Origin of the sequence: Embleya sp. NPDC008237 (assembly GCF_042956465.1) — a bacterium.
GTDB lineage: Bacteria > Actinomycetota > Actinomycetes > Streptomycetales > Streptomycetaceae > Embleya.
The window spans coordinates 92997-208339 of the sequence record NZ_JBIBGL010000005.1; the positions used below are offsets into that span (position 1 = coordinate 92997).

General features: G+C 72.5%; 98 protein-coding genes (1 of these 98 only partly in view). 50 read left to right on the forward strand and 48 right to left on the reverse strand.

Translation table 11 applies throughout. The features are described from left to right. Positions 1-120 precede the first annotated feature (120 nt). Positions 121-627, reverse strand: coding sequence for an LAETG motif-containing sortase-dependent surface protein (locus ACFZBU_RS14270; RefSeq protein ID WP_391583832.1), 507 nt, complete (start codon positions 625-627; stop codon positions 121-123). 332 nt (positions 628-959) lie between these two features. On the opposite strand from ACFZBU_RS14270, the gene ACFZBU_RS14275 reads away from it, so the two are divergent. The 3 genes from ACFZBU_RS14275 to ACFZBU_RS14285 all read left to right on the forward strand — a co-directional run bounded on the left by ACFZBU_RS14275 (position 960) and on the right by ACFZBU_RS14285 (position 4878). Next, entirely contained in the window at positions 960-2615 is a 1656-nt protein-coding gene (locus ACFZBU_RS14275) for a cytochrome bc complex cytochrome b subunit (RefSeq protein WP_391583833.1), read from the forward strand. Positions 2616-2679: 64 nt separating this feature from the next. Further along, positions 2680-3327, forward strand: a complete 648-nt coding sequence (locus ACFZBU_RS14280) for a hemerythrin domain-containing protein (RefSeq protein ID WP_391583834.1) — start codon at positions 2680-2682, stop codon at positions 3325-3327. A 207-nt stretch (positions 3328-3534) separates the two neighbouring features. Next, a complete protein-coding gene (locus ACFZBU_RS14285; RefSeq protein WP_391583835.1) occupies positions 3535-4878 on the forward strand; it encodes an MFS transporter in 1344 nt (447 codons plus the stop codon). Between the two features lie 48 nt (positions 4879-4926). On the opposite strand, the gene ACFZBU_RS14290 is transcribed toward ACFZBU_RS14285, so the two are convergent. Then, positions 4927-5706 carry a LysR family substrate-binding domain-containing protein gene (locus tag ACFZBU_RS14290; protein ID WP_391583836.1) on the reverse strand — a complete coding sequence of 260 codons (780 nt, stop codon included), beginning with the start codon at positions 5704-5706 and terminating at the stop codon, positions 4927-4929. 58 nt (positions 5707-5764) lie between these two features. On the opposite strand from ACFZBU_RS14290, the gene ACFZBU_RS14295 reads away from it, so the two are divergent. After that, the gene (locus ACFZBU_RS14295) at positions 5765-6193 is read left to right on the forward strand and encodes a DUF5997 family protein (RefSeq protein ID WP_391583837.1); all 429 of its coding nucleotides are present in this window, start codon (positions 5765-5767) and stop codon (positions 6191-6193) included. Positions 6194-6416: 223 nt separating this feature from the next. Here ACFZBU_RS14295 and ACFZBU_RS14300 read toward each other — a convergent pair whose 3' ends face one another. Together ACFZBU_RS14300 and ACFZBU_RS14305 are read right to left on the reverse strand one after the other, a co-directional pair. Continuing rightward, positions 6417-7238 (reverse strand): phosphatase, encoded by an 822-nt coding sequence (locus ACFZBU_RS14300; RefSeq protein WP_391583838.1) that lies wholly within the window; start codon positions 7236-7238, stop codon positions 6417-6419. Beyond that, a complete protein-coding gene (locus ACFZBU_RS14305; protein ID WP_391583839.1) occupies positions 7207-7866 on the reverse strand; it encodes an ATP-binding protein in 660 nt (219 codons plus the stop codon). The genes ACFZBU_RS14300 and ACFZBU_RS14305 overlap by 32 nt, the downstream gene beginning before the upstream one ends. Before the next feature lie 429 nt (positions 7867-8295). Between ACFZBU_RS14305 and ACFZBU_RS14310 the strand changes: the two genes are divergently transcribed. Together ACFZBU_RS14310 and lanL are read left to right on the forward strand one after the other, a co-directional pair. Continuing rightward, a complete protein-coding gene (locus ACFZBU_RS14310) occupies positions 8296-8466 on the forward strand; it encodes an SflA family class IV lanthipeptide (protein ID WP_391583840.1) in 171 nt (56 codons plus the stop codon). 236 nt (positions 8467-8702) lie between these two features. After that, positions 8703-11291: a class IV lanthionine synthetase LanL gene (gene lanL / locus ACFZBU_RS14315; protein ID WP_391583841.1), complete on the forward strand. Its 2589-nt coding sequence runs from the start codon at positions 8703-8705 to the stop codon at positions 11289-11291. A 50-nt stretch (positions 11292-11341) separates the two neighbouring features. Here lanL and ACFZBU_RS14320 read toward each other — a convergent pair whose 3' ends face one another. Next, positions 11342-11626, reverse strand: a complete 285-nt coding sequence (locus tag ACFZBU_RS14320; protein WP_391583842.1) for a hypothetical protein — start codon at positions 11624-11626, stop codon at positions 11342-11344. 338 nt (positions 11627-11964) lie between these two features. On the opposite strand from ACFZBU_RS14320, the gene ACFZBU_RS14325 reads away from it, so the two are divergent. After that, positions 11965-13140 carry a serine hydrolase domain-containing protein gene (locus ACFZBU_RS14325; RefSeq protein ID WP_391583843.1) on the forward strand — a complete coding sequence of 392 codons (1176 nt, stop codon included), beginning with the start codon at positions 11965-11967 and terminating at the stop codon, positions 13138-13140. A gap of 308 nt (positions 13141-13448) precedes the next feature. Here ACFZBU_RS14325 and ACFZBU_RS14330 read toward each other — a convergent pair whose 3' ends face one another. Next, entirely contained in the window at positions 13449-13904 is a 456-nt protein-coding gene (locus ACFZBU_RS14330) for an RrF2 family transcriptional regulator (RefSeq protein ID WP_391583844.1), read from the reverse strand. A 185-nt stretch (positions 13905-14089) separates the two neighbouring features. On the opposite strand from ACFZBU_RS14330, the gene ACFZBU_RS14335 reads away from it, so the two are divergent. Together ACFZBU_RS14335 and ACFZBU_RS14340 are read left to right on the forward strand one after the other, a co-directional pair. Next, positions 14090-15409 carry an aromatic acid exporter family protein gene (locus tag ACFZBU_RS14335; RefSeq protein WP_391583845.1) on the forward strand — a complete coding sequence of 440 codons (1320 nt, stop codon included), beginning with the start codon at positions 14090-14092 and terminating at the stop codon, positions 15407-15409. A gap of 333 nt (positions 15410-15742) precedes the next feature. Next, positions 15743-16507 carry a nucleotidyl transferase AbiEii/AbiGii toxin family protein gene (locus tag ACFZBU_RS14340; RefSeq protein WP_391583846.1) on the forward strand — a complete coding sequence of 255 codons (765 nt, stop codon included), beginning with the start codon at positions 15743-15745 and terminating at the stop codon, positions 16505-16507. A gap of 31 nt (positions 16508-16538) precedes the next feature. Here the strand turns inward: ACFZBU_RS14340 and ACFZBU_RS14345 are convergent, their stop codons facing one another. Then, positions 16539-17213 (reverse strand): response regulator, encoded by a 675-nt coding sequence (locus ACFZBU_RS14345; RefSeq protein ID WP_391583847.1) that lies wholly within the window; start codon positions 17211-17213, stop codon positions 16539-16541. Between the two features lie 36 nt (positions 17214-17249). Continuing rightward, positions 17250-18524: a sensor histidine kinase gene (locus ACFZBU_RS14350; RefSeq protein WP_391583848.1), complete on the reverse strand. Its 1275-nt coding sequence runs from the start codon at positions 18522-18524 to the stop codon at positions 17250-17252. Positions 18525-18785: 261 nt separating this feature from the next. Here ACFZBU_RS14350 and ACFZBU_RS14355 point away from each other — a divergent pair, with 261 nt between their 5' ends. Genes ACFZBU_RS14355 through ACFZBU_RS14365 form a run of 3 tightly spaced genes read left to right on the forward strand, consistent with a single transcriptional unit; the run spans position 18786 to position 21972 of the window. After that, positions 18786-19688: an AAA family ATPase gene (locus ACFZBU_RS14355; protein ID WP_391583849.1), complete on the forward strand. Its 903-nt coding sequence runs from the start codon at positions 18786-18788 to the stop codon at positions 19686-19688. A 1-nt stretch (position 19689) separates the two neighbouring features. Beyond that, on the forward strand, positions 19690-20856 hold the full coding sequence (locus ACFZBU_RS14360; protein ID WP_391583850.1) for a VWA domain-containing protein: 1167 nt from the start codon (positions 19690-19692) through the stop codon (positions 20854-20856). Between the two features lie 6 nt (positions 20857-20862). Continuing rightward, positions 20863-21972 (forward strand): XdhC family protein, encoded by a 1110-nt coding sequence (locus ACFZBU_RS14365; protein ID WP_391583851.1) that lies wholly within the window; start codon positions 20863-20865, stop codon positions 21970-21972. Between the two features lie 296 nt (positions 21973-22268). Here ACFZBU_RS14365 and ACFZBU_RS14370 read toward each other — a convergent pair whose 3' ends face one another. From ACFZBU_RS14370 to ACFZBU_RS14380, 3 genes are read right to left on the reverse strand one after another with little or no spacing between them, the layout of a single operon-like run. Continuing rightward, the gene (locus tag ACFZBU_RS14370; protein ID WP_391583852.1) at positions 22269-23690 is read right to left on the reverse strand and encodes a DUF1116 domain-containing protein; all 1422 of its coding nucleotides are present in this window, start codon (positions 23688-23690) and stop codon (positions 22269-22271) included. Continuing rightward, the gene (locus tag ACFZBU_RS14375; protein ID WP_391583853.1) at positions 23687-25111 is read right to left on the reverse strand and encodes an FdrA family protein; all 1425 of its coding nucleotides are present in this window, start codon (positions 25109-25111) and stop codon (positions 23687-23689) included. Before ACFZBU_RS14375 ends, ACFZBU_RS14370 begins: the two co-directional genes overlap by 4 nt. A gap of 37 nt (positions 25112-25148) precedes the next feature. Next, on the reverse strand, positions 25149-26054 hold the full coding sequence (locus ACFZBU_RS14380; protein WP_391583854.1) for a DUF2877 domain-containing protein: 906 nt from the start codon (positions 26052-26054) through the stop codon (positions 25149-25151). A 345-nt stretch (positions 26055-26399) separates the two neighbouring features. Here ACFZBU_RS14380 and ACFZBU_RS14385 point away from each other — a divergent pair, with 345 nt between their 5' ends. The 7 genes from ACFZBU_RS14385 (at position 26400) to ACFZBU_RS14415 (ending at position 35451) form a co-directional block, all read left to right on the forward strand. Then, positions 26400-28055, forward strand: a complete 1656-nt coding sequence (locus ACFZBU_RS14385; RefSeq protein WP_391583855.1) for a PucR family transcriptional regulator — start codon at positions 26400-26402, stop codon at positions 28053-28055. 259 nt (positions 28056-28314) lie between these two features. Further along, on the forward strand, positions 28315-29787 hold the full coding sequence (locus ACFZBU_RS14390; protein WP_391583856.1) for a uracil-xanthine permease family protein: 1473 nt from the start codon (positions 28315-28317) through the stop codon (positions 29785-29787). A gap of 56 nt (positions 29788-29843) precedes the next feature. Beyond that, the gene (locus tag ACFZBU_RS14395; RefSeq protein ID WP_391583857.1) at positions 29844-30767 is read left to right on the forward strand and encodes an FAD binding domain-containing protein; all 924 of its coding nucleotides are present in this window, start codon (positions 29844-29846) and stop codon (positions 30765-30767) included. Next, complete coding sequence (locus ACFZBU_RS14400; RefSeq protein WP_391583858.1) at positions 30764-31333, forward strand: (2Fe-2S)-binding protein; 570 nt, start codon at positions 30764-30766, stop codon at positions 31331-31333. The genes ACFZBU_RS14395 and ACFZBU_RS14400 overlap by 4 nt, the downstream gene beginning before the upstream one ends. Continuing rightward, on the forward strand, positions 31330-33759 hold the full coding sequence (cutA, locus tag ACFZBU_RS14405; RefSeq protein WP_391583859.1) for an aerobic carbon-monoxide dehydrogenase large subunit: 2430 nt from the start codon (positions 31330-31332) through the stop codon (positions 33757-33759). Before ACFZBU_RS14400 ends, cutA begins: the two co-directional genes overlap by 4 nt. Before the next feature lie 15 nt (positions 33760-33774). Then, complete coding sequence (locus tag ACFZBU_RS14410) at positions 33775-34428, forward strand: carbon monoxide dehydrogenase subunit G (RefSeq protein WP_391583860.1); 654 nt, start codon at positions 33775-33777, stop codon at positions 34426-34428. 123 nt (positions 34429-34551) lie between these two features. Continuing rightward, positions 34552-35451, forward strand: coding sequence for a carbon-nitrogen hydrolase family protein (locus ACFZBU_RS14415; protein ID WP_391583861.1), 900 nt, complete (start codon positions 34552-34554; stop codon positions 35449-35451). 205 nt (positions 35452-35656) lie between these two features. Here ACFZBU_RS14415 and ACFZBU_RS14420 read toward each other — a convergent pair whose 3' ends face one another. After that, positions 35657-36862 carry an ROK family transcriptional regulator gene (locus ACFZBU_RS14420; protein ID WP_391583862.1) on the reverse strand — a complete coding sequence of 402 codons (1206 nt, stop codon included), beginning with the start codon at positions 36860-36862 and terminating at the stop codon, positions 35657-35659. A 97-nt stretch (positions 36863-36959) separates the two neighbouring features. Between ACFZBU_RS14420 and ACFZBU_RS14425 the strand changes: the two genes are divergently transcribed. Together ACFZBU_RS14425 and ACFZBU_RS14430 are read left to right on the forward strand one after the other, a co-directional pair. Further along, positions 36960-37238: a hypothetical protein gene (locus ACFZBU_RS14425; RefSeq protein ID WP_391583863.1), complete on the forward strand. Its 279-nt coding sequence runs from the start codon at positions 36960-36962 to the stop codon at positions 37236-37238. Then, positions 37235-38467: an MFS transporter gene (locus ACFZBU_RS14430; RefSeq protein WP_391583864.1), complete on the forward strand. Its 1233-nt coding sequence runs from the start codon at positions 37235-37237 to the stop codon at positions 38465-38467. The genes ACFZBU_RS14425 and ACFZBU_RS14430 overlap by 4 nt, the downstream gene beginning before the upstream one ends. Positions 38468-38755: 288 nt before the next feature. On the opposite strand, the gene ACFZBU_RS14435 is transcribed toward ACFZBU_RS14430, so the two are convergent. Together ACFZBU_RS14435 and ACFZBU_RS14440 are read right to left on the reverse strand one after the other, a co-directional pair. Next, a complete protein-coding gene (locus ACFZBU_RS14435; protein ID WP_391583865.1) occupies positions 38756-39538 on the reverse strand; it encodes an isoprenyl transferase in 783 nt (260 codons plus the stop codon). A gap of 234 nt (positions 39539-39772) precedes the next feature. Further along, positions 39773-40201, reverse strand: coding sequence for a DUF6223 family protein (locus ACFZBU_RS14440; RefSeq protein WP_391583866.1), 429 nt, complete (start codon positions 40199-40201; stop codon positions 39773-39775). Positions 40202-40397: 196 nt separating this feature from the next. Here ACFZBU_RS14440 and ACFZBU_RS14445 point away from each other — a divergent pair, with 196 nt between their 5' ends. The 5 genes from ACFZBU_RS14445 (at position 40398) to ACFZBU_RS14465 (ending at position 45617) form a co-directional block, all read left to right on the forward strand. Then, positions 40398-41525: a sensor histidine kinase gene (locus ACFZBU_RS14445; protein ID WP_391583867.1), complete on the forward strand. Its 1128-nt coding sequence runs from the start codon at positions 40398-40400 to the stop codon at positions 41523-41525. Then, positions 41522-42184 carry a response regulator gene (locus ACFZBU_RS14450; RefSeq protein WP_391583868.1) on the forward strand — a complete coding sequence of 221 codons (663 nt, stop codon included), beginning with the start codon at positions 41522-41524 and terminating at the stop codon, positions 42182-42184. Before ACFZBU_RS14445 ends, ACFZBU_RS14450 begins: the two co-directional genes overlap by 4 nt. Before the next feature lie 465 nt (positions 42185-42649). Next, positions 42650-43765 carry an amidinotransferase gene (locus ACFZBU_RS14455; RefSeq protein WP_391583869.1) on the forward strand — a complete coding sequence of 372 codons (1116 nt, stop codon included), beginning with the start codon at positions 42650-42652 and terminating at the stop codon, positions 43763-43765. Positions 43766-43776: 11 nt separating this feature from the next. Beyond that, complete coding sequence (locus ACFZBU_RS14460; RefSeq protein WP_391583870.1) at positions 43777-44781, forward strand: fatty acid desaturase family protein; 1005 nt, start codon at positions 43777-43779, stop codon at positions 44779-44781. Next, positions 44778-45617 carry a hypothetical protein gene (locus tag ACFZBU_RS14465; RefSeq protein ID WP_391583871.1) on the forward strand — a complete coding sequence of 280 codons (840 nt, stop codon included), beginning with the start codon at positions 44778-44780 and terminating at the stop codon, positions 45615-45617. Before ACFZBU_RS14460 ends, ACFZBU_RS14465 begins: the two co-directional genes overlap by 4 nt. A 196-nt stretch (positions 45618-45813) precedes the next feature. On the opposite strand, the gene ACFZBU_RS14470 is transcribed toward ACFZBU_RS14465, so the two are convergent. Further along, positions 45814-46758, reverse strand: a complete 945-nt coding sequence (locus ACFZBU_RS14470) for a DMT family transporter (protein ID WP_391583872.1) — start codon at positions 46756-46758, stop codon at positions 45814-45816. A 303-nt stretch (positions 46759-47061) separates the two neighbouring features. Between ACFZBU_RS14470 and ACFZBU_RS14475 the strand changes: the two genes are divergently transcribed. Then, positions 47062-47679, forward strand: a complete 618-nt coding sequence (locus ACFZBU_RS14475; RefSeq protein ID WP_391583873.1) for a YciI family protein — start codon at positions 47062-47064, stop codon at positions 47677-47679. Between the two features lie 202 nt (positions 47680-47881). On the opposite strand, the gene ACFZBU_RS14480 is transcribed toward ACFZBU_RS14475, so the two are convergent. From ACFZBU_RS14480 to ACFZBU_RS14510, 7 genes are all read right to left on the reverse strand, one after another. Further along, on the reverse strand, positions 47882-48988 hold the full coding sequence (locus ACFZBU_RS14480) for a ring-opening amidohydrolase (protein WP_391583874.1): 1107 nt from the start codon (positions 48986-48988) through the stop codon (positions 47882-47884). Between the two features lie 106 nt (positions 48989-49094). After that, positions 49095-50051, reverse strand: coding sequence for a carbamate kinase (locus ACFZBU_RS14485; protein WP_391583875.1), 957 nt, complete (start codon positions 50049-50051; stop codon positions 49095-49097). Positions 50052-50300: 249 nt separating this feature from the next. Next, entirely contained in the window at positions 50301-51842 is a 1542-nt protein-coding gene (locus ACFZBU_RS14490) for a carboxyl transferase domain-containing protein (RefSeq protein ID WP_391583876.1), read from the reverse strand. Next, positions 51839-53056, reverse strand: coding sequence for a CaiB/BaiF CoA transferase family protein (locus tag ACFZBU_RS14495; RefSeq protein WP_391583877.1), 1218 nt, complete (start codon positions 53054-53056; stop codon positions 51839-51841). The genes ACFZBU_RS14490 and ACFZBU_RS14495 overlap by 4 nt, the downstream gene beginning before the upstream one ends. A 188-nt stretch (positions 53057-53244) precedes the next feature. Then, positions 53245-54171, reverse strand: a complete 927-nt coding sequence (locus tag ACFZBU_RS14500) for an SDR family oxidoreductase (RefSeq protein WP_391583878.1) — start codon at positions 54169-54171, stop codon at positions 53245-53247. Between the two features lie 102 nt (positions 54172-54273). After that, a complete protein-coding gene (locus tag ACFZBU_RS14505; protein WP_391583879.1) occupies positions 54274-55167 on the reverse strand; it encodes an IclR family transcriptional regulator in 894 nt (297 codons plus the stop codon). 231 nt (positions 55168-55398) lie between these two features. Continuing rightward, entirely contained in the window at positions 55399-57093 is a 1695-nt protein-coding gene (locus ACFZBU_RS14510) for a PucR family transcriptional regulator ligand-binding domain-containing protein (RefSeq protein WP_391583880.1), read from the reverse strand. Positions 57094-57289: 196 nt separating this feature from the next. Here ACFZBU_RS14510 and ACFZBU_RS14515 point away from each other — a divergent pair, with 196 nt between their 5' ends. Beyond that, a complete protein-coding gene (locus ACFZBU_RS14515) occupies positions 57290-58702 on the forward strand; it encodes a purine-cytosine permease family protein (RefSeq protein ID WP_391583881.1) in 1413 nt (470 codons plus the stop codon). A 48-nt stretch (positions 58703-58750) separates the two neighbouring features. Then, positions 58751-60082, forward strand: a complete 1332-nt coding sequence (gene codA, locus ACFZBU_RS14520; protein WP_391583882.1) for a cytosine deaminase — start codon at positions 58751-58753, stop codon at positions 60080-60082. A gap of 195 nt (positions 60083-60277) precedes the next feature. Here codA and ACFZBU_RS14525 read toward each other — a convergent pair whose 3' ends face one another. Both ACFZBU_RS14525 and ACFZBU_RS14530 read right to left on the reverse strand, forming a co-directional pair. Continuing rightward, positions 60278-62152 carry a hydantoinase B/oxoprolinase family protein gene (locus ACFZBU_RS14525; RefSeq protein ID WP_391583883.1) on the reverse strand — a complete coding sequence of 625 codons (1875 nt, stop codon included), beginning with the start codon at positions 62150-62152 and terminating at the stop codon, positions 60278-60280. Positions 62153-62154: 2 nt separating this feature from the next. Next, the gene (locus ACFZBU_RS14530) at positions 62155-64317 is read right to left on the reverse strand and encodes a hydantoinase/oxoprolinase family protein (protein ID WP_391583884.1); all 2163 of its coding nucleotides are present in this window, start codon (positions 64315-64317) and stop codon (positions 62155-62157) included. 416 nt (positions 64318-64733) lie between these two features. On the opposite strand from ACFZBU_RS14530, the gene ACFZBU_RS14535 reads away from it, so the two are divergent. Together ACFZBU_RS14535 and ACFZBU_RS14540 are read left to right on the forward strand one after the other, a co-directional pair. Next, on the forward strand, positions 64734-65582 hold the full coding sequence (locus tag ACFZBU_RS14535) for an SAM-dependent methyltransferase (RefSeq protein ID WP_391583885.1): 849 nt from the start codon (positions 64734-64736) through the stop codon (positions 65580-65582). A gap of 56 nt (positions 65583-65638) precedes the next feature. Beyond that, positions 65639-66580, forward strand: coding sequence for a D-2-hydroxyacid dehydrogenase family protein (locus tag ACFZBU_RS14540; protein WP_391583886.1), 942 nt, complete (start codon positions 65639-65641; stop codon positions 66578-66580). A gap of 73 nt (positions 66581-66653) precedes the next feature. Here the strand turns inward: ACFZBU_RS14540 and ACFZBU_RS14545 are convergent, their stop codons facing one another. Together ACFZBU_RS14545 and ACFZBU_RS14550 are read right to left on the reverse strand one after the other, a co-directional pair. Next, complete coding sequence (locus ACFZBU_RS14545; RefSeq protein WP_391583887.1) at positions 66654-67127, reverse strand: hypothetical protein; 474 nt, start codon at positions 67125-67127, stop codon at positions 66654-66656. A gap of 232 nt (positions 67128-67359) precedes the next feature. After that, a complete protein-coding gene (locus tag ACFZBU_RS14550) occupies positions 67360-67707 on the reverse strand; it encodes an SPW repeat protein (protein ID WP_391583888.1) in 348 nt (115 codons plus the stop codon). A 271-nt stretch (positions 67708-67978) separates the two neighbouring features. Between ACFZBU_RS14550 and ACFZBU_RS14555 the strand changes: the two genes are divergently transcribed. Both ACFZBU_RS14555 and ACFZBU_RS14560 read left to right on the forward strand, forming a co-directional pair. Continuing rightward, positions 67979-68290, forward strand: a complete 312-nt coding sequence (locus ACFZBU_RS14555) for an ArsR/SmtB family transcription factor (RefSeq protein WP_391583889.1) — start codon at positions 67979-67981, stop codon at positions 68288-68290. Positions 68291-68427: 137 nt separating this feature from the next. Further along, positions 68428-69660, forward strand: a complete 1233-nt coding sequence (locus ACFZBU_RS14560) for an MFS transporter (RefSeq protein WP_391583890.1) — start codon at positions 68428-68430, stop codon at positions 69658-69660. 24 nt (positions 69661-69684) lie between these two features. On the opposite strand, the gene ACFZBU_RS14565 is transcribed toward ACFZBU_RS14560, so the two are convergent. Together ACFZBU_RS14565 and ACFZBU_RS14570 are read right to left on the reverse strand one after the other, a co-directional pair. After that, the gene (locus ACFZBU_RS14565; RefSeq protein WP_391583891.1) at positions 69685-70440 is read right to left on the reverse strand and encodes a tRNA(His) guanylyltransferase Thg1 family protein; all 756 of its coding nucleotides are present in this window, start codon (positions 70438-70440) and stop codon (positions 69685-69687) included. 7 nt (positions 70441-70447) lie between these two features. Further along, positions 70448-70906, reverse strand: coding sequence for an AAA family ATPase (locus ACFZBU_RS14570; RefSeq protein WP_391583892.1), 459 nt, complete (start codon positions 70904-70906; stop codon positions 70448-70450). Positions 70907-71036: 130 nt separating this feature from the next. Between ACFZBU_RS14570 and ACFZBU_RS14575 the strand changes: the two genes are divergently transcribed. Then, complete coding sequence (locus ACFZBU_RS14575) at positions 71037-71369, forward strand: cupin domain-containing protein (RefSeq protein WP_391583893.1); 333 nt, start codon at positions 71037-71039, stop codon at positions 71367-71369. 235 nt (positions 71370-71604) lie between these two features. Next, positions 71605-72207, forward strand: coding sequence for a HutD family protein (locus tag ACFZBU_RS14580; protein ID WP_391583894.1), 603 nt, complete (start codon positions 71605-71607; stop codon positions 72205-72207). Between the two features lie 91 nt (positions 72208-72298). Here ACFZBU_RS14580 and ACFZBU_RS14585 read toward each other — a convergent pair whose 3' ends face one another. Both ACFZBU_RS14585 and ACFZBU_RS14590 read right to left on the reverse strand, forming a co-directional pair. Continuing rightward, positions 72299-74041, reverse strand: a complete 1743-nt coding sequence (locus ACFZBU_RS14585) for a chitinase (RefSeq protein ID WP_391583895.1) — start codon at positions 74039-74041, stop codon at positions 72299-72301. Positions 74042-74339: 298 nt separating this feature from the next. Continuing rightward, on the reverse strand, positions 74340-75518 hold the full coding sequence (locus ACFZBU_RS14590) for a citrate/2-methylcitrate synthase (RefSeq protein ID WP_391583896.1): 1179 nt from the start codon (positions 75516-75518) through the stop codon (positions 74340-74342). 115 nt (positions 75519-75633) lie between these two features. Here ACFZBU_RS14590 and ACFZBU_RS14595 point away from each other — a divergent pair, with 115 nt between their 5' ends. Further along, a complete protein-coding gene (locus tag ACFZBU_RS14595) occupies positions 75634-76941 on the forward strand; it encodes a citrate synthase (RefSeq protein ID WP_391583897.1) in 1308 nt (435 codons plus the stop codon). A gap of 144 nt (positions 76942-77085) precedes the next feature. Here ACFZBU_RS14595 and ACFZBU_RS14600 read toward each other — a convergent pair whose 3' ends face one another. Then, positions 77086-78450, reverse strand: coding sequence for a chloride channel protein (locus ACFZBU_RS14600; RefSeq protein ID WP_391583898.1), 1365 nt, complete (start codon positions 78448-78450; stop codon positions 77086-77088). 314 nt (positions 78451-78764) lie between these two features. Here ACFZBU_RS14600 and ACFZBU_RS14605 point away from each other — a divergent pair, with 314 nt between their 5' ends. Continuing rightward, on the forward strand, positions 78765-80585 hold the full coding sequence (locus tag ACFZBU_RS14605; RefSeq protein ID WP_391583899.1) for a glycoside hydrolase family 15 protein: 1821 nt from the start codon (positions 78765-78767) through the stop codon (positions 80583-80585). A 113-nt stretch (positions 80586-80698) separates the two neighbouring features. On the opposite strand, the gene ACFZBU_RS14610 is transcribed toward ACFZBU_RS14605, so the two are convergent. From ACFZBU_RS14610 to ACFZBU_RS14630, 5 genes are all read right to left on the reverse strand, one after another. Beyond that, positions 80699-81718 carry a cytochrome d ubiquinol oxidase subunit II gene (locus tag ACFZBU_RS14610; RefSeq protein ID WP_391583900.1) on the reverse strand — a complete coding sequence of 340 codons (1020 nt, stop codon included), beginning with the start codon at positions 81716-81718 and terminating at the stop codon, positions 80699-80701. Next, a complete protein-coding gene (locus ACFZBU_RS14615) occupies positions 81715-83205 on the reverse strand; it encodes a cytochrome ubiquinol oxidase subunit I (protein ID WP_391583901.1) in 1491 nt (496 codons plus the stop codon). The genes ACFZBU_RS14610 and ACFZBU_RS14615 overlap by 4 nt, the downstream gene beginning before the upstream one ends. After that, positions 83202-84596, reverse strand: coding sequence for an NAD(P)/FAD-dependent oxidoreductase (locus ACFZBU_RS14620; RefSeq protein WP_391583902.1), 1395 nt, complete (start codon positions 84594-84596; stop codon positions 83202-83204). The genes ACFZBU_RS14615 and ACFZBU_RS14620 overlap by 4 nt, the downstream gene beginning before the upstream one ends. 19 nt (positions 84597-84615) lie before the next feature. Beyond that, complete coding sequence (locus ACFZBU_RS14625) at positions 84616-85455, reverse strand: SDR family oxidoreductase (protein ID WP_391583903.1); 840 nt, start codon at positions 85453-85455, stop codon at positions 84616-84618. 270 nt (positions 85456-85725) lie between these two features. Continuing rightward, a complete protein-coding gene (locus ACFZBU_RS14630) occupies positions 85726-86523 on the reverse strand; it encodes a TIGR03084 family metal-binding protein (RefSeq protein ID WP_391583904.1) in 798 nt (265 codons plus the stop codon). Positions 86524-86817: 294 nt separating this feature from the next. Between ACFZBU_RS14630 and ACFZBU_RS14635 the strand changes: the two genes are divergently transcribed. From ACFZBU_RS14635 to ACFZBU_RS14645, 3 genes are all read left to right on the forward strand, one after another. After that, positions 86818-87486 (forward strand): response regulator, encoded by a 669-nt coding sequence (locus ACFZBU_RS14635; RefSeq protein WP_391583905.1) that lies wholly within the window; start codon positions 86818-86820, stop codon positions 87484-87486. Positions 87487-87729: 243 nt separating this feature from the next. Beyond that, positions 87730-89814: a GAF domain-containing sensor histidine kinase gene (locus tag ACFZBU_RS14640; protein ID WP_391583906.1), complete on the forward strand. Its 2085-nt coding sequence runs from the start codon at positions 87730-87732 to the stop codon at positions 89812-89814. A gap of 89 nt (positions 89815-89903) precedes the next feature. Continuing rightward, positions 89904-90122 (forward strand): hypothetical protein, encoded by a 219-nt coding sequence (locus ACFZBU_RS14645; protein WP_391583907.1) that lies wholly within the window; start codon positions 89904-89906, stop codon positions 90120-90122. Between the two features lie 72 nt (positions 90123-90194). Here ACFZBU_RS14645 and ACFZBU_RS14650 read toward each other — a convergent pair whose 3' ends face one another. The 7 genes from ACFZBU_RS14650 to ACFZBU_RS14680 form a co-directional block, all read right to left on the reverse strand. Beyond that, positions 90195-90851, reverse strand: a complete 657-nt coding sequence (locus tag ACFZBU_RS14650) for an NAD(P)H-dependent oxidoreductase (RefSeq protein WP_391583908.1) — start codon at positions 90849-90851, stop codon at positions 90195-90197. Between the two features lie 215 nt (positions 90852-91066). Then, a complete protein-coding gene (locus ACFZBU_RS14655; RefSeq protein ID WP_391583909.1) occupies positions 91067-92413 on the reverse strand; it encodes an acetyl/propionyl/methylcrotonyl-CoA carboxylase subunit alpha in 1347 nt (448 codons plus the stop codon). 6 nt (positions 92414-92419) lie between these two features. Beyond that, positions 92420-92998: an acetyl-CoA carboxylase biotin carboxyl carrier protein gene (gene accB, locus ACFZBU_RS14660; protein ID WP_391583910.1), complete on the reverse strand. Its 579-nt coding sequence runs from the start codon at positions 92996-92998 to the stop codon at positions 92420-92422. Continuing rightward, complete coding sequence (gene accD / locus ACFZBU_RS14665) at positions 92995-94845, reverse strand: acetyl-CoA carboxylase, carboxyltransferase subunit beta (RefSeq protein ID WP_391583911.1); 1851 nt, start codon at positions 94843-94845, stop codon at positions 92995-92997. Before accD ends, accB begins: the two co-directional genes overlap by 4 nt. Beyond that, on the reverse strand, positions 94842-95399 hold the full coding sequence (locus ACFZBU_RS14670; protein ID WP_391583912.1) for a cupin domain-containing protein: 558 nt from the start codon (positions 95397-95399) through the stop codon (positions 94842-94844). Before ACFZBU_RS14670 ends, accD begins: the two co-directional genes overlap by 4 nt. Further along, the gene (locus tag ACFZBU_RS14675) at positions 95384-96496 is read right to left on the reverse strand and encodes a type III polyketide synthase (RefSeq protein ID WP_391583913.1); all 1113 of its coding nucleotides are present in this window, start codon (positions 96494-96496) and stop codon (positions 95384-95386) included. Before ACFZBU_RS14675 ends, ACFZBU_RS14670 begins: the two co-directional genes overlap by 16 nt. A gap of 162 nt (positions 96497-96658) precedes the next feature. Beyond that, complete coding sequence (locus ACFZBU_RS14680; protein ID WP_391583914.1) at positions 96659-96871, reverse strand: DUF5999 family protein; 213 nt, start codon at positions 96869-96871, stop codon at positions 96659-96661. 253 nt (positions 96872-97124) lie between these two features. On the opposite strand from ACFZBU_RS14680, the gene ACFZBU_RS14685 reads away from it, so the two are divergent. Then, positions 97125-97415, forward strand: coding sequence for a hypothetical protein (locus ACFZBU_RS14685; protein WP_391583915.1), 291 nt, complete (start codon positions 97125-97127; stop codon positions 97413-97415). 51 nt (positions 97416-97466) lie between these two features. On the opposite strand, the gene ACFZBU_RS14690 is transcribed toward ACFZBU_RS14685, so the two are convergent. Beyond that, positions 97467-98681, reverse strand: coding sequence for a helix-turn-helix domain-containing protein (locus ACFZBU_RS14690; RefSeq protein WP_391583916.1), 1215 nt, complete (start codon positions 98679-98681; stop codon positions 97467-97469). An 89-nt stretch (positions 98682-98770) separates the two neighbouring features. Then, positions 98771-98935 carry a hypothetical protein gene (locus ACFZBU_RS14695; RefSeq protein WP_391583917.1) on the reverse strand — a complete coding sequence of 55 codons (165 nt, stop codon included), beginning with the start codon at positions 98933-98935 and terminating at the stop codon, positions 98771-98773. A 330-nt stretch (positions 98936-99265) separates the two neighbouring features. Here ACFZBU_RS14695 and ACFZBU_RS14700 point away from each other — a divergent pair, with 330 nt between their 5' ends. From ACFZBU_RS14700 to ACFZBU_RS14735, 8 genes are all read left to right on the forward strand, one after another. After that, complete coding sequence (locus ACFZBU_RS14700) at positions 99266-100342, forward strand: DUF3068 domain-containing protein (protein WP_391583918.1); 1077 nt, start codon at positions 99266-99268, stop codon at positions 100340-100342. Between the two features lie 154 nt (positions 100343-100496). Then, positions 100497-101660 (forward strand): glycosyltransferase family 4 protein, encoded by a 1164-nt coding sequence (locus ACFZBU_RS14705; RefSeq protein WP_391583919.1) that lies wholly within the window; start codon positions 100497-100499, stop codon positions 101658-101660. A 4-nt stretch (positions 101661-101664) separates the two neighbouring features. Next, on the forward strand, positions 101665-102390 hold the full coding sequence (locus ACFZBU_RS14710) for a class I SAM-dependent methyltransferase (protein WP_391583920.1): 726 nt from the start codon (positions 101665-101667) through the stop codon (positions 102388-102390). An 88-nt stretch (positions 102391-102478) separates the two neighbouring features. Beyond that, the gene (locus tag ACFZBU_RS14715; protein ID WP_391583921.1) at positions 102479-107014 is read left to right on the forward strand and encodes an alpha-(1->3)-arabinofuranosyltransferase family protein; all 4536 of its coding nucleotides are present in this window, start codon (positions 102479-102481) and stop codon (positions 107012-107014) included. Further along, positions 107011-108381 (forward strand): condensation protein, encoded by a 1371-nt coding sequence (locus tag ACFZBU_RS14720; RefSeq protein WP_391583922.1) that lies wholly within the window; start codon positions 107011-107013, stop codon positions 108379-108381. The genes ACFZBU_RS14715 and ACFZBU_RS14720 overlap by 4 nt, the downstream gene beginning before the upstream one ends. Continuing rightward, the gene (locus tag ACFZBU_RS14725; protein ID WP_391583923.1) at positions 108378-109097 is read left to right on the forward strand and encodes a class I SAM-dependent methyltransferase; all 720 of its coding nucleotides are present in this window, start codon (positions 108378-108380) and stop codon (positions 109095-109097) included. The genes ACFZBU_RS14720 and ACFZBU_RS14725 overlap by 4 nt, the downstream gene beginning before the upstream one ends. 1010 nt (positions 109098-110107) lie before the next feature. Next, on the forward strand, positions 110108-110317 hold the full coding sequence (locus tag ACFZBU_RS14730) for a Trm112 family protein (protein WP_391584343.1): 210 nt from the start codon (positions 110108-110110) through the stop codon (positions 110315-110317). Next, on the forward strand, positions 110314-111093 hold the full coding sequence (locus ACFZBU_RS14735) for an FkbM family methyltransferase (protein ID WP_391583924.1): 780 nt from the start codon (positions 110314-110316) through the stop codon (positions 111091-111093). The genes ACFZBU_RS14730 and ACFZBU_RS14735 overlap by 4 nt, the downstream gene beginning before the upstream one ends. A gap of 67 nt (positions 111094-111160) precedes the next feature. Here the strand turns inward: ACFZBU_RS14735 and ACFZBU_RS14740 are convergent, their stop codons facing one another. Together ACFZBU_RS14740 and ACFZBU_RS14745 are read right to left on the reverse strand one after the other, a co-directional pair. After that, a complete protein-coding gene (locus ACFZBU_RS14740; RefSeq protein ID WP_391583925.1) occupies positions 111161-111868 on the reverse strand; it encodes a response regulator in 708 nt (235 codons plus the stop codon). Further along, the gene (locus ACFZBU_RS14745) at positions 111865-113127 is read right to left on the reverse strand and encodes a sensor histidine kinase (RefSeq protein ID WP_391583926.1); all 1263 of its coding nucleotides are present in this window, start codon (positions 113125-113127) and stop codon (positions 111865-111867) included. Before ACFZBU_RS14745 ends, ACFZBU_RS14740 begins: the two co-directional genes overlap by 4 nt. A gap of 314 nt (positions 113128-113441) precedes the next feature. Between ACFZBU_RS14745 and ACFZBU_RS14750 the strand changes: the two genes are divergently transcribed. Beyond that, positions 113442-114818 carry a tannase/feruloyl esterase family alpha/beta hydrolase gene (locus ACFZBU_RS14750; protein ID WP_391583927.1) on the forward strand — a complete coding sequence of 459 codons (1377 nt, stop codon included), beginning with the start codon at positions 113442-113444 and terminating at the stop codon, positions 114816-114818. A gap of 148 nt (positions 114819-114966) precedes the next feature. Here ACFZBU_RS14750 and dctA read toward each other — a convergent pair whose 3' ends face one another. Further along, a protein-coding gene (gene dctA, locus ACFZBU_RS14755) for a C4-dicarboxylate transporter DctA (RefSeq protein ID WP_391583928.1) crosses the window boundary here: on the reverse strand, positions 114967-115343 show its 3' end. It continues 1111 nt past the right edge of the window; the window shows 377 of its 1488 coding nt (coding positions 1112-1488); the start codon falls outside the window, past its right edge; the stop codon is at positions 114967-114969.

Sequence of the window (115343 nt, forward strand, 5' to 3'; positions counted from 1 at the left end):
TTGGGTGGCGGCGCGGGGTGTATAGTCCGGCTGGGGGGGGGTGGGGGTTGGGGGGGGGGGCCGGGCGGGTGGGGGGGCGCGCGCGCGGCCGCGCCCCCCCCGGCCGGTTCCGGGCAGCGATCAGGTCGCGGTACGACCGCGGCGCCGGCCGAGCACGACGGCACCGCCACCGAGCAGGAGCAGGCCCGCGGCTCCGCCGACATACAGCGCGGTCTTGTCGTCACCGCCGGTCTCGGCCAGGCGCGGCGGCACCGCCGACGGGGTGGCCGGGTTGCCGCCGGACCGCCCGTCGGCGGCCGGCGGCGCGGTCGGGTCACCCGGGCGGGCGGAGGGCGGCGCGGTCGGGTCGCCGGGGCGGGCGGGCGGCGACACGGAGGGGGTGCGTGCCTCGGGCGCCGAGCCCTGAGGCGATCGGGGAGCCGGGGGCGCGGTGGGCGCAACCCGGCCGTCCGCGACGTGGGCCGCGCCCGCCGGCGGGGCGTCGGCGGCCATGGCCGCGCTCTGCGGCAACAGCACGGCGGAGGCCGCGAGTACGAGGCCGGCGCCGAGCACGCGCCCGGCCCGGACCCGGCCGCCGTGCGGCGAGACGGTCGTGCGGCGCGGGAGGCGTGGGGAAGGAATGAACACCGTTCTCCTTGTCGAGCATCGAACGGGCCGCCGTGTACACGGTGGCCGCCACCATCGAGTGACGGACATCCAGACGCGCGGCCCCGCGCCGGGTTCCCGATCCCGGCGAACTTTTTTCGCCGGCCCCGGGGAATGCCGTCGCCGGCGCACCGGGCCGAACCCCGGCACGTGACCGGGAGCACACCGAATTCGCCGTCGCGCGGCCCGGATCGAGTCACATCCGGCCGACCGAACACGTCACATGTTCGAGGGCGTACGGCCCGGGCCCGATCGCGCGGGATGCCGCGGTCGGGCCCGGCCGGCACGGCGCGCGAACGAGAGGGACGTCGCGAATGAGCACTGGGGAACAGACCCGCACGGCCAACGGCGGGGCGAACACCGACCGGCCCGTCCCGGACGGCGCGGGCGTGCGGTTCGCCGACGCCGTCGACGGTCGACTGGGCGTCTACGGCGCCGCCAAGCGCCACCTGCGGAAGGTCTTTCCGGACCACTGGACCTTCATGCTCGGCGAGATCGCCCTGTACAGCTTCATCGTGCTGCTGTTGACCGGCGTCTTCCTGACGCTGTTCTTCAAGCCGAGCATGCAGCAGGTCGTCTACGACGGCTCCTACGTACCGCTCCAGGGCATCCACATGTCCGAGGCGTACGCCTCGACGCTGGAGATCAGCTTCGATACGCGCGGCGGCCTGATGATCCGCCAGATCCACCACTGGGCGGCGCTGATCTTCATCGCGGCCCTGTTCGTGCACATGTTCCGGATCTTCTTCACCGGAGCGTTCCGCAAGCCCCGGGACATCAACTGGCTGTTCGGCTTCCTGCTGCTGATCCTGGCCATGCTCAACGGCTTCACCGGCTATTCGCTCCCGGACGACCTGCTCTCCGGTACCGGTCTGCGGATCGCCGAGGGGGTGATCCTGGCCATCCCGCTGGTCGGCACCTACCTGCAGTTCTTCCTGTTCGGCGGGGAGTTCCCGGGCGAGGACATCGTGCCCCGCCTGTTCACCATCCACGTGCTGCTCGTCCCGGCGCTCATGGTCGGCCTGGTCACCGTGCACCTGACCCTGGTGTGGTACCAGAAGCACACCCAGTTCGTCGGCCCGGGCAAGAGCGAGAAGAACGTGGTCGGCCAGCCGTTCCTGCCGGTCTACGCGGCCAAGGCCGGCGGCTTCTTCTTCCTGGTGTTCGGGGTGACCGCGCTGCTGGGCGGGATGGTGCAGATCAACCCGATCTGGGCGTACGGTCCCTACAACCCGGGTCAGATCAGCGCGGGCTCGCAGCCGGACTGGTACATCGGCTTCCTGGAGGGCGCGCTGCGCATCATGCCCAACTGGGAGTGGAACGTATGGGGCCACACGCTCAGCTTCAACGTGCTGATTCCGACCGTGATCCTGCCCGGTGTGCTGTTCACCCTGATCGGCGCCTACCCGTGGATCGAGGCCTGGATCACCGGTGACAAGCGCGAGCACCACCTGCTGGACCGCCCGCGCAACATGCCGGTCCGCACCGGCCTGGGCGTCGCCTGGATCGTGTGCTACGGCGTACTGTGGGTCTGCGGCGGCAACGACGTGATCGCCACCCACTTCCACCTGTCGATCAACACGATCACCTGGGTCGGCCGCTTCGCGTTCTTCATCGCGCCCCTACTGGCCTACCTGGCCACGGTGCGGATCTGCAAGGGTCTGCAGCGGCGCGACCGGGACACGGTCCTGCACGGTCGCGAGACCGGCGTGATCAAGAAGCTCCCGCACGGCGAGTACGTCGAGATCCACGAACCGCCGGCCGCCGGGGTGCGGCACACCCTCACCGCCCACGAGCAGCCGAAGCCGTACGAGCTGGAGCCGGCCCGGGACGAGAACGGCGTGGCCCGCAAGGTCACGCGTGCGCAGAGGCTGCGTTCGAGGATGTCGCACTGGTACTTCGCCGAACCGGTCGCGAAGCCTACCGTCGAGGAATACCGGGAACTCGCCGGCGACCACGAGCACCCGTAGCGGACCGCAGCCGCCCGAGCCGACCGATCACCGGCGGCCGCACTCCTCGGAGGAGGGACCCGTCATGTCCTCGACCGTCCCGCATCGCGTGCACCCCGGTCGGACCGGCCACGACCCGCGGGTGGATCCCGTCCTGATCCACGCGGTCCACCACGCCCTGCGCCGGGACCTGCGCGCGTTGGTGTGCTGGGCCCGAACCGGCGTGCCGGTGGCCACTCCCGGCTGGACGGACTTCCGCCGGTACCTCACCGTGCACCACGAGGCCGAGGACACCGTGTTGTGGCCCCTCCTACTCGCCGCGGCGGGCCCCGGACCGGGGCTGCGCCGGGTGCTCGCCGAACTGGAGGACGAACATCGGCGGGTGGCCGAGCTGGTGGCCACGGTGGACGACTGCCTGTCCGGCCGCGGGCCCGCCAGTCGCACGCTGGAGCACGCGACCGCGCTGGCCGCGGCGTTGACCGCGCACCTGCACCACGAGGAGGCGACCGTCCTGCCGCTGGTGGCGAACCTGGTCACGCCCGGCGACTGGGCGCACTTCGACATCGCCCAGCGGAAACCGCTGGGCCCGGGCCCCGGAGCGGCGTTCCTGTCCTGGCTCCTCGAAGGACTCCCCCCGGACCGGCAATCCGCCGTCCGGGCCCAGTTCCCGCCGGCCGTGCGACTCGCCCACCGCGCCCTGCGCGCCGGGCACGCCCGCCGGGTCCGCTGGTAACACCGGGCGACCAAGCACACCGACCGGTCCGCGTCGCGGGCTCGGGGAAGCACACGCGTCATACCGACATGGATATACCGAACCTCGGATTCGGCATTTGTATGTGATGTCTCCCGGGGTCAGGATCCATCTTGACGCGCTGTGAACATCGGCCGCCGCAGCGGCTTTGCGGAGTGAACGCCCGCCCCCCGAGTGGATAGGTCACCCATGCGTAATTCGGCTCCGACAGAGAGCGTGGACCCCGGCGAAAAGGCCGCGGGCAGAACGGCCGCCGCGACACTGGCCGGGACCACGCTCGAATGGTACGACTTCTTTCTCTACGGCACGGCTGCCGCACTCATCTTCGACAAACAATTCTTCCCCTCCCTGAGCCCGGCGGCGGGTACTCTCGCATCCTTCGGCACGCTCGCCGTCGGATTCGTCGCCCGACCGCTGGGCGGGCTGGTCTTCGGCCATTTCGGCGACCGCATCGGTCGAAAGGCGACCCTCGTGGTGTCGCTGGTGCTGATGGGTGTCGGCTCGACCCTGATCGGCGCCATTCCCAACTACGACACGATCGGCTATTGGGCACCGGTCCTGCTCGTCCTGTTGCGCATCGTCCAGGGCATCGGGCTCGGCGGCGAGGGTGCCGGCGCGACGCTGATGTCGATGGAGCACGCACCCGCCGGCAAGCGGAACCTGTACGCGGGATTCCCGCAGATGGGAACGCCGGCGGGACTGGTCCTGGCGAACATGGTCTTCCTCGCCGCCAGTACCGGGATGAGCGATCACGCATTCACCGGATGGGGCTGGCGCATCCCGTTCCTGATGAGTTTCATCCTGGTCGCGGCCGGTCTGGTGATCCGCCTGCGAGTCAGCGAATCCCCATCCTTCAATCGTGCCCTGGAACAGGACCACGTGGTCCGTTTCCCGCTTGCCGAGGCATTCAAGGTCGGTCTTCCCCGACTCGGTCTCACCCTGCTCGCCGTGGTCGCCAACTCGGCGGTCGCCTATGTCTTCATGGTGTTCACGCTGTCCTACGGCACCAAGCATCTCGACTATGAGAAGCGATTCCTGATCCTGAGCATCTCGGCCGCCGCCGTGCTCTGGTTCGTGAGCATTCCGCTGTGGACCCGAATTGCCGACCGATACGGCCGGCGCACCATGTTCATCGGCGGTTCGGCTGCGATCCTGGCCTGGTGTATCGCCTTCTTCCCGCTGCTGAACACCGGGAATTCGGCGCTCGCCGTGCTCGCCCTCGCCGGAATGGGCCTGATCATTCCGATCACGCACTGTGTACAGGGCGGCATCATCGCCGACACGTTCCCCGTGCACGTCCGCTACTCGGGGTCCTCGCTGATCCTGCAACTCGGCGCCGTGCTCGGCGGCGGACTGGCACCGACGATCTCCACCGCGCTGTTGAACTCCGGCGACTCCTCGGCCGGCGTCACGTGGTACCTGGTCGCGATGTGCACGATCAGTCTGGTCGGCGCGATCGCCCTGTTCCGCGTGGTCCCCGAGGGCGCGCCGGAGCCGGCCACTCGCCCGGCGCCGGCCGTCGCGGAGGCGTGAGTTCGGGCATCGGAATCGATCGTGTCCCGGCGGCGGGTCGCGACGGGGTCAGGAACGGCCGCGTGGCTTGCCGCGCTTGGCGCCCTTGCCCGCGCCGGGCCCGCCGCGCGCGCCCTTCCCGGCCGACCCGCCGGCACCCGGCTTGCGTCGGGCGCCGGAGGCGTCGGGGCGCTGGGCCTTGGCCTTGGCCGCGGACTTGGGTTGCGGCGGGGTCGGAGTCCGGCCGCGCGAGCTGTTGACCGTGCGGCCCCGGACGATCCCGATGAACTCCTCGACCAGGTCCGTGGTCCGCGCCTCCGGCCACGCCAACGCCACGCGCGACTCGGGCGCATCGGTGACCGGCCGGTAGGTCAGATCCTTGCGGTGGTGCAGGCGGGCGAGCGACTGCGGGACCACGAGCAGGCCCACCCCGGCGGCCACCAGTTCGACCGCGTCCGCCGTGGTCGCGGGCCGTTCCTTCGCGGGCACCCCCGGGCGCCGCTCCCACTCCAGGGTGTCGTCGAGGGGGTGCAGTACGAGCGCGTCGGCCAGGTCCTCGGCGACCACCTCGTCCACCGCCGCCACCTCGTGGTCCTTGGGCACCACGACCACCGTGGTCTCCGCATACAGCGGAATCGCGCTCAGGTCGGTCCGCTCGATCGGCAGCCGCACCAACCCCGCGTCGGCCCCGCCCGCGCGCAACACGTCGGCCGCGTCGGCGGCGGACACCGCGATCAGGGTCAACGGCACGTCGGGCAGCCGCTCGTTCCAGACCCGCACCCATTTCGTGGGGGTCACTCCCGGAACGTAGGCGAGCCGGAACGGGGTGGGTGCTTCCGAGCCTGTCACCACGTCAGGCTACCGGCCATGATCGGAGGCACCGCACACGGTCGCTACTCTTGACACCATGACGTCGCACAAGACCACCCAGACGATGAAGCCCGCGACCGCGGCGAAGAAGCTGGGCGTGTACCTCCAGGCCACCCCCGCCGAGTTCCAAGAGGGTGTCGTCTCCCGCGACGAGTTGAACGCGCTGCAGGCCGACCCGCCCGAGTGGCTCCGGGAACTGCGCCGCAACGGCCCGCACCCGCGGCCCGTCGTCGCGAGCAGGCTCGGTGTCTCCATCGCCGGCCTCGCCCGCGGCGGCATCACCGAAGCCCTCACCACCGAGCAGATCGACGCGCTGAAGGAGGACGGTCCGGAGTGGCTGCGCCAGGAGCGCGCCACCCAGGCCGAGGTCCGGAAGGAAACGATCCGGATCAAGGAGAAGAACAAGGAGAAGAGCGCGGAGCAGAGCGACGAGCCCCCCGCGAAGGCGCGCCGACCGCGCTCCTGACCCGCCGTACGGGGGTCGCCCGGCCTGGGGCCGGGCGGCCCCCCGCCGCGTCGGCCGGATCGGCGGGCTCCACCGCCACCGTGCTCAACGGCCGCGGGTGCGCGAGTCGGCGGCCGCCGCCATGGACCGGGGCTCGCGCCGACCGCCGCTACGGACCTCGAACCCCGGCCGGGCGGCGTCCCGTCGGGCCTCGCCCGGTCGGCCCGGAGCGGCCGAAGGCCGCTCAGCCGACGTCGTGGGTCAGGCCGGCGGTGGCGAGCAGGTAGGCGGTCATCGGTGCGTAGTCCCGGGCGTCCACGACGTGGTCGTCGAGCGGGACGGTGACCGTGACGGTGCCCTCGGCCTCGCCGAGGAACAGCGCCGGGTCGTTGCAGTCGGCGAACGCGACGGTGGGAATGCCGTGTTGCCCGGCGCGGCCCGCCCAGCCGTGGTCGGCGACCACCAGGTCGGGCCAAGGCTGCCCGGCCGCGGCGAGGGCGTCCAGGATCGCGCTCATCGGCTGCGGCGCATGGGTGTGCCACAGCGTGGCCCCGCGCTCCAGCACCGCCACATCGCCGAACTGGCGCACGCTGCCGCTGGTGTCGTCGTCGCCCTCGGTGGTGTGCAGCCCGCGCGGGATGTCGAGGATCTCGGCGCCGGCCGCCCGCAGTGCCCGGCCGATGGCCTGGTGTACGTCCAGCAGGCCGCCGGGGTGTCCGGTCGCAAGCAGCACGCGCAGCCGTCGGGCGGCGGCGTCGCGCAGGACGGCGGCCATCCGGTCGAGCCCGTCCAGGGTGAGCCGCGGGTCGATGGTGTCCTGGCCGGTGCGGTGGTCGGGGTCGGGATGCACGCCCACCCGCTCGACCATCACGGCGAGCACGTCCTCCTCGGTCTTCCAGCGATCGCCCAGCTCCAGGCCCAGCCAAAACCGCCGGTTGCCCTTCACCAGTTCGACACAGTGCCGGAGGTTGACCTCCCGGGGCGTGGCCACTTCGCCGGCGATGCGGGTGTTCGTCAGGTGCCGAAGCAACTCGTCACGGGACGGAGGGGTGTTCGGCGTCGTCATGCGGCCATTGTGCCCACCCGGTCGGAGACCACCGGCAACCGGGGCCCGTGACCGGCCGCCGGGGCCGCACCGCGGCCTCCGACACCGAACCGGTCGCCCCGACCGCGGACGCCGAGCCGGTCGGCGCATCGCCCTCGGGCGGCGTACCGCTCGCCCGCCGCAGCCGGGTCGGCGAGCAGCGCCCGACAGCGCAGCGCGACCGCGATCGCCCACGGGGTCCCGCTCGCCCGGGCCCACGCCTCGAAGCGCTCGCCCGCCTCGCGCCCGCGCTCGGGGGTGCCCGCGCCGCGGCCAGACCCAGCGCCCCGCGCAGCGCGGCGGCCTGCACGTCGGGCAGCGTGTCCAATCGGTGCACCACCGGTCGCAACAGCGCCTGCAACGCGGCGAACGGCAGGCCCGCCTCGGCCTCCACGCCCGCGACGCGCAGCACCCGCACATCCGCGGCCTCGCGCGCGGCCTCGTCCAGCAGCGCGGACTTGCCGATGCCGGCCGGTCCGCGCAGCACCAGAACCGCGCCGCGGCCTTCCCGGGCCCGCTCGATCACCGCGGCGATCGCGGCACGTTCGGCATCGCGGCCCCACAACCTCGCGCGCGTCGCGTCGCCGGCCCGGGACGAGGGTGTGGTCACGACTGCGGGCTCTCCGGGTTCGTGTTCGCACCGCCCCTCGGCTCCCGCGGGGTCGGTCGGCCGGTCGGTCCGGGCACATGATCACCGTAGGGGGTGAATGGAATCCGCTCACGGGCCGGGCACGGCGGCGCCGAGGGGCGACGGGTGCGACGGAAGGGGGCGGCGGCTGGTCCGGGTGCCGCCCCTGGCCCGCCGGGTGTGGCCGAGCGCCCTGCCCTTCCCGTTCATCGGCGCGAAATCCCGCCATAAGCCGGCCGATTCGACACGTTCTCCTTTCGTTGTCCACCGGGGAGACTGATGGCGCGGTGCGACGACCCAGCCGCCTCATCCGCACCAGCGGAGGAGTCGTTGGGTACGCCGACCGCGAACGACCGTACGACACATGGTTCGTGTGATGATCTACCCGCCCTTTTTGCAGGAAGGATCGATATGAGCCCCGTAACGGTGGAGATTCGCGACGCCGGGCCGCTCGACGTCGAAGTGGAAGAGGAAGCCGTCGAGTTCGAGGACGAATCGAACCCGGACCGCCGGATCGAGGCGTGTCTGCCCGAGCCCTGGCCCACCGCGACGACCCGCGTCGGGTGTGACTGGAACAACTGACCCGACGGATCCGGCCCGACCCCGTGACACCCGGACGGGCCCGATGATCCGGACCGCTCGATCGTCCGGACGCACCGACACGCACGGCGGCCCGATCGGAGAGCGCTCGACCCGATCGGGCTCGCGTCCCGGCGGCGACGCACGCACGAGCCACGGTGCGCGAGTCGCCCGCCGGCGACCCACCCGCGGCACCCGTGGCCGCGACGAAGCGGGCAGCGGCAGAAGCGGGAGGGGACATGGTGCGGTCGATTGCGGCCGGATCCGCGCAGGACCTTCGCACCCGACTGGACGCACTGGTGACCGGTCACGATCGGCGCTGCCGCGCGGACGACGTCTGGCTGCACCTGTTCGACCCGCGCATGCCCGCGCTCGACCACGGCTGGAAGTTGCACGTCTCGGCCCGCCCCGAGGACTTCGTATCGACGCTGGATCTGCTGGTCCCGGTCCTGCTGCGCTACACCTGCCTGGCCAAGTTCGCGGTCAGTACCACCGTCCTGGAGGAACTGAACGCCGGCGTACGCGACCCGGCGGTGGTCGGCAAGGCGGTCACCGTCTACCCGCGCGAGCAGGACGTGACGGCCCTCGGCCGGGAACTGGCCGACGTACTGGCCGGTCGCCACGGCCCGCGCGTGCTCGGCGACCGCCGGGTCCGGCCCGACGCACCCGTCTACTACCGCTACGGCCCCTTCCGCGCACTCGGGCCCACGGCCGCCGAGTTGGTGATGACCGGCCCCGACGGACAGCGCTTCCCCGGCCGGGCGAGCATCCGCTACCGCCAACCCCCGTGGGCGGCCGACCCGTTCGGTGCCCCCGCACCCGGCTCGGGGCGACCCGCCCGCCTGGTCGGCGGTCGCTACCGACTCACCTCGGGCATCGCCCGATCCCCGCACGGGGACGTGTACCGCGCATCGGACACCACGACCGGCGCGCGGGTGGTGGTCAAGCAGGCCAGGGCGTACGCGGGCGAGGACGGCGACGGGGTGGACGCCCGGGGCCGGTTGCGGCACGAGCGCGCCGTGCTGGCGACACTGGCCGACCTGGACGGCGTGCCGCGGGTGGTCGACCATTTGCGCCACGGCGAGGACGAGTACCTGGTCACCACCGACTGCGGCCCCGCGGACCTGCGCCGCGACGTGCAGACGCATGGCCCCTATCCGGGCGACGCGCAGCCCGGGCGCCGGGTGAGCGTGCTTGCCCGCCGACTGCTCGCGGTACTGGACGGGATGCACGCCCGAGGCGTGGTGATGCGCGACCTCAAACCGGGCAACGTGGTGCTCGACACGGACGGCACCTGCCGAGTGGTCGACTTCGGCATCAGCGCGCTGGGCGCCTACCGCCCGGCGGGCGGCACCCCCGGCTACACCCCGGCCACGGGCTCGACCGACGACCCGCCCGACCCCGCCGACGACCTGTACGCGCTGGGCGCGACCCTGCACTACGCACTGACCGGCATGGATCCGGTGATCGTCGATCCCGATGCAGCCGTCGGCCGCGACCGCACCCTGGCCTGCCTGACCGCCGCGCTGCCGGGCGCCACCCACCGACCGGTCCGGGCGCTGGTCGCCGGGCTCCTGGACCTCGATCGGGCCGAGCGGATCGACTGCGCCCGGCGGCTGCGGGCCGGCCTGCCCGAACCACCGCGCGGACGGCGGTTGCCGGCGCCGCCGCGAATCACCGCCGCCCTCCTGGACGACGTGATCGCGCACACCGTGGCCGACTGCGTGCGCACCGCCGCCGACCTGCCCACCGGGTCGGGTCCGCGGCCCGGAGCGACGCTGACGCTCTACGCGGGCGCGGCCGGAATGGGCCTGGAACTGCTGCGGCACATCGACCGGCCGGGCGTGCCGGAAGCGGTGGCCGGGCTGGCCCGGCGCACCGCGACACACCCCGAACTGGACGCGCTCTCCGGTGCGTTGTACACCGGCCGGACCGGGGTCGAGCTGTTCCTGTGCGGCGCGGCCACGCTGCCGGACGCCGACATCCCGCGGCCGGCCCTTTCCGCCGAGCCGCTGCCGTACGACGACACCGGCGACCAGATCGGCGGCGCGGCGGGCGCCGGAACGGGCCGGCTGCTGCTCGCCCGGCAGGCGCAGGCGGCAGGTCGCACCGCGCAGGCCGCCGAACACCTGGCCGCGGCGCACTCCTGCGCCCGGTCACTCCTGGACCGCCCACACGACCCGGAGCACCCCGAACTCGACCTGCCACCGGCCTCCTCCCGCGCGGCCTACGCGCACGGCTACGCCCACGGCAGCGCCGGCATCGTGCACTTCCTGCACGCCCTCACCACCTGCGAGGACGCCGGCGCCGATCCGGCGCTCGCCCGCGCCGCCCGTGCGGGTCTGGATCGACTCGCCGCGCGCACACCGGAGTTGCTGGCTTCGGCGGCGCGCCCGGGCGCCGCCCGGCACTTCGGGTCCTGGTGTCGGGGCATGGCCGGGATCGGTACCGTGCTGATCGCGGCGGGCTCGCCCGCGCGAGATCCCGAACTGCTCGAACTCGGCCTGCGCTGCGCCCGGTTGTGCCATGCGCTCGCACCGAGGATGAGCCTGGTGTCGCAGTGCTGCGGCCTGTCCGGAGTCGGCGAACTGCTCGTGGACGCCGCACTCGCCACCGACGACGACGCACACTGGCGGGCCGCCGAGGACGTGGTGGCCCTGATCCTGACCCGCAGCGGCGGCACGCTACGGCGTCCGCTGTTCCCGGACAACACGCTCACCGGCACCGATCCCGGCTGGGCCACGGGCGGCACGGGCGTGCTGTCCCTGCTGCGCCGGGTACGCGACCGGGGCGGCGAGCGCCTCGTTGGGCCGCCGCGGGGCCTGTGACCGGTGTGCTCGGGCCCGACGGAGGTCTGCCTGCCGGGAACCCGGTTCCGCTACGTCTCGGGGACCCAGTAGCCGTACACCTCGTTGATCAGCGGCGGGGTCGGACTCGGCGGGAAGCCCAGTTCCTCGGCCACCGGCATCAGGCGGGCGGTGAACGCTTCCATCGCCGCCTGCGACTCCCACAGGTCGATGACGCGCACGCCGTCGCCCGTCGCGATCGCCACGTGGGCCAGGCATCCCGTCGCCGGAATCTCGCCGGACTGCACCCGCGCGGAGAGCTTGTCGTACTTCTCCGTGTCGACCCCCGTCAGATCGACCTGCATGAGAATGGCCATGACGGTCCTCCAGGTGTGCCGATGTCACCGATGGGATGGCACCACTTCCATCCTGGCGCGTCGCACAGGCCACGCAACCGGGCCGTACGTACGAGTCCCGGGTCCGGACCGTGCCCGTGGACCTGTTCGGGCGACACCGTGACCCCTGCCGCCCGGCGGCACACACCGCGATCGCACCGAACCGGGGCTGACCACCGACGTACACCGGCCGACCGTATCGGGGGGTTAGCACTACCCGGAGCGGCCGGGTGGCACGCTCGTCCCGGGCGGTCGCATCCCGAGATGCTGGGTCCGGCAAATCCCGCTGGTTCCCCAGAGATTCCGTAGGAGTTCGGCTCGTGCGACAGCAGGCATGGCAGAGGTTTCGTTCTTCCGGGCAGGCGCGGGACGGTCGGCGCAAGGTCGCGCCGGTCGCCGCCGCGATGGCAGTCGGCGTGATCGCGATGGGGGTCCTGGTACCGCCCTCGGCATACGCCGGCGGCAGGCCGGATGGCGTCCGGCAGAGCCTGAGCGCGCTGGTGCGCTCCGACGACCTGCCCGCCGGACTGGCGAGTGTCCGGGACCGTGCCGGCCACACCCGTACCTACACCGCGGGGGTGGGCGACGCGGCCACCGGCGCGAAGGTGCCCGAGGACGGTCAGGTGCGGATCGGCAGCAATACCAAGGCGTTCACCGCGGTGGTCGTGCTGCAACTGGTCGGCGAAGGCCGGATCGACCTCGATGCCAAGATCGACGACTACCTCCCGGGTCTGGTCCGCGGGGAGGAAATCGACGGACGCCACATCACCATCCGTCACCTGTTGCAGCAGACCAGCGGTCTGCCCAACTACAGTGACCATCTCGGCGAGGAGATCCGATACTTCGCGCCCCGCGAACTCGTCGACATCGCCCTCCGGTACAAGGCCGACTTCGCCCCCGGGAAGAAGTGGGCGTACAGCAACACGAACTACGTACTGGCCGGCCTGATCGTCGAGAAGGTCACCGGCCGGTCCCTCGCCCAGGAGATGGACCGGCGCATCATCAAGCGCATCGGGCTGCGGCACACCTACTTCCCCGCCCCCGGCGATGCCACGATCCGAGAGCCCCACCCCAAGGGCTACTACCGCGATGCGCCCGGCGCGCCGCTGCGCGACATCACGGAGATCGACCCGTCCTGGGGCTGGGCGGCAGGTCAGCTGATCTCCACCAACTCCGACCTCAACCGGTTCTACACCGCGCTCCTGGCCGGCCGACTCCTCCCGCCGGCCCAACTCGCCCAGATGCGCACCACCGTTCCCGCCGAAGCCACCTTCGGTCCCGGTGCCCGCTACGGCCTGGGGCTCGTGAGCAAGCCGCTGCCGTGTGCGGACGGCCGCCTCTACTGGGGCCACGGCGGCAGCTTCCCGGGCTACGAGACCCGGGGCGGAGCCACCGACGACGGCCGCGCCGTCAACGTCGCGGTGACCATGCAACTGGCCGACGAGGCAGCCAGGGAGCGTGTCGACAGCGTCGTGAACACGGCCCTGTGCCGCTGAACCGCAGCTGAGGGGGACCGTCCGGCCGGGTGCGCGGACGCACCGGGCCGGACGGTCCCCTTCCCGGCCCGGCGAGGGGCCGGCGGTCACCCCCGACCGGACCGGCCAGGACGGCCAGGACGACCTGCGCCACGGCCATCACCGGATGGATCACCGCCAACACCGGCAGCGGGCCGCGTCGATCGGTGATCTGCCCGGAGCCCAGGGTTGCCCGGGGAACGGGACATGAGATGTCTCGATTCAGGGCGAGGGGAGAAGAGAGGGAGGGAAGAGAGTGGCGGAGTTGCGGAAGGCCCGACGCGACCGGCTCAGCCGGCCATTCGGGCATATCTGCGCCGGGCCCGCTCCGCCGCCGTCGGCGAGGCCGTCGCGAGGGCGTCGGCGAGTGTGCGCCCGGCGAGTTCACGCCGGTAGACGAGTTCGGCTTGGCGCATCAGCGTGCTCACGCCGCAGGCGACCCGGAACTCGGCCGCCGCCGGGTCGACCCCGTCGCCGCGCTGCCGGATCTCGGTGCAGCGGAACAGGTCGTCCGGGCCCTCGACCGCCACCACCACGTCCAGCAGGGTGATCGCCTCGGGTCGGCGGGCCGGCACGAAGCCGCCGCGCGCACCGGCGCTGGAGGTCAGGATCCCGGCCCGCACCAGCGCCTGGAGCCGCTTCTTGAGATAGGCGGGAGGCAGTTCGAACCACGTGGCGAGCGTCGCGGTCGACACCGGCCCCTCCGCCTCCAGCCAGGCCGGCACCAGACAGCAGTGCAGTCCCACTCCACGCCCTCGCCCATGTGCATGATCGGGATATCACAGGTCCCGATTGCATCGGTGATCGTGAAGCGCGTGGTGTGCGAGTCCCGAACAGGGCATACGAGGGAGATGTGCCCGCCCGAGGGTCCCGAGGGCCACCCGAAAGCTCCGAGGCCCACCGGAGTCCGGGGAGAGAAGAAAGGAGCCGCATGCCGTCGGAAGTCGATCTCGCCGCGGCGCTGTCCAGGGTCAAGGAGAGCGAGACCTCACTGATCGCCCAGGTCCTGCGCACCACCGTGGCGGCGGTGACCTCCTACGTCGCCGCGCTGTTCCTGGCCGGCGCCGATCCACAGCCGATCCTGGCCCCGCTCACCGCGCTCCTGGTCGTCCAGGTCACCTCGTACGCGACCTTCACCACCGGTGCCCAGCGGGTGGCCAGCGTGGTCTCGGGGGTCCTGATCGCGGTGCTGTTCAGCGAGGCCGTCGGGCTCAACTGGTGGAGTCTGACCCTGCTGCTGTTGGCCTCGCTCGGTCTGGGGCACCTGATCCGGCTCGGCGACTCGATCAACGAGGTGGCGATCAGCGCGATGATCGTGCTCGGCGTCAGCCAGGTCGCGGACACCGCGTGGGACCGGATTGCGGAGACCCTGATCGGCGCGGCCGTCGGCATGGTGTTCTCCCTGGTGTTGGCGCCGCCCGTGCACGTGCGGCCCGCGAACGAGGCGGTGTTGTCCGCCTTCGACGCGCTGATCCGGCTCCTGGACACCATGGCCGGGGAGCTCGACGACGACCTCGGCCACGACCGGGCGCACGGCTGGTTGGAGGAGGCCCGCCGGATCGACCGGGACATCGTGCGGGTGGACGCGACGCTGTCCACCGCCGAGGAGGGCACCCGGTTCAATCCGCGCGGCCGACGGGCCACGGTGCGTGTGCTCGCACTGCGCAGCGGTCTGGACACCGCCGAGATCAGCGCGGTGGCGCTGCGCATGGCGTGCCGGGCGCTGGGCGGTCTGTATGCGCGGGGCGAGCGGGGCGAGCCGGCCTACGCCGAGATCCCGTTGGCCACCGTGCAGTCGCTGCGCAGCCTGTTCCGCTCGCTGGCCGCGCTGTTCGCCGCGTACAGCCACCTGGTGGTGCTGCACGGTCAGGATCTCCCGGAGGACTCCGCCCGGGCCGAGGACAGGCTGCGCGACCGGCTGGCCGAGGCGGACGCGGACCGCTCGCGCACCGAGGCGATCCTGCTCGCCGACTCGATCGAGAACCCGGACCGCTGGGAGTTGTACGGCAGCCTGCTGACCGCGATCGACAAGCTCGTCGACGAGACCCGGCCCGCGGGCACCCCGGGTGACCTGGCCCAGCGAATCGACGAGCGCCGCCGGCGGCTCGCCGCGGAGCGCCGGCTGCGGGCCGCGGTCGCCCGGCCCGGCCCGGCGGTGCGCGCACGCATCCGCCGGGCGGTGGCGCCCACCGACCGGCTGCTGCGGGTTCCGCGCCGGTTGCACCGACACACGCTGCGCCGGCGCCGGTGACGCAACCCGGCGGCCGGCCGGTGCGCGAGCCCCGCACCGGCCACCCCCACCGGCCACCCCCGGGCCCGACCTGAGCTCACCCCCGTGTACGAGCTCATGCCGAGCGGCGGGTGCCGGGTGGTCCGGGGCGGGCCCGGCGAACCGCCGTGGGTCCAGCCAAGCAGCCCGGCTCCGCGGCGGCATCCCGTCCCGGGTGGAGGGGTGGCTGCAACCGGCGCGGTAGCCGAACCGAGACGGGTCAACCCCCGGCGTAGTCGCATCCGGACGCCGCGCCGGCCCGGGCCGCCGGGGCACACGTACCCTGTGAAGCCCCGAAGCCAAGGACCGGACACCGTGCGGCACAGCCCCGAAGAACAGCTCATCCACACCGTCGCGGCGGCCGGCGAGCCGTTCGGCCTCGCGCTGGCCGGCGTCCGGGGCCTGCGCCGGCACGGCCTGTCGGACCGGGACGGCGACGGCGTCGACTTCGCCCTCGCCGCCCGCGACGCCGGGAGGCTCACCGCCGCCCGCACCGCGATCGCCGCGGCCCTGACCGAGCAGGGTTGCCGCGTCTCCGTCGACGGCAGGGCCACCGGCAAGGCGTTCGTGCGGATGAACGTGCGGCGCGCCGGGACCGGGCACGGCACGCCGCTCACCCTGCACGTCGCGCCCCGCACCCACGAGCCCGCCGTCGTGGCCGGCGTTCCGGTGCTGCATCCCGACGACCTCGCCGCGGCCAAGGTGGTCACCCTGGTCCTGCGCTCGGAGGTGCGGGACGTCTTCGACGTCTTCGCGCTCGCCGACCGCTACGACCCCGACCGGCTGATCGACCTGGCCCTGGCACACGATCCGGAGCTGCGTGCCGAGGACTTCCTGACCGCGTTCAAGCACGTCACCGAGCGCGAGGAGGTCGAGTTCACCCGGTTCGGCGCGCCGGCCGCGCGAGTCGCCGCCGTCCGCGCCTGGTTCCAGGAGCGATTCACCGAGCTCTCCGCCCGGCACAGCCGCCCGATCGCCGCCGCGCTCGACCCGAAGGTGCTCGCCGGGCTGGCGGCGTTGGCGCAGTCCACGGAGCCGGCGGCCCCGACGGAGCGACCGTCCGGCGACGGACCCGGGTGACCCGGGCCGTCGCAGCCGCCAGGTCCGTCGATCAGCGCCGGCCGCCGGGTGTGACCAGGCCGGTCTCGTAGGCCAACACCACCGCCTGGGCCCGGCTGGAGAGGTTCAGCTTGGCCAGCGCGCGGTTGAAGTGGGTCTTGACCGTCGACTCGGTGACCACCAGCGTGCCGGCGATCTCGTTGTTGGCCATGCCCCTGCCGACCAGGCGCAGCACCTCCAACTCCCGTCCGGTCAACGCCTCCAGGTCGGGCGGCACGTCGCCGCCGCCGGCCGCGTCGGCGAACGCGACGTAGGTCTCGATCAACCGCCGGGTGACACTGGGCGCGAAGAGCATGTCGCCGGCCATCACCGCATCGATCGCGGCCAACAACCGCTGCGGGCCGATCTCCTTGAGCAGGAACCCGGACGCGCCGGCCCGCAGCGCGGCGTAGACGTACTCGTCCAGATCGAAGGTGGTCAGCACCACGATCCGAGGCGGTGTGCCCTCGGCGGCGGCCAGGATGCGTTCCGTGGCGACCACGCCGCTCACCCCGGGCATCCGGATGTCCATCAGGATCAACTCGGGCCGCAACTTGGCGGCCATGTCGACGGCCTCGGCCCCGTCGGATGCCTCCCCGACCACCTCGATCCCCGGGGCCGCGCGTAACAACGCGGCCAGCCCCGCCCGGATCAAGACCTGGTCGTCGACCACCAATACCTTGGTCACCCCGTCGTTCCTTCCGTCACGTCGGTACGAGGCGGCCTAGACGTCCCCCGCGCTCCCGACGGGCTCGGCCGGGATCGGCAGGACGAGGACGACCTCGAATCCCCCTTCGGGTCGCCGTCCCGCAACGAGCGTCCCGCCGTAGAGCTTGGCGCGCTCGGACATGCCGATCAACCCGTGCGCCGCCACCCCACCGATTGTGCCCGGATCCGAACCGTGCGGTGCGACTATCGGCCCCTCGCCGCCGTCGTCGGTCACGGTGATGCGCAAGTGGTGCGGCCCATAGTCCACCAAAAGGTCCACCCGGGCGGTTCGGGCGTGCTTGAGCACGTTGGTCAGGGCCTCCTGGACGATCCGGTACGCGCACAACTCGATGCCCGGCGACAACGGGCGCTCGATGCCCACCGTCCGACGTCGCACGTCGACTCCCGCCGCCCGGATCCGGCGCAGCACCTCGTGCAACCGGGCCAGACCCGGCGCCGGATCCAGCCGATCGTCGGCGGTCCGCCCGCGCGCGGCGTCCGGTGGCGCGTCCTCCGGGTTCGTCTCCTCGCCGTCCGCCCGCAGCAGCATCAACATCCGGCGCATCTCGTCCAGCGTCTCGCGCGTGGTCTCGCCGATCGTGCGCAACGCCGCCTCGGCGGTGGGCGGATCGGAGGTGAGCACATACTCGGCCAAGCCCGCCTGCACCGAGATCACCGACACGTGGTGGGCGACCACGTCGTGCAACTCGCGGGCGATGCGCACCCGTTCGTCGGTCACCGCGCGCCGGGCCCGAGCCTCCTGCTCGCGGGCCAGCCGGGCCGTCAACACCGCGTACTGCGCGTTGCGTTCGCCCAGCCGCCGGGCCGCGATGCCGAACCAGCAGATCCCCGGCGGGATGACCAGGGCCTGGGCGACGACGGTGGCCATCGAGCCGCCGTCCGCGGCCAGTCCGGCATAGAGCCAGGTCGCGCTCACCGCCGGCACGCACCAGAGCAGGACCCGGACCGGACGGTGCGCGGCGACGGTGTAGATCGCCATCAGCGTGCCGAGGGAGTTCACCACCGGCCAGTAGCCCAGGGCGATGTACCAGACCTGGAGGGTGAGCACGGCCAGCAGGACCGGGATCGGAGCGCGTCGGCGCAGGATCAGCGGCAGGTTGATCACCACGATCAGCACGAAGCCGCACGTGTCGGTCCTGCGCCAGTTTCCGGTGGGATCCTCGCGGGCCAGCAGCAGGCTGACCACGATGTAGGACAACGCCAGGATCGCGTCCACCACGATCGGCGGAAGGATGAAGGCCTGCCTACTCCACAGCGTTCGCGCCCGCATCGGCGCAGCGTAGCCCGCAATCGCGGGTCGGTCGTCAAACCCACGGTCCACCCGCGTCTACCGCGCTGGTTGTAGACGGCGACGGACCCGGACGTCGCCGGACACATCCGGCGCCGACCGCACCGCCCCGACACGGTTGTGCAGGGATCGCGCCGTGCTTTGGCAGATGTTGCCGTCGTGCACGCGGCCTGCACAGCATGTACTGAACACCGATCGCCCGTCCCGGACGGGCCGGGCCGTACGCGTGTCGAAAGGTGTGCCGTGGCGGAGGCGTGGTGGGACGGCGAGGACGTCGACGGGCCCGAGGCTGTGGTCGCCCGGCTGGACGGCGTGGACTACCTGGCCGGGGACGGCATCGGCACCGCCGCCTGGCTCGCGCTGCGAATGGGCCGGCCGCTGCTGGTGGAGGGCGAACCCGGGGTGGGCAAGACCGCACTCGCCCAGGCCCTGTCGGACGCGTTTCGCGTACCGCTGTTCCGGCTCCAGTGCTACGAGGGCCTGGACGCCTCGCAGGCGCTGTACGACTGGGACTTCCCGCGTCAGATGTTGCATTTGCGCGCGGCCGGCGCGGCGGGCGAGACCGATGCCGCGACCCTGGAGGCCGGGCTGTACGACCGGCGCTACCTGATCGCCCGGCCGGTGCTGCGGGCGATCGAGGCGGCACCGGCGGTGCTGCTCGTGGACGAGGTGGATCGGGCCGACGACGAGTTCGACGCGTTCCTCCTGGAGGTGCTGTCCGATTTCGCGGTGACCGTGCCCGAACTGGGCCGGATCGCCGCGAAGGTGCCGCCGCTGGTGGTGTTGACGTCCAACCGCACCCGCGAACTGCACGACGCGCTCAAGCGGCGCTGCCTCTACCACTGGCTCGACCACCCCGACCACGCGCACGAGGTGGCGATCGTGCGCCGCCGGCTGCCCGAGGTGAGCGCCCGACTGGCCGAGGACGTGGTCCGCGCCGTCGGCCGGCTGCGCGCGGCCGACCTGGTCAAGCCGCCCGGTGTGTCCGAGACGCTGGACTGGGCCTGTGCACTGCTCGTGCTGGGCGTGCGCGACCTGGACCCGGACAGCGCGGCACGCACCCTGGGCACGGTGCTCAAGCATCGCGAGGACCTGGACGCCGTACACACGGCCGGGCTCGGCCGGCTGCTCGCGGCGGGCGACTGAGATGGCCGGGCCCCGCCCGCTCGACGCCGCCACGGTGCGTGCCGCCGCGGCCGCGCCGACGCGCCGCGACGGGGTGGAGACCCTGGTCGCCTTCGCCCGCACCGTCCGGGCCGCCGGCGTCGCGGCCGACCCCGGGCGGGTGCAGGTCTTCCTGGCCGCCGCGGCCGAGCTGGGCGCCGACGGGCGAGCGGGCACGTACTGGGCGGGCCGGCTCGCGCTGTGCTCGGGCCCGCAGGAACTGGCCCGCTACGACGCCGCGTTCACCGCGTACTTCGGCTGCGAACAACCGCCGCCGGGCCGCCGCAGGCCCGCGGTGGACATCGAGCGCGCGGTCGGCCTGCCGGGCACCGAGCAGGCCCCGGAGTCCGGCGCATCCGAGCATGAACCCCGGGTCGCCGCGGCCGACCGCACCGAGGTCCTGCGCCGGCGCGACATCGCCGCGCTGGATCCGGCCGGGCGCGCCGAACTGCGCCGCCTGCTCGCGCTGCTGCGCCCGGCCGCGCCGATGCGCCGCACCCGGCGTCGGCGGCCGGCCCGACACGGCCGGATCGACCGCACCCGCACGGTGCGCGCGGCGCTGCGAACCGGCGAGGTGGACCGGCTGCGGCACACCGAGCGGGTCGTGCGGCCGCGCCGGCTGGTGCTGCTGCTCGACGTCAGCGGCTCGATGGCGCCGTACGCGGACGCGCTGCTGCGGCTGGGCCATGCCGCGGTTCGTCGGCGCCGCGGTACCGAGGTGTTCACCATCGGTACCCGGCTGACCCGGATCAGCCGCGAGCTGGGCCACGCCGACCCGGATCGGGCGCTGACCGCCGCGTCCGCCGTGGTGCCCGACTTCAGCGGGGGCACCCGGCTCGGCGATCAGCTGCACGCGTTCCTGGCGGGCTGGGGTCGGCGCGGTGTGGCCCGCGGCGCGGTGGTGGTGATCGCCTCCGACGGGTGGGAGCGCGGCGACCCGGACCGGCTCGCGGTGGGCATGGCCCGGCTGCATCGGCTCGCCCATCGGGTGATCTGGGTGAATCCGCACCGGGCCCGGGAGGGGTATCAACCCCTTGCGGGCGGTATGGCCGCGGCTCTGCCGTACGTTGACGACTTTGTCGCCGGGCACAGCCTGGCGGCGCTGGAGGAATTGTGTGCACTGCTGGTCGACGAGCGACGGACCGGGTGAACGACGATGCGTGAACTGCTCGACCGACTGGAGACGTGGTATCGGGACGGGCGCACCTTCGCGCTGGCCACGGTGGTGTCCACGCTGCGCAGCGCCCCGCGCGACGCGGGCGCGGTGATGGCGGTGTCCGCCGACGGTGTGGCGCTGGGCAGCGTGTCGGGCGGGTGCGTCGAGGGCGCGGTGTACGAGCTGGCACTGGAGGTCATCGCGCAGGGCCGGCCGCGCACCGCGGCCTACGGCATCAGCGACGACGACGCGCTGATGGTGGGTCTGACCTGCGGCGGCACGCTGGAGGTGTACGTCGAGCCGGTCGACCCGGAGCGGTATCCGGAGTTTCCCGAGCTGATCGCCGCGCTGCGCGAGGGTCGATCGCTCGCGGTCGCCACCGTGGTCGCCACGCCCGACGCGGATCGGCTCGGCACCCGGGTGGTGGTCGGCGCGGACCGGGAGGCCGCCGGCGACGAGGAGAGCGGCCCGGTCGTGCTCGCGCTGCGCGAGCTGCTCGCGGCCGACCGGACCACGCTGGTCCGCGCCGACGGCGAGGCGCTGGTCCCGGTCGAGGCGCTGGGCGTGCGGCAGGACGAGATCGTCTTCGTACGCTCGTACGTGCCGCGCCCGCGCCTGCTGGTGTTCGGCTCCAACGACTACGCGGTGGCGATGGCCCGGATGGGCGCGTTGGCCGGATTCCGGGTGACCGTGTGCGACGCGCGCCCGGTGTTCGCGACGGCGGAGCGTTTTCCGGACGTCGACGAGCTGGTGGTGGACTGGCCCGACCGCTATCTCGCGGGCACCCGGGTGGACGGGCGTACGGCGGTGTGCGTGCTCACCCACGATCCCAAGTTCGACGTGCCGGTGCTGGTCCGGGCACTGCGGCTGCCGGTCGCCTACGTCGGCGCGATGGGCAGTCGACGCGCGCACGCCGACCGGCTGGTCCGGCTGCGCGAGGCGGGCGTGACCGAGGCCGAGCTGACGCTGCTGCACTCCCCGATCGGCCTGGACCTGGGTGCGCGCACACCGCAGGAGACCGCGATCGCGGTACTGGCCGAGATCATCCAGGCCCGGCACGGCGGCTCCGCGCGCCCGCTGTCGCTCACCGACGGCCGCATCCACCGCTGAGCCCACGAGGGCGCGGCACGGCAGGCCGGGCGGCCGGGCCGGGCACACACGGCCGAGGAACACCGCCCGGGCACCACGTGGACGAGCACCACGCGGCCGAGCAACGAAGGCCGGCACCCACCCGATCGGGCAGGGCGGGCACCGCACGACCGAGCACCTCAAGCCGGGCACCACACGACCGAGCACCTCGGGCCCACCACTGGGCGCCTCGGGCCGAACACCACACCCGAAGCGGAGCGCCACGCACGAAGGAGCCCGCCGCGCGAATCGCGTGGCGGGCTCCTTTCGTCGTTGCCTCAGCCGATCGGCGGGGCCGCCTCGGCCAGTGCCTCGATCGCGGCGACGAAGCAGTCCGCCGGCGGGGTGACCAGGCCCGCGCCGACCTGGCCGGTGCCCGCGACCTTGCCGGCGATGCCGGTGTTGATCTGCGGCAGGATGCCGGTCCGGACCACCTTGGTCACGTCGATCCCGGTCGGTGTGCCGCGGAAGTCGAGCACCGGGATCTGGTAGGCCGGGTTCTCCGCGAGGGTGATCTCGTACATCCGCCGGGTCGCGGCCAGCGCGTCGTCCACCTCGCCGCCGATGAACCGCACGATCGCCGGCGCCGCGGCCATCGCGAAGCCGCCGATGCCGGCGGTCTCGGTGATCGCCGAGTCGCCGATGTCCGGGTTGGCGTCGTCCGGGCCGTAGGCGCCCAGGTACAGGCCGTCCGGGACCTCGGCGGGGCCGGTGTACCAGCGGTCGCCGGTGCCCGAGACCTGGATGCCGAAGTCGGTGCCGTTGCGGGCCATCGCCACCACGAGCGAGGAGCCGGGCACGTCGCGGCCGGCGTCCATCGCCAGCTTGCAGGCGGGCATGTCCAGGTTCAGGAAGAAGTGGTCGTTGCCGCCGACGAAGCGGGCGGCCTCGGCGATGTCCGAGGTCGGCGCGCCGCTGTCGATCATGTTCGGCAGCAGTTCGCGCAGCAGCATCAGGGTGCCCGCACGGTTGCGGTTGTGGCCCTCGTCGCCCATCTGCAACATCTGCGCGATGATCGCCCGGATGTCGATCGGTTCGCCCGCACGCACCGCGGTGCGCAGCAGCGGGCCCAGCACCGCCGACATCCAGCGCAGCCGGTCGATCACCTCGGTCCCGTACGCGCCGTAGCGCAGCACCTTGCCCAGGCCCTCGTTGAGCGAGCACCACGCGCGGGTGCCGTGGGTGGTGTCCTCCAGCTCGAACATCCACATCGAGGGGCTGACCACGCCCGCCATCGGCCCCACCGCGTGGTGGTGATGGCACGAGTCCAGCTCGGCGTGGCCCTCGGCGAGGAACTTCTCCGCCGCCTCGGGCGAGTCGGCCAGGCCCTCGAAGAGCACCGCGCCGATCAGCGCGCCGCGCATCGGACCCGACGCGCGGGCCCAGTCGATCGGCGGTCCGGCGTGCCGGAACTGGCCGGCCGTCAGGCCCAGTGCCTCGCTCGCGGGCTTGACGTCCACCAGGTGCGGCGTGGACGCCAGGACCCGCTCGATCGCGACCTTGTTGGCCGCCTCGCGGCGCGCGTCGGCGAGCACCGTGGCCAGCGCGTCGGCGGTGCCGGGCAGCGGCGGACGCCAGTCGACGGCGGTCACCGGTACGGCCTGGGCGGCCAGCGCGTCGGCGAGCAGTTCGGCGCCGACGGTCACCACCGACGGGTCGCGGGTCAGCAGCGCGCTGCCTCGGGGGTTGGGAGCACTCACGCGTCGAGCCCTTCTACGATCGCCACGGCGCGCCGGGCGGCCTCGGCATTGGACAGGTGGACCTCGGCGCCGGCGGCGGTCAGCGTGCGGGCCTGGGCCTCCAGGTCCTGCGGGTCCAGGTCGGTGCCGCACAGCGAGATCAGTACGGTGGGCGCGTTCGGGCCGGCCGCGCGCAGCACCTCGGCCAGGTCGGCGGCCGGGTCCGGGTGTGCGCCGTGGCCGAGTACGACGTCCAGGAGCACGACGGCGCAGGCCGGGTCGGCCAGTTCCTCGGCGAGTCGCTCCAGGCGCAGGCTCGGGTCGATCATCGGGTGCGGTCGGCCCGCGGTCAGCCCGTCGTCGCCGAAGTCGATCATCAGGTGTCCGGCGGTGTGCAGGTCCGCGGGCAGCGCCCAGTCGGCCCGCAGCGGGATGTTGGACGCGATCGGCCCGAGCCGGTCGGCGGCGATGATCATCGCCTCGTCGCACAGCGTGCCGCCGCAGAACAGCCCGCGCAGCGCGCCGGTGCGGGCGGGGGCCGCGTGCTCGGGTCGCCAGACCCGGTCCTGGACGCCGGCGTGGCCGATCGCGGCCAGTGCCTTGGTCGCGGCGGCGGTCAGGTCGTCGCGGCCCTGACCGAGGAAGGCCAGTTGCACCGGGGTGGTCAGCGTCGCGGCGTAGCGCTCGACCTCGGCCGCGACCGAGTCGGCGGGCGGCTTGGAGACCACCACGATCAGTTCGGTGGCCGGGTCGGCGTCCAGCATTGCCAGCGCCTGGCGGGTCGAGCGGGCGCCGACCGCCTCGCTCAGGTCGCGTCCGCCCACGCCCAGGCAGTGGCTGACGCCGCTGCCGGCCGCGTGCAGCAGGCACATCAGTTCCTGCGAGCCGGTGCCGGAGGCGGCCACGATGCCGATCGGACCCGGGCGCACCGAGTTGGCGAAGCCGAGGCCGACGCCGCCGACCAGCGCGGTGCCGCAGTCGGGGCCCATCACCAGGAGTCCGCGTTCGCGGCCGACGTCCTTGAGTCGGATCTCCTGGTCGACGGGCACGTTGTCGCTGAAGATCAGCACGTCCAGGTCGGCTTCGAGGGCGTCCATCGCCTCGGCGAACGCGTGTGGCCCGGGCACCGAGATCAGCGCCAGACTCGCGCCGGGCACGGCGCCCGCGGCGGTGCGGATCGTGCGCGGCGGGACACCGGCGGCGGAGCCGATCCCGGTGCCGCCGCCGGTGGACGACACGAGGGCCTCTTCGAGCACCTCGCGGGCGCGCCGCAGCGCGTCCTCGTCGTCGGCCCGGATCGCCACGATCAGGTCGTTGGGTCCGGCGCCGTCGGGGGTGTCGAAGCCCATGCCCGCCAAGAGGCCGACGTTGAGTTCCGTCGCCATGGCGACGAGCGCCTTGGTCACCCCGTCCACCGCGGATACCGATCGGCTCACCTGCATCAGGCTGACCGAGTCTCGGTATGTTCCGCGGCGCAGCTCAAGCGCGCTGCTCACGGGCGCTCCTTCCTTCGGGGTACGGGAGTTCGGTTCCGTCGCCGAGCCCGATCGGGGCTGCGGCCACGGCTGGTACGGCGCCTGCGTCGGCCGCCTCGGCCCCGGCCAGGACGCCGTGGGCGAGGTCCGCGCCGGAGGTGTGTCCCACCGTCAGCAGGTGGTGCAGGCGAGGAAGTACGTCGGTGCCGCGGCCGACCGCGCCGATCAGGTCGACCAGTTGTGCGCAGCCGTCGCCGCGGGCGGCGTGGCCGAGCAGGGCGGCGGACAGGTCGGTGGTGCGGCCGGGGGCGTGCGCCGCGACGCGCGCCCCGAGGGCGTCCGCGTGCCGGGCGCCGGTGGGTTCGGGGTCCAGCAGGCGCCGCGCGAGCAGGAAGCCGCACAGCGCGTCGTCGCCGCTGGGGGTCAGGCCCGGGCCCAGGCCGACCAGGCGCAGCGCGGCGGCGGCGGCCCGCTCGGGGTCGGTCGCCGCGTACCGGCCCAGGTCGGCCAGGTCGGTTCGGGCCCGGTCGGACAGGCCGGTGCGTACCGGCGACAGTGCGTCGCGCAGCGCGGCGCGGCCGGCCCGGCGGGTGTCGGTATCGCCCGGTGCGGGCGGGCGCGGCGGGGTCCACCAGCGGACCGCGGTCACGCCCAGCGCGCCCAGGCGCACCCCTCCGTCGCCGATGCGGGCGTCGGTGCGGCCGGCCAGTGCGGGGAAGGGGGAGGCCGCGGTGCGGGCGGCGAGGACGAGGGCGTTGGGCAGCCGGACCGCGTCGTGGGTGCACAGCGCGAGCACGGTGCCGTCCGGATCGGCCAGGTAGATCGCGGCCGGGAAGACGCCGAGCACCCGGGCGGGCCGCGCCGGCCGCTCCAGTGCGGCGCGGATGCGCACCGACGCCGAGCCCGGCACAGCCCTCGGCGTCGCCGTCGGCAATGGATCGCCGTGTTCTCCCGGGTCTACCACGATGGTGCCTCCCGGGAACGGTGCGGAATCGAAGCGGCGGAATCGAAGCGGTGCGGAACCGAGGCGATACGGAACGAAGCGGTGCGCGCCGATGGTGAACGCGGTGTGGTCGAGGCCCCCGGGTCGGGTGAGCGGCGGTGCGGCCGCTCTTCCGAAACGACTTGAATCGGACCGGCTCTATGTCTGTTGTGAACGTAATCCAATGGCTATGGTCCTCGAATGGAGCAAGTTGCCAACCTTGACGCACTTAATTCGCGTAATTTGCCAAGCCCTGGCGGGAGCCCCGGGGGCGTGCGAACCGCGAGTACGGGCACGCTCGTTCGCGGCGTGTCGGTCCGCGACGTGCTGAGCCTCTCCAGCCTGTCCGGCGCCCGGCTGATGGCCGGCGAGCGCGGATTGGACCGCGTCGTGCAGCGGCTCAACGTGATGGAGGTCCCGGACATCCTGCCCTGGACCAAGCCGCACGAACTCCTGCTGACCACCGGCTATCCGCTGCGCGAGACCCCGCAGTCGTTGTGCGACCTGGTCACCGAGCTGGAATCGCGCCGGCTCGCCGCGGTGGGCATCAAGTTGGGCCGCTACCTGGACGAGTTGCCCGCCGACATGCTGGACGCCGCCGACCGGGTGGGCCTGCCGATCATCCGGCTGCCCGACGATGTCGCCTTCGACGACATCCTCAACCAGGTGCTCACCGACATCCTCAACCGGCAGGCCGCGGTGCTGGCCCGCTCCGAGGAGGCGCACCGCGCGCTGGTGAGCGTGGTGCTCGCGGGCGGCGGCCTGGAGGCGATCACCGACGAGCTCAGCCGGCTGCTCGGCGGCACCGTCATGGTCACCACGCCCGACGGTCGGCTGCTGGCCTCCTCCGCCTCGGAGACCGTCGCGGGCAAGGCGTCCGGGCGCGGCGTGTTCGACGCCACCGGCCGGTTCCGGGTCGAGCGCTTCAAGCACGGTGCGCGGGCCCTGGAGGAACCGGCCGCCGGGGTGGCCCTGGTGCCGATCCTGGCCGGCGCCCTCGACCACGGCCGGGTCGTACTGATCTCCGCCGGACGCACGCTCGACGAGAGCGACATCCAGGTGTTGGAACGCGCCGCCGCCACCGCGGCGCTGGTGATCACCAAGGAACTCGCGGTCGCCGCGGTGGAGAGCAAGTACCAGGGCGACTTCATGCGCGACCTGTTGGCCGGCCGGGCCGGCGACCCGGCGCACACCGTTCGACACTGCGCGTCGCTGGGCTGGGCGATCGACCGTCCGTTGACCGTGGTGGTCGCGCAGCTCGAACCCGGCGAGGGCCCCGACCCGGAGAGCGACGACCTGCGGCCCGCACACGAACGCTTCGCCACCGCGTGGGGCATCGTCGTGCGCGAACGCGATCCGCGTGCGGCCGTGGTCGGTTACAGCCAGGAGGTCGTGGTGGTGATGGGGGCCTCCGAGCGCACCCCGCCCGGCGAATTGGTCCGGCACATGGTCGCCCAGGTCTCCGGCGACGGCGGCGGCGGACGCCGCTCGTTCTCCACCGGCGTCAGCCGCGTGGTCACCGACCCGGCACTGCTGCCCGAGGCCTACGAACAGGCCCGCCGCGCGGCCAAGGTCGGCCGGCAGATGCACGGCCCGGGCGGCATCGCCGACTTCGACAGCCTGGGCGTGTACCGCCTGCTCAGCCTGGTCCCCGACTCCGCCGAACTGACCAGTTTCATGCGCGAGACGCTCGGGGAACTCGCGAGTCGCGAGGACGAGGAGACCACCGATCTGCGCACCACCCTGGAGGTGCTGCTCGACACCAATCTCAACGTGGCCGAGACGGCCCGCATCCTGCATTTCCACTACAACACGCTGCGCTACCGGATCGGCAAACTGGAACGGCTGCTCGGCGCCTTCACCACCGATTCGCATCTGCGGCTCAACATCATGCTGGCGCTCCAGGTGCGCCGCATGCGCGGGCTGTAGCGTAACGCGCACGTACGGAGAGACCCGTGGTTGTTCATCCATACGCGGACACACGAAGGCAACAAACCTTGGGTGAATTCCACAACACCGCCTGGCCGGCTCTGTCAGCTATCACCCAAGCCGCAGTGTCCGACCCGTCCATAACCTTCCCCCAACCTCGTGGCGAGAACGGCGAACATCACCGGATCGCGCTCACCGTGCCGGGTCGTGCGACAGCGAATCGTCCTCGCACCCCCCTACGCCTGGAAGGCGGCTGAACATGGCACTCGGCTTGGGATGGAAGCTCTACGGGGACGGCAGTACCCCACCTCCGGGTGAGGTCGTACGCCCCGACGAACGGCTCTCGTGGGGTCGGACCATCGGTCTGGGCGCACAGCACATCGTCGCGATGTTCGGCGCGACATTCGTATTCCCGGTGGTCATGGGTCTGGACCCGAACCTGGCGATCATGATGTCGGGTCTGGCCACGGTGGTCTTCCTGCTCATCGTGCAGGGCAAGATCCCCAGCTACCTGGGCACCAGCGCGGCGTTCGTCGGCGCGGTCGCCACCATCCGCGCCTCCGGCGGATCCAGCGCGACGGTGACCGGATCGATCCTGGTCGCCGGCGCCGTGCTCGCGCTCGCCGGTGTGCTGATCCATCTACTCGGCGCCGAACTCGTCAACAAGGCGCTGCCGCCGGTGGTCACCGGCGCCGTGGTGCTGTTGATCGGCTTCAACCTGGCGCCCGTGGTCGCCGAGGTGTACTGGCCGCAGGACCAGTGGATCGCCATCCTGACGATGACCGCCGTGATCGCGATGACCGTGCTGTTGCGCGGCTTCTGGTCCCGGATCGCGATCTTCCTCGGCCTGGTCTTCGGCTACGCGATGTCGTGGCTGTTCGACAAGGGCTTCGGGCAGATCACCTCGGTCCAGCCCGGTCAGCACGACGGCAAGGAATTCGCGCACGACCGGGTCGACTTCTCCGGCGTCACCTCCGCCGACTGGTTCGGGCTGCCCTCCACGCACGCCCCGGACTTCAAAACCTCGGCGATCCTGGTCGCGCTGCCCGCCGTGATCGCGCTGATCGCGGAGAACGCCGGCCACGTCAAGGCCGTCTCCGAGATGACCGGCGCCGACCTGGACGGCAGCCTGGGCAAGGCGATCACCGCGGACGGCCTGGGCACCATGATGGCCAGCGCGGTCGGCGGCTCGCCCACCACCACCTACGCCGAGAACATCGGCGTCATGGCCGCCACCCGGGTCTACTCCACCGCCGCCTACTACGTGGCCGCCGTCGTCGCCGTGCTGTTCGGCCTGTGTCCCAAATTCGGCGCACTGATCGCGGCCACCCCCGGCGGCGTGCTCGGCGGGATCACCGTCGTGCTCTACGGCATGATCGGCCTGCTCGGCGCCAAGATCTGGATCGAGAACAGGGTCGACTTCGCCAACCCGATCAACCTGGTCCCGGTCGCGGCCGGCGTCGTGATCGGCATCGGCGGCGTCGCGATCAAGTTCAACGACGACTTCACCATCGAGGGCATCGCGCTGGGCACGATAGTCACCCTGGTGATCTACCACGTCCTGCACGCCCTGGCCCCCGCACACATGCGCGACCCGAAGTCCCCCGCCGACGTCGAACTCGAGGGCGGCACCGCGCTGTCCCTGGGCACCGTGGAGGAACACCGGCCCGCGGACCGGTCGTCGGCCGGCTCCACCGCCGCTCCGTCGACGAAGACGTCGCCGCCGAGCTGACGGCCGACCCACCCGACGCGCACCACCGCACGCGAACATCAGGAGGAGACGACACCGTGAAGCCGCCGGCATTCCGATATCACGCACCGACCGATCTCGCCGAGGCCCTCGACGCACTCGACGCGGTCGGGCACGACGGAAAGGTCCTCGCCGGCGGCCAGAGTCTGATCCCGATGCTCAACATGAGACTCGCGGCCCCGGCCCACCTGGTCGACATCAACGGGCTCGCCGAACTCTCCTACGTCCGCACCGACCCCGGCGGCGTCGCGGTGGGCGCGCTCGCCCGGCACGCCGAGGTCGAGGCGGACGAGGCCGCGCACGCGGTCGTGCCCCTGCTGCGCCAGGGCCTGCGCCTGGTCGCCCACCCGGTGATCCGCAACCGCGGCACCACGGTGGGCAGCCTCGCGCACGCCGACCCCTCCGGCGAGATGACCGCCGTACTGGCCCTGCTCGGCGGCTCGATGACGCTGGCCCGCAAGGGCGCGACCCGCACCGTCGCCGCCGAGGACTTCTTCCTCGGCCCGCTGGAGTCGTGCATCGAGGCCGGTGAACTGGCCGTCGCCGCCCACTTCCCGCGCCTGCCCGGTCGCACCGGCACCGAGTTCGTGGAGATCGCCCGCCGGCACGGCGACTACGCGATGTGCGGCGTGGCGGCGGCGGTCACCGTCGACGACGATCTGCGCATCCTCTCGGCCCGCGCCGCCTACCTCTCGCTTTCCCCCGTCCCGCTCGTGCTCGACCTGACCGACGCGCTGATCGGCCGCACCGCGGACACCGCCGACTGGACCGACGCCGCGACACTCGCGTCCTCCAGCCTGGAGCCCGAACCGGACATTCACGCCACCGCCGAGTACCGCGCCCAGCTGGCCGGCGTACTCACCGTCCGCGCCCTGCGCACCGCCACCGAACGCGCGGCGTCGACCGACCCGAACCCCACCGCACCGAGCAGCACCGGCACCGACGAGCGGAGCGCCCGATGACCGAGACGCAGATCCCCACCGAGCAACGCCTCGACATCCGGCTGAGCGTGAACGGCGTCCTGCGCACCGCCACCGTCACCCCGCGCCGCCTGCTCTCCGACTGCCTGCGCCACGATCTGGGGCTGACCGGCACGCATGTGGGCTGCGAGCACGGCGTGTGCGGCGCGTGCACGATCCAAGTCGACGGCAAACCGATGCGCGGCTGCCTGATGTTCGCCGTCAGCGCGCAGGGCCACGAGATCACCACGGTCGAGGGACTGGCCGACGCCGACGGCACCATGCACCCCGTGCAGCAGGCCTTCCGCGAGTGCCACGGCCTCCAGTGCGGATTCTGCACACCCGGCTTCCTGACCGTGGTCTCCGCGTTCCTGGAGGAGAACCCGACGCCCACCGAGGAGGAGGCCCGCGAGGCCATCTCCGGCAACCTGTGTCGTTGTACCGGATACCAGAACATCGTGAAGTCGGTGCTGCGCGCCGCCGAGATCACCAACGAACGCCGGGCCGAGCAGTCCGACACGCGGACCGACGTGCCGGCCGGCGAGCAGGCCGAAGGGGACGCCCGATGACCACCAAGATGTTCGGCGCACCCGTACAACGCACCGAGGACCTGCGCCTGCTGGTCGGCAACGGCCGCTACCTCGACGACCTGGGCGAGGGTGCCTACGAGGCCGCGTTCGTACGCAGCCCGCACGCCCGGGCCCGGGTCACCGGAATCGACGTCACCGGCGCGCTCGACGTCGACGGCCTGGTCGCGATCTACACCTACGAGGATCTGTCCGGCCGGGTCGCCGAACCGCTCCCGCTGCTCATCCCGCACCCCGCGCTCACCCACGGCCGTACCGCCTACCCGCTGGCCAAGGAGTTCGTCAACCACGTCGGCGAGGCCGTCGTGATGGTCGTCGCCCGGGACCGCTACCTGGCCGAGGACGCCTGCGAGCGGATCACCGTCGAGTACGAACCGCTGCCGCCGGTGGTCGGCATCGAGAACGCGTACCGCGCCGACCGCCTCGTCCACGACGACGTCCCCGGCAACTGCGCAGCGCACCTGGTCCAGGAGGTCGGCGACGCGCCCGCGGCGATCGCCGCCGCGCCGAACCGGCTGGAGCTGAAGCTCGACATCGAGCGCAGCGCGTGCATGCCGATGGAGGGCCGCGGCGTCTACGCCCGCTGGGACGCGGCCGACGCGAGCCTGCGCGTGTACACCTCCACGCAGACCTCCACCGGTGTGCGCGCGGCCGTCGCCGCCAAGCTGGACCTGCCGCTGGACCGGGTCGAGTGCGTGACCCCCGACGTCGGCGGCGGCTTCGGCGTCAAGATCGTGCACCCGTGGCCCGAGGAGATCCTGATCCCGTGGGCGGCCCGGATGCTCGACCACGAGGTCAAGTGGACCGAGGACCGCCGCGAGCACTTCATCTCCGCCGCCCACGAGCGCGGCCAGTTGCAGACCGTGCGGGTCGGCTTCGACGACGACGGCCGACTGCTGGGCCTGGACGTGGAGATCCTGCACGACAACGGCGCCTACACGCCGTACGGGATCATCGTCCCGATCATCACCTCCACCCAGTTGCTCGGCCCGTACAAGCCCGGTGCCTACCGGGTGGACTTCCGCAGCCTCTACACCAACACGGTGATAGTCACCCCCTACCGCGGCGCCGGCCGCCCGCAGGGCGTGTTCGCGATGGAACGCGCGATGGACGCGATCGCGGACCATCTGGGCAAGGATCGCACCGAGGTGCGCGCCGTCAACTTCATCAGGCCCGAGGAAATGCCGTACGACCACGGCCTGCTCTTCCAGGACGGCCGCCCGCTGATCTACGACTCGGGCGACTTCCCCGCCTCGCTGGAGGCGCTCAAGAAGCTGGTCGGCTGGGACGAGTTCGAGGCCTACCGGGCCCAGGCACGCGCCGAGGGCCGCCGGGTCGGCATCGGCGTCGCGTGCTACGTCGAGGGCACCGGCGTGGGCCCGTACGAGGGCGGCCACGTCCAGATCGAGACCACCGGCAAGGTCAACGTCGCCACCGGCCTGACCAGCCAGGGCCAGGGCCACCAGACGGTGTTCGCGCAGATCGTCGCCGACGAATTGGGCGTACCGCTCGAAGACGTCACGGTGACCACCGGCGACACCCGCCGATTCCCGTACGCCGTCGGCACGTTCGCCTCACGGGCGGCGGTGATGAGCGGCAACGCCATCGCCCTGGCCGCACGCAACGTCAAGGCCAAGGCGCTGCGGATCGCCGGCGAGGCTCTGGAGGCCGACCCGCGCGACCTGGAGATCGTCGACGGTCACGTGCGGGTCAAGGGCAGCCCCGGCTCCTCGGTCGCGCTCGGCACGGTCGCGGTGTTGTCCAACCCGCTGCGCTACGCCTTCGACGAGGCCTCCCAGGCGGCCACCCAGCTCACCGGCGCCGCCGACTTCTCCAAGCCGCCGGTCGCCGAGGACGACGAACCCGGCCTGGAGGGCCGCGACTACTACTCGCCGCCGACCGCCACCTTCGCCAACGGGATGCACGCGGTGATCGTGGAGACCGATCCCGACACCGCCGAGATCCGCATCCTGCGCTACTGCGTCGTGCACGACTGCGGACACCTGATCAACCCGATGATCGTCGAGGGCCAGGTGCACGGCGGCGTCGCGCAGGGCGTCGGCGGCGCGCTGTACGAGCGCATGGAGTACGACGAGCACGGCCAGTTGGTCAACGCCTCGTTCATGGACTTCCTGATGCCGTACGCCAGCGAGATTCCCAGGATCGAGATCGACCACCTGGAGACCCCCTCCCCGCTCAACCCGCTCGGCATCAAGGGCGCCGGCGAGGCGGGCGTGATCCCCGCCGCGGCCGTGTTCGCCTCCGCGATCGAGGACGCCGAGGGCTTCCCGATCGTGCGGATGCCGATCCAGCCGTCCGAACTCTTCCACCTGCGCAAGCGGTTCGCCGCCGGCGAGATCCCGGCGCTGCGCCGGGGCGCCGACCATGCCGCCGGCACCCACCGTTAAGGAGCACGTCGCACCATGAAGGTCCAAGGAAACGCCATCCTGAACGCGCCGGCCGACAAGGTCTGGGCGGCGCTGAACGACCCGGCCGTACTGACCCGCACCATCCCCGGCTGCGAGAAGCTGGAGGAGACCGGCCCGGACGCGTATCGGATGACGGTGACGATGGGTGTCGCCTCGATCAAGGGCACCTACCTGGGCAACGTGCAGCTCACCGACCAGGTCCCGCCGGGCTCGTTCATGCTCAAGGCGTCCGGCTCGGGCGGCCCGGGCACGGTCAGCGCCGAGGTCAAGGTGACCCTGGCGGACATCGACGGCGGCCGGACCCGACTGGAGTACGACGCCGAGGCCGTGGTGGGCGGGGTCATCGGCGGGGTCGGACAGCGCATGCTGACGGGTGTCGCCAAGAAGACGGCGGGTGAGTTCTTCAAGTCGGTCGACAAGATCCTGACCGGGCAGACGCCGCTGACGCCGGTGCCTGCGGCGGTCAACGGAACTCCCTTGCCGGCGACGGCCGATGGCGCCGCGGTCGCGGGTGCCGCGCCGGCCGCCGGCACGTATGCGGCCCCGGCCTCCTCGCTCGGCGACGACTTCGCGAAGGGCGCCCTGTTCGGCGCGGCGGTGGCGCTGCTCGGCGCGATCGTCGGCGGCGTGATCGCCCGGCGTCGCTGACCGTCGGTCGTCGAATCGCCGGCCGTTGGTCGCTGTCGTCGGTGTGGGTTGTCGGTGTGGGTTGTCGGTGCCGGTCGTTGATCGACGGTCGTTGGTCGTCGATCGTTTCGGAAAGGAGTAGCCATGCGTGCGTTCACGGCGGCGGCCGTTCAGGTCGTGCCCCGGCCCGGACCGCTCACGGCGGCGGTGGTCGAGGCGAACATCGCCCATGCGCTGGACTGGGTGAGCCGCTGCGTCGAGTCCACCGGTGCCGAGTTGGTGGTGCTGCCGGAGAGCGTGACCACCGGCTTCACCCCGGCGCTGGGCGCCGAGGAGCTGTGGGATCTGGTCGACGACGTCCCCGGCGCGCTCACCGAGCCGTTCCAGGCGCGGGCCCGTGAGTTGGGCGTGCACCTGGTGTGGGGCACGTACGAGCGCGGTGACGACCGGGGCGTGGTGTACAACTCGTCCGTGCTGGCCGGGCCGGACGGCCGGGTCCTGGGCGTCTACCGCAAGACCCACCCGTTCGGGCCCGAACTGCGCTCGCGCGGCGGGTGGGTGACGCCGGGCGAGTACGTCAGCGTGGTGGAGACCGACCTCGGTCGAATCGGCATGATCATCTGCTTCGACGGCGACTACCCGGAGCTGAGCCGGATCCAGGCGGTGCACGGCGCGGAGGTCATCTGCCGCCCGTCGGCCCTGCTGCGCTCCGCCGACCTGTGGGAACTCACCTGCCGGGCACGGGCGTACGACAACCACGTCTACGTGATCGGCGCCAACGCCACCGGCAGCGACCCGGCCGGAGTGCTGTATTTCGGCAACTCGATGATCGTCACCCCGGGCGCCGAGGTCGTCGCCCGCGGCTCGTCGCACGAGGGCTGGGTCTCGGCCCACCTGGACCCGGAGCGCGCGTTGGCATCGCTGACCCCGGGTTCCAACGTCCCCCAGGTCTTCGACCACCTGGCCGACCGCAACCTGGACCTGATCGCGAACTACGCGGACGACCTGGTCCGCCCGGCGAAGACCACCTTCCCGCACGGCTGACCGCCTTCCCGCGCGGCCGCCCGGCGAAGACCGGGCGGCCGGTCGGCGTCGACTCCACGCTCGTCGGCGACCACCGGCACGCCGCCGCGGGCGCCGGCGGAACGCACATCTCCCGGCCCGTCTCCGATCCCCCGCCGAGCACCGCGACGCGGGGGGTCGAAGACGGGCTTCGGCGTTTTCCGGGCCGGGCGTTGCGCTGCCGGGTTCAGTTGTCGGAGGGGAACAGCGCGTCCTGGGCGGCCTGTTGGGCGGCGAAGAGGGCACCTTGGAGGACCGCCGAGCCGCCGAGGGTGGTCGCGCGGACAACGGTGTCGACCGGGGAGAGTTCGGCGACCTTGGCCTGGACCCGCTCGGCGAGGTCGTCACCGCCGGCGTGCCCGAGTTCGCCGGCGAGGACGACGAAGCCGGGGTCGAGCACCGCGGTGACGGCGCAGACGCCGAGGGCGAGGCGTCCGGCGAACTCGTCCAGGAAGGCGGAGCCCGCGGGCCCGGCGGCCCGGGCGGCACGGACGACGGTGGCGCCGAGCGGCTCGACCGCCGCGTCGTGCGGGGTGTCGCCGGCCGGGACGAGGTGGCCGAGCCCGTGCCGTTCGGCGAGTTCGCACACGGCGGGTTTGCCGACGAGGGAGTGGAAGCCCCCGTCGCAGCCGTCGCGCGAGGGCAGGTTCCTGGTGCCGGGGACCGGCAGGAAGCCAAGCTCGCCCGCGCCTCCGGATGCGCCGCGGCGCAGTTTTCCGTCCAGGACGACGGCGGCGCCGATGCCGTTGGCGAGCCACATGAGCACGAACGTCTCGTGGTCGCGGGCGACGCCGAGGCGGCGTTCGGCGAGGGCGGCGAGGTTGGTCTCGTTCTCCACCCGGACGATGGTGTGCAGGCGGTCCTGAAGGGCGCCGGCGAGGCTGCGGTGCCAGGTGGGGAGGCTCGGTACCTGGCGCAGTTCGCCGGTGGTGGGGTCGATCAGACCGGGCGCGCCGATGCCGATGCTGTGCAGGCGGGTGGCGCCGGCGTCGCGTGCGGCGCGTTCGACGAGGGCGATGGTCTGGTCGACGGCCGCCTGTATGCCGTCGCCGGCGTCGATGGGTGCGGCGGCGTCGCCGAGGCGGGTGCCCAGGAGGTCGGCGATCACGACGCTCACGGTCTCGCTGCGGACGTCGAGCGCGGCCAGGTGCGCCATGTCGGCGACGATCCCGTACAACCTTGCGTTGGGGCCGCGCCGGCCGGTCGCGGACTCGCCGACGTCGTGGATGAGTCCCGAGCTCTGTAGTCGCTCCACGAGGTCGGCCACGGTCGGGCGGGACAGTCCGGTGAGCGTCTTGAGCTGCCCCGCCGTCAGCGGGCCCTGCTGCTGGAGAAGCCGGAGGGCGAGCCGGTCGTTGTGGGCCCGGGCGGTGCTGGGGGAGGCAGGGGGCATGGGGTCGATCCTCGCAGATATTTCTTTCAGGCAGGGTTCCTGATAGTTTATTGTCAGGGAGAAGGTCGGAGAATGCCGAGAAACTCGGGGGATTTTCATGTCTTTTGACGCGATTCAGGCGGCCGGGATCGTCGGCGCCATCCAGGCGGTCCGCTGTGGCCGGGGGCGGGAGATGGGCATCGGCGGTGCCACCGGCGTCGCCGCCGTCACCCCGAGGCCCGGCATCGCGGATGCCTTCGATCCGCCCGGTCGGGCGGGCCGGCGGAGGCGGGGGCCGCGCGGCGGTGGCGGGACCTACGTATGGCGGGCCACCGGGCCTGCCGCCGCGCACGCCCGCGACGTGGACGGCGTCCGCGGTACGAAGGAGCGGCGGTGACGGACGGCGGGGCGGCCGGGGCGGTCCCCGCGGCGGCCTCGGCTTCCCCGCCCGGGGGTGGCCCCGCCGACGCCCTCACGGAGCGGGCGCACGTCGTCCGCGGGCGCCGGGCCATCGCCGCGGTGTTCGCCGTGCACGGCGCGGTGACCGGCAGCTTCGCCACCCGCGTGCCGTGGATCCAGGACCACGCGGGCGTCGGCCCGGGGCAGTTGGGCGTCGCGCTGGCGTTCCCGGCGATCGGCGCGTCGCTCGCGATGCCGCTCGCCGCGGCGATCAACCACCGCCTCGGCGCGCGCCTCGCGCTGCGCATCCTGCTGTCGCTGTGGACCCTCGCGCTCGTGCTGCCGTCGCTCGCACCGAACCTGGTCGTGCTGTGCGTGACGCTGTTCGTGTTCGGCGCGTCGGCCGGGTTGCCGGACGTCGCGATGAACGCGCTCGGCGTGGAGACCGAGAACCGGCTGGGCCGGTCGATCATGTCCGGCCTGCACGGCATGTGGAGCGTGGGCGTGCTGTTCGGCTCCGCCGTCGGCACGCTCGCCGCACAGCTGGACCTCGACGCGCGGCTCCACCACCCGGCTGCCGCCGTCGTGTTGCTGCTGCTCGGTCTGGCGGCCACGCGCGGCGTGCTGGACGTACCGCCGGACCCGGACGAGGAAGCCCCGCCGCACTTCGCGCTGCCGCCGAAGTCGGCGCTGCTGATCGGGTTCGTCGGCTTCTGCGCGGTGTTCGGGGAGGGCGCGAGCCTGGACTGGTCGGCGGTCTACCTGAAGGACGAGTTCGACACCTCGGCGGGCCTGGCGGCCGCGACCACCACGGCCTTCGCGCTGGCGATGGCGGTGGGGCGGTTCGCGGGCGACCCGGTCGTGGACCGGTTCGGCCCGGTCCGCACGGTGCGCGCCGGGGGCGTACTGGCCACGGCGGGCGGCCTGCTGGTGGTCACCGCGCCGGCCCCGGCGTTCGCGATGGCAGGGTTCGGCCTGCTCGGCCTGGGCGTCGCGGTCGTCGTCCCGCTGGCCTTCGCGGCGGCGGCGCGCAGCGGCCCCAATCCGAGCCAGGCCATCGCGGGCGTCGCGACCGTCACCTACACCTCGGGCCTGATCGCCCCGTCGCTGATCGGCGGGTTGGCACACGCGACGTCGCTGGTGGTCTCGTTCGGCGTGGTGACGGCGCTGTCGTTCGCCCTGATCGCGAGCGCGAACGTGCTGCGCGTGAGGCCGAGGAGTCGGTAGTGCTTCGTCGGGGGCGCCGCTCCCCCGTCGATCCGATCCCGGAAAGCACCCGACCGGCACCGGGCACCCGCACCGGCACCCGGGGTTCGGCGTCCGGAACAGCCGCAGCGCCGGTGCACGGCCACGCCCGGGCGAGCGGCTGGACCTGCCGAACCGTACGGCGCCGTTCGACGCCCGGCCGGGCAGGTCCGACCGGATGGACCACCGAAGGCCCGGTTCGGCACGCGCCGGTGCGGCGACCGTCGGCCCTGATTCCGGTTCCGGCTGCGGCTGCGGCCCCGGCTCCGGTCACTTGCCGAATCGCCGGTCGCGGCTCGCGTACGAGCGCAGTGCGCGCAGGAAGTCCACGTGCCGAAACGCCGGCCAGTAGCAGTCCACCCAGTGCATCTCGGCATACGCGGACTGCCAGAGCAGGAAGCCGGACAACCGCTGCTCGCCGGAGGTTCGGATGATGAAGTCGGTGTGGGCGGCGGTCGGCGAGTACAGATGCCGGGAGATGTCCTCGATCTCGAACCGCGCGACCAGTTCGGCCGGGTCGCCGCCGGCCGCCATGTGCGCCTCGAAGGCACTCTTGACCGCGTCGACGATCTCCCGCCGGCCGCCGTAACCGACCGCGACGTCCACCTTGAGCCCACCGCGCCCGACCGTCGCGGCGGTGGCCTCCTTGAGCACCCGGGCGCCGGCGCCGGGCAGCATGTCGAGCGAGCCGATCACCTGGACCTCCCAGGGCCGGCCCTCGGCCGTGATGTCCCGGACGGTCTCCTCGATGATCTCGATCAGCGGACCGAGTTCTTCCGCGGGGCGGCCGAGGTTGTCGTCGGAGAGCATGAAGAGGGTCACCCGCTCGATCCCCGCGGCCGCGCACCAGCCCAGGAACTCGGTCGCCTTGGCGCCACCCGCCCGGTACCCCTCCCGGACGTCCGCGTGTCCCGCCTGCCGGGCCCAGCGCCGGTTGCCGTCGAGCATGATCCCGACGTGCTGTGGGCGCGGCAGCCCCACCAGAGTGGTGGCCAGTCGACGCTCGTACACCGCTTCGATCGGCCGCCGGAGGAACAGCGGGAGCAGCTTCATGAACCCTCTCCATCGCGTGGCGAAACCCTCGGCGGACCATACCAGGGAGTTCGTCCCCGACCTCGACGAACGCACCCAAGGGCGTTGCCGCACAAGCCACTTGACCAGGTCGAACGTTCGAATCGGCGCCCCGGGCGACGGGCGGCGCACACCCGGCGGCCCGGCCCGCCGACGGGCGACCGCGGCCGCGGTCGCGCGGGAGGTGGGCGCGGGAGGTGGGCGCGCGCGGTGCGGTCAGCCGGTGCGGCGGGAGCGGAGCCGGGCCGCCCAGCCGAGGGCGACGGCGAGGAGGCCCACCAGTACGGCGACGTAGGCGCCGCCCAGCCCGTTGCCGCTACCGAGGCCGCCGTCGGCAGTGGCCGCGACGACCGCGCCGACGACGACGGCGAGCGAGCCCGCCACGAGGGCGGTGACGACCCCGTTCCGGGCGACCCAGGCACCGAGGTGACCGCCCGCGGCGGGGCGGGCCAGGGCCAGCCCGCCGTTGACCGCGCCGAGGATGCCCGTCAGTGCGGCCGCGATGGCCCCGATACGTCCGGCGCTCAGGGTCTGGACACTCGCGGCGACCGGATGGACCGAGGGGTCTGCGGCCGCCGGTTCGGCAAGCGTGAGACCACCGATCAGGACGGCTCCGACCACGACAAGCACGGTGCGCACGGACATCGATGTGCTCCTTCTTCCTCACTGGAACCGGACCACCCGAGCATGTCGCCGGGGCCGCCTCGGGTCGTCCGGCGGACGCGGACTCTTCGCGCTGCCGCGGCCACGGCAGGCGCCGGAAAAGTACTGCGCACGTGGTAGCCGGACGCTCGGCCGCGAGCGGGATTCGGCCGTGTGGACGACCGGCTAGGGTGCGCGGATGAGCACAGGTTGGCCCGATGTCCCGGCCGCGGTGAGAGATTGGGCGATCGCCGTCGGCGTGGCGACGACGCTGCTGGTCACCGGCCTGTCCGAGGGGCACTCCGGCACGAGCCCGGCCCTGCTCGGCCACGCGCTGCTGGCGGCCGGCGGTCTGGCGCTCGTCCGGCGCCGTCGTACACCCGTTCCCGTCCTGGCCGCCACCGGGCTGTGCGCGGTGGGGTATCAGGCGGCCGGTTTCGACGTGCCCGCCGTGGCGTTCCTGTTCGCGGTGTACGCGGCCGTCCGGGAGGGGCACCGCACCGTCACCGTGGTGGCGAGCGTGGCGGTGCTGGCCGCGCTCCCACTCGCGGCCCTGGCTTCGGGCCCGCACGACACGGGCGAGGCGTTCGCGCAGGCGCGCGGAGCCCTGGAGATCGCCTGGCTGATCGCCGCGGGCGCCGCGGGTGAGGCGTTGCGGCAGGCCGAGCGGCGGGCGGACGAGGCCGAGCGCACCCGCGAGGAGACCGCACGGCGCCGTGCCGACGAGGAGCGGCTGCACATCGCCCGTGAGTTGCACGATTCGCTCACCCACCAGATCTCGGTCGTCAAGGTGCAGTCCGAAGTCGCCGTCCACCTGGCCCGCAAGCGCGGCGAACCGGTATCGGATGCCCTGCTCGCGATCCGGGAGGCCGGCCGTGAGGCAACCCGGGAACTGCGGGCGACCCTGGAGGCACTGCGCGACGACGACCGGACCCCGCCCCATGGGCTCGACCACGTCCCGGAACTGGTGGAACGGTTCCGGATGAGCGGCCTGGACGCGGGTTTGACGATCGACGGACCGCGGCACGACGTGCCGGCCGCGTTGGGCCGGACCGTCTACCGGATCGTTCAGGAGTCGCTCACCAACGTCACCCGCCACGCGGACGCCGCCACGGCGTCGGTCCGGATCGACTGCCGCTCGGACGTGCTCACGATACGCGTCGACGACGACGGCAAGGCCGCGCCGGACACCGCCCCGACGCCCGGCGTCGGGCTGCTCGGCATGCGCGAACGAGTCACCGCCCTCGGCGGCCGGCTGCGCGCGGAACCGCGCGGCGAGGGCGGCTTCACCGTCCAGGCCGAACTCCCCGTGGAGCAGATCTCGTGATCCGTGTCCTGCTGGTCGACGACCAGCCGCTCATTCGCAGCGGATTCCGGGCGCTCCTCGACCTCGAGGACGACATCGCGGTGGTGGCCGAGGCCGCCGACGGCGAAGAGGGCCTGGCCCTGGCCAGGGAACACCTGCCCGACGTCGCGCTGATCGACATCCGGATGCCGGTCGTGGACGGCATCGAGGCGACCCGGCGCATTGCCGCGGACCCGGCGCTGGCCCGGGTGCACGTCGTCATCCTGACCAACTACGGCATGGACGAATACGTCTTCGACGCGCTGCGCGCCGGCGCGGCCGGATTCCTCGTCAAGGACATCGTGCCGGAGGACTTCCTGCACGCCGTACGCGTCGCCGCGCGCGGCGACGCCCTGCTCGCACCCTCGATCACCCGCAAGCTGATCAACAGGTACGTCTCCCAGCCCCTCGACACCGGCGCCCGGACCGGGCTGGGCGAACTGACCAACCGCGAACGCGAGGCGGTGGCCCTGGTCGCGCAGGGCCTGTCCAACGACCACATCGCCGCCCGCATGGTGATCAGCCCGATGACCGCGAAAACCCACATCAACCGGGCCATGACCAAGCTCCACGCCCGCGACCGCGCGCAACTGGTCGTGCTGGCCTACGAGTCGGGCCTGGTGACCCCCCGCCGTTCCTGACCTCCACGCCGCGCCGACGGCGAGGATCTCGCCAACGGCCCCGGGCCGCCTCGTCGTTCGGTTCCGCGACGGCGCGTCGTGGCGACTGGATTCGGCCAGTTTGGCCGCCGGTTCACCCGGGATACCGACTCGGCGCGGTGCTCGGCGGGACCGGCGGCGTCGGGCGACGGCCGTTCCCGGCGCCCCTGGGTGGCGGATCGGCGCAGGTCGGGGGCGGGCGGCGGGAGCGGGCCGCGGAGCGGCGCGGAGAGGGGCCGGACGCGGCGGACCGGCGGGGCGCGGACGGCGAACCCCCGGTCGCCAAGCCAACTTATCGTAGCGGACTTGTCTCGGACCGTGATCGTGACATTGGATCGGTGACGGGGCGACCACCGTGTGCAACAGGGCACGGCGTCCCGGACATTCGCGTCGGTGCCGCCGACGGCCCGAGGCAACCCACCCGAACCGCCCGACGAGGAGTGGACCTTGATTCTCGACGACCTGGGCAACCCGAACGAACCGCCGCCGCGCCGGGACACCTCGGCGTATCCCGTCGGTTCCTACACCGAATGGGACCCGCTGGAGGAGGTGATCGTCGGCATCGTCGACGGAGCCGGTTTCCCCACGTGGCACATGTCCCTGCCGCCGGTCCTACCCGCCGACCAACACGACACCTTCCGTAGCCGGGCGGGCCGACCCTTCCCACCCGAACAAGTCGAGGCCGCCCGCCGGGAACTGGAACAGTTCGTGCACATCCTCGAAGCCGAGGGGGTGACCGTCCGCCGCCCGGAACCCATCCCACAGCAGCAGACCTACCGCACCCTGGACTGGACCAGCACCGGCATGTACGCGGCCATGCCCCGAGACGCCCTGCTGGTCGTCGGCGACGAGATCATCGAATGCCCGATGGCCTGGCGTTCGCGCTACTTCGAGACGCTGGCCTATCGACCGCTGCTCAAGGAGTACTTCCGCGCCGGGGCCAGGTGGAGCGCGGCACCGAAACCCGAACTCAAGGACGAGCAGTACGACCAGGACTGGACCGACCCCGGCGCGGACGGGCCGACCCGGCTGGTGGTCACCGAGTTCGAACCCACCTTCGACGCCGCCGACTTCACCCGGTGCGGCCGGGACATCATCGCCCAGACGAGCAACGTCACCAACACCTTCGGCATCGAGTGGCTGCGCCGCCATCTGGGCGACGAATACCGGATCCACGTCCTGGAGTTCAAGGACGCGCACCCGATGCACATCGACGCCACCCTGGTGCCGATGGCCCCCGGAAAACTGCTGATCCACCCGGAGCGCGTCCCCGAGGTGCCGAAACTTTTCAAGGGATGGGACGTGATGGCGGCCCCGCAGCCGGTCATCCCCGACGGGCACCCGCTCTACATGACCAGCAAGTGGCTCAACATGAACATCCTGATGCTGGACGAGGAACGGGTGATCGTGGAGCGCCAGGACGAGCCGATGATCGCCGCGATGCGCAGGTTCGGCTTCACGCCCATCCCGTGCGACTTCCGGAACTTCAACAGCTTCGGCGGCTCGTTCCACTGCGCCACGCTCGACGTACGCCGCCGCGGAACCCTCGAATCCTACCTGTGAGGAACCCGGCGATGAGGATCTGGCGGAACACTCCGAAGGACGCACTCCTCCTGGGACTCAGCGTGGGCCAGTTCGCCGTCACCGTGCTGCTGGCCGTGCGTTGGGACGACGCCTCGGTCCCGGCGCAGGCCGGCGGGACCGCCGCGCTGGCGCTGATGACGGCGTACAACATCATCGTCGTCTCCCATCTGTTCACGCACGTACCGTGGTTCACCTCCGACCGACTCAACGCGGCCGTGTCCGTGCTGAATTCGGCCAACATCGGCCAGTCGGTCCAGGCGTACCGGCTCACCCACGTGCGCAACCACCATCGGTTCAACAACGACGCCCCGGGCGCGGACGGCACCACCCGCGACACCACGTCGACCTACCGTCGAGGCAGGAACGGCGAGCACGCCTCGCTGCCGCGCTACGCGCTCGGCGGCGCGCTGGAGTCGTTGATCGACCGCGTACGGGAAGTGTCGTACGTGGTCCGGCTGTGGCGGGTGGGCGCAGGCGAGACCACCCTGCGCTCGTTGGCCTCGCGTCGGGAACACCGACGACGCGGCGAACTACGGCTGATCCAGGCGGATCGGGCGGCGCATGTGCTCACCCCCGCGCTGCTCGCGGTGATCTCCTGGCAGTGGGTGCTGTTGAGCTACCTGCCGGCCTGCTTCGTGGCGCTGACCATGGTGAACGTACAGAACTACTACCGCCATTACGGGGCCGACCCCAGCGAGCGGGCGGCCGATTCGGTGAGCCACTACGGGCGGCTGTACAACCTGCTCACCTTCAACGACGGCTACCACCAGGAACACCACCTGAGCCCAGGCATGCACTGGTCGAGGATGCCGCAGGTACGCGAGCGCAACCGGGCCAGGCTCGAGGCCCAACCGCGGATAATAAGCCCGGTCCCGGCCATGCTCGGTTTCCTCGACCGCCGCCGACCGCTGCTGCACCGTGCGTCCGCGTCCGGTGCGCGCGGTGCGTCGGGTGCATCCGGCGCACCCGGCGCCGAATTCGGGAGGATGTCGTGATCACCGGTCGATCCTTGCCCGCCGAGGGCTTCCGCGTACACGAGACGTCCGGCGTCGTGGACGTGTCCGCCGTCCACGCCGTGCTGCGCGGCGAGTTGGCCGCGCATCGGGTGACCGGCTTCGTCACGCCGCAGGACTGCGCGCGGATCACCGCCAACTTTTGGGCCTCCCCGCAGCGCACCCCGCGCTACGGGGCGGGACAGGACGGCGTCGAAGGGTACTTCGTCGGCGCCTCGCACATCGAGAAGAGCACGGCGGAGTACCTGACCGACGTGGCGAAATCGGCGGACGCCGTGGCGGCCCTGTACGAGGGTGCCGTCGACCCGGTGGCGGCCCTGCGCGAAGCCCTCGTCGCCCACGGCGTGGTCGCCGGGGCCCGCCCGGCCGTGCACGACGGCCGGGTCGCGGGCGACTCGAAGGCGGTGTGCTGGAACCAGACCGGCGCCTACCAGCTCATGCCGCACGACGATCTCGCGCAACTTCGCGACCCGCTCCAGGCGGGCTTCGAGATCCAACGCCTGTCCCGGGTGATGGCGATCAACGTCTATCCGCAAGTGCCTGTGGGGAGCGGGGCGTTGCGGCTGTGGAACGTCGAACCGGACGACGCTTCGCGGGCGGCGCTGGGGCTGACCTACAGCGGCTTCCCGTATCCGCCGGAGTTGTTGACCGACCACGGCGATCTGACGGTGCCGGTCGCCACCGGCGACCTGTGCGTGATCGACGGCAACCTCGCGCACGCGGTGGTGGGCAGCGAACAGGCCCGGCCCGCCGCCCGACTGCTGCTGACGTGTTTCACGGCGCAGGACGACGACGGCGAACTCGTCTGGTGGACCTGAGCATCGGGATCGGTTCCCTCCCGGGCCGGCTCGGGACGGGCCCGGGCGTGAGCGGGCCGGGAGTCTGAGCGGGCCCCGGGGTCGGTGACGAACCCGGGCGCGGGTGGGCCCGCCATCCCGGCGACCGATCCGAAGTGGCCCGGGGCGTCCGGCGGCGGTGGGTCCGGGGCGGGCACGACACCGCCCCGGACCATCGTCATCGCTCGGCCGGCCGCGACTCGGCCAGTGCGAGGCCGCCGACGGCTGTGAGCATCATCAGCGTGCCCACGACCGTCGCCGCGGTGAGCCGCTCGTCCAGCAGCAGGACGGCCAGCGCCGCCGCGCTGACCGGTTCGATCAACATCACGACCGAGGCGGTGACCGCCCGTACCGCGGCGGTGCCGGCGAAGTACAGCGGATAGGCGAGCGCGGTCGTCACGGCGGCCACGTAGAGCATCATCGCCAACACCCGCCCCGGCTGCGCGGTTTGTGGCCACACCCCCTCGCCCAGGGCGAACGGCAGCATCACCGCCGCACCGATCCCGAACGACCACACCGTGAGGGTGGCGGGATCCTCCCCCGCGCCGAGCCGCCCCGTCCACCGACCGAGCAGGTTGGATGCGGCGAATCCCGCCGCGGACAGCAGCGCCAACCCCACTCCCAGGGGCCGGACATCGGTCTGCCGGTTGCCCAACACCAGTATCGCGAGCCCGATCAGCGCCCCGCCGATCGCCGACAGCCCGCTGCGCCCGATGCGTTCGCCCAGGAACAACCGGCCTCCGGCCGCGGTCAACACCGGGGCGGCGCCCAACGCGACGATCGTGGCGACGGCCAGCCCGGTCTGCATCACCGCGCCGAAATAGGCCGACTGGAACACGGCCAGGCCGGCGCCCGTGCCGGTGAACAGGAGCGCGCGGCGACCCGGCGGCTGCCCGGCGGTACGCGGGGCCGGGCCGGAGGGACGCAGCAGGCCGGCCGCGAGCAGCAGCACCATCCCGCTGACGAAGCGCCAGAACGAGACGGCCATCGGCCCGAAGTCGCTCGACCGATAGATCACTTCCACGGCCGCCCCGGTCGTCCCCCAGGTGACCCCGGCGATCGAGAGGTAGGTCAACCCACGCGGCACCGACCGCGCCGGCCTGTCCTCGACCGGAGAAGGCATTGCGGCACGGTTCGACACGATCACATCTCCAGACCGAGCACGGGACCAGCGGGACCGGCGGGCACTGCACGGCACATGAACGTCACTCTAGGCCATCGGAGCATCAGCGGAGAGTGTCCGACCGGACATTTGCCGCACGAACCTTTGGCCTCCATATGCCTCGCCGACGAGCGGGAGCATGGCGCGGGCCGGCACACTTCGGGTCGTTGCCCAGGGGGCCGAGAGGGTTCACGGTCGATCGACAGGGTGGGCCGGCTCCCGTACTGTGCGTGCCGACAACGGCGTCACTCATGGGGGATCGACATGGAGTACCTCTTCTATTGTCGCGACAAGCCGGGAACCAGGGCCTTGCGAGACGAACTTCTGGAAGCCCACTGGTCGTTCATGGACGGGTACGCCGAGGGCATGATCGCCCGCGGGCCGACCTTCGCCCCCGACGGCGAGACGGTGACCGGCAGCGTCCACATCCTCGACCTGCCGGACGCCGATGCCGCGCGCGTGTTCGCGTACGACGAGCCGAACCACCGGGCGGGCGTGTACGAGGAAGAAGTGCTCATCCGGCGCTGGCGCAACACGCTCGGCCGGAAGATGTGGGATTTCGAGGGGAGTTCGGAAGGCCACCCGCGCTTCCTGATCCTCGGCCACGGCAGCGCTGATTCGACCGCCGGTCGGGACGAGTGGCCCGAGAAGCAGCTGAGTCTTCTGGTCGACGGCGACGACCGGGAAAACCTGATCGCCTGCGGCCCGTTGCTCTCCCCGGACGCCGCCGAGGAATGGCTGGGCATCGCGATCCTGGCCGAGTTGCCGGACCGCACGGCCGCGGAGCGCCTGTTGACCCGCGAGCCGTACGCCCGAGCCGGCCTGTACGAGCACATCGAGGTCCACGACTGGTGCTTCGGCGGCCGACAGCAGGAGGATTAGGGCCTGTCCCGCAGACCTTGGTGACCCGCCGAGATCCGCCGATCGCCTCGGCGTCCATGACGATCAGCGGCACACCCGCCAAGTGGCAAGCGCCGTCCGGGGCCGCGCCCGGCGGACGTGCCGACGGCCACCGCCCCGGGACGAGGGGCGGTGGCCGTCGACGGGTTCCGCAAAGAGGCGCGTCGGTTCGGCGAGGGGCGGGTCAGTCCATCCGCACGATCGCCGCGACCGGGCCGCCGCCGGAGGGGCCCTGGTGCACGGCCGCGACCGAGACGAAGACGGCCGGGTCGCCGGTGACGGCCGCGGTCACGCCGCCGACGGTGGCCTTGATCTGGCGGTGCCAGTGCACGTCCGAGTCGTCGAGCATGATGTTGCGTCGACCGCGCACGCTGCCGCTCGGGTCCGCCTCGCACTTGAGGAACACGTTGACCAGGCGGTCGCCCAGGTCGGAGGTGTGCGGGCGCTCCGGCAGGTCGATGCCGGCCGAGCGGATCGCCGACCAGATGCCGTCCGCGTCCAGCGCGTCCTTCATCACGTCGTGGCCGACCCGGAACGGACCGCCCACACCGCGCACGTTGCCGACCACGACGATCTGCGCGCAGTCCAGCTCGACGCCGGAGGAGCAGGACGCCACCGACGAGTAGAGCGACAGGTCGCGGTGGATCTGCTCGGCGGTCGGCAGCTCGATCTCGCCGAGCGCCACCGCGATGCCCAGCGCGGTGGTGGAGTTGGACACGTCCATCGACTTGAGGGTGTCCTCGGTCCACACGTCGAACCCGCGCGCCTTGGCGTCGTTGATGGTGTCCAGCACCAGCAGCGGCGTCTTGGTCTGCACGTAGTGCACGTCGGCCGGGTCGGTGATGCCCGCGACGGCCATCGCCTTGCGTACGCCGGCGGCGACCTTCTCCACCATCGGCACCCGGCCGATGTCCTCGGGCAGGATCTGCTCGCTCATCGCGACGCCGACCGACACGCGCGGCTCGTCGGTGGGCTCGTACCGGTTCTCCGGCGCGTACGCGAAGACCGTCGCGTGCGGGGAGATCACACCGTCGGTACCGCCGGACCACACCAGCGGAACCTGCTGCGCCTCCTCGGCCGAACGCTTCCCCTTGGCGACCAGCACCTCGCGGAAGGCGCGGTCGGCCAGGATGCGGGTGTAGTCGTTGACCCCGCCGTTGCCCTCGGTCTTGCCGATGACGGCGAGCACGTCGTCCGCGGCGAACACGCCGTCGTCGATGAGCTTGGCCAATCCGGACGCGTCGGTGACGCTCTCGATGGCGACCTTGTGAACCTCGATCGGCCTGGGCACTCGTTCCACCTCGTTCATTGGAGTTCGCCGAATTCTTCGACGCCGAATTCTTTGCGGTCGAATTCTTTGTACTTCGTCACCTGCGACTGTCGCGGACGACGGGCCGTTACCCGTCCGACTCCACGACCGTCCCGGATTCGCCCGCCACCGCGGCGGTGATCCGGTCCAGTGACGTGATCACCGCGCGCCGGCCGCCCTTCTCGACGAAGCGCACCGCCGCCTCGACCTTGGGTCCCATGCTGCCACCGGCGAACTGGCCGGCCGCGGCGTGTTCGCGCAGCTCTTCGGGGGTGACCCGGCCGATCACCCGCTCGTTCGCGGTGCCGTAGTCGAGCATCGCGTTGGGTACGTCGGTGGCGATCACCAGCACGTCCGCGTCCACCGACACGGCGAGCAGGGCCGCGGTGAGGTCCTTGTCCAGGACCGCCTCCACGCCGCGCTCGGCGCCGTCCGCGTCGCGCACCACCGGAATGCCGCCGCCACCGGCCGCGATCGTGGTGAAGCCCGCCGCGACCAGCGTCCGGATGGCCGGCGCGTCGACCACCTCCAGCGGATCCGGCGACGGTACGACCCGCCGCCAGCCCTTCGCGCCCCGGTCCTCCCAGTGCTGACCGAGCGCGACGAACCGCTCCGCGTCGGCCTGCGGCAGATGCCGGCCGACCGGCTTGGTGGGGTGCTCGAACGCCGGGTCGGCGCCATCCACGAGCGTGCGGGTGACCACGGCCGCCACCGGTGCCGCCAGCCCACGGCGCCGCAGTGCGGCCTCCAGGGCGGAGACGATGGTGAAGCCGAGGGTGCCCTGCGTCTGCGCGCCGCACCAGTCCAGGGTCACCGGAGGAACGACGTGCGCGGTGAGTTCGTTCTTGACCAGCAGGTTGCCCACCTGCGGTCCGTTGCCGTGGGTGAGCACCACCTCGACGCCGGAGGCGATCAGGTCGGCCACCGCTTCCATCGCCACCGCGACGGCGGCCCGCTGGGCGTCCGGGGTGGCGCTGCCATCGGGTCCCGTCATGGCGTTGCCGCCGAGGGCGATGAGTACTCTCCCGGTGCGGGGAGTTGGCATGTGTCGAACTCTCCTGTTCCTGTCGTACGCGGGAGTCCCGTCCGTCCGGGACTTGGGACTCTAGGCCGGTCACCAGGTCGATGGCTTGGGAGTTTGTTGACCACAAACACCCATCGATCTGGCAAATCTTGCCGAGTGGTAGACGGCGGTGGATATCGCCGGCGAATCCGGACGGTACGCGCCGCCGGCGGCTGCCGAGCGCTGCGCAACGCCGGCGGGTCGGTCGGGCCCGCGGTCGGCCCGCCGCCCTCAGCAGCCCAGCCGGGCGTACCGTTCCAACCGGGCCGCACGCCGCTCGGCCGTGGGTCGGCGCAGCAGGCCGACCAACTCGTACTCCAGCACCTGCGCCAGCCGGGCCAGGAACGCGACCGGCTCGTCGGCCGCATCGGGCCGCTCGGCCACGATCCGGTCCACCACCCCGTCGCGCAGCAGGTCCAGCGACCTGATGCCCTGCGCGGCGGCGATCTCCGCGCCCCGGGACGGCGTCCGGTAGCGCAGCGCCGACGCCCCCTCGGGCGGCAGCGGCGACAACCAGCCGTGCTGGGCGCACAACACCCGATCGGCGGGCAACAGGGCCATGGCGCCGCCGCCCGCGCCCTGCCCGAGCAGCAGGCACAGCGTCGGGGTGGGCAGGGTGACCAACTCGGCCAGACAGCGGGCTATCTCGCCGGCCAGGCCACCCTCCTCGGCCTCCCGGCTGAGCGCCGCGCCGCCGGTGTCCACGACGCTGACCAGCGGCAGGTCGAGTTCGGCGGCCAGCCGCATGCCGCGCCGGGCCACCCGCAGCCCGGCCGGGCCGAACGGCCCGTGGCTCGACTGCCGGGCCCGGTCCTGGGCCAGCACCACGCACGGCGCGCCGCCGAACCTGGCCAACGCGAGCAGCAGGCCGGGGTCGCTCTCCCCCTGACCGGTCCCGTGCAGTGGCACCACCGCACTCGCCGCGTGTCGCAACAGGGCGCGGGCGCCTGGGCGTTCGGCACGACGGGAGAGTTCGACCGAGGTCCATGCCGGGACGTCGGCCAGATCCTCGACCGGCAACGGGGCGACGTCGGGCAGGTGTTCACGCGGGGCGGTGACGATATCCAGGACCCGTGCGGCCACTTCGCCGAGCCGGTCGGGCTCGACGACGGCGTCCACCAGGCCGTGCGCGTACAGGTTCTCCGCGACCTGGACACCCTCCGGGAAGGGTTGCCCGTGCAGAGCCTCGTACACGCGCGGGCCCAGGAAGCCGATCAGCGCGCCGGGTTCGGCGGCGGTGACGTGACCGAGTGAGCCCCACGAGGCGAGCACACCACCGGTGGTGGGGCCTCGCAGGTAGACGAGGTACGGCAGGCCGGCGCTCTTGTGCGCGGCGACGGCGGCACTGATCCGCACCATCTGGAGGAAGGCGACCGTGCCCTCCTGCATTCGGGTTCCGCCGGAGGTCGGCGATGCCACGAGCGGCAGCCGTTCGGCGGTGGCACGTTCGATCGCGGCGACCAGGCGCGAGGACGCGGCCACCCCGATCGAACCGGCCAGGAAGTCGAACTCGCAGGCCACCACGGCCACTCGGCGACCCTGGATACGGCCCTCGCCGGTGACCACCGACTCGTCCACGCCGCTCTTGGCGGCGGCGGCCCGCAGTTCGTCGACGTACCCCGGGTCCAGCCGCTCCGGGCGGTGCGGCGCGGTGTCCCAGCTCGTCCAGGTGTCGGGGTCCAGGACCAGCCGGATCAGCGCGTGCGCACCGACGCGGGTGCGGCGGTTCGGTACGGGCGCGGTCGCGGGCGCCGGCACGGACGCGGTGTTCATGCGCGCCGCGCGGCGTGCAGGGCGCGGGCGTCCTCGGCGTCGAGCCACGCCTGCACACTGTCCGTGTGCTGGCCCAGCGTCGGCGGGGCCTCGTGCCGGCGCCGACCGCCGTCCGCCGAACCGCCGTCCACGTCGGCCACGCCGTCGAGGCGGATCGGCGGGCCGGGCAAGGTGATCGGACCGAGAGTGCTGTGCATGACGTCGAGCAGCAGACCCTGCGACTTGGTCTGGTCCCACTCGTAGACCCGGTCGATCGTGCGCACCTCGCCGGCCGGTATGCCCGCGGCGGCCAGTTCCGGCAACAGCTCGTCCACCTCGCGCGCGGCGAACGCGGCGTTGATCGCGTCCGCGAGTTCGGCCCGGTTGACCACGCGGTCGGCGTTGACCGCGAAGCGCGGGTCGTCCACCGCCAAGCCGACCATCGGGGCGAACTTGGCCCACAACTTCTCGCTGCCCACCGCGACCTGGATGATCGCGTCCTTGCAGCGGTAGGAGCCGTACGGCTGGAGCGAGGGGTGCAGGTTGCCCTGCGCGTGCCCGACCTGGCCGGCCACGGTGTAGTTGGTGCCCTGGAAGGCGTGTACGCCGACGATCGCGGCGAGCAGCGAGGTGCGCACGACCCGGCCGAGGCCGGTGCGTTCGCGCTCGTGCAGTGCGGCGACCACGCCGTAGGCGCCGTACATCCCGGCCAGCAGGTCGCCGATCGGCACGCCGATCCGGGTGGGGTCGTCGGGGCCGGGGCCGGTCAGGCTCATCAGACCGGCCTCGCCCTGGGCGATCTGGTCGTAGCCGGGTCGACCGCCCTGCGGGCCGTCGTGCCCGAAGCCGGTGATGGACAGCACCACCAGGCGCGGGTTGAGCCGGGTCAGCTCCTCCATCGGGAAGCCGAGTCGATCGAGCACGCCGGTGCGGAAGTTCTCCACGAGCACGTCGCTGTGCCGGATCAGTCGGGCCAGCGTGCGTCGGCCCTCCTCGGTCTTCAGGTCGAGGACGATCGACTCCTTGTTGCGGTTGCAGGACAGGAAGTAGGTCGACTCGCGCGCATCCTCGGCCCCGACGAACGGCGGACCCCAGCCACGGGTGTCGTCGCCGCCGTCCGGGTTCTCCACCTTGATGACCCGGGCGCCCATGTCGCCGAGCATCATCGCGGCGTGCGGGCCGGCGAGGGCGCGGGAGAGGTCGAGCACGACGAGGTCGCAGAGCGGTCCGCTCACGTCGAAACACCCCTTTCTGCAAGTGTGCGGTGTGGCGCGTCCGTGCATCCGTGCATCCGTGCGGTGTGCGGGTGTGGTGCGTGACGCGTGCCGGCAGTGCATGTGTGCGCGGTGTGGGTGGCCGGACGAGATGCGTCGTCCGGCGCCGAATGCGTCCAAGCTAGGCGGCTTCGGGGTTCCGCTCCCCGTCAGTTACTGCCCAAGGAATCGCGCTCGCTTGGCAAAACTTGGTGTTGGACGCCCGGTGCGTCATGCGCGTCCTCGGGCCCGAACACCCGCCGGGCGAAGTCCACGAAGCGGGTCGGCGCACGATCGAGCAGCGCGGCCAGGGTGCGCGGATTGCCGGTCAGGCCGTGCCGGTCGTAGAAGGCGAACATCGCGGTGAGGGTGTCCAGCGCATAGCCGGACAGCCCGCCGGCACGGGCCTCCTCGCACCAGTCGCGCGGGTCGATCCGGCGTGCGGTCACCGGCCGACCCGACACCTCGGCCAGATGCCCGGCGATCGCCCGAGGGGTCAGCGCCTCGGGACCGGCCAGTTCGTACACCGCGTCCTCGTGCCCCTCCTGGCACAACACCGCGGCCGCCGCCTGGGCGACATCGCGCAGATCGACGGCGGCGAACGGCGCGTCCACCCGGTACGGCACCGCGAAGTCGCCGGTCCGCACGATCGCGTCGCGCGCGTCGAGGGTGTTCTGCTGGTACGGCCCCGGCTGCAACACGGTCACCGCGAGGCCCGACTCGAACAGGGCCTCCTCGACCCGCGCCTTCGCCTCGTGATGCGGCATCGCCCGCAACTGCGGCCGCAGCACCGAATGGAACACGAACCGCCCCACCCCGGCCCGCTGCGCCGCCGCGATCACCGCACGACCGATGGCCGGTTCGTCCGGATGCACGTTCGGGGCGATGTGATAGACCGCCGTACCCCCGCGCAGCGCCCGGTCCAGGTCGGCCGGTTCCCCGACGTCCCCCACCACGGCCTCGGTCGCCCCCGCCGCGAGCGCCACCGCGACCTGCTCGGGCCGGCGCACGAACGCCCGAACCAGAGCCCCACGCTCCGCCAACGCCCAGGTGAGCGCCCGCCCGGTCTTCCCCGCCGCACCAGTGATCACGATCATGCACTCACGCTAGGCAGCGGACCGATCCCCGGCACCGTCCGCCCTCGCCAACAGCCACCCCCGAACTCGGGCACATCCTGCCGAAGGCAGGACGCGTCGGCGTCACCCGGTCCAGGGGTTCCAACCGCCGATGGCCGCCGTTGCCGCAAGCGCCGACTCGGTGATCGTGCGGGTCCACTTGGCGCACGTGCGCGGCGGGAGGCGGCGCCGTCCGACCACGACGGAGACGGTGAAGCACTGCGCGCCCTGATGATCGTGGACCGGCGCGTGGATGGTGGCCACGTCGAGCGCCTCGTCGGGAACCTCGGCGGTGAACTCCTCCCAGTCGGCGTCCGGGAGGTAGTCGCGCAGCGTCGCGATGGTGGCGTCCGGCATGCCCGACGTCACGAGGTTGGCCAGCACGTCGTTGCGCGCGGCGGGCGCCGCGGTCAGACATTCGATCAGGAACCCGGACTCGCGCGCCTCGCGTACCACGCGGCGCAGCCTGCCGCGGCGTGCCGTGACGGGTACGAGCGGTGTGCGCTCCAGCCAGGTGTCCAGCGCCTGGTCCCCGTTCCACAGCAGCTCGGCCAGGCCCAGGGGCGGAACGGCGGGGAATCGATCACCCACCAGGTCCTGGGGGCGCCCGGTGCCGATCGCCCCGGCGCGGCCGACCACCACCGTCTCGCCGTCCCGGAGCGCGGTCAGCAGGCAGCTCAGACCGAGGTCCCGGTGCAGGTCGTTCAGGTGCGGAAGCAGCACGTCCAGCGGCGCGACGCCGACGTCCGCCGCTCGTCCGAGCCGGGCGATCGCCGCGCCGAGGCGGTAGGTCTTGTCGGCGGTGCGGTGCACGAACCCGGTCTCGGTCAGTGTCGTCAGGATGCCCAGGCAGGTGGGCTTGCTCAGGTCGAGGCGCTCCGCGATCACCGCCAACGACAGTGGCCTGCCCGCGTGGTCCGCGAGCAGATTGAGCACCTGGGCCACCCTCTCGGTGGGTGGGGAACGCCGCTCGGGCATCGCGCCTCTTCTGCTCGCCGGGACCGCATGGTGACGCGCCGCCGCCTCCGCCGGGCGCGGGCGACGGCGCGCGAGAAGGATTCCATATGTAGCACGGGGTACGCCGCGCGGAGCCCTCGACCGGGTGGACGACGATCGGCGCCAATTCGGCCCGATCCCACGCGAACCGCGTCACGCCCTCGACCTGCCGGGTGAACTCCGTCGTATGTCGCCGGGATCCCGGCGGGGACCTCACGTCGGCGTGGCCCGGATCGGGTGTGGGCCCCGGGTGGCGAGCAGGGCGCGGGCGGTCAGGGCTGCCCGGAGCGGGCCCTGGCGGTCGGGGGCGTCGGGGCTGACCCGCAGGAGGGACTCGATCAGGGCCAGGCGCTGGTGGACCGACTGGCGGCGCAGGAACAGCACCCCGGCGGTTTCGGTCTTGGAGCAACCACAGCGCAGGTACGCCTCCAGGGTGTCCACCAGGCCGGTGCCGCGCGCGGCGTCCGAGGCGAGCAGCGGGCCGAGCTGGTCCTCGACCAGGTCGGCGAGTTCCTCGGGGGTCAGCCGATCCAGCACCCGTTCCAGGGCCCAGGCGTCGGCGAGCACCGTGTCGGCGACGGCCGCGGACCGCACCGGCCGGAGCCGACGGGCCAGCCGCAGGGTGTCCCGCGCGGCGCGCAGGCTGTGCCCCACCCGGGCCACGTCGCGCACCAACGGCCCCAGCGCGGCGGTCGGCTCGTCGCCCGCCACCGTCGGCAGGCCCAGGCGCGTGGCCAGTTCGGCGACGTGCGTGTCCCGGTCGAGCGCGATCAGCGCGTACGCTCCGCCGGGCCCGTCGCTGACCAGGCCGCGGCCGCCGCAGGCACGCAGCCCCTCGTACAGCGCCGTCACCGCCCGTACCGGATCCGGCAGGTGCAGGGCGACACTCGCCCAGGCCGCCGTCCCGGCCGGAACCAGGCCGCAGACCGTCAGCCGCGCCGCCACCTCGCGCGGCGGCAGCGCGTCCCGCAGCAGTCCCTCGACGAGTTCACGACGCTCGCGTCCGACCCACCCGTCCCGATCCGCCAGCCGCAACAGGGCCGGCGCGAACACCTGCGCCGCGTGCTCGGCGACCTCCACCGCGACCTCGACGGTCGCCCCCGACCACGACCCGGCATCCTGGTGCTCGTCGGCACCGGGCCGTGCGGTTCCCGCCCCGTCCCCGGCCCCGCCCGCCGGCACGTCGGCCACGGCCGTCGCACGGCCCTCGCCGGCGCCCGCTCCCTCGTCGTCCCCGTCCGCCCCGCCCACCCCCGGAGCGCCCAGCAGCAACCGCCCCCACAGCGCCCCGCGCAGTTCCACCCCCGCCTCCGCCGCCGGTGCCCGCACCACCTCGGTCGGGGCATCGGTGCCCGCCCAGGACGTGATCGTGCCGTCGATGCCGGCCAGGACCACCGGTCGGTCGGTGAGCCGGGACAGGGTGCGGGTCAGCTCGTCCACGCCCGCGCCGCGGGCAAGCACTCCGGACAGGACCCGGACGATCTCGTTGATGTGCCGCAGCCGCGTCACCGCCGAGTCGAGGATGGCCGCGTTCACCGCCTCGGCGATCGCCACGAACGGAACCACCCCGCGCAGCACGACCAGCGGCAGCCGCGCCTCGGCCGCCGCGCGCACCACGTCGGCCGGCACCTCGCGGAACGTGCGACCCACCTCGAACGCCACCCCGGCGACCCCCGCCGCCGCGAGGTCGGCGACATAGCGCCGCCGCTCCCCAGCGTCCCGCCCGGCCAGGCCCAGACCGGTGGTGAGCAGCAGTTCGTCACCGCGCAGCAGCGGCGCGATCTCGTAGATCTCGCTGGAGTGCACCCAGCGCACCGGGCGCTCCAGATCGGCGCGCCGATCCGGTACGAAGGGATCGGCGGCACGCAGCAGGGGGTGTGCGAGGACCGCTCGCAGGGACAGCGGCATGGACACTCCGTCCGGAAGATGCGCCAGTATCCCGGTCACCGTGTCCGTTGTCACGGCCCCGCGGCCCGAGGAACCTTCGGTGATCACCCCAGATCACCACTCACCACATCGCCGGCACATCCGCACCGCACCCACATCGCGGTACCCGCCCCACCACCCCATCGCCGTGCTCCGCTCCGCCCCACCGGAGGTCTCCGTGGCAATCCTCGAACAGCCCCCGCAACCGACCGGACCGACCCCTCCCGTCGACCACAGCCAGTCCCTGGAACCGGTGCCCGACGAGGCCCGTGACTCGACCCCCGCACACCAGTTCTGGATCTGGGCGGGCGCCAACATCGCGCCGATCAACTGGGTGCTGGGTGCCCTGGGCATCGTGCTCGGCCTCGGCCTGCTGGACACCGTGCTGGTGCTGGTCGTGGGCAATCTCGTGGGCATGGGTGTGTTCGGCCTGTTCGTGCTGATGGGCCAGCGCACCGGGGTGACCCAGATGGTGCTGGCCCGGGCCGCCTTCGGCCGGCGCGGCGCGTACCTGCCCGCCGCCGTCCAGGGCGTCATCTCCGCCGGGTGGTGTGCGATCAACACCTGGATCGTGCTCGACCTGGTGATGGCGCTGCTGGACAGCGTCGGCTACGTCGGCGGCAACGGCACCAAGGTCGTGGTCGTCCTGGTCGTGATGGCCGCCCAGATCGCGATCGCCGCGTCCGGCTTCGGCGCGATCGCCGGCTTCGAGCGCTGGACGGTGCCCGCGACCCTGGTGGTGCTGGCCGCGATGACCGTGGTGGCCTGGACCCGGCTGGACATCGACTGGGGTCACACGAGCACGTTGAGCGGCGGCGACCGGTGGTCGGCGATGAGCACGGTGATGACCGCGATCGGCGTCGGCTGGGGCATCACCTGGTTCGCCTACGCCTCGGACTACTCCCGCTTCGTCCCCCGCACCACCTCCCGGCGCAGGCTGTACGCGGCCAGCGTGCTGGGCCAGTTCCTCCCGGTGGTCTGGCTCGGCGTGCTCGGCGCCTCGCTGGCCACGGTCAACGCCAAGGCCGACCCCGGCCGGCTGATCGTCGACTCGTTCGGCGGTCTGGCGATCCCGGTGCTGCTCCTGGTCCTGCACGGCCCGATCGCGACCAACATCCTGAACCTGTACAGCTGTTCGTTGTGTGCCCAGACCCTGGACATCAAGGTCTCCCGGCGCGTGTTGTCCTGCCTGGTGGGCGCGTTCGCCACCGTCTTCACGCTGTTCCTGGTGTTCCGGGCGAGCCTGGCGCACACCCTGGACACGTGGCTCGCGGGCATGGTCACGTGGGTCGCGCCGTGGGCGGCGGTGATGCTGGTGCACTTCTACGTCTTCGCCCGGCAGCGAATCGACGTGCCCGCGCTGTACGCCGCGCCGCGTCGCGGTCTGCTCGCGGACGTGCGCTGGTCGGCGATCGTCGCACTGGTGTGCGGCATGGTCGCGACCTGGTGCTTCGAGTACGGCGTGCCGCAGGCGCTGCGCGGCCCGGGAGCCGAGGCGATCGGCAATGTGGACCTGTCCTGGTTGGCCGGCTCGCTGGTGGCGGGCGGCCTGTACCTGGTGCTCGGCCGCCGCGAACGAGCCGTGCGGTGAGCCGCAGGTGTGCGGGGACCGCAGGTGTGCAGTGAACGAAGGCGTGCAGTGAACGAACGAATCCATCGCGACCCCCTGGAGCGATCCGACATGCAGGGCAACAGCCGCACCGTGACCGACTGCCGGCTTCCGGGCCGCCCGGAGCGCGTGGACATCGCGGTCGAGGCCGGCGTCATCACGAGCATCACCCCCGCCGGCAGCACTCCCCCGTCCGGCCCCGTCCTCGACGCCGCCGGGGCCCTGGTCACCCCGCCGTACGTCGAGCCGCACATCCACCTCGACACCGCGCTGACCGCCGGACAGCCGCGCTGGAACGTCTCGGGCACGCTGTGGGAGGGCATCGAACGGTGGTCCGAGCGCAAGGCCGTGCTGACCCGGGAGGACGTACTGGCGCGCGCCGAGGAGGTGTTGCGCTGGCAGGTCGCGAACGGCGTGCTGCACGTGCGCAGCCACTGCGACGTGACCGACCCCGAACTGACCGCGCTGCACGCCCTGGTCGAATTGCGCGAGCGGGTGCGCGACGTGCTCGACCTCCAGGTGGTGGCCTTCCCGCAGGAGGGCATCGTCTCCTTCCCCGACGGCGAGCGGCTGATGGCCCGCGCCGTCGAGGCGGGCGCCGATGTGCTCGGGGCGATCCCGCACTTCGAGGACACCCGCGAGGACGGCGTGCGCTCGTTGCAGATCGTCTTCGAACTGGCCGAGCGGCACGGCCTGTTGGTGGACGTGCACTGCGACGAGATCGACGACGAGCAGTCCCGCTTCGTCGAGGTGGTCGCCACCCTCGCGCACCGCACCGGCCTGGGCCGGCGCGTGACGGCCAGTCACACCACGGCGATGGGCTCGTACAATGGCGCCTACAGTCGCAAACTCCGCCGGATCGTCGCTCGTTCGGGCATCCACCTGGTCTGCAACCCGATGGTGAACCTGACCCTCCAGGGCCGCTTCGACGACTATCCCAAACGACGCGGCCTCACCCAGGTCAAGGAGATGCTCGCGGCCGGGGTCAATGTGGCGTTCGGCCACGACGACGTGATGGACCCGTGGTTCCCGCTCGGGACGGCGAACCCGATCCAGGTCGCGCACGCCGGCATCCTGGCCGCGCAGTTGTCCGGACAGGACGAGATGGACGAGGTGTTCGCGATGGTCACCGAGCGGGCCGCGCGGGTGCTCGACCTGGGCGAGCGGTACGGCCTGGTCGTCGGTCGCCCGGCCGACTTCCTGCTCCTGCCCGCCGATTCGCCCTTCGACGTGCTGCGCCGCCAGGTCCGCCCGACTCGGGTGATCTCCCGCGGCCGCGTGGTCGCCGAAACCCCCGCGACCCCCACCCGGCTGACCTGGCCGGGCCGGGCGCCCGAGGACGTCGACTTCGTCCGACGCTGACCGGTACGGCCGCGCCCCGGGGATCGGGGGCGCGGCCGTTTCGTCGGCGATCGAGGTCTCGCCGAGCCGGCCCGACCGCCACGGAGCCCGGGCCCGACCGTCGCAACGGTCGGGCCCGGGCTCCGGTCATCCAGGGTCGACGGGCGCACGAGGCATGGTCTCGGCCATCGCGACAACCCGCGCCGTGGCGTGTCGCTACAGCAGGTCCACCGCCGGGTAGGCATCGCCGCCGGACAGCACCGCATAGCCGGGACCGCGGTCGAAGAACGGCTCGACCTCGGGCCGGGCCGCGCGAACCGAGGCGCGCAGCGCGGTGGTTGCCGCCTCGTCCACGGCCAGGTCGTCGCCTTCGCCGGTGAGCACGACGCCGTAGTCGTCGGCCGCGGCGGCGCGCGAGACCTTGCCCCACCGCACGTCGCGCAGCACCGATTCGGTCTTCCGGTCCAGCGGGTCGCCCCAGCCACCACCGCCGGTGGTGCGGATCCGGATCACCTCGCCGGCCTTGACCGGTTCGTCGTCGACCAGGCCGTCCATCTCGCGTTCGTTGGGGCCGCCCGGGTCGATCACCACCTGGAAGGAGCGTCCGGCCTTGCCGCCCTTGACGCCCCAGCAGGACAGGATCGAGCGGTCGGCGATGGACATGAAGGACGCGTCGAGCAACATCCGGATGTGCTTCTCGTAGCCCAGACCGCCGCGGAACTGACCGGGGCCGCCGGAGTCGGTGGCCAGCCCGAGCCGTTCGACCAGGAACGGGAAGCGGGATTCGGTGAATTCGGTGGGCAGGTTGCGCGAGTCGGGCACCACGTGGATGGTGTCCTCGCCGTCCGCGTAGTAGCGCCCGCCGGAACCGCCGCCGAGCACCTCGCGCATCAGGTACGAGCGACCGTCCGCATCGTGCCCGTACACGCCGGTGTAGCGGATCGTCTCCTGGTCGGCCGGCATCTTGCCGTCGACGGCCTTGGCCAGCACGCCGGCGAGCACGCCGAGCAGGCGCAGGATGACGAAGGTACGGGCGTTGGTCGGGGCCGGGAAGATCGGCGTGAGCAGCGTGCCCTTCTCCGGGAACTTCATCTCGATCAGCGGCACCACGCCCTCGTTGACGTCGAGTTCGGCCATCCGCTCGGGGGTGTCCGCGAGGTTGCGCAGGATCGGCGCGAGCCACTTCTTGAGGAAGTTGCCGTCCGCGTAGTCACCGCAGTGGTTGATCGGGCCCTTGGCCTGCCTGGACGTGCCGGTGAAGTCGATGACGATCTTCTCGGGCGTCTTGGTCAGGGTGATCCGCTGCGTGTGCAGCATCGGCTCGTCCACGCCGTCGTGTTCGGCGTAGTCCTCCCACACGTACTCGCCGTCCGGGATCTTGGACAGGATCTCGCGTCGGTAGGTCTCGGTGGTCTTGTCCAGGATCGCGTCGAAGCACGCCTCGACGGTCTCCCGGCCGTAGCGCTCGAAGAGTTCGCCCAGGCGGCGCGAGCCCATCAGACACGCCGAGCACTCGGCGTCCAGGTCGGCGGCGAGCGAGTCGGGCATCCGCGAGTTGCGGGTCATGATGCGCAGCGCGGCCTGGTTGGGCACACCCTGGTCCCACAGCTTGATCGGCGGGACCATCAGGCCCTCTTCGTACACGCTGGTCGCGCCCGAGGGCATCGACCCGGGGCAACAACCGCCGATGTCGTCGTGGTGGCCGAAGGCCTGGACGAAGGCGACCACCTGGCCGTCGGCGAAGACCGGCACGGTGACGCACAGGTCGGGCAGGTGGCCGATGCCGCCCTCGGACTCGTAGACGTCGTTGTGGAAGAACACATCCCCCGGACGCATCGTCTCCAGCGGGAAGTCCCGGGCCACGGGGTGGACCAGCGCCGAGTACGAACGGCCGGTCAGCTTGCGCAACTTGCGGTCGTGGATGCCGGCCCGGAAGTCGTGCGCGTCGCGGATCATCGGCGAGCGCGAGGTGCGGCCGATCGCGGTCTCGACCTCCATCTCGACCGAGGCGAGGGTGCCCTCGACGATCTCCAGGAGCACGGGGTCCACACCGTGCAGCGCATCCTGCGGGGTGGTGGCGGTGGCGCTCATGCTCAGGCTCCCTTCGAGGCGGTGTCAGCGGTGCTGCCGGCGGCGGTGTCACGGGTGACGACGACGTTGCCGTAGGCGTCCACGCGGGCGTCGAAGCCCGGGTGGATCGGGATGGTGGAGCCGAACTCCTCGATGATGGCCGGGCCGCTGACCAGGTCCCCGGGGGCCAGTTCGGCGCGGGCGTACACGGCGGTGTCCAGGTAGCCGTCGCGGTCGACGAAGCACACCGGACGGGTGCCGGTCCGGGCCCGCTCGACGCCGCCGTCGCGCCCGGGCAGTTCGCGCAGTTCCGGGCGGCGGATCGGGCCGACACCGGTGACGCGCAGGTTCACCCACTCCACGGGCTGGCTCGCGTCGCCGCGGAAGTTGTAGCCGTACAGCTGCTCGTGCGCGGCGTGGAAGCCCTCGGCGACGGTGTCGGCGAGTGCGGCGTCGAACGGGCCGTCCGGCACCGGCACGCGCACCTCGAACGCCTGGCCGAAGTAGCGCAGGTCGGCGGTGCGCACGTAGCGGTGGTCCTCGGCCGCGAAGCCCTCCTTGTCCAGGGCCTCGCCCGCCTTGGCCGCCAGTTCGGCGTAGATGCCCGCCACCTTGGGGTGGTCGAGATCCGGGTGGCCTCCGACGGCGGTCTGCACGTAGTCGCAGCGCACGTCCACGGTGAGCAGGCCGAATGCCGAGACGTTGCCGGGGTCGCGCGGCACGATGACGCCGGCGAGGCCGAGGATGTCGATGAGCCGGCACAGCAGCAGGGACCCGGAGCCGCCGAAGGTGGCCATGGTGAAGTCGCGCACGTCCAGGCCGCGCTTGACGGTGATCTGTCGCAGTGCGTTGGCCTGGTTCCAGGCGGAGATCTCCAGGATGCCGGTGGCGCACTGCTCGACGCCGATGCCCAGTTCGGCAGCGAACTTGGTCAGGCCCTCGCGGGCGGCGTCCACGTCGAGCGGGATCTCGCCGCCGAGCAGGTGCGGGGGGATCCGGCCGAGCAGGACGTGTGCGTCGGTGATGGTCGGCTCGGTGCCGCCCTTGCCGTAGCACAGCGGGCCGGGGTCGGCGCCGGCCGAGCGGGGGCCGACCTTGAGCGTGCCCTCGGGCGAGATCCAGGCGATCGAGCCGCCGCCGGCGCCGACCGTGACCACGTCGATCATCGGGATCTTGGAGGGGTAGCGGCCGATCGAGCCCTCGGTGGTCAGCGTCGGCTCACCGCCCAGGACCACCGACACGTCGGTCGAGGTGCCACCGCCGTCGCAGGTCAGGACCTTGTCGAAGCCGGCCTTCTCGGCGATCAGCGCGGCGCCGAGGGCGCCGGCGGCCGGGCCGGACAGGACCGTGGTGATCGGCTGGTGCACGACCTCCTCGGCGGAGAGCACGCCGCCGTTGGACTTCATGATCGCGAACGGCACGCGGCGTGCGGCGTCGGTGCCGCCGGCCGCGGTGGTGAACTCGTCCAGGCGCCGGCGGATGCCGCTGACGTAGCGGGCCACACGCGGCTTGACCGCGGCGTCCACGAGCGTGGTCATCGAGCGCTCGTACTCGCGGTATTCGCGCAGCACCTCGGAGCTGATCGAGACCACCGCGTCGGGGTGCTCCTCGCGCAGGATCTCGCGCATCCGCAGCTCGTGCGCGGGGTTGGCGTAGGAGTGCAACAGGCACACACCGATGGTCGCGATGCCCTGCTCGCGCAGCCGGCGGGCGGCGGTACGGGCGCCCTCCTCGTCGAACGGGCGGACCTCGTTGCCCTTGTAGTCGAACCGGCCGCCGACGGTGTGCACCAGGTCCACGGGCACGATCCGGTCGGGCTTGACCCAGAAGTAGGAGTTGCCGTAGCCGTCCGGGACCGCCTGGCGGGCGATCTCCAGGATGTACTCGTAGCCCTCGGTGGTGATGAACCCGAGGCGGTCGATCTTGTCTTCCAGGAGCTGGTTGGTGGCCACCGTGGTGCCGTGCGCGACGGCGGTGACGTCGGCTCCGGTGCAGCCGAGCAGGCCCAGCACCTTGTCGATGCCGTTCATGAAGCCGTCGGCCGGGTCGGCGGGCGTGGACGGCGTCTTGGTGGTGACGAGCTCGCCGGACTCCTCGTCCAGGGCGACCACGTCGGTGAAGGTTCCGCCGGTGTCGATACCGATCCGGATCCGTCGGCGGGGTCCCGCCGTTGCGGCAGGCGTCATCAGCGCGCTCCAATCGGAGGGGGCAGGGAAATCGCATTCGCGGAGGGCGGGTCGCCCGGCTGCTGTCAGCGATTCAACTTCGCCGCGCCCCGTCACGGAATCGGCAACTTCTGCCAAGGGACTCGGCAACAGTTGGTGATTCCCGTGAGCGGGGCGGTGACTCCCACGAGCGGACGCGATGATCCCGACGGGCCGGAGCGGTGCCTGCCGCGGGCGACTGCCGCCCTGAGGTCTGGACCAATTCTCGGGCAAGGTCTGGACCAATCCCCCGAATACTCCCTTTCACCCGCCCCGAACGAGCCCCGAACTCACTGAAAAGAAGGGGAAGTTCCCGGAAACTTGGCGAGGCTCGGATAAGGTCGGCGCAGGCGGATGTCGCAGAGGGTGACTCCACGACACACCGACGGGGAGCAGCCGTGGTCGAGCGTGAGCAGGACGAGTGGATCTTTTCCACGCCGCCGGCGGGCGAGTCGCCCGAGGACTGGGCGCCGACCGGTATCGACGTCACGGTGCCCAGCGTCGCCCGGGTCTACGACGCGATCCTGGGCGGCAAGAACAACTTCGCGGTGGACCGGGCGATAGCCGACGAGGCCCTCAAGGATCTGACCAACGAGGGCGCCTGGGCCAACCGGCACATCCTGGCCCGCGGCGTGCGGTACATGGCGTCCGCGGGCATCGACCAGTTCGTCGACCTGGGATCGGGACTGCCGACGGTGCAGAACACGCACGAGGTCGCCCAGCAGGTGAACCCGAACGCCGCGGTCGTGTACGTGGACAACGACCCGATCGTGCTCGCCCACGGTCGTGCCCTGCTCGCCGAGAACCACCGCACCCGGGTGGTCACCGCCGATCTGCGCGACCCGGCGGACGTGCTCGCCCGGCCGGAACTGCGCGAATTGGTGGACCTGACGCGGCCCGTGGGCCTGCTCCTGGTGGGCGTCCTGCACCACCTCGCCGACCACGAGGACCCGGCCGGCCTGGTGCGCGCCTACCGTGACGCGCTGCCGCCGGGCAGCTACATCTTCATCACCCACTTCTGCGACTCCACGCCGGAGGGGCGGGCGCTGGAGAAGATCTTCCTGAGCCGGCTGGGCAGCGGTCGCTTCCGCGCCCTGGAGGAGATCGAGGGCTACTTCGACGGCCTGGAACTGGTCGAACCGGGCGTGGTCCTGCTGCCGCTGTGGCGTCCGGACGAGCCGGTCACCGAACCGCTCACCCCCGAGGGCCACCTGTCGGTCGGCGGCATCGGCCGGTTGCCCCGATAGCCTCGACGTCCCGGCCGTCGCCGCGGCCGACCCTGTCCGGACCCCTCGGGAGCACCATGAAGATCGCCATCCTCGACGACTACCAGGACGTGGCCCGCGGGCTGGCCGACTGGGATTCGCTGGGCGCCGACGTACGGGTGTTCACCGAACCGTTCGCGGACGCCGTCGAGGTGGTCGACGCGCTGGCGGGCTTCGAGGCGATCGTCGCGATGCGCGAGCGCACCCGGTTTCCGGCCGAAGTGCTGGCCGGGTTGGCCGACCTGCGGCTCCTGGTCACCACCGGACCGGTGAACGCGGCCATCGACGTCGCCGCCGCGCGCGAGCTGGGCATCGTGGTGTGCGGGACGGGTTACGTCGCGTACCCGACCGCCGAGCTGACCTGGACGCTGATCCTGGCCGCCGCCCGGAACCTCCCGGCCGAGGTGCACTCGATGCGCACCGGCGGCTGGCAGGTCGGGCTCGGCGTCGGATTGCGTGGCAAGGTGCTGGGCTTGCTGGGCCTGGGCCGACTCGGCACCGAGGTGGCCCGGATCGGGCAGGCGTTCGGCATGGAGTGCGTGGCCTGGAGCAAGAACCTCACCACCGAACGGGCCGCCGGACACGGCGTGACCGCGGTGGCCCGGGAGGAGCTGTTCGCGCGCGCCGACGTGCTCTCCGTGCACACCGTGCTCAGCGCCCGCACCCGGGGCCTGGTCGGCCCGGCCGAGCTGGCGCTGATGAAGCCGACCGCGATCCTGGTGAACACCTCGCGTGGCCCGATCGTGGACGAGACCGCACTGCTGGGTGCACTGCGCGCGAAGTCGATCGCCGCGGCGGCGCTGGACGTCTACGACATCGAGCCACTGCCCGCCGACCACCCGTTGCGCGGCCTGGACAACGTGATCCTCACCCCGCACATCGGCTACGTCACGCGCGAGTTGTACGAGACGTTCTACCGCGACGCGGTCGAGGACATCACCGCCTTCCGCGCGGGCCGACCGATCCGCGTGCTCGCCTAGCCGGTAGCCGGTCACTCGGGTTCGGCGGGCCGGCCCCGGGCCGCCGGCGCCGAGTACCGTTCGTGGATCACGATCACCTGGTCCGGCCCGGATCCGGTCCCGGGTCGTCCGGGTCGGCGCCTCGGTCGTCGGCCGTGCGGGTGCGGCCGTGTACCTGCGTGGGATGAGCCCGGTGCGGCACATGCGCCGCGCCGGAGGCGTCCGGGCGCAGCCACCGCAGGTAGCCGAACACGCCCACCACCGCCAGCGTGGCCACGGTCGCGCAGATCGCCGCCAGCTCGACCGCCGCGGAGCCGGTCAGGACCGCGGCGACCAGCAGGCCCATCGCGGCGCCGCACGCCATCAGGGCGGTCCATTTCGATATCGCCATTCCATCGGGTGCCCGCACGTGTACGTGCGCTCGCATCCGGCGACGGCGCGGAGCCGACTCGGGAATCGGGTCCTCGAACACGCGCAGCAGCGCGACGAACTGCTCGTCCTGGAGCAGCGACTTCTCCAGCCGCGCAAGAGTCCGACGTTCCCGGCCCGAAAGCGAAGGTCCGTCCACCACATCCACCTCCCACCCGGGAGCGCGGGGCGGGACCCGTGAGGCGGGGTGCGCCGGGCGGTATCCGCCGAGGCGAACCGTTCGCCGGCGGGACCGACCGGCGGCCCGGTCCTGGGTTCGGATCACTCAGATTCGGATTGATCGATTCGGATTTCTGACCTCTTCGCCGATTGGTGCACCTCTTCGGATCGCCGGTGTGGAGCATCGATGCGTCTCGCCGCGACCGGCTGCGCTACAACCGGCGCAGCCCGACGACGCCTCGCAACGCGAGCATGAGAGCCATCAGGCACGCCACGCCGCCGACGATCACGTTGCTCGTGATGGTGCGGGTGGTGTCGACGGCTCCGGTCACGGCCCAGGGGGCCACGATCGTCCAGGCTCCGATGCAGAACGCGGCCCAGCTCATCGCATGCGTGCGTTCGTAGGCGGAGCCGAAGCCGCCCATCAGGAACGCGAGCGCCACGCCGGTGATCAGGTTGGCCGTCGCCAGAGTCGTGAAGCCGTTGAACCCCACGATCCATGGGGAGGCCGCCAGGTAGACGCCGCACAGCATGCCCAGGGCTTCCGCCCCCTGTGCCACCGGGCCGGTCGTGGCCCGTTCGGAGTGAGCTCGAAGTGTGACTATGTCCGGATGCTGTTCAATCGGTGACGATGTCGGCGAGGACACGTCCACCACCCTCTTTCCGAGGAATCACGGTCCCCTGGTTGATAGCCGACGCACTCCCGACCAATCCCCCCGAACTCGAATATTTACCGCATATTTTCCCCACCGTGCGCTCGCCGTGAGCTGCGGATTGACACGGCCGCTACATATCGAGAAAACTGGATGCAACATACCCGGAAGGAACCCCGTGGACCCGCTGGCCATTCACAAGGCGCTCGCCAACCCGGCGCGGCTTCGGTTCATGCACTGGCTGAAGGAGCCCGCGAAGTACTTCGACGAGAACTCCTACCGCCGGCAGGGCCTGGGCTTCCACATCGGCGTCTGCGTCGGCGACATCCAGGCGCGGGCCGGACTGGCGCAGTCGGTGGTGTCCGGCTACCTCCAGACGCTCAAGGACGCGGGGTTGCTCGACTCGGAGCGCATCGGCAAGTGGACCTACTACCGCCGCAACGAGCAGGCGATCGCCGCCTTCGCCGAGCACGTCCGCACCGAACTCTGACGGACGCGGGACCGAGCCGCCACACGCCCGGCACACCCGCCCGTACCTCTCCCGGCACCGGCGCCCTCATCGGGGTGCTCCCATGTCTTCACGCATCTACATATCTCGATATGTATCGAGAGAATCGAAAGGCCACGATGAGAAACACCTCCCTGACGGTCCCGACCCTCGCCCTGGGCGTGTTCGGGATCATCACCACCGAGATGGGCATCGTCGGCGTGCTGCCCCAGGTCGCGGACGATCTCGATGTCAGCGCCTCCACCGCCGGTCTGCTCGTCGGCGTCTTCGCCCTGGTGATCGCGGTGTCCGGGCCGTTCATGACGCTGCTCGCCTCGGGCCTCGATCGCAAGACCGTGCTCGCGACGGCGATCGCCGTGTTCGCGGTGTCGAATGCGGTGTACGCGCTGACCACCCGGTTCGAGGTGATGTTCGCGTTCCGGATCATCCCCGCCGTCTTCCACCCGGTCTTCTTCTCGGTCGCGCTGGCGACCGCGGCGAAGCTGGTGCCCGCGCGGGACGCGGTGCGGGCCACCACGCGCGTGTTCGCCGGCGTCACCGTCGGCTTCGCCTTCGGCGTGCCGCTGACCTCCTACCTCGCCGAGCACCTCTCCCTCCAGGCGGCGTTCTGGTTCGCCGCCGTGGTCAACCTGATCGCGTTCGTGGGCATCCTGCGCTTCCTCCCGGCCATGCCGGTGGAGCGGCGACACTCCTACGGCGCCCAGGTGGGCGTGCTGCGCAGCGGCCGGATGTGGCTGACCATCCTGTCCGTGGTCCTGGTCTTCGCGTCGATGTTCTCGGTCTACGGCTACTTCGCCGAATACCTGGACGAGGTCACCGACCTGGACGGGTCCTGGGTCGGTGCGCTGCTGATGGCCTTCGGCGTCGTGATGATCCTGGGCAACTTCGCCTTCGGCGCGCTGTTGCGGCGCAACCCGGTCCGCACGGTGCTGCTGTTTCCCGCCCTGTGCCTGGCCGTCTATCCGCTGCTGTACGCGGTCGGCCCGTATCCCGCGGCGATGGTGGCTGCGGTACCGATCTGGGGCGCGGTGCACGCCGGCGGGCTGATCGTCAGCCAGAGTTGGCTGGGGCGCGACGCCCGGGACTTCCCCGAGTTCGGCAACAGCCTGTTCATCTCCTTCTCCAACCTGGGCATCACCGCGGGCACCACGGTCGGCGGTTGGGTGCTGAGCGCCGCCGGAGCGCGCGAACTGGCCTGGGTGGGCGCCGGCTTCGCCCTCGCCGCACTGGCCGCGATGCTGCTGCGACTCGGCCTGGACCGGATGCGGCCGCGCCGGCGCTCCGCCGAGACCGCGCCGGCGCCCGCCCGGAGGCCGACGCCGGCCACCCGCGCGCCGGCCGAACCGGTGTAACCCCGCGCGGGTGGGGTGCGACGTTCAGGGCGCGGGATCCGCGAGCGCGGCGATCAGCGCACGATACTCGTCCTTCATCGGCAGCTCCCGCTCCACCCGCACCCGCCGCCGGACGGCCGAGACCTCGACCTCGCGAACCGGGTCGTAGCCGGTCCGCTCGAAGCGCTCCCACCACACGCCGACCCCGCGCCGCTGCCACGCGGGCAGTTCGTCGAAGTTCACGCCGTGCGCGAAGAGCAGCTCGTTCTTGTCCGCCTTCGAGCTCCGCGCCAACATCTGCGTGGCGGCCCGGGCGGACTTCCCGTCCTTGCGCAGCGTCCAGTAGCACCAGCCGTTGAGCGCGCACCGCGCGGCATCGACCTGCCGCCAGGAGAAGTAGTCGACCACGTCCCCGACGCTCGTCCCCATCCAGATCCGGCTGTCGAAGTGGGCCGGTATCCCCGCGTGATGGGTGAACGTCGCAGAGGCGATCCCGGCGGTCACCGAGACCAGCTTCTCCACCTCCCGGCCGAACATCTCGAACGACGGGTCGAGCAGGATCGATATCTCGTCGCTCTCGGTGTAGGCGTAGCGGGCGTCCAGTTCGGTGAACAGCGCCTGTGCGGTCTCGGCCATGAGTGCGCCGAACCGCTCGTCGAAGGGCTTTTCGAAGTGCTCCTCGGTGAAACGCGAGAACGACCGACCGTCCACCCGGATCACCGTCCACGCGCCGGGCAGCAGCACCAACGAGTGAAACCACTCCCGCGACCGTTGCATCGCCTCGAACCGATCGGCATCCATAGCCCCGTCACCCCTCGTTCGCCGCCTCGACCACGAAGCCGCCCGCGCCGTCGAACCGCACGACGTACAGGGCGTCGAACCCCTCGTCCGCCCCCGGCGCCCGCAGCCGCCTCAGCGTGGCACGAACCCCGACCTCGGGCACCCGGGTTTTCCCCACCCGCTCGGCATTGCGCGCCAGGGACCCGACCGGATCCGGCGGAAACCAGTAACCGACCACGTCCGCACCCCACACCCGGGCGAGTTCGATGATCGGCCGGCGATCCTCCGGCGCGGGATTGGTGTTGTCGACGGCGACGTCGCGACCGGCCGCCAAGGCCTCCTCGATCAGCCGCTGCTGCCGACGCTGTCGGTTCCGCGCCCGGGGGAAGTCGTCCTTGCTCACGTGAACGTGCGTTGCGGCCAGGACCATCCGGTGGAAGGTCGACTTGCCCGACGCCTGGAGGCCCATCAAAATCGCCACCCGCATGCTCGCTCTGTCTCCTGCTCTCCCGTTCGCTCGCGGGAATCGATCGGGTGAGGCGCAGACTAGAGCCCGGAGGGACGATCGGGTTGGGTCGTTCGGGGGTTTGGTGAGTGGGCGTGTGCACACTGTGAGCATGGAAAAGCTCTCCTTGGATGCCCAGGTCCGCGAACTGCTCAAGCTCGCCGCCGCCTCGTCGACGGGGCGCAGCGCCCACACCGTGTACGGCGGCCACGAGCACGTGTTGCGGCAGACCCTGATCGTGCTGACCGCCGGCACCGTGCTGGCCGAGCACGAGAACCCGGGCGAGGCCACGCTGCTGGTGCTGCGCGGGCGGGTCGTGCTGGTCAGCGGCGAGACGTCGTGGGAGGGGCGGTCCGGCGACTTCCTGGTGGTCCCCAAGACGCGGCACAGCGTGGAGGCGCTGGAGGATTCGGCGGTGTTGCTCACCGTGGCCAAGCGCGACTGACCGGCGCCGGTCGCGGATCGGCGTCCGGCCCGGGCGGGAGAGCGTGCTGCCCGGGTCGGACGGGATTCACCTGCGCGGGGCCGGAGCGCTGCATCGGCTGCTCCTCGGCGTCGATCGCCGTGCCCTCGTCCATTGTGTTCCATGGCCGTGACCGGGTGCGAGCAGGGTCGACCGTGCCGGTGGCCGCCCGCGGCTCGCGTGGCACGACCCGGGCCGGCCCGCCGGCATCATGGCGGTGCCGAAGCAGCCCCGATCCGAAGTAGGCAAGCACGTGATGAACCTGTTCGACGTCGAGACGCTACCGGTCGGCCCGTGGCGCAACGGCGGCGGCGACACCCGCGAAATCGGGTCGCAATCGCCGACGGACTCGGCGGAGGCGGACTTCGACTGGCGCGCGAGCGTCGCGACGATCGCCGCCGACGGGCCGTTCTCCGCCTTCCCCGGCGTCGACCGCACGATCACCCTGTTGGCGGGCGACGGCGTACACCTGGTCGGCGACGACGGGCTCGACCACCGTCTGGACCGACCCGGCGAGCCGTTCGCCTTCTCCGGTGACACGGGACTGCGGGCCACGCTGCTCGGCGGCGACACCCGCGTGCTCAACATCATGACCCGGCGCGGGCAATGGGCCGCCCGGGTGCGCCGTGCCGATGCACCGCTGCTCCCGGCCGCCGGTCACGCCGGCGTGGTGTACGTCCTGTCCGCGCCGGCCGGCGACGGGTCCGGGTCGGCGCTGCGGGCGGGGCAGGGGGCCTGGTGGACGAGCGGCACCGCCGGGCCGGCGGTGCCGCTCGCAAGCGGTGCGGTCGCACTGTGGGCGGACCTTCGTCCGCTGTAGGGGTGGCTGTGCCGTAGCGCCTACCCGGCGGCACCGACGCCGTGCTGCCGACGCGGTGTCGCCGATCGGGTAGCGCTGACGTGCGGACGATTCAGGGCATCGTGCGCAGGTGCGCCGCAATCGTGTTGGCCAGGGCGTAGCCGGCGGTCGCGTCCCAGTTGGCCGACCACGTCATCGCCCCGCGGATGCCGGGCCAGGTGGTGGCGGGTCGGAAGCTCCCGCAATTGGTGCCCGCGGCCAGGCAGTCCAGGGCGTTGTTCACCACACCGGGCGAGACGTAGCCGCTGCCGGCCGCGCGCCCGGTGGCCGGTACGCCGAGCGCGACCTGGTCGGGGCGCAGCCCGCCCTGGAGTTGGATGCACGCCTGGGCGGTCAGGAAGTCGACGCCGCCCTGGGCGTAGAGCTTCCGGTCGCAGCCGAACATGGTTCCGGAGTTGTAGTACTGCATGTGCACGATGGTCAGGATGTCCTTGATGCCCAGGGCGAGTTGGAAGTACGCGGCCTGGTCGGACTGCATGTCCAGGGTCTGCGGGGCCATCGTGATGATCAGGCTCGTGCCGATCTGCGCCCGGATGGCACGCAGCGCGGTGGCCATGTACGTGGGGCTGACCCCGTTCTCCAGGTCGATGTCGACGCCGTCGAAGCCGTATTCGCGCAGCAGCGCGGTGGTGGTGCTCGCGAAGGTGGCCGCCGACGCGCTGTCGCCGACCCAGACCGCGCCGAGTTCGCCGCCGACCGACAGGATCACCTTCTGTCCGCGGGCGTGCATGGTGGCGACGTCGGCCTTGAGGTCGGCGTTGGTGTAGCCGCCGAGCGCGGTGGACAGGCCCGGGTCGACGCCGAAGGTGACCGCTCCCCAGCGGGTGCGGTCGGCCTCGGCGAAGGCCACCGCGACCAGGTTGTAGGACGCGGGCACGTCGCGCAGGCGCAGGTTCGCGGAGCCGTTGACGAAGTTGTGCCAGTAGCCGGTCATCACCCGCTTGGGCAGGCCGGTCGGGTCCTGGCCGGTGGGCCCGTCCGGACCGGTGGTGACCGTGACCGGCGCCGAACGCGCGGACGTTCCGGCGCTGTTGGTCGCGGCGACGGAGAAGGTGTAGGTCGTCTCGGGGGTCAGGCCCGGTATCTCGGCGGCGGGGCCGGTGACCGTGGCCACCTTGGTGTCGGCGCGGAAGACGTCGTACGCGGTCGCGCCGGGCACCGCGGACCAGGTCAGCGAGACGCTGCGCGCGGTGCTGCCGGCCGCGGCCAGGCCGGTGGGTACGGCCGGGATCGTGGTGTTGCCGCCGGGGCCGACGAGCGAGACGTCGTCCGCGAGGTAGGCGGGTTGTCCGTACCAGCCGTTGAGGTGGAGCGTGACGCTGGTGGTGTTCGGGCCGGTGCGGAACGTGGTGGTGAGCTTTTGCCACGTGGTGGCCGAGGAGGTCCACGTGGAGACGTCCGTGGTGCCGGTGCCGCTCGCACCGAGGTAGATGTACGAGCCCTGGACCCAGGCGGATTCGGTGTAGTCGGAGTTCGGTTGCACCGCCACGGTCTGGCTGCAGCGGGCGTTGTCGCCGCCCGCCGGGGTGGCCTTGAGGGCGCCGGTGCCGGTGTGCACCGGCGTGCTTGCCGGACTGCCGGAGCCGGCGGAGCAGGTCCAGCCGGACAGGCCGGACTCGAAGCCGCCGTTCACCACGAGTTCGGCGGCGGCGGGTGCGGGAGAGGCGAGCGCGAGCAGGCCGGCCGAGGCCATCGCGCATGCGGTGAGCAGGGTGGTGACGAGGCGGCGCGGGGTGCGCCTGCGGCGTGCGGCGGCCTGGTCCGCGCGGCCGCCTGGGGGACGTATCGGTGCCATCGTGGGGTGTTCCTCCCGTACCGGCCCGGGCGATTGCCTGCGGGCGTGGGCGTGCGTGGAAGGGAGGGTGGACCCGGGTCGGCACCGCACTGCCTGATGGGACGTCAGGCTGCCTCGGCGCAGGGCGTGCGCAGGCCGTCCGGGCGCACCCGAGGGTGCCGGGGGTGCCTGTGTGTCAGACGAGTTGACCGCCGGTGCCCGCGAACTGTCAATAGGTCTGGACCAATTGCCTCGGCGCGACCTCGCCCCGGCCTCGCCTCCGCCGCGATCACGCCTCGATCCGCGGGCGGCGGTGGGTTCAGGCGCTCGGCACGGGCCGCGGTGGTTGCGGGCCGGTGTAGCGGGCGATCGGGCGGATGATCTTGGTGTCCTCGGCCTGCTCCAGGATGTTCGCGCACCACCCGATCACCCGGCTCGCGGTGAACGTCGGGGTGAACATGCTCCGCGGGATCCCGCACAACTGCATCACCACGCCCGCGTAGAACTCCACGTTGACGTGCAACTCGCGGCCCGGCTTGAGTTCGGCCAGGATCCCGGTCACCCGACGGTGTACCGCGGCGGCGAACTCCACCAGTTCCACGCCCTGCGCGTCGGCGTGTTCGGCGAGTTCGGCGGCGATGTCGGCAAGCATCACCGCGCGCGGATCCTCGGTGCGGTAGACCGCGTGACCGAAGCCCATGATCCGCTCCCCCGCCGCGATCCTGGCCCGCACCCACGCGTCGATCCGCTCCGGCGAGCCGATCTCGTCCAGCGCCTCCAGGGCCCGATCCGGCGCACCGCCGTGCAACGGGCCGGAGAACGCGCCGATCGCGCCGACCACCGCGGAGACCAGATTCGCCCCCGAGGAGGCGATCACCCGCGCGGTGAACGTGGAGGCGTTGAAGCCGTGGTCGATGGTCGCGATCAGGTAGCGCTCGATCGCGGCCACCTGCGCGGGCTCGGGTTCCGTTCCGGTCACCAGGTGGAGCCAGTTGGCCGCCGTGGACAGGTCGGCCCGCGGCTCCGGCGGCTCGGCGCCCGCGCGGATGCGGTACAGCGCCGCCAGGATGGTCGGGGTCACCGCGCCGACCAGCAACGCGTCCGCCGCCCGCCGCCGCGGATCGCACTCCCACAGCGGTGGCAGGTTGCGCGCGGCGCCGATCAGCGACAGCGCGGTACGCAGTCCGGCGAGCGGGTCGAACCGCTCGCCGGCCATGGCGATCGACGGCAACACCGGCCGCAGTTCCTCGGGCAACACCCGCAGGCGGGCGATCTCCGCCGCGAACGGCGCCCGTTCCTCGGCCGCGGGCAACCGGCCGTGTACGAACAGGAACCACACATCCTCGAAGGTGCGGGTGCCGGCCAGTTCGATCGCCGAGTACTGCCGGTAGTGGTAGAAGCCCTCGTTGCCCCGCACGTCGCCCAGTTCGGTGGTGGTGACCACCACCCCCTTCAGGCCCCTGGGTACGTCGATCCGCTCGTCACCGGCGACCGCCATGACATGCCTCCCATCCTCGGCGGAGCCGCACCGGCCCGCCCACCAAGAATGTCGATCACGCCATCAAGTATCGTCAATGTTGATTACGTCAATGTGTGCTGGAGGTGCGGACGAAATGGCTGGTCGGCGCAGGGTTCCGGGCGAGGGAAGTGAGCGGGATTACCCCGCCGACTACCTGACCACCGCCCAGGCCGCGCAGCGGTTGGGGGTCAAGCCCGAGACGATCTACGCCTACGTCAGCCGCGGATTGTTGACCAGCGTGCGCGACGAGTCCCGGCAACGCGGCAGCCGGTTCGCCACCGCCGAGGTGGAGGCGCTGGCCGAGCGCACCGGCGGGCGACGCGACCCCAACGGCTCGATCGAGCGCATCCACACCCACCTGACCCTGTTGGCCGACGACCACCTGTACTACCGCGGTCGAGACGTGCGCGAACTCGCCGAACACCGCCTCGAGTCGGTGGCGCACTGGCTGTGGCGGGCCGAACTCGCCGACGTGCCCTCGTTCGAGGTCTCCGCCGAACGGGCCGAGACGGTCCGTCGCACGGTCGCCCTCCTGCCGGACACCGCCCGGCTGATCGACCGCATCCGGATGATCGTGGCCGCGACCGGCACGACCGATCCGCTGCGCTACGACCTGTCCGAACCGGCGGTCGTCCGCGGCGGCGAGACCCTGCTCGCGGTGATCGCCGACACCCTGCCGCCGTGTGCGGGCGCGCAACCGCCGACCGGCCGCACCCTGGCCGAGCGGCTGTGGCCGAAACTCACCGCCCGGCCGGCGACACCGGAACACGTACGCCTGCTGAACGCCGCGCTGGTGCTGATGGCCGACCACGACCTGGCGGTGTCGACGCTGGCCGCGCGGGTGGCGGCGAGCGCGCGGGCGGACGTGTACGCCGTGGTGTCCGCCGGCCTGGGTGTGGTCGACGGCCGCCACCACGGCGCCGCGATCGGCCTGACCCACCGCTTCCTGCGCGACGCGCTCGACCCCGCGGGCAGCCCCACGATCGCGGTCGCCGACCGCCTCCGCGCCGGCGAACACCTGCCCGGCCTGGGCCACGTGCTCTATGTGGACCGCGATCCGCGCGCCGACATGGTGCTCGACCTGCTGCGCGAGCAGGCCCGGGACGACGACCGGGTCGCCCGGGTGGTCCGGGCCGTGGACGCCCTGACCCGGGAAACCGCGGCCCGCGAGAACATGTTCGCCAACGTCGACCTGGCGCTCGCGGCCCTGACGCACGCGATGGACATGCGACCGGATGCCGGCGAGGCGATCTTCGCGATGGCCCGCTCGATCGGCTGGCTCGCCCACGCCCTGGAGGAATACCGGCAACCCGGCCTGCGCTACCGCGCCGTCGGCGTCTACACCGGCCCGCGTCCCGCCACCGCCGGCGACGCCGGCAACCCGAAGGCACGTCGGGACTGAGCGCCGCCGTCCGGACGCGGGGACGATTCTCCGTTCGGATCGCGGCCGGCGGCGTCAGTGCCCCTCGGTCCACGTGCGCAGGCCCATCAAAGGCGCGCTCGGCACCGACGACCCCCACTCCCGCTCGCCGGAGGGGGCAACGGCTCAGGCCGTGTCCCCGCCGACGGCCGGAGCCGGGAGCGGGGCGGCGGCCGGGGCGGCGGGCACCGGGGTGAGTCGCAGCGAGACGACGTACGAGACCACCACCGCGAGGATCACGAGCGGCATCACGGTAAGCCCCTGCGACCCCAGCAGCAGGGTGGCCAACAGCACCGAGGTCATCGGGAGTTTCAGCATCGCCACGCACATGGCGCCGATACCCATCGCGAATCCGGACGTCAGGTCCAGCCCGGGGAGATGGGACAGGGCGATCCCGCCCACCGCGCCGACGAACATCGAGGGGAACACGAGGCCGCCGCGGAAGCTGCTCAGTGACGCGCAGTACGCCGCCGATTTGCACACGATGAGCAGCACGAGCGCGCCCACCGAGTATCCGGCGCTGTCGGCGAGCAGTGGGTTCAGCCCGTGCTGCCCCGAATACAGCACCCCCGATGCCTCGTATCCCGATCCTTCGGCGTACACGAACGCGGCCACTCCGACGATCGCGCCCATCATCACTGTGGCCGGCACCCTCCACTGCTCGACGCGCGCCTGTGCGTAGAGGGCGCCCCGACGGATGCCGGTGCCGAGGAAGGCCGCCGCGAGCCCGATGACGAGAGCCCAGCCGAACGACGCGACATCCGGCACGTCGGCATGCGGCACGTCGTCAAGAGCCAGCGAGTACGTGCCCAGGCCGGTCCACGAGCCCAGACCGATGAAGACGAGCGAACCGATGCCGGCGGCCAGCAGGCCCGGCACCAGCACCATCCCGAGCATCGGCCCGGCGAGGCCCGAAGCCTCCATCAGCAGGAACGCACCCAGGAGTGGTGATCCCAGCAGCGCGCTGACCGCGGCGAAACTCCCGGCAGCGCCCACGATGGCGCTCGCCTTCGGCTCGATGTCCGGCTTCACCAGCCGTGCGCCGAGCACGGCGAGGCCGGCGCCGAGGGTGATGAGCGGCGCCTCGGGTCCCAGGACGACGCCGATCCCGAGGGAGACCAGCGCCGCGAGTACGATACCGGGCAGTTCCACCGCGGACGGCGCGCCCGCCGAGGAAACGCCCTCGGCCGGCTTGTGCCCGCCTTCCCCCGGTAACCGGCGAATGATCAGGCCGACCAGCAGACCCGCGACGGCGAGCAGCGGCACCGGCCACCACGAGGGCGTGCCGTCGAAGCCCAAGGCCTCGGGCAGGTCGGTATAGGTCAGCGACTCCAGTCGGGAGACGAGGGCGAGGAATCCGAACGCCGCCGCCGAGATCGGCACTCCCAGGACCGCCGTCATCACCAGAAGCCCCACGTATCCGCGGGCACGGACGGGCGCGAAGGGGTCGAGTGGCGCGGTTTCGGGCACTCCGGCGGGCGTGGCCGACACTCTCATCGTCTCCTCAGCATCGGAACCCGCACGAAGGCGTCGGCTCACAAGCCTTTGTCCGGTGATACCACGCGGAGCAGCCGGCTCCGCGTACCCGGCCCGCGGCACTCCGGTACGTCCCGCACCGTCATGCCCCCGGCCCAATCGCACCGCGACCGGCCGAGGCCCCGCCCCGGGCCGACGCCACGGCCGTGCCGTTCGGCAATCGGGCTTCGCGGCCGCGGGAGCGCACCGGTCGCGCGGCCCCGAAGGGCATGAAGCCGGCGCCTGCCGGATAGTGGATCGGGTAGGGATTCGGCTGAGATTGGACTCTCATGGACCGCTACCCTCCCATCGCGGAACACGGCCTGATCGGCGATCTCCAGACCGCGGCACTGGTTTCCTCACAGGGCGTCGTCGACTGGTTCGCCGCGCCCAGGTTCGACTCCCCCAGCATCTTCGCGGCGTTGCTCGACCACGATCGGGGCGGCTTCTTCCGAGTGGCCCCGGACGTCTCGGAAGCCACCTGCAAGCAGCTGTACTATCCCGACACCGCACTCCTGGTGACCAGGTTCATGTCCCCGGACGGTGTCGGCGAGGTGATCGACTGGATGCCGCCGAACACCAGCCGAATACCCAGCGACCGGCACACCCTGCTGCGCGCCGTGCGCACGGTGCGCGGCACCGTGCGGTTCGACCTGGAATGCCGACCACGCTTCGACTACGGCCGGGCCGCCCACCGGCTCGATCCGGGAGCCGACGGTGGCGTGTTCCGCGCCCCGGGCGTCACCGCGTACCTGCAGAGCAGTTTTCCGCTGGAGCGGGACGGCGACGACATGCGGGGTTCGGTCACCCTGAGCGTCGGCCAGGAGGCGGGCGCAGTCTTCACCGTCTGCACCGGCGGCGGCGAGGCCCCACCGCCGTTCACCGTCGCCACGGGCACCGAACAGCTGTGGCACGCCGCCGACTTCTGGCAACAATGGGTGCACGGCTCCAACTACCGCGGCCGCTGGCCCGACATGGTCAACCGCTCCGCCATCACCCTCAAGCTGCTCACCTACGCCCCCACCGGCGCGCCGGTGGCCGCGGCCACGATGGGCCTGCCCGAGCAGGTGGGCGGCGAGCGCAACTGGGACTACCGCTACACCTGGGTGCGCGACGGGTCGCTCTCCGTCCGGGCCCTGCTCGACCTCGGCTTCGTCGAGGAGGCGACCGACTTCACGCACTGGCTCGGCGACCGGCTCCGTGCCTCGGCCGGGCAGGAGGGCGAGCCGCTCCGAATCATGTACCGGGTCGACGGTGAACCGCTGTCGACGGAAGAAACCCTCGACCACTTCGAGGGCTACCGGGGCTCCGCACCGGTGCGGCTCGGCAACGCGGCCGCCGACCAGTTGCAGTTGGACATCTACGGCGAGGCCCTCTACGCCCTGTCGGAGGGGCGCGAGATCGCCACACAGGCCGGCTACCGAGGCTGGAAGACCATGGCCCGCACGCTGGACTGGCTGGCCGACTCCTGGGACCGGCCCGACGAGGGCATCTGGGAAACGCGCGGCGGACGCAAGGACTTCACCTACAGCCGGGTCATGTGCTGGGCGGCCTTCGACCGCGGCCTGCGGATGGCAAGGGATTTCGGCCGACCCGCCGACACCGTCCGCTGGACCGAGGCCCGCGACACCGTCATGGAACAGATCATGGAACACGGCTGGGACGAGTCCGCTCAGGCCTACGTCCAGCACTACGGCGGGGACGCCGTCCTGGACGCGTCACTGCTGCTGATGCCCCGGGTCGGCTTCATCGCCCCCAGGGACCCGTCCTGGTTGTCCACCCTGGACGCCATGGATCGCACGCTGGTCTCCGACAGCCTGGTCTACCGGTACGACCCGGCCGCCTCTCCCGACGGCCTGCGCGGCTCCGAGGGCACGTTCAGTCTCTGCACCTTCCTCTATGTGGACGCCCTCGCCCGGGCCGAACGCCTGCGCCCCGCCCGGTACACCTTCCAGAAGATGCTCACCTACGCCAACCACGTCGGCCTCTTCGCCGAGGAGGTGGGCCCCACCGGCGAACAACTGGGCAACTTCCCACAGGCGTTCACCCACCTTTCACTCATCACGGCCGCCTGCACCCTGGACGAGGCCCTCGACCAGCGGCGCGTCTGACGGTCCACGAGCGCACCGAGCGGGCCCGACCGTCGACCGCACGCCCTGCGGGTCGGCGAACCACCCGGCGGAGCGCCCGGATCGAGCGGCCCGGTGGGGCGGAGCCGGCGGTGTCACTCCCCGACGTCCTCGTCGGTCAGCGGTTCCAGCACGCCGTGGGTGTCGAGGCGATACAGCACGACCAGCGCCGGGCCGATCAGCACGATGGCGATGAGCGCCACGAAGAGCATCCACCGCAGTGAGGCGCTCGCTCCCGCCGCCTGCCGCACGGTCAGGGAGGTGGGCACCAGATAGGGGCGCTGGGCGAACCCCCAGGCGGCGACCATCGAGGCCACCGAGGCCACCGAGGTGTACCGCGCCCATCCGGCATGGCGGCCGGAGACGAGCCAGGCCGTGGCGGCCACGGCAACCGCGGCGAAGACCACCAGCAGGAGCCCGATCCCGTGGGTGAGTCCGTGATGGACGTACGACGCGTGCTCGTCGGTCACGGCCAGGCCGAGCGCGCCCACGACCACGAGCGCGCCGATGCCGATCCAGGCACGCACCCGGAAGTAGCCGATCAGGTCGGGGGCGTCGAAGCGACGTGCGTCCGAGGTGAGGAACACCGCGCCGAGGAACGCGGTGGCCGCGACGGCGAGCAGTCCGGCGAGGATCGAGGTGGTATTGGCCCAGGCGTCGGCCGAGGCGGTGGTGCCCGGCTCGACCCGGCCGGAGGCCACGCCGCCTGCGGCGGCGCCCAGGAAGAACGGGGTGAGCAACGAGGAAACGGCGAACACGGCACCGTAGATCCGGCGTTCGGCCAGTCGCCGGGTGGGCTTGCGCAGCGCGAACCCGGCGCCGCGCAGGACCATGCCGACGACGGCCAGCGCCAGCGGCAACCACAGCGCGGTGAACACCGTCTGGAAGAACACCGGGAAGCCCGTCCACATGAGGACCAGAACGAAGATCAGCCAGACGTTGTTGACCTCCCACACCGGTGCCATCGCGTGGTCGATCAGCCGGCGCGGAGCCTTCCCGCGCTCCGCACCGCCGGCCAGCAGGTCCCAGAACCCGGCGCCGTAGTCGACGCCGCCGCCGCAGGCGTACGCGGCGATGACCGACAGCAGGATCCAGGCGACGAGGTCGGCGGTCACGGCACGCTCCCGGGATCCGGTCCGCTGCCCGGTCCGGCGGGCGGTGCCGGGGACTTCGGGCCGGCGCCGACGAGTTCGCCGCGTGGACCGTACGGGGCGTCGCTCTCCGGTCGGTCGTCGAGCGCGCGGGCGGCGCCCGAGTCGGCGAGCCGCCAACGGCTGCGCATCTTGAGCAGCACGCCGAGGAACGCGCCGAAAACGAGAACGTAGACCACCACGATGACGCCGAGCACGGTCCACAGCGCGGCGGCCCGGGTCGGGGTCACCGCTTCGGAGACCCGCATGTTCCGATAGACGATCCAGGGCTGTCGACCCACCTCGGTGGTGATCCAGCCGCACTCCACGGCCAGCACACTGGCCGCACCCGCGAGGGCGGCGCATCGGAAGAACCACCGTGACCGCGGCAGGTCACGGCGGCGCAGCCGGCACCAGCCGTACCACAGCGCCAACAGGATCAGCAGGCTGCCGATGGTGACCATGATGTCGAAGGCCCAGTGCGCGATCGTCGCCTGAGTAGGCGTGGGGCGGTCGGCGGAGGGCACGGCGGTCAGCCCGGCCACTTCGGTGTCGGGGCTGAAGCCGGCCAGGATGGAGTCGAGTTGAGGGATTTTGAGGCCCCCCTTGACGCTTCCGTCCGATTGCAGCCGGCCGAACATGTACTCGGGTACGTGCGTGTCGGTGTCCCAGACGAGTTCCGTGGCGGCGAACTTGACCGGTTGCTTGTGGAAGACCGACCGAGCGATGGAGTCGCCGAGCACGAACTGCACGGGGGTGAGGACGGCGGCGATCGTGAACGGCACCCGGAACCCGAGGAGGTGGTAGCGGTCGCGGCGACCGCGCAGCCAACCCACCGCGTAGACGCCGGCCACGACGTAGCCGGCGGTCAGGAACATCGCGACCACGAAATGCCAGTACTGGGGTCCGAACATCGGCGTGAAGATCGTCGATCGCACATCGACGTCGGTCGGCTTGCCGGTCGAGTCGAGGGTGAAACCCGCAGGGGTGTTCATCCAGGCGTTGGCGGCGATGATTCCGAACGCGCCGAGCAGCGCCGCGAACGGCAACGGGACGCCGAGCCAGAAATGCGTCCACGGCTTCAGCCGGCGCCAGCCGTACAGGTAGATCGCGATCAGGATCGCCTCGAGGAAGAACGCCCACGCCTCCACGCCGAATCCGATGCCGAAGACGTCGCCCCACCGGCCCATCATGCCCGGCCACAACAGTCCGAACTCGAACGACAGGACCGTGCCGGTGACGATGCCGACCGCAAACTGGACGGCCATGACCGCGGACCAGCGCCTGGCCAGCAGCATTGCCACCGGATCGTTTTTGCGCAGGGCCCGGTGGTGCATCACCAGCGTGATCAACGGCAACGCCACGCCCAACGGCACCAAAATGATGTGGGAGGCCAGCGTGAAGGCCATCAACTCCCGTGCCGGAAGCAGCTGTTCCGGCGCCGAGGCCAGAATCGGTGAGCCGGGGTTCATGCGGGCCTCGATGGGTCGTGCCGGGTGATCTCGGGGTCACTCGGCGGACCGGAAGGCGGACCGTGCCGCGCATCGGGCTGCGCAGCCGGTTGCGGGTCGGGCCGTGGGTCGGGCTGCGGGTCGGGTGAAAGGAACGCGCGTTCGCGGCGGGATCCGGTGGCGAAGACCACCGCCCAACTGAGCAGTGCCCCGATCCGGCTGCGGAAGCCGGTGAGGAAAACGATGTGGATGAACAGCCAGATCAGCCAGCCGATCAACCCGGATGCGTGGAACCGGCCCATCCTGACGACCGCTTTACCACGGGAGATGTACGCGGCGCTGCCGAGATCCACGTATCGGAACGGACGCGTCTTGCCGGTCCTGCCCTCGACGGCGTGCCGGATCCGGCGGCCGGCGTAGGCTCCGCTCTGCATCGCGACCTCGGCCAGACCGGGCAGCTTGTCCAGGCTCATCAAGTCGCCGACCACCCGGATCTCCGGATGGCCCGCGATCGTGAGGTCGGGCTCGACTCGGATGCGTCCCGCCCGGTCCTGTTCCGCCCCGGTGGCCAGGGCCAGGACCGTCGCCAGCGGCGGTGCCTCGACCCCGGCCGCCCACAGCACCGTGCGAGCCTCCACCCGCTCGGTGCCGCCGTCCTTACGGCGTACGGTCAGGCCCCGGTCGTCGACGTGGGTGACGATCGTGCCCAGGTGCACCTCCACGCCGAGATCGTCCAGGGTGCGGGCAGCCCGCCGGGACAGGACCGGGCCGAAGGGGGCGAGCACCGCGTCCGACGCGTCGAAGAGCAGCACCCGCGCCCGACTCGGGTCGATGCCGGAGAACTCCCGATTGAGCGTGTGGCCGGCGATCTCCCGAATCTGGCCCGCCAGTTCGACCCCGGTGGGGCCGGCCCCCACCAGGGCGAAGGTGAGCCAGTGCGCGCGCTCGCGCTCGTCCTCGCTCGCCTCCGCCGTCTCGAACGCGCGGTAGAGCTTGCTCCGCACCCTCAACGCGTCTTCCAGCGTCTTCATGCCGGGGGCGTGGGCCGCGAACTCGTCGTGCCCGAAGTAGGACTGGCGCACGCCGATCCCCACGATCAAGTCGTCGTAGGGGAGGGCGAGCACCCGGCCGTCCGGCCGCTCGGCGTGCACGACCCGTCGGGCGACGTCCACGTCGGTCGCCGTCGCTTCCAGGCACCGTACCCGGTCGTGCCGGCGCAGGACGGCACGCAGCGGCTGCGCGATCTGCCCCTCGGACAGAATGCCGGAAGCACACTGGTACAGCAGGGGCTGGAAGAGGTGGTGCGCACAGCGGTCGACCAGGGTCACCGCGACCGGGGCGCTGCGCAGGGCCCGTACGGCGAACAGCCCGGCGAAGCCGCCGCCGAGGATCACCACCCGCCGAGGGGTCACGTGGTCCTCCACGACGCCCTCACCCCCCGGTGGCGAAGCCGGGGAAGAGCGTCATGCCACCGTCGACATAGATCGTGGTGCCGACGACGTAGTCCATCAGGTCGGAGACCAGGACGGTGACCGCGTCGGCGATGTCCACCGGATCGCCGACCCGGCGGTAGGGAATCAGCCCGAGGAGATCGGCCTCCGCCTCGGGAGTGGCCCACGCGTCGCGGTTGATCGGGGTACGGATGGCGCCCGGGGCGACCGCGTTGACCCGGATCCGGTCCGGGGCGAGTTCCTGTGCGAGGGTCTGCATCAGCATCAGGACGCCGCCCTTGGACGAGGCGTAGTTCACATGGCCCGCCCACGGGATGATCTGGTGGACCGAGCTCATGCAGACGATCTTTCCCGCCGAGCGGGAGACCTCCGGGACCACGCCGCGGCGCTTGAACTCCTTGGCCGCCTCCCGGGCGCACAGGAACTGACCCGTGAGGTTCACGTCCAGGACCTTCTGCCACTGGGCGAGCGACATCTCGGTGAGGGCGGCGTCCCGTTGGAGCCCGGCGTTGGCCACCATGATGTCGATCGTGCCGAACTCCTCGACCATGCGCGCGACCATCGCGACGACCTGGTCCTCCTGCGAGACGTCCGCCTCGTGCGGGTACGCCCGTACGCCGAAGGACTCGATCTCCCGGACCACCTCGTCGGCGGTCTCCGGGCCGGAGACGTAGTTCACGACGACGTCGGCGCCCGCCTGTCCGAGTGCGATGGCGGTCGCCTTGCCGATACCGGAATTCGCCCCCGTCACCAGCGCTTTCTGTCCCCTGAGGATGGGTGGCAACACCGGCCGGCCGGGCCCGTCCACACCTGTGGTCATCGTGTTCTCCCATCATCGCCCGCACCGCGACGCCGAAGCATCACCCTCTCCGGCGGCAGGCCGTACGTCGCCGATCGACGCGCCCCGCCCACTCGATCGGAACAGCCGCACCCCTCGGATGGCGCAGGCCCGGGCTCGCCCGACGCACCGCCCGGGTCCGAACCCGGGCGTGGTCGCCGGCGCTCGTGCGGGCGGCCCGGGACGGTGACCCGTCGAGCGCCCGGCCGAACGTGGTGCGTCCGGGCGGTCGCGTGTCGCCGCTTCGTGGGATCAGGCGAACCGGCCGGGGGTGCGGCCCGGTCCGGGTGGGCCGGCGTAGCACTGGGCGATTTCCAGCCAGCGCACCGCCTCGTCGCCCTCGGCCCGGACGGCGAGGTCGTCGGCGTGCCGGCGTCGGGTGACCAGGAGGCAGAAGTCGAGCAAGGGGCCGGTCACCCGCTCGGCCGCGTCCTCGGGGCCGTACGTCCAGGCACCGCCGACCTCGGGCCCGCCGCTCAGTTCGACCCGGAACTCCCGCTCGGGCGGGCGCAGATCGTGCACGAAGTAGGCGTAGTCACGGGCCCGGACGCCGATCCGGGCCACGTGGCGCAGCCGGGCGGTGGGCGGGGGCCGTACGCCGAGGGTGTCGGCGACGTCCTGTCCGTGTGCCCACGTCTCCATGATTCGGGCGCCGGCCATCGACGCGGCGCTCATCGGCGGTCCGTACCAGGGCAACCGCCCGCCCGCCGGTACCGCGGCCAGCACCTTGGCCACGGCGTCGCGACCGGCGCGCCAGCCGGCCAGGATGCGATCCGGCGGCTCCGCCGCGCCGCGCTCGGCCGCTCGGTCCACGAAGCCGTCGGGGTCGGCCGCGGCCTCCGCGACGGCGACGGCGAAGCCGGCCGGATCGCTCGCCGCGAGCCGGACCTGATCGTCGGTCCACGCCAGGTGCGCGATCTGGTGGGCGATGGTCCACCCCGGCGCGGGCGTCGGCATGGCCCACGCGTGCGGTGCCAACCCGCCGACGAGCCGGTCCAGTGCGGCGCTTTCCGCTCCGAGGTCGTCCAGAACGGCCGCGAGATCCACCATCGTCCCCGTCCTCCCATCACCGACCGACGTTCCCGCGACACGCACGCGAGCCCGACCGTCCCGCCCCGTGGCCACGGGATCCCGGCAGCGTTTCATCGCCCCTACCCGCATACAAGCCCCACCGCGCTTCAGGGAACGCAACAGGAGTCCCCCGGGGCGGTGTGGGCGGGGGCGTGGGGGCGCGGGCGTGGAGGTGGGGGCGCGGGGGCTTCGAGGCGGAGGCGTTCGTGGAGGGGAGGTGCGACTCGGCCATGTGCACATGGTGAGTGCGCGCGCACGCGTAGTATGTACCGCGTGGTTGGGGAGAGTGGTTCCGAGGTGGTTCGGGTCGTGATCGTCGACGACCATCCGTTGTTTCGGGCGGGGTTGCGGGCGGCGCTGGAGAGTGCCCACGACGTCGTGGTGGTCGCGGAGGTGGAGACGGCCGCCGCGGTGCCCGAGACGGTCGCCGAGTACCGTCCCGACCTGGTGGTGATGGACCTGTCCCTACCGGACGGCTCCGGCATCGAGGCCACCCGGCGGATCGCCGCCGACACGCCCACCGTCCCGGTCCTGGTGTTGACCATGTCCGACGACGACGGCAGCCTGCTCGCCGCGATGCGTGCCGGCGCGGGCGGCTACCTGGTCAAAGGCGCGGGTCGGGACGAGGTGCTGCACGCGGTGCGCACGGTCGCGGCCGGCGGCGCGGTCTTCGGGGCGCAGACCGTACCCCGGTTGACCGCACTGTTGGCGAGTGGTGCCCCGCGCACCGCCGAGCGGGTGTTCCCCGAGCTGACCGAGCGCGAATGCGAGGTGCTCGACCTGCTCGCCCGCGGCCTGGACAACCGCAACATCGCCCGCAGGCTGTTCCTCGCCGAGAAGACCGTGCGCAACCACATCACGCACATCTTCGAGAAACTGCACGTCGGCACCCGCGCGGAGGCGGTGGCGCACGCCCGCGACTTCGGCTTGGGCGCCGACTGATCCGGCACCCGCGCGGCGCCGCGTCCGCGCACCCGGGCGCGGGCCGCCCCGGGACACCGGCCGGGCCCGAATCGGGACCTCGATGGGACCGGTGCCTCGTGCGCACGGGACCTCGCGACGGCCATCCTGGGACGTCCGAACCCCGCCGGGCCCCGTACACCGGAACCACCCGGCGTCGTCCGGTCCCACCCGGCTCCACTCGTCCGCGCCGTCGTTCGCCGACGTCTCGTGAGGAGGCGCCAGATGCCCATCGGCAACCGAGAGCAACGCTCCGGTCTCGACCGGGCCTACGCGGTATGCGGCGCCTCCCTGGCCGGCGGCCTCGTCACGCTGGTCCTGCTGCTCACCCACCTCGACGACCCCAGGATGTCCCCGCGCCCCGCCCTGATCGGCGTGGCCACCCTCCAGGGCGTCGCCTTCGCGCTCTCCGGGCTGTTCGTGCTCTCGCGTCGATCCGCGCCCGGCCTGGGCTGGTTGCTGCTGTGGACCGGCCTGTCCTACCCGCTGGGCAGCGCGGTCCTGTTCGGCGCCGTGTTCGCCGACGCCGGACCCGGTTGGTCCGCCGTGGCGATCACCGTGTGGCTGGTCACCGACTGGGTGTTCCTGTTCGGGATGTACGCGCTGCCGCTGTGGCTCCCGAACGGGACCCTGCCCAGAGCCCGATCCGTCCGGATCTACGCCGTGCTGGTCGCCGTGTGGAGCGCTCTGCACGCGTACACCGACCACGCCGGGTCGGACTGGTACGGACTGCCCAGCTTCCTGCAACACGGCGCCTGGGCCGACGCGCAGCGGTGGCTGGACGAGTGGCTGACCCCGCGGATGGAGCTGATTCCACCACTGGTCATCCTCACCAGCCTCGCGGTGATGACCGTGTGCTGGGTGCGCTCGCCCGGACCGCACCCGGTACGACTCGTACCGCTGTTGCCCTACCTGTTGTGGCTGGCCGTGAGCTTCCTCGGCTACCACCTCGAACTCTCGGATCTGCTCTATGACTTCCTTCTCTACGCGGGCGTGCTGGTCTGGCAGCTGTGCTTCGCGTACGCCTTCGCCCGGGACCGGCAGTGGCACCTCGACCGGTCCACGCGCAAGGTGCTGGCCGCCTTCTCGCTGGCCGCGGTGCTGATGGGCGGCTACTTCGGGATCGCCGTCGCGCTCTCCGGCACACTGCCCGGCGCGCGTACCGCCGGCGCACTGGTGATGGCGGCCGGCGCGCTGGTGATCGGCGCCCTGCTGCGCCCGACCATCGGCTGGGCGATGCGCGTCGTGGACCGCTTCTACTACGGCGAACGGGCCCGGCCCTACCAGGTGGTCCGCGACCTCTCCGAGCAGTTGAGCCGGGCACCGGCACCCGGCGCGGCGCCGACCCTGCTCTGCCGAACCGTCGTACACACCCTCGGTCTGCCCGGCGCAGGCGTCGTGGTCGCCACCCGACACGGGGAACGCGAACTCGCCCGGATCGGCAGCGCCGACGCCGACCGCGTCGACTTCCCGCTCACCTACGAGGGTGCCGTGATCGGCCGGCTCTCCGCACCGCCCCGACCCGGACAGGACACCCTGGATCGCCAGGACCTGGAAGTACTGCGCTTCCTCGCCGACCAGGCGGCGCCCGCCATCGCGTCGCTGCGCCTGTACGAGGAACTCCAGGAGACCCGCGAACACATCGTGCTCGCCCGCGAGGAGGCCCGCCGCCGGCTGCGCCACGACCTGCACGACGGCCTGGGCCCCGCGTTGTCCGGCACCCGGCTCCAGGTCGACACCGCGCGGGCCTGCGTACCGCCGGGCACTCCGGCCGAGGGCACGCTGGCCATCGCGTCGCGCAGCATCGGTGAGGCGATCACCGAGTTGCGCCGGATCACCGACGGCCTCGCCCCCGCCGCACTCGCCCGTCTCGGTCTGGCCGGCGCACTGCGCGAATGTGCCACGCGGCTGGACGGCGGCAACGGCACGGATCCGCACATCCGGGTCGCCTTCGACCCCGATCCGCCCCCGCCGCTGCCCGCCGCCGTGGAGGTCGCGGTCTACCGGATCTGCGGCGAGGCGCTGACCAACGTCGTCCGGCACGCCCGGGCCCGCAACGCCACGCTCGACGTCCGGGTCACCGACACCCGCGTCGTCCTGGAGGTGGTCGACGACGGCATCGGGAGCGTGGACCGCGAGCGCGGCGCGGCGACCGAGGGCGTCGGCCTGGCCTCGATGGCCGAACGCGCCGAGGAACTCGGCGGCAGTTTCACCGCAGACGGCGACGAGCACGGCACCGTGGTGCGCGCGGTCATTCCACGACCCGGGACCGACACCCGGGACCAACCCGGGACCGGCCCGGGACCGTGACCACATGCGGGCGAACCGAGACCGCGCGAAGGTGGAGGAGAGGTGATCGACCCGATCACCTCGTCCCTCACAGAGCACGGAGATCGATCATGTCGACGACCCCACTGCCGAACGGCGGCGAACCACCGCCCGGATCGGATCAGCCCGACAAGCACTTCGGCTGCCACCCGCCGAACCACGTGTGCGTGGCCGCGGAGCCCGAGGATTCGTCGGAACCGACGAATCCGGACGGCGGCCATCCGCCGCATCGGGCCGATGCACCGGGCCGACCCGCCGAACCGGACACGCATCATCCGCCGTCCGGCTGAATCGGCACATTCCGACCGCCGCCCCCACCGTCCTCGACGGTGGGGGCGGCGCCGTGTGCACGGCGGGCGGGCTCACCCGGTACGGCGGTGACGGGTCGGTGCGGCCAGGGCGGCGCCGGCCGCGCCGGTGTGGATGACGTCGGAGAGGGCCTGCAACTGGGCTCGGATCAGCGCCGCGACCCGGGGGTCCGCAGGCCGTACCGATCCGTCCGGTCCGCCGGTCAGCGCGTCGGGGGCGCCGCCCACCACCACCTCCGGGTGCGGCACGACCAGGTTGCCCAGACCGGCCAGGATCCGCACGGTGTCGGTCAAACCGCGAAACCCGTGCAGCCGACTCGCCGTGACCACCATCACCGCGATGCCCTTCCCGGACAACGACGCGTCCCCTCGTGGGCGCGAGGCCCAGTCGACGGCGTTCTTGAGCACGCCGGGGATCGAGTGGTTGTACTCGGGGGTGGCGATCACCAACCCGTCCGCCCGACGGATCGCGGTACGCCACCGGCGCACCGCCGGCAGCTCCGGATGCACGTCCAAGTCCTGGTTGTACAGCGGTAGTTCGCCCAGCGTCGGATAGACGTCGAAGCACATGCCGGCCGGCGCGAGCGCAGGCAGCGCGGCCAGCAGCCGGGTGTTGTCGGACCGGGCGCGCAGCGAACCGGAGATCGCCAACACGCGGGCCGGGGAGGCGGAGACGGGAGCGGACGCGGGAGCGGTTCCGGGCGCGGACATGAGTGGCCTTTCGTCGAAGCGATACGTCGGAAGCCGGTGTCGGTGACCGGTGTCGGTGGCCGAAACGTCGGAAGCCGGCGCGTCGGGAGCGGGTATGGCGCCGGCCGATACGTCAGGGGCCGATACGCCGGGAACCGGGGCGTCGGGCGCCGGTGGCTCGGGGCGCCGGAACCTCAGGCGCCCGTACCCGCGCCGATACGCCCTCGGTCGGTGCGTCAGGCGCCGGTGCGGCTGTCCAGCAGCGTCGTGTCGTGACGCCCCGCGCGGAAGTCCGGGTCGTCCAGGATCTCGGCGAGCAGCGGCGCGGTGGTGTGTATGCCCGGGCCCTCGACCCGCAGTTCGCCCAGCGCGCGGCGCATCCGGGCCAGTGCCTGGTCGCGATCCGGTCCCCACGTGACGATCTTGGCCAGCAGCGAGTCGTACTCCGGGCGGGCCTGGGATCCCGGGAACGCGTGCGTGTCCACGCGGACGAACGGGCCGGCCGGCGCGTCGAAGGCGGTGAGCGTGCCGGGACAGGGCGCGAAGTCGCGAGCCGGATCCTCGGCGTTGATCCGGACCTCCACCGAGGCCCCTCGGGGCCGCACCCGGTCCTGGTCGAGGCCCAGCGGTCGGCCTGCGGCGATGAGCAGTTGTTCACGGACGATGTCGATCCCGGTCACCGTCTCGGTCACCGGGTGCTCGACCTGGATCCGCGAGTTGACCTCGATGAACGCCGCCTCCTCGCCACGGACCAGGAACTCGAAGGTGCCCGCGCCCCGATAGCCCACCGCCCGGGCCCCGGCGACCGCGTGTGCGGCCAGTCGATCGGCCTGGCCGGCGGGCAGGCACGGTGCCGGGGACTCCTCGACCAGCTTTTGGTGTCGGCGCTGCACCGAGCAGTCCCGCTCGCCGAGGTGGACCACGTTGCCGTGTCCGTCGGCCAGGATCTGGATCTCGATGTGACGGGCACCGGCCAGGTAGCGCTCCAGGTAGACCCGGTTGTCGCCGAAGGCCGCCTGGGCCGTGGCGCGCGTCGCCCGGAAGGCGGGCAGCAGCGCGCCGGCGTCCGGCACCACCGCCATCCCTCGGCCGCCGCCGCCCGCGACCGCCTTGACGATCAGCGGGAAGCCGATCCGCCGGGCCACCTCGGCGGCCTCGTCGGCGGTCTCGACCGGGTCCGGCGATCCGGGCAGCACCGGCAGCCCGGCGTCCGCCATGAGCCGCCGGGCCGTCGACTTGTCCCCGAGCCGGGCCATCACCTCGGGCGCCGGGCCGATGAAGACGATCCCGTTCTCGGCGCAGATCGTGGCGAAGTCCGGGTCCTCGGAGAGGAATCCGTAGCCGGGATGGATCGCCTGCGCACCGGTGTTGCGGGCCGCCTCGATCACCGCCGGCGGGTAGAGGTAGCTGCGGTGGGGGTCCGCAGGGCCGATGTTGACGTGCCGGTCGGCGGCCCGTACGGCGGCCGAGTCGCGATCCGCGCCGGAGTGCACGACGACGGTGGCGATGCCCATGTCCCGGCAGGTGCGCACCACGCGGAGCGCGATCTCGCCCCGGTTGGCGATCAATACGGTGTCGAACACGGCAGCTCACCTCGCCGAATCGGAGTGGGGGCCGGAGCCGGGGCAGCCGGGGCCGGCGGCCGGATCGGCAGCGGATCCGGCGTCGGGATCGGTGGTGGGATCGGGGTCGAGTTCGAGCAGCGGTTGGTCGTACTCGACGCCCTGGCCGTTGTCGACCAGCACCGCCGCCACCCGACCGTCGCGGTCCGCCTCGATCGGGTTCATCAGCTTCATCGCCTCGATGATGGCCACCTGTTGGCCGGCCCGGACCATGTCGCCGACCTCGACGAACGGTGCCGCTCCCGGTTCCGGCGCGCGGTAGAGGGTGCCGACCAGCGGCGCGCGGACCAGGTGGCCCGCAGGTGCGGCGGCCGGCGGCGGGGTGGGCGCGGGCCCGGCCTCGGGCCCGGCCTCGGGCCCGGGCGGGGTGGCGGCCGGGATCGGCGGCTGCCCCGGGGTGTGCGACCAGGCGACCTCGATGCTCTCTCCTCCGGATCGCAGCACGATCTGCGTGGGCGGTCGCGGTGCCTCGCTCAGCACCTGACCCAACGTGGTGCACAGGACGGCCAGGGTGGCCGCCCGGCCTCGGTTGTCGACGCCGCTCATGCCGATTCCTCCTCGTAGTCGTGCGCGTCCGCCCGGTCGCGGTCGAGCCCGTCGCCCTCCGCGGCCGGCACCGCCGGTAGTCCGAAGGCGCGAAAGCGTCGCCGCCGCAGCACCACGCGCTCGGCCGGTTCGACCGTCGCGAGCTCGGCCACCGTCTCCAGGACCGCGTCCCGCAGGGCCAGGCTCGCGGCGGCCGGATCGGCCTGGGCACCACCCTCGGGTTCGGCGATCACCCGGTCCACCACGCCGAGTTCGAGCAGCGAACCGGCGTCCAGACCGAGCGCCCGGGCCGCCGCCGGGCTCTGCTCGCGGGTCTTCCACAGGATCGCCGCGCAGCCCTCCGGGCTGATCACCGAGTACAGCGCGTTCGCGCTGATCAGCACCCGGTCGGCGACGCCGAGCGCGAGGGCGCCGCCGCTGCCGCCCTCGCCGGTGACCACGGCCACCACGGGCACCCGCAGTCCGGCGAGCACGCGCAGGCACTCCGCGATCGCCCCGGCCTGGCCCTGCTGTTCGGCCTCGATGCCCGGGTGCGCGCCCGGGGTGTCGATCAGGGTCACCAGCGGCACACCGATCTTCTCGGCCAGCCGGGCGAGCCGGACCACCTTGCGGTAGCCGGCCGGTGAGGCCATCGCGAAGTTGGCCCGGACCAGGTCGGCGGTGGTGTGGCCCTTCTGGTGGCCGAGCACGAGCATCGCGCGGCCCTCGACCAGGCCCAGACCGCCCACGATCGCCGGGCAGTCGCCGCCCGCCCGGTCGCCGCGCAACTCGACGAACGCGTCCATCCAGTAGGCGAGATGGTCCCGCGTGGTCGGCCGGCCCAGGTCCCGCGCGGCGGCGACCACCTCGTGCGCGGGCCGAACGGCCGGCGCGCCCGATTCGGGGACCGCGACGGCGCCCGACACCGAGGCCCGGGCCGGCCCGCTCGCCGCCACCCGATCCGGCCGGGCCGCCGGCGCCGCCGAAGCCCGATCGGACCGCACGGCAGCGCGGACAGGCCGCCCACTCCCCTCCGCCGGATCCGGCCCGACGGCCCCGCGCGCCGCGGCCAGGAGCACCGCGAGCGTGCGGCGCAGCTCACCGCGCGGGCGCACGGCGTCCACCAGGCCGTGCCGAAGCAGGAACTCCGCCCGCTGGAACCCCTCCGGCAGCCGCTCCCCGATGGTCTGCTCGATCACGCGGGGTCCGGCGAAGCCCATCCGCGCGCCCGGTTCGCACACCACCACGTCGGCCAGCGTGGCGAACGAGGCGGCCACGCCGCCATAGGTGGGGTCGGCGACGACGGTGACGGTGAGCAGTCCCGCCTCGTCCAGTTCGGCCATCGCCGCCGAGGTCTTGGCCATCTGCATCAGGGCCAGCGCGCCCTCCTGCATCCGGGCGCCGCCGGAGGAGGTGACCACGATCAGCGGCACCCGCCGGGCCAGCGCGGCGTCGGCGGCCGTGCCGATCGCCTCCCCGGCGGCCACCCCCAGGCTGCCGCCCATGAAGGCGAAGTCCATCACGGCCAGCACCACCGGATGCCCGGCCAGCGTGCCGAGCGCCACCCGGACCGCGTCGTCGTGCCCGGTGGCCGCGCGGGCGGCGGCCAACCGGTCCGGGTACGGCCGGAGGTCCTCGAAGCGCAGCGGGTCCTGCACGGTCGGGGTCGGGGTGAGCGGCCGGGCGCTGCCCGGGTCGAGCAGCGCGTCCAGCCGCCGGGCCGCGTCCAACGGGGTGTGTGCGCCGCAGCGGGGGCACACCCGATCGGCACGCTCGAAACGTTTGCGGTACACCAGGGCGCGGCAACTCGGGCAGATCAGCCAGTCCGGCGGTACCCGGTCGGCGGCCGGCCCGGAAGCGGTGGTCATCGCGTTCTCCCCTGTTCGTCGCGCGGCGCGGTGCTCGGGGCGGCGTGCCGCAGCGGGGTGATCTGGTGGATGTCGTAGTCCCGGCGCAGTCGGGCCACACGCTCCGCGTCGACCCGCTCGCCGCTCTCGAAGATGGTGAGCAGCTCCTCGAAGTAACGTTCGTGGTCGGGCGCCGGTGTGGACTGGAAGAGCATCCGGGCCGGTCGCGTGGTCGGGTTGCCGAATGCGTGCGGGCACCCGGGCGGTACGAACATGCAGCTCCCGGCGCCGGCCCGGACCGGTCCCCGGCCGGTCTCCGAGCGCCAGGTTCGCCAGTCGTCGGTGGTGCGCCGGCGGGGCTCGAAGGCGAGCACGTCGAGTTCGCCGTCGAGTACGTAGAAGAACTCCTCACCGTGCCCGTGCACGTGCGCGCCGACGTCGAAGCCGGGCGGCACCACCACCTCGAAGGTCGAGGTGTGTCGGGCGTGCGCGCCGGTGACCTTGTAGGTGACCTCGTGTGCGGCGGTCACCAGCCGCCGGCCCGTTCCGGGCGGGATGATCAGGCCGTCGACCATGACGGCACCTCCTCGACTGAGGACCGGCGATCGAGGCCGCCCGGTGGTCCGGATTCGACCCAGGTGCCGACCGCCATCTCGGCGGTGATCCCGGGGCCGAAGCCGGCCACGATGCCGCGTCCGCCGGCGGCCGGTCCGCCCGCCGCGAACAATCGGTCCAGGGCGTCGAGGACCACCGCGCTGGCGATGTTCCCGTACTCGGTGAGGGTGGCCCGGCTGTGCCGGAACGCCTCGGGGGCGACGCGGAGGAATGTGCTCAGGTCGTCCAGGATCCGCGGACCGCCGGCATGCACGATGTAGAAGTCCAGGTCCGAGGCGTCCCAGGCGTGCCGGGCGACCAGTTCCTCGATGACCGGTGCCAGTGGCTCCATCGTGGCGGGCACCCGCTTGTCCAGGCGGAAGTGGAAGCCGGTGTCCTTGACCGCGTAGCGGATCCAGTCCTGGGTGTTCGGGATCAGGTGGGAGGCGTTGCGTTCGAGCCGGATTCCGGTGCCGCCCGCGCCGCGCACCACGGCCGCCGCGACCGCGTCGCCGAACAGGCCGTCGCAGAGCAGCGAGCCGATGTCGGCGTCGGCGGGCTGGTAGCACAGCGAGCAGAACTCGCAGGCGACGATCAGCGCGTTGAGGCCGGGATGGGCGGTACAGAAGTCGTGCGCCCGGTTGATCGCGGCGCCGCCGGCCGCACAGCCGAGCTGGGCGATCGGCAGCTGGCGGGTGTCGGAGCGCATGCCCAGTTCGTTGATCAGCCACGCGGTCATCGACGGCATGCCGAATCCGGTACACGAGACGTAGATCAGCAGGTCCACGTCGCGTACGTCCAGTTCCGCGTTGGCCAGGGCCCGGCGGATCACCGGGGGCACCCGCAGCCTGGCCTGCTCGTGGTAAAGGAGGTTGCGGGCCTCGAAGCCGGGATGGCGCAGGGTGCGCTCGATCGGCTGGACGAGATGTCGTTTGCGTACGCCGGTGTTCTCGATCAGCCGCAGCGCGAGCGGCAGTCGGGGGTTGTCCGCGTGCAGTCGGCGGGCGATCTCCAACGACTCGTCCATGGTGATGACGTTCTCGGGGACGGCCACGGCGGGCCGGCACAGAATACTCACGAGTGGTCTTCCTTGCCTGGTGCGAAATCGCGGAGAACCGGACGCGGTTCTCCGCGGTCTTCGGTGGTTTCGGTGGTTTCGGTGGTTTCGGTGCCGCGCCCGGTCGCCACCGCGGGGTGGACGTCGCCGGGCGCGGCACCGGCATCGGTGCGGTCCGCTCGGCTACCGGGCCGCCTGCATCGGGATCGACCGGGGCGGGGCCACCCGGTGTGGGGCCTCGATCGCACCGTCGGGCAGCAGCGCGCCGGTGTCCTCGAAGATCACCACGCCGTTGCACAGCAGGCTCCAGCCCTGCTCGGGATGGCTCTGTACGACGTGTGCCGCGAGATGGTCGGAGGCCGATGCGGCGGGACAGGGGGGAGAGTGCCGGCACATGGTCCTGGTCCTTCCGGGAGTGCCGTGGGTGGCGGCGGATCGGTGAGCCGCCACGGGGTGGGTCGGTTGTTCGGTCACACGCCAACCGTGCGCCTCCCGCGGTCCCGGGCGGATGAGGCCACAGCCCCGAATCGACGGCCGATGTCCCGGGTCGGTGGGGCGGGTCGAGGTGGGCGGGTCGGGCATCCCGTTCGCGCGCGGCCCGGCCGGCCACGCGGTCACTCGCTCACATGTGCGGAATATGCTGCCGGGCGTGAACGACGACGAACCGATCCTCAAGCGGAACAGGTGGGGGCCGAGCCCCTACGTATTCAACGTCCGCAACCCCATCGGTCTGGCACTGACCGTGATCACCGTGGTCTTCGTCGTGGTCATGCTGGTCCTGATGAACCGGCACATGGGGCCGTTCGCGCGGCCGTCCGCTCCGGAGCGGCCCCCGTCGGAGGGCTGGGAGTGGTCACCGACCCGGCAGCCGACGCCGTGGACGCCACCGACATCGCCCGCGACGCCGCCGACGACACCGACCGAATCGGCGCACCCGTAGGGTGTCCCGGTTCGGGGTGGGGCACGTCCGCGGTCCCGGCTAGCCACGCCATCAGTCCCGCCGCGCCGCCGCCTTGTCCTCGCGCAACCGCCGGGCCCGAAGCACCAGTTCCAACTCGAAGCGGCGATCCGGTTCGTCCATCTCGTCGCCCAGCAACTCCCGGATCCGACGCAGCCGATAGCGCACGGTCTGCGCGTGCACGCCCAGCAGCGCCGCGATCTCCGGTGCGCCGCCGCGCGTCTCCAACCAGGCGAGCAGGGTCTCGGCCAGCCGACGCGAGTGTGCGGGCGCGCAGTTGTCCAGCGGTGCCAGGCAGCGGCGGGCCAGGTCCTCGATCAGCTCCTCTGGCGGCAACAACACCAGCGCCTCGGTGTGTTCGGTGCAGCGGATCACCCGCCCGTCCGGCAGTTGCCCGCGCTCCATCAGGCGCAGTGCGGTGCACGCCCAGTGCAGCGACTTGGCCGCGTCGGCCAGGGGCACGGCCGGCCCGATCGCGCCCGACCAACCCGCCATCGCCCGGCGCAGCAGGTCGGAACGCCCGGCCGCGTCCGGGTCGGGCAGGATCATTCGGGGCCGTTCGCACTCCATGTCCAGGAGCACGTCCCGGCCCACCGCCGGCGCGACCGCGTCCGGCGCGGGTCGCAACAGCACGCCCACGGCGACCTGTTCGGGCAGTGGCCAGCCGATCCGGGCGGCGTGTTCGGCGAGCGCGCCCGCCGGTTCGGTGCCGTACTCGGTGAGCATCAGCTTGATCAACCGCTTCTGCGCCCACAGGCGTTCGCCCACCTGGCGGGCCGCGGCCTCGGCGTAACCGTGCACGGACTGGGCGACCAGGCCGTCGAGGTATTCGAAGCCCGCCTCGGCGAGTTCGTACATCGCGGGCGGCGGGATCTCCACCTGTTGGCCGATCTCGGCCAGCCGCCGCCACGCGAGGCGCACGCCGAGCCGGTAGACCGCCTGCAACGAGTCCAGGCTGCGCCCCTGGAGCACCTCGGCGCGGCCGAACATCTCGAACAGTTCCAGGCGTTCGTGCTGCCGGTCGTCGGTGTCGAGCAGGTGCGAGACGAAGTCGGCCAGCGCGCGTCGGATGGCGACCAGGGCCATCGGTTCGCCGGACTCGTCCGGGATCAGCGGGAGTGCGGGGTACTCGACCCGGATGTCGCGCAGGATGCCCTGCGCCAGGTCGGGGATCTCGGCCAGGGCCAGATCGGCGAACCGGCGCAGTTGCGGCCGAGGTACGTCCCGCCATGCGGTGCGCACCGTCATGTCGCCTCTCCCTCGCGGCGGGTGGCCCGCGCCCGTGCCCGGGGCGTGGACGCGTGGTCCGACCCGTTTCCCGGCATGCGGGGTCGGCATCAGGGCTGTGGGTTCGGCGCGGTGGGATCGGTGCGGAACGACACGAGCGGGACGTTGGGTTGTTCGGGGGTCTTGTGCAACGCGGCGACGATGCCGAACGCGGCACCGACGGCGAGGGCGGCGGCGAGGATCACGGTCAGCGCGGCGGCGAGCAGTCTGTGCATGCTTCGACGAGCCTCTCGATCGGAGGGCACCCCGCCCATTCCCATGCACCGGCTCCGTGGTGAACACAGTGTGCGAGCCGTATTGACACTCCGTCAAGGGTGCGCCTACGGTTCCCGGCCTGAGACAGACGTGCACGTCCGCTCGGGCCTGTCTTCGATCCCGCGTCGGGCTCCGGGGCGTCCGGTGCCGTGCATCGGCGGCCGGGGAAGCGCTCGCATAGTGGTTCCATTCGGGCGGTTCACCGGGGTGGCGAGGTGCGGTGCCGGGCGTCGCGGTGCTCGGCGTGGGATCGAAGACAGGCCCTGGCCCTTTGCCGTCAGGAGTGCCGGATGCGCCGCACCTTTTCCTCCCGTTCCCCGATTTCGTCCCTGGCCGTGCTCGGAGCCGGAGTCTTCCTGCTCGTGCTGGCCGCGATGCTGGCCTGGTACGTCGAGCCGCAGGCCGAGCGCACCCCTCTCGACATCGACGACACCGTGGTGTTCGCCGGTACCGGGAGCTATTTCGACACCACCGCGCTGCGGCCGGTGCACGGCGAGACGCTCACCGTGACCCGCCGGGTGGTGGGCAATGTCGCGGAGGCCGAGCGCAGCGGCCGGGCGGTGTGGGACGTGTCGACGACGATCGACACCCCGGCCACCCTGGCCGAGCACGACCCGCGTCGGTCCTACCAGTGGACGGTGGCCCGCTGGGTGACCGACCGGCGTACCAATGCTCCGGTGCACTGCTGCGGGGAGACGCCGGCGTTCCGGGGCGAGGCGTTCCTGAAGTTCCCGTTCGATCTGGAGAAGCGGCGATACCGCTGGTGGGACGAGACATTGGGGGCGGCGATCCCGCTGGACTACCGCGGCACGGTGAAGGTGCGCGGACACCGCGGCTATCGCTTCACCGGCACCGTGCCGGACACCCGGGTCGGCGACCGACAGGTCCCGGGTGCTCTGGTCGGCGTCGCGCAACCGCAGGTGCTCGCCGAGGAGTGGTACGCCAATGCCGGTGTCGATCTGGTCGTCGACCCGCGTACGGGCCGGGTCGTCGATGCCCGTATCGCCCCGCGCAAGACCCTGCGGGCACCCGGCGCGAGTTCGGCTTCGGTGGTACTGCTGGACAGTTCCGAGATCCGCTTCACGCCCGAAACCCGGCGCCGCCAGGTCGATGCGGCGCGGCGGGACGGCGCCAAGCTGGTGTTGGTCGGCGAGACCGCGCCGATCGCCGCGGGCAGCGCGGGGGCCGTGCTCACCGCGCTCGGAGTGCTGTTGGTGGTCCGCGGATCACGGCGCGGCTCCCCCGAAGCCGAACCGGTCGCCGAGCCGGCCGCCGATCGGGGCGCGCGGGTGCGCACCCGTCGGTTGCCGCGGCTGCGCCGGAGGGCTGCCGGGCGGGGCGACTCCGGGCGGCCGGCACCGAACTGAAGGTTCGTCGGTGATCGCGGCGGCAAAGTTGTCACCTGCGTGAGTAGCCGCGGCACACGGGGGTGGCGAAAACTACGAACTCACCCCGCACATCCCGCACTTCCCATGCACTCGACCCGCGTTCGATCCAGGCCCGATACGAGTTGGAGCTCTCATGCCCCGGCACGTGCCTCCCGCGCTGCGTCCGACGCCCCGCTCGACACCATCCGAACCGCCGCCCGACCGGTCCCCCCGGCCTCGCCGGATCGTCTTCCTGGCCCGTCGCGACCTGGCCAACCCGGCCGCGGGCGGCTCCGAACTGCTGGTCGATCGACTGGCCGACGGACTCACCGCCCACGGCCACCAGGTGACCCTGCTGTGCGGTGGGCCCGCCGCCGACCGCGACTACCGCGTGGTCTCGGTCGGCGGCGACACCGACCACTACCTGCGCGCCCACCGTGCCCTCGATCGCCGCGTCGGCGGCTGCGACCTGCTCGTCGAGGTCTGCAACGGCGTGCCCTACCTGAGCCCGCTGTGGCACCGCGGCCCCACCCTGTGCCTGGTCAACCACGTCCATACCGACCTGTGGGGAATGCGGTTTCCGGGGCCGGCCGCGCGGCTGGGGCGGCGGCTGGAGCGCTGGGGGCTGGCCGGCGCGCATCGGGGCAACCTGATCGTCGCGGTGTCCGGCTCGACCGCCGCCGCACTGCGCGCGATCGGGGTCCCGCCCGACCGGATCCGCGTGGTGCACAACGGCGTCGAGGAACCCGGGCCGCGGGTCGCCAAGTCGCCGGAGCCGCTGTTCGTGGCGGTGGGCCGGCTGGTCGAGTACAAGCGCATCGACCTGCTGCTGCGCCTGTGGGAGCGGGTCCGGCCGGTGACCGGTGGCCGTCTGGTCATCGTCGGCGACGGCCCCGAGGGCGACCGGCTGCGCGCCCTCGCCGGGCCCGGCGTGCTGTTCACCGGCCGGGTCTCCGAGGCCGAGAAGCACCGATTGTTGTGCTCTGCCTGGCTGTTGCTGCATCCCTCGGTGGTCGAGGGCTGGGGGCTGGTGGTGACCGAGGCCGCAGCCCGGCACACCCCGGCGATCGGGTTCGACATCCCCGGTCTGCGCGACTCGATCGACGACGGCGTCACCGGGGTCCTGGCCCGGGGCGAGAGTTCGTTCGCCGCCGCGTGGTGCACCCTGGCGCTCAGTCCCGGGCGATGCGCGGCGATGAGCGCCGCCGCCGGGCTGCGGGCCGGCCGGTTTCGCTGGACCGCCACGGTACGCCGGTTCCGGGCCGTGGCCGCCGAGGCCGCGTCCGCTCCGGGCGCCGGCGGCGACACCGCGTGGTGATCGCGTGAAGGACCCGTCGCTGCGTAGGTCGATCGCGCTCTTTCGGGCCTTCCGGCAGGAGCGGCACGACCCGGACCGTTGCTACGGGCTGCTCGCTCGCGACGCCGCCGACCAGGTCGAGCGGCATGTCCGGGTGCGCGGTCGGGTGGTGGTGGACGTGGGCGGCGGCAGCGGGCACTTCACCCGGGAGTTCCGCCGGCGCGGAGCCCACGGATACCTCTTCGAACCGAATCCGCGGGAACTGGCGCCGCGCGGCATGCCGCCCCGGGGCGCGGTACTGGCCGACGGCTACCTGCTGCCGCTGGCCGACGGGGTGGCCGACGTGTGCTTCTCGTCCAATGTGCTGGAGCACGTCGCGGATCCGCAGACCTTCCTGAGCGAACTGGTCCGGGTCACCCGCCCGGGCGGGTTGATCTACGTCGCCTTCACCAACTGGTACTCCCCGTGGGGCGGTCACGAGTGGGCGCCCTGGCACTACCTGGGCGCCGAGCGCGCCCGGGCCCGGTACACCCGGCGCACCGGCCGTGCCGCCAAGCACACCCTGGGCGAGAACCTGTTCGCCGTGCACATCGGGCCCACGCTGCGGCACGTCCGGGCCCGCCCGGACGTGGTGGTGGTCTCGGCCCGCTCCCGCTACTGGCCCGTTCTGCCCGGGGCGGTCACCCGCCTTCCCGGGCTGCGTGAGGTCCTCACCTGGAATCTGCTCCTCATTCTTCGGCGGTGCCCGTGACGGCGGCGCCATCGCCCGACGCACCCGTCGGTCCCGCCCGCCGGCATCCCGGCGCCCGGGCATCGCGCGCGCTCCGCAGGAGGCACTCGTGACCGATACGACCCTGTCCCTCCCTCCGGCCCGGCCCGGTCGGCCGCCCGCCGAGGCGCCGCCGGCCGAACCACCGGCCGACCGACCGCGCCGGCGGATCTGGCTGCCGGCGTTCTGGGCGGTCGTCTTCGTCGCGTTCCTGGCCAAGGCACCGGGCCGGATGACATTCGAGACCAAGCTCGGCGTGGTCACCGACCCGTGGAAATTCATCGGCGACCTGGGCAGTCTGTGGCACGACCGGGGCGGCTTCGGCGGCCTCGCCGACCAGTACGTGGGTTACGCCTTCCCGATCCTGCCCTACTACGCGCTGGCCGATCTGATCCACCTGCCGATCTGGCTCGCCGAACGCCTGTGGCTCTCGCTGATCGTCAGCACCGCCTTCTGGGGCGCCCTGCGGCTGGCCGAGCGATTGCGGGTGGGCACCGCGCGCAGTCGGCTGCTCGGTGCGGTGGCCTACGCGCTGTGGCCGACCTTCACCATCGTGATCGGGTCCACCTCGGCCGCGGTGTTGCCCGGCGCGCTGCTGCCGTGGGTACTTCTGCCGCTGACCTCGCCGCGGCTGAACCCGCGTACGGCGGCCGCCCGTTCGGCGCTGCTCATCCCGTTCATGGGCGGCGTCAACGCCGCCTCGACCCTGGCCGCGCTGCTGCCGGTCGGGCTGTACCTGCTCACCCGCCCGGCCGGGCCGCGCAAGTGGGCGCTGATCGGCTGGTGGGTCCCCGGCCTGCTGCTCGCCACCGCGTGGTGGGTGGTCCCGCTGCTGCTGCTCGGCATCTACGGCGAGAACTTCCTGCCCTACATCGAGCAGGCCGAGACCACCACCGGCACGATGTCCGCGACCGAACTGCTGCGCGGTGCGGGCGACTGGGTCGCCTATCTGCACTTCGGCGAGCCGTGGCTGCCCGCCGGGTGGACCGTGGCGACCACCGTGGTGACCATCCTCGGATCGGCCTTCGCCGCCGCGCTCGGCCTGGCCGGGCTGGCCCGCCGGGACCTGCCCGAGCGCCGCTGGCTGACCCTGACCGTGCTGATCGTGGCGCTGATCGCCCTGGCCGGCTACGGCGGTTCGTTCGGCGCTCCGTTCCACGGCACCGCCCGGGAGTGGCTCGACGGGTGGCTGCGTCCGTTCCGCAACATCTACAAGTTCGAGCCGGGCCTGGCGCTGGCCCTGGTGCTCGGCCTGACCCACCTGGTGGGCACGGTGGGCGAGCGGAACCCCGTCCTGCCCCGACCGACCCGCCGGTTCGCGCCCGCGATCGCCGCGCTGCTGATCCTGCCCGGCCTGGCCTGGCCGTATCTCAACGGCACGGTGCTGCAACCGGGCGCCTTCACCAGGCTGCCCGACCACTGGCGCCAAACCGCCGACTGGCTGGAGAAGCACTCCCCGGACAGCCGGGCCCTGGTGGTGCCCGCGACCGCCCACGGGCTGTACACGTGGGGCTCCCCGATCGACGAACCACTCGACCCGCTGGCCGATTCGCCGTGGGCGCAGCGGGACTTCGTCCCGTTCGGCACGCCCGGGGTGCGGCGGGCGACCGACGCGGTGGAGCAGGCGCTGCTCACCGGCGGCACGGTGCCCGGATTGCGGGACTTCCTCTCCCGCGCCGGGCTGTACACGGTGGTGGTGCGCAACGACCTGGATCCGGACCAGATCGGCTACGTCCCGCCGGCCACCGTCACCCGCACCCTGGAGACCTCCGGCTACCACCGGGTCACCGGATTCGGGCCGTTGATCACCGGCGGCCGGATCCCCGAGGACACTCCCGTCCAGGTACAGGGCCTGTTCGGCCGCCGGCAGGCCGTCGAGATCTACGAGCCGGCCGCGGACACCCCGCGGCCCGGCCGGGTCGGCAGCCGCGCGGTGGCCGACACCGCGGTGCTCAGCGGCGGCCCGGAGGCGCTGCTGCAACTGTCCGCCGACCCCACCCTGCGCGATCGGCCCACGGTGCTCGCCGGCGACGCCCACCCGGGAATCGATCGACCCGGCACCCGGCTCGTCGCGGACGGACTGCGCCGCGCGGACACCCGTTTCGGGCTGATCAACGCCAACACGTCCTACCCGTACACCGCGAAGGAGCGAAACCCCTCCGACAGCACGCAGAACGCGGGCACGAAGCCGAAGCAGATCCTGCCCGTCCACGGAGCCGAGCACCAGAGCACCGCCGAGTTGCGCGGCGCGGCGTCGGTGAGCGCGTCCAGCAGCGGCAACTGGCTCTTCCACCTGCCGCAGTTCGACCCGGTGAACGCCTTCGACGGCGATCCGGCGACCGCGTGGGCCGAGGGCAGTCCCGGCGAGCCGGACGGTCAGTGGCTGAAGGTCGCCTTCACCGCGCCGACCGACATCCCCGCGTCGCTGTCGCTGACTCCGCTGGCCGGCGACGGCATGCGTGCCGCGCCGACCCGGGTGCGGATCGAGACCGATCGCGGCGCCAGGGACAGCACGCTGCAACCCGAGGGCACCGCCCAATCGGTGCAGGCGCCCCCGGGGTCGGCCAGGTGGCTCAAGGTCACCATTCTCGACGCGCGGATCGCGCGCTCCGGGCTGTCCGGCGCGGGATTCGCCGAGGTGGCCATCCCCGGCGTACAGGTCTCCCGGCTGCTGCGCCTGCCCACCGACGCGGACCGGAGCAGCGCCGAGACCTCGGTCTACTCGCTGCACCGCGACACCGACCCGGGCGGGCTCTCCCCGGTGGCGGCCGAGGACGGGCTGCACCGCCGGTTCACCACCCCGCAGGCCGGCGACTTCGCCTTCGACATCCGCGCCGTGGCGACGCCGGGCCCGGAACTGGACCGGCTGGTGCTGGGCGCCGCGCCCGGGCAGGCCAAGCGGATCACCGCGACCGCCGACTCGACCGGTCGCACCGGCCGTTCGCTCAGCCCGCGCAACCTCGTGGACGGCGACCTGACCACGGCATGGATCGCCGGGGACCGGCCGGTGGTCCACCTGAGCTGGCCGGACCGCACGATCATCGATCAGCTCGTCTTCGGCCCGGCGAGCGGGCTGTCCAGCCGACCGGAGGAGGTGCGGATCAGCTCTCCCGACGGCTCGGTGACCACCACGGTGGACGAGAACGGACTGGCCCGATTCGGGCCGATCGACACCGACCGCATCACCGTCACGATCACCCGGACCGCACCGCTGACCGTGCACAACCCGCTCGCCGGCAAGCGGCTGCAACTGCCGGTCGGACTCAGCGAGATCCACATCCCGGCACTGGCCGGTCTGCGCACCCGGCCGCCGGACCCGACGCTCGGCTTCACGCTGCCGTGCGGGCAGGGGCCCCCGCTGGCGGTGGACGGCGTGCTGCACGCCACCGCCGCCGCCGGGTCGGTGCGCGACCTGCTCGAACGCCGGCCGGTTGCGGTCAGGTTGTGCGCAGCGGAGGCATCCGGCGGCTCCCTGCCGCTGGCTCCGGGACCGCACACGGTCGAGGCCGGCAACCAGGGGCCGCTGGAGATCACCGACGTGACCGCGACCCGAGGCCGGCTCCCGGCCACGGCCCGGCAGTCCGCCCGCTCGGCCACCGCCGCCGACTGGAGCGGCGACCACCGCTCGGTACGGATGGGTGCGGGCGAGGCCACCTATCTCCAGATGTACGAGAACCACAACTCCGGTTGGAAGGCCACGCTGCACGGCAGGGAACTGCGTCCGGTGCGCATCGACGGTTGGCAGCAGGGCTGGTTGGTGCCCGCCGGCGCGGCCGGCACCGTCGAACTCGACTACGAACCGGGCGGCATCCACCGAGCCGGGCTGATCGGCGGCGCGGTCGCCCTGGCCGCCCTGATCGCGCTCGCCTTCGTGCGACGCCGGCGGTTGGAGCCGGCCGGGCTCGACGAGGCGCCGGCCGACCCGCCGCCGCCCGGACGCATCCTGGGCGTGCTCGCGCTCACCGTCGTGATCGCCGTGGTGGCGGGCCCGGTGGCACTGCTGGTGCCCGCGCTCGCGGTGGTCGCCCACCTGCGTCACCGGCTGCTCGCCCCGATCGCACTCGTGGCGATGGCCGGCGCCGGGATCGCGGCGGCGGTCGGCGCGGACGAGCCGGTGGTCGACGGTGCGGGCGCGTTCGGACCCGCCGCCCAACTGCTCGCGCTGATCGCGCTGTGCGCGGCGCTGGTGACCGCGGGCGGCCCCGACCCGGGCGGGCTGCCCGCCGGCGCATCCGGTCCCCGGCACGGCCGTTCACCACGCCGGGCACGGCCCACGTCCCCGGACGCACCCGAGCCTTGGGGACCACCGGGGCCGGGCGAGGCGAGGGTGTCCGCGGCCGGGCCCGCGTCGACGGCCGAACCGGCGCCGCCCGACCGAACCCCGGCCGGCGAAGCACCGACGCCGGGGCACGCCCACCCGGAGCGGGACGACCACACGGCGCCCCTGCCGAGCCACCCGCGGCGGGACGACCACACCGCGCCGCCACCGGGCCGCCCAGCCCGGCACGGCCACGTCCCGCCCCCGCCGGCCCACCCGGACCGGGAGGCCGACACCGCGCCGTTGCCGACGCCGCCGTCCGGCGGCAAGGAGGCCGACCGACCATGACCGCAGCCCGCCCGGCGCGGCCCGGACTCCCGGTGGAGCCGGCCCTCGCCCGGATCCCGTTCCCGCTCGTCGACGAGATGTCCCGGCAGGGTCAGCGGCCCGGCGAACCGATCGGGGTGCACATGGAGATCCGGCTGCCCGGACAGCCGGATCCGGCCCGACTGCGCACCGCGTTCGGCACCGCGCTGCGCCGACACGGGCGCATCCTGGTCCGCGAGGCCCCCGGCCGGTGGTACCGGCGGCGCTACGAATGGGAACTCACCGCCGCCCCCGACGTCGAATCGGTCCGCTTCCCGCCGGCCGGGCCGGACGCGTTGGCCCTGGCCCGGGCCAGGGCCCTGGACGAGGCGCCGCCGCTGTCCCTGTCCCCGCCGGTCCGGCTGGACGTGGTCCGCGCGTCCGCGACCTCCGGCGGGTGCGTACTGCTGTGCACGATCCACCACACCGCCCTCGACGGACCCGCCTTCCTGCGCGTCCTGGCCACCGCCGCCGAGGTGTACAGCGGAACCGGCGCGGAACCCGCCCCGGTCCGGGCCGCCCCGCCCGGCGCCGCCGGCTCGGGGCCGCCGCTGGATCCCGGCCCGCCACCGGCCCGCTCCGCCCGGGTCGCGCCGGCCCCCGCACCGCTCGCACACCAACGCCGGGGCAACGGCGTCCTCCTGGGCGAACTCCCGGTCCACCCACGCCCACCCGACGCCGACCACACCGTCAACGACCGTCTCCTCGTGGCCACATGCCTGACCATCGCCCGGTGGAACCGGCTGCACGGCGCACCGGCCCGGCCGATCCGGATCACCATGCCGGTCGACGACCGCCCCCGAGGCGTCGATATGCCCATCGGCAACGGCACCCGACTGGTCGAAGTCGCGTTCGGCGCCCGCGAGTACGCGCCCGCACCGAGCCCGGAGGCGATCGTCGGACTGCTTCGCCGCACGGCCTGCCGGACCAGGCGGCTCAGGGCCACGCCGGGTCCCGCACTCGGTCGCGGCGTGGCCCTGCTCGCCGCCCCGGTCCTCCCGGTCGACCTGCGGGCCGCGATCACCCGCGGCCTCGGTCGCGCACTCGCACCCTGGACCTCGACGACACTGCTCAGCAATCTCGGACGGATCCCCTATCCGCTGGACTTCGGCGACGCGGGCCGGGCGGAGGCGGTCTGGTTCACCGCGCCCACCCGCATGCCCCGGGGCCTGACGATCACCACGACCGGCATCGCGGACCGCCTGTACGTGGGACTGCGCTGGTCCCGCGCACTGCTCGACGACGCGGCCGGACAGCGGCTGTACGGCCTCTTCGCGGAATACCTCGACATCGTCTCGGCCGCCGCCCTCACCGCCGCCCCGGTCCCCCACGAAGGTGGTTCACGATGACCGCCACCCGCTCGGCCCGGCTGCGCGAGTTCTACGAGGACCCGGCGGTACCGGTCGCCTCCGGCTCCGAGCGCAGCCGACGCCAGGCCGCGATGCTGGCCCGCGCCCTCGGCCCCGGCCCGGCCCTGGTGGTCGACGTCGGCTGCGGCGACGGCTCGGCGGCCTCGATCGCGGGCCCGATGCCGGCCGGCCACACCCTGATCGGCATCGACTGGTCGCAGGAGGCGTTGCGCCGGGCGAGCACCCGCATGAAGCACCTGGTCCGCGGTGAACTGACCGATGAGGGGCTGCCGTTGGCCGACGCGAGCGTGGACGCGGTGCTGTTCGGCGAGGTGCTCGAGCACCTCGTGAATCCGGATGCCGCGCTGGACGAACTGCGCCGGGTGCTCAAGCCGCGCGGCCACCTGATGCTCTCCACGCCGAACCTGGCCGCCTGGTACAACCGCGCGTTGCTGCTCGCGGGCGTGCAACCGGTCTTCTCCGAGGTCAGCCTGCGCGGCATCCACGGCCGACCCGGCTCGCAGGTGGTCGGCCACCTGAGGCTGTACACCGCCCGCGCGCTGCGCGACTTCCTCACCGCGTCGGGCTTCGAGGTGGTCCGCACGGCCGGTGCGCCGTTCCACGGCGTGCCACGGGTGCTCGGGCCACTGGACCGGGCGGCGTGCCTGACCCCCTCGCTCGCCTCGATCCTGCTCGTGCACGCCCGGCGGGTCTAGGCCGTGTCCGGGCCCACAGCGCTCACCCCGTTGCGGCGCCGGGCGGGGTGCTGACCATGTGGTGGGGAGTGGCCGCGGCGCTGGTGGCCAACGTGCTCTACAGCACCGGATTCGTGCTACAGAAGCGGGCGTTGGGCAATCTGCCGGCGCTTTCGGTCGGCCGACCGCTTCGACTGCTGCGCCTGCTCCTGGGCAGCCCGCTGTGGTCGGCCGGCTCGCTGGCGCTGGCCGCCGGCTTCCTCGCCCAGCTCGCCGTCTACCGCACGCTGCCCATCGCCGCGGCGCAGGGCCTGTTCGTCGCGGGCCTGGTCCTGCTGCTCCTGTTGTCCTCGGCGGTGCTGGGCGAGCGTCCCGGCGGACGGGAACGCGCGGGCGTACTGGCCGTGCTCGCCGCCCTTGCCATGATCGTCGCCTCGTTGCGAGATGCCGATCCGGTCGGCGAACATGCCCCGCTCGGCCGGTTCCTGGCGGTCTGCCTGCCGGCTCTCGCGGCCGGCCTGTGGCTGTACCGCGCCGCGGACCGGCGCGCCCGCACCCCCGGCGGCCCACCCGCCACCGGCGTGGCCTACGGCGTCGCGATGGGCCTGCTGTACGGGGTGAGTTCGTTGGCGATCAAGGGCATCTCCGGCCGGCTCGGCCGGCACGGCATCGGCGCCACGGCCCTCGACCTGCTCCACTCCCCCTACCCGTACCTGCTCGTCGGCATCGGCGCGGCCGGCCTGGTGTTGTCCCAGACCGCGCTGCAACGCTGCCGGGCGTCGCTGCTCGTGCCGGTGTGCACCACGGTCTCCGCCCTGCTCATCGCCGGGCCGGGCAGCTTCGCCTTCGGCGAGGCGCTGCCGGACGACCGGGTCCGACCGGCCCTGCGCCTGCTCGGTGGCCTGCTCGCCGTGACCGTCCTGCTGCTCCTGCCCCGGCACGACCGGGACACCGGCCCCGCGGAGGACATCGACCCCGCGGAAGACGCGCACCGCACACCGGAAGTCACCGCCTCGCCAGAGGAGTCGCCCATGCAACCCGACGATCCGCTCCTCCGGATCCTGGCCTGCCCACTGGACAAGGGACCACTCACCCTGCTTCCTTCGGAGGACGCCTTGTACAACCCGAGACTGCACCGCCGCTACCCGATCGTCGACGGAATCCCCCAACTCCTCCCCTCTTCCGGCGTCCGGGTCTCGGACGACGAACACGCCCGACTCACCCGACGGATCGCCCCATGACGCTCGCCGCCCGGCTCGCGCCCCGGGTGCCCCCGCGACTGGTCATCGCCGCCGTCGACGTGCTGTACCCGCGCTTCGAACCGGAGTTGCGGCGGATCGCCGACTTCGTCCCGCGCGGCGGCACCGCCGTCGACGTGGGCGGCTGGTACGGCCCGTGGTCCCGGCGACTGGCCGGGCGCGCGGAGTCGGTGGTGACGGTGGAGCCGGTACCGCATCTGGCCGCGTTGCTCGACACCGGCACGCCGGCCAACGTGCGCGTGGTGGGCGCCGCGGCAGGCGACCGCGCCACCGGCACCGTCGCGCTGTGGTTGCCACCGGGCGACCGCGGTGATCGCGGCGTGTCCTCGCTCGTGCGCAGGCGGATCCACGATCGGGCGCTGGACGTACCCTGCGTGCGCCTGGACGATCTCGGCCTGACCGACGTCAGGTTCGTCAAGATCGACGTGGACGGCAGCGAATCGGCCGTGCTGCACGGTGCCCGGGACATCCTGAATCGGGATCACCCGGCGCTGTTCATCGAGTTGGAGGCGCGCATCCAGTCGCCCACGCCGGTGCTCGACTTCCTGCACCGACTGGACTACCGGGGCTGGGTGTTGCCCGGCCGGCACTGGCTGCCCCTGGCCGACTTCGATCTGGCCGGCCATCAGGCGCGCACGTCGCATGTGGCCGAACGCGGCCTGCTGCGCCGCACGTTGGCACCGTTCAGCCGGCGTTACGTCAACTCGGTGCTGTTCCTGCCGGAGGCTCGGCAGCCGGGTCCGGGGGCGGGCGGCTGACCATCGCGGCGTGGCACCGGGCGGCCCGCGCACGGGCGCCGTGTCGGTGCTCCCGGACCGGTCGCGTTCACAACAGGCCGTGGTCGTGTGCGTAGATCGCCGCGTGGGTGCGGTCGCGTAGACCCAGGCGGGACAGGATTCGGGAGATGTGGTTCTTGACCGTGCCCTCGCTGAGGAACAGCCGGGAGGCGATCTCGCGGTTGGTCGACCCGGTGGCGATCAGCCGGAGGACCTCGGTCTCCCGCTCGGTGAGTACGCCGGGGTCGGGTCCGGGCCGGCCCGGACCCGGATCACGCGCCGGCGCCGGCTGCCCGGGCCGCGGCGCCGGCGGTTCCGGGCGGGTCATGCCGGCGGCCAGGCGTCGGGTGATCGACGCATCGATCTGGGCGACGCCGGCCCGGGCCAGCCGTACCGCGGCGGCCAGTTGCGCCGAGGGCAGGCTCTTGAGCAGGTAGCCGACCGCGCCCGCGCGCAGCGCGTCCGCCACGTACTCGTCGTCGTCGAACGTGGTCAACATGATCACCCGGCACAGCGGTGCGCGCTCGCTCAGCCGCGCGACCGCGGTGACCCCGTCCAGCACCGGCATTCGGACGTCCATCAGGATCACGTCGGGCTGTTCGGCCATGGCCGCGGCCACCGCCTGGCGGCCGTCCGAGACCGCGCCGATCACGGTGATGCCCGGTTGCACGCCGAGCAGCGAGGCGATGCCCTCGCGGACCAGTTCCTGATCGTCGACCACCAACACCCGTACCGGGTCCTCCTCGTGCCCACTCATCGGCTCGACGCCCCGACGGCAACCGGAACACGCGGCACCGTGACCGTGACCACGGTGCCGCGTCCCGGTGCCGCGTCCACCTCGACCCGGCCGCCGAGCAGGTCGACCCGTTCGCGCATCGCCCGCAGGCCGAAGCCGTCCCGGCTGCCGGGCGGACGATCGCCGAGGTCCGCGCCCGGTGCGAAGCCGCGCCCGTCGTCGGCGATCACCAACCGTGCCTCGCGTTCGCCGTACCGTGCCGACACCGCGACGTGTCCGGCGTCGGCGTGCCGGTGCGCGTTGGTCAGGCCCTCCTGCGCGGCCCGATACAGCGCGGTGAGCGATTCGAGGTGGAATCCGCGCTCCTCGCCGCTCACGTCCAGGGTCACCCGGGCGGGGCCGCCGTCGACGTGCCGGACCAGCTCCGCAAGCGCCGTGGACAGCGAGAAGGCCCCGTCCTCGTCGCGCAACGCCCGTACGGAGGCCCGAACTTCGTCGAGTGCCCGGCCCGCGGACCAGCGCGCGTCGGCGATCGCCCGCTCGGCGGCCGGCGCATCCCGGTCCCGGAACACCGCGGCCTTCTCCAACTGGATGGCGATCGCGGTCAGGTGATGGCCCAGCCCGTCGTGGAATTCACGGGCCAGTCGGTTGCGTTCCCGGGCGACAGAGAGCTGCTCGACCCGGGTCGCGTACTCGGCCAACCGTTCGTGTGAGTCCCGCAGTTCGCTCAGCGTGTCGGCGAGCCGCGCCCGGCTCGCCTGCTCGCCCACCGCGATCGAGGCCATCACGACCGCGAGCGCCAGGCCCAGGCCGGACATCAGCAGGTCGGTGACGATGTCGGTGCGCAGGTACCACCCGGGCACCCACAACACGTTGCCGAGCAGGATCACCCCCACGCACACCGCGCTCAGCAGCACACCGACCCGCCGCCCGAAGGCGACGAACGCGGTGAGCGGAACCAGCACGAACAGCGCCCGGGACACTCCGGAGCGGTCCAGCCCGGCCGCCGCCGCGAACAGCGCGAGCCGGCCGATCAGAAGCGGCACCGCCTGCCGCGGCGGCGTGCGGACCGGGTGCCGCCGCACCTCCCGGCGATCCAGCGCAATCAGGAGCAACAGGCAGCCGGCGAACCCGGCCAGGCGCAGCGCCCGGACCGGACCGGGCGCGATCACCCCGCCGTAGAGTCCGCCGAGCAGCACGACGGCGTAGACGGTGGGCGGCACCCAGGGCATGGGCCGGGACGCCCCCGTGGTCGGGGTCGGCGGTGACGACGCGGCCATCCTGGCACCTCTGTTCGATCCCGAGTGCGGTGCGCCGAACGATACCGGCGGAGACCGCACGCACGACCGGTGCGGCGCAGGTCGTGCCCGTCCTTGGCCGAAGGTCATGTGCCGTTCGGCCGGTCCGATCGCGGCCGCGGGTGGAGCCGGGCGGTCGCGGACTGGCCATTCGGCATCTGTGGGCCACCGTCCGGCCCTTCCTAACCTCGGATCGGCGGGGTCCCGGGCTTTCCGATCGCACCGGGTTCACCCCGCTTCACCTGTCCATTCGGATGCGCTCCGGTCGTTCCGATCACCCCACGAAGGGCAAGATCTTGCCGAAGACCACCCGCCCACTCGTCGTCGCCGCGGCATGGCTGCTGACCGCGACGCTGGGCTCGACGGCGGCGAGCGCCGTACCCCCGTCCGATGCGGTCGCCGGATCGTCGTGCAGCGTGCGTGTGCCCGGCGCGGAGTACGTGATCGGCGCCTGCCTGGCCGATCTGACCACGGCCGGCACCGAGGCGTCCGGGCACACCGACCCGAACGACTGGGCCGGCCTGGAGGCGCCCGGCACGGTCGATCCGTCCGGCGTCGAGGGCGTCCAGCTCGACGGCTACTTCCCGGACACCTCGAAGACCAATACCAATCATGGGTGGCATCACGACGCCCAGTTCGTGATCCGGCTGCCGGAGAAGTGGAACGGCGGCCTGGTCGTCGCCGGCCCACCCGGCGTGCGCGAGCAGTACGCCAACGACCGGCTGATCTCCGACCACGTGCTCGCGCGGGGCTTCGCCTACGCGGCCACCGACAAGGGCAACACCGGCGAGCGGATCTTCGAGGACGGCCGGCGTCCCGGCGACGCCATCGCGGAATGGCACGAGCGGGTGGCCCAGTTGACCGTGGCCGCCAAGCAGGTCGCCGCGCGGCACTACGGGCGGCGGCCGGCGAAGACCTACATGGCGGGCGCCTCTGCCGGCGGCTACCTGGTGCGGTGGCAACTCGAACACAATCCGGGCCTGTTCACCGGCGGCGTCGAGTTGCACGGTGTGCTGCTCACGCCCGCCGCACCCAACATCCTGGACACCGCGCCGGCCGCGTTGCGCGCCTACCCGAGGTATCGCGACAACGTGCCGGGCGCACGGGAGGAGATGTACGCGGCCGGCTACCCGGCGGGCTCCGAACCGACGTGGGAGTTCCACTACCGGAAGTTGTGGGACTCGCTTCAACGCATCGTGCGCGAGGAGATCGACCCCGGGTACGACGGCCCCAAGGAGGGCGGCACGCCGTTCTGCCCGCCGAACACCATGGAGGGTTGCGACACCGACTACGTGTACGCCGACCGTCCGGCCGCCGTGCACAAGGTGGTGGAACGGCTGTCCCTGACCGGGCGGATCAAGCGTCCGCTGATCAGCCTCCAGGGCACGCTCGACGCGTTGTTGCCGATCACGAAGAGTGGTGACGTGTACGCGAGAATGGTCGACGAGACCGGGCGCGGCGGTCTGCACCGCTACTACCGGGTCACCGGCGGAATGCATGCCGACGGCCTGTACCCGGCGCTGCCGAAGGTGGCCCAGGCGATGTCGCCGTGCTTCGCCTCGGCGTTCGACGCCCTGACCGCCTGGACCACGCGCGGCACGCCGCCGCCCGCGAGCCACACCGTCCCGGCGGCTGCGGAAGGGGCGGACCGGGTCAACGGCTGCGGACTGTAGGGGTGCTCGTCGGCTCGCGCGGAGTGCGGCCGGGTCACGGGGGCGGCGGCGGGCCGAGTGGAGCGGAATCGGGGCCCTGACGCGCCGGGAGTGGGGCGGCCGGCCCCGGCGGCGCCGGAACCGGCCGTGCCCGACGTGCGGGGCGCGCTCAGTGCGGCGTCGCCACCGGCGAGTCCTTGGTGATCGTCACCCCGGCGGCCGGGCCGACCCCCTCGGCGCCGGGTGCGGGTGCGGGTGCGGGTGCGGGTGCGGGTGGGTTGATCGTGTCGACGTCGTCGTCGGGTGCCGGGGCGGGTTCACCCGCCAGCACCTTGCGGGCCCGGTCCCGGTTCAGCACGCCCTCCCAGGAGGCCACCACCAGACTCGCCACGCTGTTTCCGCACACGTTGGTCAACGCGCGGCACTCGCTCATGAACTTGTCGATGCCGAACACCAGCATGATTCCGGCCACCGGAACGTGCCCGACCGTGGACAACGTCGCGGCCAGCACGATGAACCCCGACCCGGTCACCCCCGCCGCGCCCT

Bases quoted from the DNA above. Each gene is read 5' to 3' on its own strand.
- ACFZBU_RS14275 (WP_391583833.1), top strand. From the start codon at position 960: ATGAGCACTGGGGAACAGACCCGCACGGCCAACGGCGGGGCGAACACC.
- ACFZBU_RS14280 (WP_391583834.1), top strand. From the start codon at position 2,680: ATGTCCTCGACCGTCCCGCATCGCGTGCACCCCGGTCGGACCGGCCAC.
- ACFZBU_RS14285 (WP_391583835.1), top strand. From the start codon at position 3,535: ATGCGTAATTCGGCTCCGACAGAGAGCGTGGACCCCGGCGAAAAGGCC.
- ACFZBU_RS14295 (WP_391583837.1), top strand. From the start codon at position 5,765: ATGACGTCGCACAAGACCACCCAGACGATGAAGCCCGCGACCGCGGCG.
- ACFZBU_RS14300 (WP_391583838.1), bottom strand. From the start codon at position 7,238: ATGACGACGCCGAACACCCCTCCGTCCCGTGACGAGTTGCTTCGGCAC.
- ACFZBU_RS14310 (WP_391583840.1), top strand. From the start codon at position 8,296: ATGAGCCCCGTAACGGTGGAGATTCGCGACGCCGGGCCGCTCGACGTC.
- lanL (WP_391583841.1), top strand. From the start codon at position 8,703: ATGGTGCGGTCGATTGCGGCCGGATCCGCGCAGGACCTTCGCACCCGA.
- ACFZBU_RS14320 (WP_391583842.1), bottom strand. From the start codon at position 11,626: ATGGCCATTCTCATGCAGGTCGATCTGACGGGGGTCGACACGGAGAAG.
- ACFZBU_RS14335 (WP_391583845.1), top strand. From the start codon at position 14,090: ATGCCGTCGGAAGTCGATCTCGCCGCGGCGCTGTCCAGGGTCAAGGAG.
- ACFZBU_RS14350 (WP_391583848.1), bottom strand. From the start codon at position 18,524: ATGCGGGCGCGAACGCTGTGGAGTAGGCAGGCCTTCATCCTTCCGCCG.
- ACFZBU_RS14360 (WP_391583850.1), top strand. From the start codon at position 19,690: ATGGCCGGGCCCCGCCCGCTCGACGCCGCCACGGTGCGTGCCGCCGCG.
- ACFZBU_RS14365 (WP_391583851.1), top strand. From the start codon at position 20,863: ATGCGTGAACTGCTCGACCGACTGGAGACGTGGTATCGGGACGGGCGC.
- ACFZBU_RS14375 (WP_391583853.1), bottom strand. From the start codon at position 25,111: ATGCAGGTGAGCCGATCGGTATCCGCGGTGGACGGGGTGACCAAGGCG.
- ACFZBU_RS14390 (WP_391583856.1), top strand. From the start codon at position 28,315: ATGGCACTCGGCTTGGGATGGAAGCTCTACGGGGACGGCAGTACCCCA.
- ACFZBU_RS14400 (WP_391583858.1), top strand. From the start codon at position 30,764: ATGACCGAGACGCAGATCCCCACCGAGCAACGCCTCGACATCCGGCTG.
- cutA (WP_391583859.1), top strand. From the start codon at position 31,330: ATGACCACCAAGATGTTCGGCGCACCCGTACAACGCACCGAGGACCTG.
- ACFZBU_RS14410 (WP_391583860.1), top strand. From the start codon at position 33,775: ATGAAGGTCCAAGGAAACGCCATCCTGAACGCGCCGGCCGACAAGGTC.
- ACFZBU_RS14415 (WP_391583861.1), top strand. From the start codon at position 34,552: ATGCGTGCGTTCACGGCGGCGGCCGTTCAGGTCGTGCCCCGGCCCGGA.
- ACFZBU_RS14420 (WP_391583862.1), bottom strand. From the start codon at position 36,862: ATGCCCCCTGCCTCCCCCAGCACCGCCCGGGCCCACAACGACCGGCTC.
- ACFZBU_RS14425 (WP_391583863.1), top strand. From the start codon at position 36,960: ATGTCTTTTGACGCGATTCAGGCGGCCGGGATCGTCGGCGCCATCCAG.
- ACFZBU_RS14435 (WP_391583865.1), bottom strand. From the start codon at position 39,538: ATGAAGCTGCTCCCGCTGTTCCTCCGGCGGCCGATCGAAGCGGTGTAC.
- ACFZBU_RS14440 (WP_391583866.1), bottom strand. From the start codon at position 40,201: ATGTCCGTGCGCACCGTGCTTGTCGTGGTCGGAGCCGTCCTGATCGGT.
- ACFZBU_RS14445 (WP_391583867.1), top strand. From the start codon at position 40,398: ATGAGCACAGGTTGGCCCGATGTCCCGGCCGCGGTGAGAGATTGGGCG.
- ACFZBU_RS14460 (WP_391583870.1), top strand. From the start codon at position 43,777: ATGAGGATCTGGCGGAACACTCCGAAGGACGCACTCCTCCTGGGACTC.
- ACFZBU_RS14470 (WP_391583872.1), bottom strand. From the start codon at position 46,758: ATGCCTTCTCCGGTCGAGGACAGGCCGGCGCGGTCGGTGCCGCGTGGG.
- ACFZBU_RS14475 (WP_391583873.1), top strand. From the start codon at position 47,062: ATGGAGTACCTCTTCTATTGTCGCGACAAGCCGGGAACCAGGGCCTTG.
- ACFZBU_RS14485 (WP_391583875.1), bottom strand. From the start codon at position 50,051: ATGCCAACTCCCCGCACCGGGAGAGTACTCATCGCCCTCGGCGGCAAC.
- ACFZBU_RS14490 (WP_391583876.1), bottom strand. From the start codon at position 51,842: ATGAACACCGCGTCCGTGCCGGCGCCCGCGACCGCGCCCGTACCGAAC.
- ACFZBU_RS14500 (WP_391583878.1), bottom strand. From the start codon at position 54,171: ATGATCGTGATCACTGGTGCGGCGGGGAAGACCGGGCGGGCGCTCACC.
- ACFZBU_RS14505 (WP_391583879.1), bottom strand. From the start codon at position 55,167: ATGCCCGAGCGGCGTTCCCCACCCACCGAGAGGGTGGCCCAGGTGCTC.
- ACFZBU_RS14510 (WP_391583880.1), bottom strand. From the start codon at position 57,093: ATGCCGCTGTCCCTGCGAGCGGTCCTCGCACACCCCCTGCTGCGTGCC.
- ACFZBU_RS14525 (WP_391583883.1), bottom strand. From the start codon at position 62,152: ATGAGCGCCACCGCCACCACCCCGCAGGATGCGCTGCACGGTGTGGAC.
- ACFZBU_RS14530 (WP_391583884.1), bottom strand. From the start codon at position 64,317: ATGACGCCTGCCGCAACGGCGGGACCCCGCCGACGGATCCGGATCGGT.
- ACFZBU_RS14540 (WP_391583886.1), top strand. From the start codon at position 65,639: ATGAAGATCGCCATCCTCGACGACTACCAGGACGTGGCCCGCGGGCTG.
- ACFZBU_RS14560 (WP_391583890.1), top strand. From the start codon at position 68,428: ATGAGAAACACCTCCCTGACGGTCCCGACCCTCGCCCTGGGCGTGTTC.
- ACFZBU_RS14565 (WP_391583891.1), bottom strand. From the start codon at position 70,440: ATGGATGCCGATCGGTTCGAGGCGATGCAACGGTCGCGGGAGTGGTTT.
- ACFZBU_RS14570 (WP_391583892.1), bottom strand. From the start codon at position 70,906: ATGCGGGTGGCGATTTTGATGGGCCTCCAGGCGTCGGGCAAGTCGACC.
- ACFZBU_RS14575 (WP_391583893.1), top strand. From the start codon at position 71,037: ATGGAAAAGCTCTCCTTGGATGCCCAGGTCCGCGAACTGCTCAAGCTC.
- ACFZBU_RS14585 (WP_391583895.1), bottom strand. From the start codon at position 74,041: ATGGCACCGATACGTCCCCCAGGCGGCCGCGCGGACCAGGCCGCCGCA.
- ACFZBU_RS14590 (WP_391583896.1), bottom strand. From the start codon at position 75,518: ATGGCGGTCGCCGGTGACGAGCGGATCGACGTACCCAGGGGCCTGAAG.
- ACFZBU_RS14595 (WP_391583897.1), top strand. From the start codon at position 75,634: ATGGCTGGTCGGCGCAGGGTTCCGGGCGAGGGAAGTGAGCGGGATTAC.
- ACFZBU_RS14605 (WP_391583899.1), top strand. From the start codon at position 78,765: ATGGACCGCTACCCTCCCATCGCGGAACACGGCCTGATCGGCGATCTC.
- ACFZBU_RS14615 (WP_391583901.1), bottom strand. From the start codon at position 83,205: ATGAACCCCGGCTCACCGATTCTGGCCTCGGCGCCGGAACAGCTGCTT.
- ACFZBU_RS14625 (WP_391583903.1), bottom strand. From the start codon at position 85,455: ATGACCACAGGTGTGGACGGGCCCGGCCGGCCGGTGTTGCCACCCATC.
- ACFZBU_RS14630 (WP_391583904.1), bottom strand. From the start codon at position 86,523: ATGGTGGATCTCGCGGCCGTTCTGGACGACCTCGGAGCGGAAAGCGCC.
- ACFZBU_RS14640 (WP_391583906.1), top strand. From the start codon at position 87,730: ATGCCCATCGGCAACCGAGAGCAACGCTCCGGTCTCGACCGGGCCTAC.
- ACFZBU_RS14645 (WP_391583907.1), top strand. From the start codon at position 89,904: ATGTCGACGACCCCACTGCCGAACGGCGGCGAACCACCGCCCGGATCG.
- ACFZBU_RS14650 (WP_391583908.1), bottom strand. From the start codon at position 90,851: ATGTCCGCGCCCGGAACCGCTCCCGCGTCCGCTCCCGTCTCCGCCTCC.
- accB (WP_391583910.1), bottom strand. From the start codon at position 92,998: ATGAGCGGCGTCGACAACCGAGGCCGGGCGGCCACCCTGGCCGTCCTG.
- accD (WP_391583911.1), bottom strand. From the start codon at position 94,845: ATGACCACCGCTTCCGGGCCGGCCGCCGACCGGGTACCGCCGGACTGG.
- ACFZBU_RS14670 (WP_391583912.1), bottom strand. From the start codon at position 95,399: ATGGTCGACGGCCTGATCATCCCGCCCGGAACGGGCCGGCGGCTGGTG.
- ACFZBU_RS14680 (WP_391583914.1), bottom strand. From the start codon at position 96,871: ATGTGCCGGCACTCTCCCCCCTGTCCCGCCGCATCGGCCTCCGACCAT.
- ACFZBU_RS14690 (WP_391583916.1), bottom strand. From the start codon at position 98,681: ATGACGGTGCGCACCGCATGGCGGGACGTACCTCGGCCGCAACTGCGC.
- ACFZBU_RS14695 (WP_391583917.1), bottom strand. From the start codon at position 98,935: ATGCACAGACTGCTCGCCGCCGCGCTGACCGTGATCCTCGCCGCCGCC.
- ACFZBU_RS14700 (WP_391583918.1), top strand. From the start codon at position 99,266: ATGCGCCGCACCTTTTCCTCCCGTTCCCCGATTTCGTCCCTGGCCGTG.
- ACFZBU_RS14705 (WP_391583919.1), top strand. From the start codon at position 100,497: ATGCCCCGGCACGTGCCTCCCGCGCTGCGTCCGACGCCCCGCTCGACA.
- ACFZBU_RS14720 (WP_391583922.1), top strand. From the start codon at position 107,011: ATGACCGCAGCCCGCCCGGCGCGGCCCGGACTCCCGGTGGAGCCGGCC.
- ACFZBU_RS14725 (WP_391583923.1), top strand. From the start codon at position 108,378: ATGACCGCCACCCGCTCGGCCCGGCTGCGCGAGTTCTACGAGGACCCG.
- ACFZBU_RS14730 (WP_391584343.1), top strand. From the start codon at position 110,108: ATGCAACCCGACGATCCGCTCCTCCGGATCCTGGCCTGCCCACTGGAC.
- ACFZBU_RS14735 (WP_391583924.1), top strand. From the start codon at position 110,314: ATGACGCTCGCCGCCCGGCTCGCGCCCCGGGTGCCCCCGCGACTGGTC.
- ACFZBU_RS14740 (WP_391583925.1), bottom strand. From the start codon at position 111,868: ATGAGTGGGCACGAGGAGGACCCGGTACGGGTGTTGGTGGTCGACGAT.
- ACFZBU_RS14745 (WP_391583926.1), bottom strand. From the start codon at position 113,127: ATGGCCGCGTCGTCACCGCCGACCCCGACCACGGGGGCGTCCCGGCCC.